This is a genomic window from Rappaport israeli, assembly GCF_001888055.1.
In the GTDB taxonomy this organism is placed as follows: domain Bacteria; phylum Pseudomonadota; class Gammaproteobacteria; order Cardiobacteriales; family Cardiobacteriaceae; genus Rappaport; species Rappaport israeli.
This window is the reverse complement of sequence record NZ_LXHZ01000026.1, coordinates 1-115,343: the sequence shown is the minus strand read 5'-3', so window position 1 is coordinate 115,343 and position 115,343 is coordinate 1. Positions and strand designations below refer to the sequence as shown.

The following is a 115,343-nucleotide window of genomic DNA, read 5'->3' as shown; positions in this document are numbered from 1 at the left end:
CTTTAAAACTCGTCGCCACAGACACCGAATCAAACACCGCATCCACCGCCACACCTGCCAAAATCTCGCGCTCTTGCAAAGGAATCCCCAACTTCTCATAGGTACGCAACAACTCAGGGTCAACCTCATCCAAACTCTTTGGCGCATCGCCTTTTGTTTTTGGCGCGGAATAATAAGAAATCGCCTGATAATCCAAAGGTGCAATCTGCAAATGCCCCCAATCAGGCTCCTCCATCTTCAGCCAACCCTCATAAGCTTTCAGGCGAAAATCCAACAACCACTGCGGTTCATTTTTAATCTTAGAAATATGACGAATCACCGACTCATCCAAACCAGGCGGCAACGTCTCCTGCTCAATTTGCGTTTCAAAGCCATATTGATATTCAGTTTGCGCAATCTCACGCAACGCCTTATTACTCTCATCACTCATTTTCATTGCTCTCATTAATGGATAAACGCACCAAAGCGCGCTGATTAATATATTGCATATCTGCTAAAGTTCTTGACTCCAAAATCGCCTGAATATCCGCATTAAGCTGTCGCCAAAACGGACTAATCTGACAATGCGCTACCAGCTCACATCTACGCGAATGCCCCAAACAATCCACCAACTCAGGCACACCCTCCATCGCCTGCACCACCGCCAACGCTGTTACCGTCTCAGGCGCTTGAATGAGCTGATAGCCGCCATACGCCCCACGCGTTGATGTTAAAATTTGGTGCTTGACCAAACGCTTTAACACCTTACCCGTCATCGGTAACGCAATGCCTGTTTGTTGGGACAGTGTTGTTGCACTCTTTGCCTGCTCAGGCGTTTCTAACAGCGCACTAAGCAACAAAAAAGCATACTCACCCTCTTTGGTTAATCGTAACATCGTGAACTTGGAAAATACTCAGATGAAATGGAACCAAAATCGTACTTTATAAACCGCTCAGTTTCAAGCGGTTTAATCCTTTTTTTAAATATTAAAGGCGCAAACGTTTAATAATACTTAACAACTGAGAGTCATTCTCATTTTCATGGTAATACACCTGCTCATAAACCATTGCCAAGCGACGCAATACCAACGCTTTTTCTGATTCAAATTCAGGAGCAATTCGACGCAAAAACACCGCCACACTTTCATTTACATTTTTTTCATAGCCTTGTTTTGCCAAACGCGCTAATAATTTTTTTAACGCCTGCTGAGCTAAAGACAATCCAGCCAAACGTCGTTTTTGCCAACTCCGCCACAAAAGCCAACCCACAAGCCCCAACACACAACCGCCAATAAATAACCCCTTTATCCAACCAAATAACGCCAACTTCTGCCACCAATCACGTTGCTTTTCATCATCTAAATCAATCACCCAGTCTTGCCAGAGAGCTTGCGAATAAGCAAAAGCATTGCGCGCCCAAGCCAGCGCCTGCAAACGCTCAGCAATACGCGAACTCAGCGCTCTTGTATCCCCACCTGCGGTAAGCGACTCAGAAGATAACCACGCCTGCTCAATTCTCGAAGGAGCTACTGCCGCGGTTGGGTCAACACGCACCCAGCCACGCTCCTCATACCAAATCTCCACCCACGCATGCGCATATTCTTGGCGCACCAGCCAATCGCCATTTAAAGGATTAAACTCCCCACCTTGATACCCCACCACCACACGGGACGGCACCCCAATACTACGTGCTGCCTGCGCTAAAGCATTGGCGTAATGCTCACAAAATCCCACACGCTCCTTAGCAAATAAAAAATTCTCCACATCCCCAGCCCCTGGCAAAGGCACAAGCGAATAATAAAAGTCCTCCTCCTGCAAATAGCGCAAAAATCCAGCAACAAACCCCTCCGTCGACCCCCCATTCTCTTCCCGTATCTGCTGAGCTAATGCGCGCGTCTTTGGAATATCGTGAGGCAATTGCAATGCCATTGCACGCTCTCTATCTGACAACCCACCCAGTGTATAATCAAGCGCTGAACGTATTTGAAAACGACGTGTTTTAGTCTGCTCAGGCAAGCGCAACTGCATCGCCCGCCCCATCTGCGCCACACGCGGACGCCCAACTGGCACATCCAGCGCCAGCAACCAATTTAAATCCTCACTCACCGCCGTCCATTCATAATCCACCATCGCCTTAGAGGCATAATTGACCTCCGCCTGCTGGTGAAAATCCCCCTGCCACTGCTTCCAATTTAATCCATCAAACAACCACAACACAGGCCCACGCCAATAAAGCTTATCGCCACTTGGCACTTGAGCATCTGCAAAGCGCACCCGAAACGCCACCTCATTAGATTGCGCCAATTGTCCAATATCGCCCATACTCATTTCTTCAGGCAAACCTGTTACCGCCGTATTATCCAAACGCGGCACAGCCCACAGTGGATCTAGGCGTGGAAAAATAAAAAACAAGCCAATGGCAAATGGCAACGCCATAACAACAACTGCGCACAAGTTTTAAGCCCCACCCCAAAAACCGCCTCTCCAAAGCGACATTCCACCAGCCACAAAGCCCATAAATTTATCGCCACAACACAAAGCACATAAACAAGCATCCCTATTGATTGCGAATACATAAATCCCGCCATCAATAAAGCCATCGCCAACAAAAACAACACCTGCACATCGCGATGATTGCGCGCCTCCAAAAATTTTGCCACCGCCATCGCCGCCAACAACATCAAAAAACCCTGCATCCACCCCTGAGTCATCCCCTGCCACACCAACCCAGCTCCAGCCAACAACACATAGCCCAACAACACCAACAAACGCCCACGCCCTGCCTTAAAGCGCAACTGCCACAACCGCAGCGCCAACACCAACAGCGCACCGCCTGTAAACCCCCATGGCAACACCCCCCACAATGGCACCATCGCCAACACCAAACCCACAGCCAACGCCCGCCAATGCGCAAAACGCAACGACTCATCCATTCCAGCTACCGCCCAACGACCCTCATTCATCCTTATTCTCCGCAAACCTTCAAGCCTCAAACAACGCCAACGCCTGCAAACACGCCTGCTGGTGTGCAACTCCAGAGCCTTGCGCAATCACCTTATTAGGCAAATAAAGCGCATACGCCAACCCCAACTCCTGCGCCTGCAACACCCAGCGCGTCAACTGCGACAACCGCCCCTCAACATCCCCTTGTATCTTGGCATAATCTAGCGTCAAACCTTCCTCCGCCTGCCCCTCAAACTGCTTTAACAACAGATCCCCTCGCCCTACCAACTTCCACGCTACCTTTGACAACGCATCGCCTGCCACATAAGCGCGCAAACCCGAAAAATCCTCCTCTCCAGCCACTGCTGCCGTCCGCACCCCTTCCCCTATTGGCGATAGACTAGGCAACGGCAACGCTCCATCAGGACGCGGATACACCAACACCCGCCCCTCAAGCCATAGCCACTGCCAACAAATAAACATTCCAAACGGCAACGTGGTTGATAAGCGCAAATCCCCCACCTCCTGCCAACCCCGCGCATGAGTGGGTTGCTCAACTACAATAGTTTGAGCATTATTTGCCAAAACCCCAGAGACCTGCTCTTGCCCCCAAATATGCGCCAAGACAAACGCGCCACGCGCACGCCCCTCCTGCTCAGACACCACCACCTCAAATCGCGCCATCTCTCCTAAAAATACCGCCTCTCCCCCACGCACTCGCACCTTCAATCCCGCCAATTGAAAAACCGTAACCCCTGCGCTTAACATCGCGACAATCGTTAGCAAAAACGTCAAAAAATAACCCAAATTAAGGCGATAATTAATCGACCATACAAACATCACCAACAACACCGCCAACAACGCCATCCCAAAACGCGTTGGCACCACAGGCATCCCTCTAGCCCTTGCCAACACCCGCTCTGCCCGTCGCCCCTCACGCACCGCCCGTTTCATCCATCGACTGTGCGCCCACGCAACAACTGCCTTAAACATCGCCTCTCCTTACACCGCCACCTTTTTCAACATCTCCTGCGCCATTGCTTGAGAATCCCCCTGCCCTCGCGCTTGCAAGCGATGCCCCGCCACCGCCACAAACACCCTTTGCACATGCTCAGGCAATACCGCCTGCGTGCCTTGTAAAAACGCCACCGCCTTAGCCGCTGACACCAACGCCAACCCCGCACGTGTAGACATCCCATGGATAAACGCCCCCGACTCACGCGAATACGCCAACAATCGCTGCACATACTGCGCCACCGCCTGCGACACATGCACCTTGGCCACCAACTTCTGCAATGCCAACACATCTTCTGACGAAAGCACCGCCTGCAAATGCGGCAACCGCACCTCACGCGGATTACCTTGCAAAATCGCCACCTCTTGCTTAGCCGACGGATAACCCAACGACAAGCGCATCATAAAGCGGTCTAACTGCGACTCAGGCAAATGAAACGTCCCCACCTGCTCCACAGGATTTTGCGTTGCGATTACAAAAAATGGACGCGGCAACTCATAGCGCATCCGCTCCACCGTCACCTGCTGCTCCTCCATCGCCTCCAAAAGCGCCGACTGACTTTTTGGCGAAGCGCGATTAATCTCATCAGCCAACAACAACTGCGTAAACACCGCCCCCTTATGAAACACCAACGTCTGATTATTGAGCGTTGAAAACCCAATCACATCAGAAGGCAACAAATCCGCCGTAAATTGCACCCGCGCAAACTCCAGCCCCACAGTCGAAGCGAACGTCTTAGCCAACGTCGTCTTCCCAGCTCCAGGCAAATCCTCCAGCAAAACATGCCCCCGCGCTAACAAACACGCCATCGTTAAAAAACCCCCTCCTCCTTATCCATCACCACCGCATTAATCTGCGCAAAAGCGCGCTTTAACCTCATGTTTAAATCCGCCATTCTCACCCTCCTAAATTATCCAATAGCGCAGGTGCATAATCGCTTGCCAACATATCCACCCCCAACGGCAAAATCCTGCGCCAGTTGCGCATCATTAACCGTCCACGTCCCTACAATCAGCCCATGCGCCTTTGCTTGTTGCACATACACCGCATCAACCACACGATAATTCACATCCACCCCAGTAAAACCCATCGCCTGCGCTTGCGCAAACATCCCCTGCGTGCGCGCCTCCTGCTCATCTAAAATCCACAACAGTTGCACCTCAGGCAAGCGCTCCCCCACCGCTTGCAACAAGCGCTCATTAAAACTCATCACCCACAAATCAATATCCGAACGCGCCTGAGCCAACACCGCAATCACCGCCTCCAGTTGCACCACCTCAGGCTTAATTTCCACCTGAATAGACTTCCCAGACGCATCGCCGCCAAAACCGCCTCAAGCGTTGGCATCCGCTCGCCAGCAAACCGCTCTGCCTTAAACGCCCCAACATCCACCGTTGCCAACTGCGCATAATCCGATTCTGCAATCACAAAATCCTTATCACCGCACCGCCCAGTCGTCTCATCATGATGCACCACCACCACCCCATCCGCGCTCACCTGCACATCACACTCCACCCCATCCACATCATGCGCCCACGCCATCCTAAACGCCGCCAACGTATTTTCAGGCGCAACCGCCGAAACCCCTCTATGCGCAATCCACTTCATCTCTTCTCCTTAGATATTTTCAAAAAAACAGCATCCACCGCCTCATCAGGCAATAATAATTCATATGCCAACACCACCACTCGCGCCTGCAAATTAACAGCCCACCCCGATAATTTCACCGCATCCTTTTCCGTAACCACAATATAGCCATCAGGGGCAAAATCCGCCACTGATTCAGGCAACATCGCATGGTCAGGCAAAAAGCGAAACGCCCCCACCGACAACCCCAACGCCTGCAAACGCGCCAAAAAACGCTCAGGACGCGCAATCGCCGTCAACGCCTGCAAACGCACCCCCATAAAATCAGCCAACGGCAAATACTCTTGCGCATTTAAAAACCGCATCCCCGCACAACGCTCCACCAACTCATACACAGGCACGCCAGCAGGCATCTTAACCCCCACCGCCCCCCACACCATGCACACAAACCCCATCGACCAAAGCCAAACGCCCCACCCCTTCACGCAACGCCCCCGCAGGCAACAAAAAACCATTCCCCACCCCCAAATCACGCGCCATCGCCACCCACTCCACATCCCGCGCCAACGCATAATGTTGCAACCCATCATCACACACCACCAACTGCACCTCTGGATAGCGCACCAACAACTCAGCCACCGCCAACGCACGACGTCGCCCCACAAACACAGGCACCCCACATCCACGCTTCATCAACAACGCCTCATCGCCAACCACCCCCACATCACTATCCAAGCGCACCTCCACCACCGCACGATTTTCCCCTCCATACCCCCCGACTGACCACCCCAACCGCCACCCCACGCACACTCAAAGCACGCACCAAAGCCATCACCAAAGGCGTTTTACCATTGCCCCCCACCGACACATTACCCACCACCATCACCAAACAAGGCGCGCGATACACCGCAAACACCCCACAAGAATACAGCCAACGCCTTAACCTCACCCCCAGCGCAAACACCCACGCCAACGGCAACAACGCATAACTCAACGCCATCCGCCGCCGCCAAAAACGCGGGATATCACTCATTCTCCATCCCTCTTATCTCGACGAAACGCCGCCTCCTCACCGCTACGCAAACGGCGGATATTATCGCGATGACGAAACACCAACATCCCCACCATCAACAAAATCATCATAGGCATCAAACGATTATCAATCATCACAAACGCCAACCAAGGCGCAACAAACGCCGCCACCAACGCCGCTAAAGACGACACCCGCGTCCATAAAAACACCCCCAACCAAACCGCCACCACCAAAAGCGCCAACAACCAATGCCAACCCAACAACACCCCAAGCGCCGTTGCCACTCCTTTTCCACCACGAAAGCCAAAAAACAGCGGAAATAAATGCCCCACAAAAGCAAACAACCCCGCCAGCAACCACACCAACGGCAACTCAGGCATCCACCAGCGCAGCACCACCACAGGCACCAACCCCTTCAACAAATCCCCCAATAACGTTAACAAAGCCGCCTTCTTGCCCCCCACCCGCATCACATTCGTTGCCCCTGGATTTCCCGAACCCTGCGTCCGTGGGTCGGGCAACCCAACGCGCGACAGACTAAATCGCCGCCGAAATCGACCCACACCCATAACCAACCACCGCCCCTAACACATAAAACAACTGTTGCATAGCTACCTCCTAATGCCATAATGCACTCTTTGTAAATAAGGAAACTCCCTCATGTCTATTGATACCGTTTTTATCTACGACCTCAAATTACAAACCCTCATTGGCGTATTGCCCTACGAACGCCTCAAAAAACAAACCCTATGGCTTGATATTGAATTAGAAAGCAACTTCAGCCAAGCCCAACAAAGCGACGACGTCCGCCACACCTTAAACTACGCTGCCATTGCAGATTTTATTATTGAATTTGCTGAACAGGCACAATATAAACTCCTCGAACGCTTCGCCCACGAACTCTGCCAAGCCTTGTTTGAATTTTGTAGCGCCAACGTTATTCATCTCACCCTACGCAAATCAGGCGCCATCGCACACACGCAAAATCTTGGCATCAAAATCACTCGCACCCGCCCCATTAGTCAACCTTCTTTTGAGCCCATGCCACCAACTGTGCACGCACAGCCGACACAGAGCGCGCCTCTTTTGCAAAACTCACAAAATACAACTGCCGACAATAAAGAATCGTAATACCATATTGATTAACCGCCACCATCTGTGGCGGCGTTAACTCAAGCACAACCCTCACCCCCATTTCTAGCAAATATTTTGCCAAATGTGGCGCATGCTCAGCATTCATATGCTCCATCATCATCGCCTCCTCCTCCAAAGTAAACGGCGAGGGCGCAAACATCTCTGAAAAATCAACCCATGCAATCCTGCCAAACCCCATAATCAAGCGACACCGCATCGGCGTAAAGCGATACAAATGAAAAAAATGCGCTAAATCATAGCGCTCAGAACGAGGAAAATGGCGAAAATATCGCGCCATAGCCTCCGAAAGCTCCGCCTCAGGCACACGTTGCGCCTCCCCCATACACGTTAACCGCCAACTGCGATTAACCGCCTCACCACGTTTTGAGGCGCGCAAAAATAACGTTACCCGCTTATCTTGCACAATATTTTTTGTATGCTCGGCAATCGTTGCCAAATAAAACAACGCCCGCCCCTGCCTATCCAAACAAAACGGCACAACAGAAACAAAAGGATATCCCGCCCACATTTCTCATCAGAAACCATCAACGTTGCAAGCTCCCCACTAAACTCCTGCAAATAAATCCTGCGCGCATCTTGTTGCGCCTGTTTTTGCGTGTAGCGCTGTTCTAATCTTTCGCTCATAATTGCTCCTTAATACCGCCCATCTTAACCCCACACATCACCGCATCATATCTATCCCTTATGCCGCGCTTTTAACACCTCCATAACCGCCTGCCAGCTTAGCTGCGCATCTTGCAACAACACCGTCAAGTGATACAACAAATCCGCCGCCTCCGCGCAAGTTTCTGCCTTATCGCCCACCGCAGCCGCCAAAGCTGTCTCCACGCCTTCCTCTCCAACCTTTTGCGCAATGCGCTTAGTGCCTTGCGCATACAAACTGGCGGTATAAGACGAGTTCGCTTCCGCCCCTTTACGAGAGGCAATCAGGCGCTCCAGCCCAGCAAAAAACACCCAATCAGGTTGCACCTCAAGCTCAGAAAAACAACTCACCGTCCCCGTATGACACGTCGGGCCCATAGGATTGGCGATAATCAACAACGCATCGCCATCACAATCCAAACTATAATCCACCACCTCAAGCACATTCCCTGATTGCTCCCCCTTCATCCACAGACGATTTTTAGAGCGCGAAAAAAACGTTACCCGCCCTGTTTGTTGTGTTGTCTTTAACGCCTGTTCATTCATATACCCTAGCATTAACACCTGCGCACTGCGCGCATCTTGCACCACCACAGGCAACAACCCCTGAATCTTCTCCCAATCTACCGCCGTAGAGATTATTTTTTGCGCCATATTAGCCCTCCTCCAACTCACGTATTGCCACACCTTCTTGTGCCAAATAATCCTTCAGCGCCTTAATCTCAATAAACTGCTTATGAAACACACTTGCCGCCAACGCACCATCCGCCCCTGTTGCAAAAGCTTGTAAAAAATGCACCATCTCTCCTGCACCGCCTGATGCAATCAACGGCACCGCACAATGCTCACGCACCAATGCCAGCTGAGTTAAATCATAGCCCTGACGCACCCCATCTTGATTCATCATATTCAACACAATCTCCCCAGCCCCACGGCATTGCACCTCCAGCACCCAATCCAACAACTGCCACTGCGTTTGCCGTGTTCGTTGCACATCGCCTGTATATTGATTCACCCAATACTGCCCCGAGCGCGCATCAAACCAACTATCAATTCCCACCACCACCGCCTGCACGCCAAAACGATTCGCCAACTGCGTAATCAATTCAGGATTAGCAAGCGCAGGCGAATTAATCGAAATCTTATCCGCACCAAAAGCAAACAACCGCTCAGCATCGGCAATAGAGGCAATCCCTCCCGCCACACAAAAAGGAACATCAATCACCTGCGCTACCTGCTCAACCCAGCGCTTATCCACCACCCGATTATCCGCCGAAGCGCTAATATCATAAAACACCAACTCATCCGCCCCAGCTTGTGCATAGCGCTGAGCAAGCGCCACAATATCCCCCACCACCTCATGATTGCGAAAGCGCACCCCTTTCACCACCTTACCCGCCTGCACATCTAGACAAGGAATGATGCGTTTTGCCAACATCTTATTGCTCCTTGTAAATCAAATTTACCCTCTAATAACGCGCGCCCTACAATAATTCCTGCCACCCCACTACCTTTTAGCGCCCAAATATCCTCAAGCCCCCCAATCCCACCAGAAGCCTGCACCGCCAATTGAGGATAGCGCGTACAAATCTTTTCATACAGCCCCACATTACTCCCACTGAGCGTGCCATCTTTGGCAATATCGGTGCACAACACATGCTTTAAACCCTCTGCCAAATATTGCTCAATCAAAGCAAATAGCGCCACCCCGCTATTGTCTTGCCAACCACTCAACGCCACAAAAGCCTCCCCCTTTGCATCAATATTGACATCCAATGCCAACACCAAGCGCTCCGCCCCATATTCCCCCAAGCCAACGTTGCACCCACTCAGGCTTTTTAACCGCCAAAGACCCAATCACCACTCGATTTGCCCCTGCCTGCAACAGCGCCTCCACCTCCGCCTGACTGCGAATTCCACCGCCTACCTGAATCGGCACATCCACCGCCTGCACAATCTGCTCAATCAACGCAATTTGACGCGCCTTAGGATTTTTTGCCCCCGTCAAATCCACCAAATGCAACTGCTTTGCCCCCCCAGCAACATAAGCAGAAAACTGCGCGATTGGGTCAAAATCATACGCCGTTGTTTTAGCGTAATCCCCTTGCCACAGACGCACCACCTGCCCATCGATTAAATCTAGCGCTGGAATAATCGGCGCCCCCTCCATCTCCTGAGTCATTTCACATTCTCCACAAAATTACGCAACAACTTAGCCCCCACCGCCCCTGATTTTTCAGGATGAAACTGCATACCATAAAAATTATCGCGCGCAATAACCGCCGAAAACGGCGCACCATAGACACAACTTGCCAAAGTATAATCCCCCACCGCCACCGCATAACTATGCACAAAATACACATACGCCCCTGATTTAATCCCCTCAAACAGCGCATGCTCACGCACTATCTCCAACTGATTCCAGCCCATATGAGGCAAAGGCAACTCATAATCAGGCAAGCGCTGCGTAGTCGCCTCAACACAGCCCAACGTCTCTACCCACTCATTTTTGACCCCCACCTCACCCGACTCATTAGAAGCACGCGTTAACAACTGCATACCCAAACAAATCCCAAGCATCGGTTGAGAAGCATTCACAATCAGCGAAATCAAATCACGCGCCTGCAAATTACGCATTGCAAAAGCCGCCGTCCCCACACCTGGCAATAACAACTTATCCGCCTCAGCAATCACCTGCTTATCAGCACTAATTACAGGCGCATAGCCCAAGCGTTGCAATGCAAATTGCACCGAAGCCAAATTCGCACACCCCGTATCAATAATGACCAATTTCATAGCCATCGCTTACAACACCCCTTTACTACTAGGCAACGCATTGTCCTCAACACGAATAGCTTGGCGCAACGTCCGCCCAAACACCTTAAACAAACTCTCAATTTGATGATGCGCATTCTCCCCTTTAACCGATAAATGCAACGTCGCCATTAACGTATAAGTCAAGGAATAGAAAAAATGCTCCGTCATTTCACAGCTAAAATCCCCCACACGGTCGCGACTAAATTTTGCCTTAAACTTCAAAAACGGACGTCCTGATAAATCCAAACAACATTTAGCTCGGCACTCATCCATCGGCAACACAAACCCAAAGCGCGCAATCCCGCGCTTATCCCCTAGCGCCTCACGCAACGCCTGCCCCAACGCCAGCGCCGTATCCTCCACACTATGATGCTCATCAATATGCAAATCCCCCTTACAGCGCACCGACAACCTAAAGCCTGCATGCGTTGCAATTTGCTCCAGCATATGGTCAAAAAACCCAATCCCCGTATCAATCTCACTCACCCCGGCCTCATCAAGCCACACCTTAACGCGGATATCAGTTTCTTTTGTTGTGCGCACCACCTCCGCTACACGTGGCTGATGCGGATTTCCCGCCACAGGTAGCGCAAGCAACTGCTCAGATAAATGCTGCCAATTTAATTGCTCAGGATGATAGCGCAACCCCTTAATGCCCAAATTCTGCGCCAACTGCAAATCCGACTCACGGTCGCCAATTACAAAACTATTCTTTAAATCAAACGCCCCACGCGCAATATAATCCTCCAACAACAACGTTTTAGGCTTACGGCACTCGCACCCTTCCTCAGGCTTATGCGGACAAATAAACACATCAGCAAACACCACCCCTTGCGAATTAAAAATCGCCATCATCTTTTCATGCGGTTTATCAAAATCCTCCTGCGGAAAAGAAGGCGTCCCCAAGCCATCTTGATTGCTAACCATCACCAAACGATAGCGCTTTTGCAACGCCAACAACGCAGGAATAACCCCCTGCTCAAATTGCAATTTCTCCAAACTATCAATTTGAAAATCAGTTTTAGGCTCATCAATCAACGTCCCATCGCGGTCAATAAATAACGTCGGCATCATACGCACTCCTTATGTAAATCTTTTTTCCAAACGTGCCAACATCGCCAGCACCGCCTCATTCTCGACCTGACTGCCCACCGTCATGCGAATACAATTGTTTAATCCAAGCGCTACATGTTGATTGCGCAAAATCGCGCCCTCCTGCCACAGCGCCTCAAAAACCAACTGACCCTCTTTACAACGAAACAACAAAAAATTCCCAGCACTATCAAATACTTCTTCTACAAAAGACAACTGCAAAAGCCCCTGTATTAACTGCTCACGCAAAGCCAAAACCTCTTGCACTCGCGCCCACATCCCCTGCACATTTTCAGCGCTAAGCGCGGTTGTAGCCATCTCTGCTACAGGTGTTGGAATGGGATACGGCGCAATCACCTTCGCCAACAGCGCAATCAACGCCGCATCCGCCAACACAAACCCACAGCGAAGTCCAGCCAGCGCAAACGCCTTAGAGAGCGTGCGAATAATCGCCAAATGCGGATAATCCGCAATTTTTTTCACCCAAGACGCCTGCGCACTAAATTCAATATACGCCTCATCGATAACCAATACACACCGACCTGCTGTTAACGCCAATAACGCCTGTAATTGCTTATCGCTTATCAGCGCCCCCGTTGGATTATTCGGATGACACACAAACACCACCTTAATTCCCGCATCCTCCTGCAAACAGCGCTCAATTTCTGCCAAATCTAAAGAAAAATCCGCACGTTGCGCCACCACAACCTGACGCACGCCCAGCGTCTGCGCACTCACCGCATACATGCCATAAGTTGGAGGACAATATAAAATCGCCTCACCAGCATAATCTGCCACCGCAGGTTCACAAAAAGCACGTATCAACAACTCAATGCCCTCATCTCCACCCCGTGTTACCAGCACATTTTCTGGCAACACCCCAGCATATTGCGCATATGCCGCCACCACCGCCTGTGGTTGTGGGCTGGGATAACGATTCATCCCTGTGGCGCAAAATCTGGAGCATGCGCTGATTCATTGGCATTTAACCAAATCGTCCCCTCCCCACCAATTTTTCTTGCTGACTGATACGGCGTCAACGCGCGCACATTTTCCCTAGCCAACGATACTATCGTTTCCGTCTTTTTCATCATAAACCGCCTAAGAACCTAATGAATCTCTCAAAGCCTCAACACGCAAACGCACCGCCTGCGCATGCGCCTGCAATTGCTCCGCCTGAGCCATCGCCATAACAGCAGGCGCTAAGGTCAAAAACCCCTGCTCCGTCAACTCCTGCACCGTCATGCGTTTAGAAAAATCCGCCAAACCCAAACTCGAATGCGTCCGCGCAAACCCATAGGTTGGCAACACATGATTTGTCCCACTGGCATAATCCCCCATACTTTCAGGCGAATAGGCGCCCAAAAATATCGACCCAGCATGCACAATCTCTGCCAGCCACTGTCTAGGGTTTTGCGTTTGAACAATCAAATGCTCAGGCGCATAACGATTACTCAAAGCAAAACATTGCGCCAAATCTTTAGTTACAATCAAACGACTATGCAACAACGCTTTTTCAGCAATCTCTTTACGCGACAAATGCGCCAACTGCGCCTTTATTGCATCCCCTACCGCTTGCGCTAAAGTCTCGCTCGGCGTCAATAATACAACCTGACTATCCGCACCATGCTCCGCTTGAGATAACAAATCACTTGCCACAAACCCCGCATCTGCTTGCTCATCTGCAATCACCAATACTTCTGAAGGTCCTGCAGGCATATCAATGGCAACCCCATCAGCAAGCACTTGTCGCTTGGCTTCGGTTACAAAAGCATTCCCTGGTCCAAAAATTTTATCTACCTTCTCAATGCTTTGTGTGCCATAGGTAGAGCGAATACCGCACCAGCGCCCCCACCGCATACACCGTCTTAACCCCGCACAACCACGCCGTATATAAAATTTCATCACTCACAGGTGCAGGCGAACATAGCACAATCTTTTGACAACCTGCAATTTTAGCGGGCAACGCCAACATCAACACCGTAGAAAACAAAGGCGCCGATCCTCCGGGAATATACAACCCCACCTTTTCAATCGCACGCGTCAACACCTGACAGCGCACCCCTTGTTGCACCTGAACATCAACTGGCGCGCTCTTTTGTGCCATATGAAAACGCTCGATATTCTCCTTTGCCGTTAAAATCGCTGCCTTCAACGCCTCAGGCACACGCGTACATGCCTGTGCTATCGCCGCCTCACTGATTTGTAGAGCATCCAGCGCGACCCCATCAAATTGCTCAGCAAATTCAAATAAAGCCGCATCTCCCTCTATGCGCACGCGCATACCAATTGACTGCACCGTCTGGGCAATTGAGGCACTAATAGCCTGCGCAGGGCGCGCTAATAATTTTTCCTGCGCCCCCTCATCTAACGCTTGCCAATGAATAATTTTCACATAACCCCCTATTAAACCAACATCTTCTCAATCGGCAACACCAAAATCGAACTCGCACCAGCCTCTTTTAGGCGCTCCATCGTCTCCCAAAATAAATTTTCCTGACTAACAACATGCATCGCCACCTTCGACGCATCATGCGCCAACGGCAAAATAGTTGGATTCTCCACCCCGGGTAACAACGCAACAATATTCTCCAACTTATCCTTAGGCGCATGCAGCATAATATATTTACTCTCGCTTGCCTGTTGAATTCCCTGAATACGTGTCAACAATTTATCTACCAACGACTGCTTAAAACTATCCAACTCGCCTGCGCGTTGAATCAAACATGCCTTTGAACGATAAATCACCTCCACCTCTTTTAATCCATTGGCCTCAAGCGTTGCCCCAGAAGAAACTAAATCACAAATAGCATTTGCAATACCCGCACTTGGCGCCACCTCCACAGAGCCTGCCAACAAACAATTTTTATAAGAAACTCCTCGACTATTCATATAGCGCTTTAATAAATTGGGGTAAGACGTTGCAATACGCGCATTTGCCAAGCACTCAACACCGGTATATTCACTCTCTTTAGCCACCGCCAGCGACAAACGACACTCCCCAAACTCCAAACCACGCAAACGCCGATAACTGGTTGGCTCATTGGCAGATAAACGGTCTAACTCCAACTCCTCCAACACATTCTCGCCCACAATTCCCAAATCCACTACCCCATCAAAAACTAAACCGGGAATATCATCATCACGCACCCTAAGCACCTCAATGGGCATATTTTTAGCATAGGCAATTAATCGCTGCTCATTCCAATAGATTTTCACCCCGCATTGCTTGAGCAACTCCTGACAATCCTGACTTAAGCGCCCCGATTTTTGAATTGCAATTTTTAATCTAGATGTCGACATATTCACCAACGCATTCTCCCAATACTAATTTGCGCAAAAGCAAAATAAACTAGCGTAAAAGCGCCCCTTGTACAAGCGCCCCAACTATAAAAGCAAATGTAAAATACATTCCCACCCGCCCAGCATGTTTAAAATATCTTTCAAAACCCACCGCATGCTTAGACAAACTCGCAAATCCACTCCCACCAGCAAACCGCATATCTTCAATCATCCAGCACAAACGCTCATGCTGATGCTCTGTGCAAACAAGACATAAAAACCAATCCTATAGACGGTAGTCATTTAGTCAAAGTGCGCTCTAGCAAAGATTTATTATAAAGCGCGCCTATTGCAATAAGCTTTTAGAGTGCAAAAACTTATAAATCTAAACGCTCAATCGTGCGCTTAGCGCGTATTAGTTTTTAAACAACATCCCCTAATCTCGCAACAAACACCATCCAAGAAATGCTGACAATTTTCACCCCCCTAACCAATCCACCAATGCCGACCGATACAAAGGCAAGTTAAACTCTGCGCCATACCCCACTTTTTTAAAATAAAGACCATGCGCTGGTGCTGTAACGCCTGCCTGTGCACGCGAACGACTGGCTAACACCTGCGCCACCCATTGCACAGGCTCACGCTCATCCCCCACCGCCAATAAAGTCCCGACAATATTACGCACCATATGATGTAAAAAAGCATTTCCGCGAATCTCAACGACTAATAAATGCGCATTCAACGCGCGCACTGTAATTGACTCTATAAAACGCCATGGCGTTATAGACTGACAATCGGCAGCACGAAAGGCACTAAAATCATGCTCTCCACATAAAACTTGCGCCGCTTCATGCATTTTTTGTGCATTCAAAGAATAGCGATGCCAATAGCGACGCTTACGCCATAAAGCGCTCGGCTGCCCACCATGGGCAATACAATAACAATATTCTCGCCATTGCGCGCTGCGTCTTGCATCAAAATTTTGTGCTACAGACTGCACCCACTGCAAGCGAATATCGGGGGGCAAATATCGATTTGTTCCCGCAAGCCAAGCGTAAGATGTGCGATTGGCATTTGTATCAAAATGAATGACCTGCTCTAACGCATGCACACCTGCATCCGTGCGCCCTGCACAAACAACCTCCACTTCATGATTGGCTACTTGCGAAAGCGCCTGCTCAACTTGCGTTTGGATAGTAGAAAGCAAAAAGGGCTGGCGCTGCCAGCCCGAATAAGCGCTGCCATCGTATTCAATACCAGCGACATATCTCATCATTAGAATAAAATTTAAAATAAAAACAAAGAAATAATCTTAACTATCCGCTTAAGATTTTGGTTTAATCTGCGCTAATAGTTCACGAGCCTGTGCTTTTTGAGCCTCATTGCCTGACTCAATAACCTCTTGCAACCAATCATATGCACGCTCACCATTTCCTGTAACAATGAACGAGCGCGCCAAATCAAGATTAATCTCCATATTTTCAGAAGACTGAACCTCATTTCCTATCGGAGCATTATTGCTACTTTCTTCAGAATCAATAAAGGCATAATCCTCTTGAGTGTCGAGCTTTAAATCATCATCTTGCATAAATTCAGAAGATGACGACAAAGCAGAAGAGTCAAAACTCGTCGTTTCATCTTCCACTTCAAAGTCAAAATCAAAGCCAATTGAATTGTCCTCAAAAGGAGAGCTCATATCGTCTGCACTAGAAGACGTTTCAAATGATAAAGCCTCATCCTCGATATTAACAGCCTCATTTCCATCAGAATGGTCAAAAATAAATTCATCGGCAAACAACGCATTTTCTTCTTTAAAAGCGCTCTCTTTTGTATCGTCGGCAAATAATTTATTTCCTTTTGCAAAAGAAGGTTCATCCATGTCAGTAGAAAAATCATCTATAAATAAATCTTCCGATTCGGCGATATCTGATTGCGCCTCTTCTGTTTGCATATCGCTCAAATCAAAATCTAGCGTTGAAAAATCATCCACTTCTTCAACCGTTTCATGCCTTTCATCAACTGTTTCACTATCTGTTGCAGCCACTGGCGTGTTTACAAACATTTCTTCTTGAAAATCATCTTGGAAAATATCTTGATCTTGCATTTGCGCGGAAATATCATCAAACTCTTCACCGTCTGGACTTTCCGTTAACTTATTGAAATTCAAAGTATTAGCAAACTGACCTTCTTCTTCCATTGTCGCCAACATTGCCTGAATCTCTTCTTCGCTCATTTCTTCTTCTGTTTGAGCTTTTTCCCCACGCAATATTTTATAAAAGCAACAAAACTAAAAGCAGTAAAAATGCCCCACCTAATGCCAACATCCATAAAGGCAAGAGAGGCTCATCCAATTCATCCAATTGTGCATTCAAAGCTTCAGTTTGCGCCGTTACATCAGGACTAACAACAGGCGCTTCTTGCTGTGCGCTCTCCTCTAATGGTGCGACAGATTCTGTATTCTCCAATGGTTGAACTGACTCTTCATTTGATTGAACTGGTTCTTCATTTGATTGAACTGGTTCTTCATTTTGAACCTCTTCAGCGGGTGTTATATCTTCTGAGAGATTGTTTTCATTTCCTAAGTCCGCATTCGCATCAGAGGGTTGCTCAAAGCTTTCAGGAGAATCTAATAGCAATGCGCCTTCTAAAATCTCATCTGCGACGCCATCTTGCTCTTCTGGCATTTCATCAGCGCCATCAACAGGAAAAACCTCTTGTTCTTCATCCACTTGATTTAATTGAGTTTGATTAGAATGCGCAATTTCTGCCGTTGCCGCCATTGTATCGGTTGCAATATCTTCTGGCATCTCATCAGCAAATAATGCATCAACATTTTCAGCAACCACTTCTACCATTTCAGCATCAGTAACTGTTGGCTCAACCTCTTGTCTTATTTTATCTATTGACTCAGCGCTTTGGTTTAATCCTTCGTTGTACGCCTCAAGATTTTCGGGTTTCTCAACAACTGATTGCTCAATGAGCTCTTTTTGCTTATTAGTGTTTTTTTTACTTTGAGATTTTGTAGTGCTATTAACAGCCTGCAAATCTGGGATAGTCAACGTATAGCCTGCCATTAAGCTATTCAAATTACGCGAAGCAAACGCTCTTCTGTTCGCTTTATAGATGGCGTTCATCATTTTATTGACTGATACACTTTCAGAAGGACGCGTTAATTTTGCAATAGAGTAGAGCGTTTCTCCTGCTTTAACAGGCCCGTAAGTACTTCCAGTATAAACACCCGCAGTGGCTTGCAGTTGCGCCTCGCCCTGTGTTTGGTTTGGTTGTGCTGTTTGATTTTTTGTGGTGTTAATGCAACAGGTTGTGCTGTTTGATTTTTTTGTGGTGTTAATGCAACAGGTTGTGCTTCAGATAAAGCAACATTACCCCAACCGCCTACATTAGCATTATCAGTAGCTGTAGTGGTGGTTACAGTGGCAGTAGGTGCTGCCTGTGTTTCATTAGGCGCAACTCCTGATATAACCGCAGGATTAGGATTTAAAAATACGGCATATTCACGGGTGATTGTCCCGCCTTCACCGTTCATGGTCAGTAAGAAATTGATAAATGGCTCACGTATTCCTGCTTTAGACTCAACATTAATAACATAACTGTTACCGCTAGGCACAAGCGTGAATTTTAATTGGTCATGCGTGGGTAATTTTTCAATGCCTCTAGCCTGATAATCTGCAATTGAGGCAAGAGAGACTGAACTTCTTTCTGCTGCACTAGCTGACAATCCATTGACTTTAATAGAAGCATCTAATGGTTGTCCAATATAAGAATTGACCTCAATAGGTCCTAAGCCAATTGCCATAGCAAGAGAAGAAAATCCAACGCCTAATGCTGTGATAATGGCATTTCTTAATTTTAAACGTGCAGGAAAGTGACGACCATTCATGATAACTCCTTGTAAAATAATACCCACACTACCTAGCGTGCAGGGGTTAATTGGTTGCGATTATAGCAGTACATGAACTATCTGCAAATAACAAAAATCATAGTGCCAACAATTGCTGTAACTGCGCGCAAACCGCTTCACCCATTTCATCGGTTGTAGCGATTTCTTGCCCTTTTTGGGCAATATCGGCAGTTCTCAATCCTTGATTAATAACCGCTTCAACTGCTTGTTCTATTTTTTCACAAAGCAGGGGTTGTTCTAAGCTATAGCGCAACATCATGCCAACAGATAAAATCATCGCTAATGGATTGGCTTTATTTTGTCCTGCAATATCTGGTGCTGAGCCATGAATGGGTTCATATAATCCCACGCCATCTTCGCGCACAGATGCTGAGGGCAACAGTCCAATAGAGCCAGTGAGCATAGAGGCTTCATCTGAAAGAATATCGCCAAATAAATTACCTGTTAATAACACATCAAAGGCTTTAGGCTGTCTAATCAACTGCATAGCGGCATTATCTACCAGCATATGTGTTAGCCTAACATCTGGATAATCCGCGCTCACCGCTTGCACAACCTCTCGCCAAAGTTGCGAACATTCCAGCACATTCATTTTATCAATCGAACACACGCTTTTATTACGCGCTCTTGCCGCTTCAAACGCCACCTTGGCAATGCGCCTAATTTCTGTCTCGCTATAGCGCATCGTGTTAAAGCCTATGCGCTCACCTTCTTGCATTTCAATGCCACGCGGTTGTCCAAAATAAATATCTCCTGTTAACTCGCGCACAATCAACAAATCCAGTCCTTCGATTAATTCCTTTTTCAAAGAAGATTGTTCAGAAAGTGCTGATATGGCTTTAACAGGGCGCAAATTCGCAAACACACCCAAATCCGCACGAATCGCCAAAAGCCCCTGCTCAGGGCGCAAATCACGTGGTAAGTTATCCCATTTTTTACCGCCCACGCATGCTAATAACACCGCATCGGCTTGCGCTACCAAGGCGCGCGTACTCTCTGGATAAGGCACACCTTCAGAATCTACCCCAGCTCCTCCAATATTGCCTTCCAGCACATTAAGCGCCAAACCGTGGGCACGCAGTAGCGCTAACACCTTTTTCGCCTGCGCCATAATTTCAGGACCAATCCCATCTCCTGCCAATAATAAAACCTGTTTCACAGTTTCTCTCCTTTAAAAAGCCATGGGAATTTTTGTGCATATACTCTCTCAAATGCTTGAATTGCCTGCTGATGCTGTAATGTTTGTCCAATGGCATCTAATCCTTCAAGCAATATTTTTTTCAGCGCCTTATCGATTAAAAACGTCCAGACCTGCTCTTTACTGTCAATCGTTTGCGCCTGCAAATCAATAGTTAACATCAAAGGCTCTTTGCTCGCGCGCGCTAATAATTCATCCACCGCTGCCACAGGTAATTGAACGGGCAACACCCCATTTTTAAAGCAATTGTTATAGAAAATATCGCCAAAAGATTTTGCAATAACAGCGCGAATACCAAAATCATCCAACGCCCATACCGCATGTTCACGCGACGAACCGCAGCCAAAATTTTCTCCTGAAATTAAAAACTTAGCTTGTTGGTAACAAGGTTGATTTAATACAAATTCCGCATTAGGCGTTTCGTCTTCTAAATAACGCCAGTCAGAAAACAAATACCGCCCCAGCCCAGATTTTGTAATCACTTTTAAATGCTGTTTAGCAATAATGGCATCGGTATCAATATGGTCGCGCGCCAATGGTGCTGCTACCCCAGATTCACGTGTGAAAACCTTCATCTACACCTCCGAAAAATGCACAAAACGTCCAGCAACTGCCGCTGCCGCCGCCATCGCAGGACTCACCAAATGCGTTCGCCCACCTTGTCCTTGTCGTCCTTCAAAATTACGATTAGAGGTCGATGCGCACCGCTTTCCTGCAGGTAAACGGTCGGCATTCATCGCCAAACACATCGAACACCCAGGCTCACGCCATTCAAATCCCGCCTCAATAAATATCTGATCTAACCCCTCTAATTCTGCCTGCTGTTTGACCAACCCAGACCCTGGTACAACCAATGCCATTTCAATGCGTTGCGCGATTTTCTTTCCTTTTAATATTGCCGCGGCAGCGCGCAAATCTTCAATCCGCGCGTTGGTACATGAACCAATAAACACAGCGTCAATTGCAATATCTCGAATCCTTTGCCCAGACGACAACCCCATATATTGCAACGCTTTTTTCACCGTTTCGCGCGCGCCTTCACGCGCATATTCTTCTAAATGCGGAATCCTGCCATCAATATTGCACACCATCTCAGGCGAAGTTCCCCAACTCACCTGAGGCAAAATTTCTTTCGCATCAATTTTAACCTCACGATCAAACACCGCTCCCTCATCACTTTTTAGCGTCTGCCAATAAGCAAGCGCTTTCTCCCACATCTCTCCTTTAGGTGCAAATTTGCGCCCCTGCACATAATCCAGCGTCTTTTTATCCACCGCAATCAAACCTGCGCGCGCCCCTGCTTCAATCGACATATTACAAACCGACATCCGCTCCTCCATCGACAACGCCTCAATTGTCGAGCCTGCAAATTCCAGCGTATAACCAATCCCACCATCAGCACCAATTTTGCCAATAATAAACAACATCACATCCTTACCGCACACCCCCTCAGCGAGCTCCCCCTCTACTGTAATACGCATCGTTTTTGTTTTATGTTGCATCAGCGTCTGTGTTGCCATCACATGCTCCACCTCAGACGTCCCAATGCCAAACGCCAGCGCCGCCAAAGCGCCATGCGTTGAAGTATGTGAATCCCCACATACAATCGTCATACCAGGAAGCGTTAACCCCTGCTCAGGGCCCACCACATGCACAATGCCCTGACGCACATCATCCATCGCAAACAACGACACCCCAAATTGCTGGCAATTTTTCTCCAGCGCTTCCACCTGAACTCTCGCCACAGGATCAACAATCCCCTTCTCACGTTCAAGCGTTGGCACATTGTGGTCAGCCACCGCCTGCATCGACGCAGCACGCCACACCTTTCGCCCGTTAGCGCGCAAACTCTCAAAAGGCTGCGGTGAAGTGACCTCATGAATAAAATGCCGATCAATATACAGCAACGACTGCCCATCAACTCCCCCACCACATGCGCATTCCAAATTTTCTCGTATAAAGTCAAGGGTCTCATACATCAATCTCCGCCGCCCACAAATCCTCCAGCCTATCTCGTCTACGAATTACGCGCGCCTGCCCATCTTCAACCAACACCTCCGCAGGGCGCAAGCGCGAATTATATTGCCCCGCCATCGCCATACCATACGCCCCCACCCCACTAAACATCAGCCTATCGCCAGCCACAACTTCCAACTTACAATCTTTTATAAATACATCCGCACTCTCACACACAGGCCCAACCACATCCACCAACGCCCCTTCCTCTTGCCGTCTAGAAAGATTTTTCACCTGCGGATAGGCCTGATACAACGCTGGACGAATATAATCATTCATCCCTGCATCCACCACCACAAAACGACGCTCACCTGCATCCTTTACCCCAAGCACCTGCGTTAACAACACCCCAGCATTTCCCACCAACGACCGCCCAGGCTGCAACTGCAACCCAAACCCAGTCCCTTGTAAACGCGCTAACAACTCAGATACCAACGCCTCCACACTTGGCACAGCCTGCCCAGTCACACAAACCCCCCAAACCGCCCCCCATATCCACATGCTCAATGGCAATACCCAGCGCCTGCAACTGCGCACACAACTCAAGCACACCATCTAACGCCTGCAAAAAAGGCTCAAGCGTCGTAATTTGCGACCCAATATGACACCCCACCCCCTTAATCTGCACAAACTCACAATCACGCGCCAACTCATACAACCCCACCACATCCTCCAACGGCACACCAAATTTATTCTCCTTCAACCCTGTTGAAATATAGGGATGCGTTTTCGCATCCACATTAGGATTAACCCTTAAAGCAATTGGCGCAACCGTCTTCATCCGCGTAGCCACCTGCATAATCTGCTGCAATTCAAACGCCGATTCCACATTAAAACACCCAATCCCCACCTCCAGCGCGCGCATAATCTCCGCCTCAGACTTCCCCACACCAGAAAAATAATCTTATCTGCGCGCCCACCGCACAGCATCACCCGCTCAATCTCCCCCACAGACACCACATCAAACCCCACCTCAAGCTCCGCCAACAAGCGCAACAAACTTAAATTAGCATTTGCCTTAACCGCATAATGCACCGACACCTCCCCTCCTTGCGCCGCTGCCCTATAGCGCGCCACCTGCGCCTTAATATAACTTGCACTATAAACATATAACGGACTCCCCCATTGTTCCACAAGCCCCTCTAGCGCCACCCCCTCCATAAAATATTGTCCCTGCTCATAATCAACCACCGCCCACACATCACAATCCACCGCCATCAATGATTCATTTAATTTATAATCACTCATCTAACCCTCCTTGAAAACCCACATCAGACCCCATCCCCAACGCCTCATCCCCCTCTAAATACAGCGCCCCCTTCTGACCACACGCCGACAAAAACAACATTAACACTAGAAAACCATACCGCATATCCGTTAATCTACCCAAAAATCATATTAAAAAAAGCGAGCCATTATGACACAGACCCTAGAACGAATCACACACCCAGCCAAAAATAGCGCCACCCACAGCATCCTCTGGCTACACGGCCTAGGCGCAGACGGACACGACTTCGCCCCCATCATTCCCCCATCTGAATTTACAGCCCCCGTACGCGCGTCCTCCTCCCCCCATGCCCCCATACGCCCCATCACCATAAACAACGGCTACCCAATGCGCGCTTGGTACGACATCACCCAACTTAACATCAACGCCAGAAGCAGCGACCCACAAAGCATCCACACAAGCCATCAACAACTCCTAAAACTCATAGAAGAAGAACAAGAAAACGGCATCCCTGCAAAAAACATCCTCCTTGCAGGATTCTCACAAGGAGGCGCCATGGCACTACACACAGGTTTACGCACCCCATGCGCTGGCATACTCGCCCTATCTTGCTACCTTCTAATGCCCGAAACCTTAACCCCCGCCACCAACCCCAACCTCCCCATCCTACAAATGCACGGCACACAAGACCCCATCGTCAGCTACAGCCTAGGACAGCAAGCGCATAACACCCTAATCCAACTCAACTACCAACCACAGTGGCAAAGCTACCCCATGGCACACGAAGTCAACAGCGAACAAATCCAAGCCATCGCGCAATGGCTCAATCAACTTGGATTTTAAACATTACAAGTAAAAACCATTGAAATTAATTTAAGTTCTCTGACTTTCACTTTATTAAATTCAGCGCTTAGCAAGTAGTTATAAAAAAGCACCTAATCCGAAGATTAAGCGCTTTGTGATTTTAGGGTGCATTAAGGGTTAGAAATAGTAGGGTTCGCCGATAAATTTAAACTGGTGCAATGTATTTCATTTAAATAAAAAAACACCGCGATGGTTGCGGTGTGTATTTTATGCGGCTGGCCCGCCCGAGAGGATTCGAACCTCTGACCTTTGCCTCCGGAGGGCAACGCTCTATCCAGCTGAGCTACGGGCGGTAAGCGCGGATTTTAGCATAACCAACTGGCAGCGTCTAAAAAATCATTTCGATTGTTCGGGCGGTTCAGAAGTAATCCGTCTAAGCACTGCTTGCACATCACAAATCCGCTTATAACAATGCCACCAAACTTCATACTCTTTCCCCATAGCCTGTAAAGGTGCAATCTCATGAAACACCACCGCCTGAAAATCTTTAGACATAAACTGGCGCACCTCTGCCGTTACTTTTTCAATTTCCTCACATAACAGTTCTGGTGGCTCAGAAGCTTCACCAGCTTGAAAACTGCGCAGGCCATCTCCTACTGATTCACACAACAACACCGCTGCCGCATATAATCGGATTGCCCTTCTATCATAATGTCTTGCCAATGACTTAACCAATGGCAAACGCAATCGACCACGAATTGACCAAGGCGTATTACGTAATGCGCTGGTAATCGTATCATCAAAAACCACCAGATGCTGATGTGCATTAACCATCACATTTGTGCCCAATCGAGCTGTGCTTGCTTGCTTTTCTATCAATCCCTGCCTGCTATGCTGAAAAGCTGTTAAAAGTCGTTCTAATAAATTATCACGCGCCTTTGTCAGCCCACTTACAGGGTCGGGCGTAAAAATTACCTGACTAAAAATAAGGGCAACGGATGCACCTACCAACACATCTAAAAAACGATTAAGCCCCGCCGTTTGAGGGCCAAAAGACAAAATCAACACCGAGGAAACCGCCGCCTGTGTTGAAACGACTGGTTTAAACCCAAACGAGGCAGCCACACTCATCGCCACAAAAGTTGCCAATGGAATAGAAACAAACAACGCCTGCTGTCCTAATAGCAAAATCATCTCACCGCAAAATACCCCAATGCCAACCCCCAATACAATCATCAAACTTTGCGAGCCATGATTAGGCACTCCAGGGGCAAGACAAGCTACCGCCGCAATCATGGCAAACAACGGCAAAGAATGCCCCAATACATAATAAGACACAGGCCATGCCACCAACCCCGCCAATGCCGATACAAATGCTGGACGCAATGCCCGCTTTAACCGCCTAGGCAAATCCTTCAGCCAATCGATAAACTTTGTATGATTTACACGCACAAACACCTCCTACAAAGCCCTAACAAAACACCCTCTTTTATCCGCCTGATTGTAAGTTAAACCCTAAAACATAGCAAAACACACAACAGACAAACCCCCCATAATTTTGCTACACTAGCGCCTTTTTAGCGAAAACAAGGACAGACCGCATGCCTGCCACAACCCGACGCATTCTTATCACCAGCGCCCTACCCTACGCCAACGGGCCCATTCACCTCGGACATCTCGTTGAGTATATCCAAACAGATATTTGGGCACGCTTTCAGCGCCTACGCGGTCATGAAACCTACTACATTTGCGCCGACGACGCACACGGCTCTCCCATCATGTTGCGCGCTGAAAAAGAAGGCATTACCCCAAAACAACTCATCGACAAAACCCAGCGCGAACATCAACACGATTTCAGCCGTTTTCTCATTGAATTTGACCACTACCACAGCACCCACAGCCCCGAAAATCAGCAACTCGTCGAACAAATCTACACCACCCTCAATCAGCAAGGTTATATTCTCAAAAAAACCATCTCCCAAGCCTACGATGCAGAAAAACAAATCTTTCTCCCTGACCGCTACGTTAAAGGAACTTGCCCCAACTGCCATACGCCTGAGCAATACGGCGATAACTGCGAAGCTTGTGGGGCAACCTATAGCCCACTGGATTTAATCAATCCTTATTCAGTCCTTTCCAATACCCCCCCCGAAGAGCGCCAATCGGAGCATTACTTTTTTGACCTTCCGCAATTTGAAAGCTTTTTAAAACAGCGTCTAGAAACCGCTGATATTCAAGAGAGCATGCGCAACAAACTTGCTGAATGGTTTAACGAAGGACTACAAGCATGGGACATCTCACGAGATGCGCCCTATTGGGGCTTTAACATCCCTGAAGAAAAGGATAAATACTTCTACGTTTGGCTAGATGCCCCCATTGGTTATATGGCAAGTTTTAAAGCGCTTTGCGCCAAAGAAAACCTCAATTTTGACGATTTTTGGCATAAAGACAGCACAACAGAACTCTATCACTTCATCGGCAAAGACATCGCCTACTTTCACACCCTCTTTTGGACAGCCATGCTCCATGCCAGCAATCACCGCCAGCCCACAGGCATCTACTGCCACGGTTTTTTAACCGTCAATGGCGAAAAAATGAGCAAATCGCGCGGTACTTTTATTAAAGTAGATACCTACTTAAAACATCTACGCCCTGAATATTTGCGCTACTACTTCGCCGCCAAACTTAGCGCCAAAGTAGAAGACCTTGACCTTAACCTCGAAGATTTTCGCCAGCGCATCAACAGCGACCTCGTTGGCAAACTGGTTAATCTTGCAAGTCGTAACGCTCCTTTTATCCATAAACATTTTGACAGCAAACTCAGCGCACAACTGCCAGATTCCCCCCTTCTTGCGCACTTACAAAGCGAAAGACAAGCCATTGCTGAACTCTATGAAAAGCGCGAATATTCCCACGCCGTTCGCAAAATCATGCAATTAACCGACCGCGCGAATGAATACATCGACCAACAAAAACCTTGGGTCAAAATCAAAAATCCCGAAGATAAAGCCAGCGTGCAAGAGATCGCCACCATCGCGCTAAATGCTTTTTATCAACTCATCATCTTATTAAAACCCATTCTTCCCCAACTTGCTCAAGATGCCGAAGCTTTTTTACAAACCCAGCCACTTCAATGGCAAGACCTAGAAAAGCCTCTCATCAACCAAACCCTTGCACCCTATCAACCGCTCATGCAACGCATTGAGCCCCAACAGATTGACTCTATCATTAAGGACAGTAAAGAAGATATGCAACAAGAAAATCAACTCAATTCAACAACTAATCAAGCCAATCAACCATCCAGCACACCGCCAATTGAAGAAAGTGCCCATATTAATATCGACGATTTTGCCAAAATTGATTTACGTTTGGCTAAAATCGTGCGCGCTGAAGCAGTCGAAGGGGCAGATAAACTCCTTTCCCTTACTCTAGATGTTGGTGAACTAGGACAACGCCATGTCTTTGCTGGCATTAAAAACCACTACCAAGCACAAGACCTTGAAGGGCAACTCGTTGCCTACATTGCCAATCTCAAACCGCGCAAAATGCGCTTTGGTCTTTCTGAAGGAATGATTTTGGCAGCAGGCGATGGGCAAACACTGCATCTGCTCAATCCCAACGGCGAACAAGCCAAAGCAGGCATGAAAATCCGCTAATTCCAGACAATAGAAAAGGAACTCATCATGACCCATCAAATTGAACTACTGCGCAAACATACCAGCTTTAAAGGACAGCAACGCTACTATCAAGACCTTGCCGAGCCACTCGATCGCCATATTGAATTGGCGATTTATCTCCCAGAAGCGACTATGGCAAATAAACATTGCTCAGTAATTTATTATCTACCTGATATCCACGCCAGCGCACATAAAACCGCTAGCCAATCTGATTATCAGCGCTACGCCAATCGCTACGATATGATTGTTGTGATTCCAGATATTTTTGGCAATTATCAAGGCGAGGTAAGCGAACGCCTTGCGCGCTATCAACAAGAGCATAACGCCATCACCACCTACATCACCGAATATCTTCCCAGCGTTATCGAACATCATTTCCGCGCCTATGAAACCAGAAGCATTATGGGTTTTGGCTTTGGCGCCACTTTAGCGCTTAATCTTGCGCTCACCTATCCTGAGCAATTTAGAAGCCTCTCTCTCTTCTCACCTTGGATAGGCTTTGGCAACACCCCGTGGTTTAACAGTCTAACCCCCACACCGCAAACCGACCTAGACCCCATCGCAAAATTCACCCCAAAAAACCAAAAAATCATCCCCACTTGGATAGATATTGGAGCAGATGATCAACTCCTTGGTAAACAAATTCACATCGAACGCCTAGAGCACGCGCTCTCCGAACTTCCCAAAGCCCATCAAACCTATTTAAATCAACGTCCTCACTACGACCACAGCTACTATTTTGTTGCCTCTCATATTCGTGAGCACTTCGTCTTTCATGCCGATAACCACGAATAACTATTCCATCACTCCCCTACAAGCGCGCCACCAAAGCGCGCTTATCCAACTGGCGCATAGTCAACAGGTTTACCCAGCCAGTGCCAACGACCATCTCACCCTAACCGCCCTTGATTTCCAAGCACAACTCATCGGCTACATTGTCTGGCAATTTGCCAGTGATGAAGCCAGCCTCCTTGGCATCGCCGTTTCTCCCAATTATCAACGCCAAGGCATTGCCCAGAATCTTTATCATCACAGCCAACCCTACCTACAAACCCACCATATCACTACCAGCTTTCTGGAAGTGCGACAAAGTAATATACCCGCCCAACAACTCTATCAAAAACTTGGCTACCAGCGCATCGCAAAACGCCATCACTACTACCCCCCAACGCCCTCAAATCAACACCGCGAAACAGCGTTTATTTACAGAAAAACCCACCGTTTATAACACGCCTACTCACTCAATAAAAAATCATGCTTAAAAAATAAAAATAAGCTATAGTTGCGCCCGCAAGTTCAAAACTTGCGACTTTTTCAATCAACAAAAGGAAAAAATAATGAAACATACTTTAAACTTAACGCTTGCCATTGCAGCAGCAATTGGACTAAGCGCTTGCGGTGGCTCAAATAATAATATGACCCACTCTAAACGCCCACAAATTCAACACCCACAAACTCAGAAACCGCAGGTGCAACAACCTTCTGCAAATACTAGCGCCACAAACTTCACTAAATACGTTACTCATGATGATGATTTCGGTTTTAATGACATCGTTGCTGTTGGCAATACTGTCATTTTACAAGGCAGAAACGACAAGCGCGCCAATGTTGATTTAAGCAGTGTACTCACAAAAAAAGGCTATCAAAAAAACAACGCAATCTATTCTAGTAAGAAAGGAAATAAAGTAGTAAAAGAAAACCATGAACTCTTTAGCTACCTCAATGATTATTCTTTCGTTACCATAGGAAAATCGCAGGTAAATAAGAACGAAGGTGGGGCATTACACAACGGCGTTCCAGTTCAACAGTTGCCTGTAACTGGTCTTGTTAATTACAAAGGCAGCTCTTTTGATGACAAAGGGCATAACGGCAACTTTGCATATACCGTTGATTTTGCTAAGAAAGCTGGCTATGGAACCGTACAAAGCCCTTCATATGGCAATTTCCTCCTAAGACCTGCTGATTTAAAAGGCAATAAATTCAGTGGCGATGCAAAAAGCTCTCAAGCTGGTTCATACGAATATAAAGCCTACCTCTATGGTAAAAATGCTGAAGAAATCGTTGGCTTTATCGAAAAGATATCACCCATGGTGATTATGATATCCCAGTCGTTGGATTTGCTGGCAAACAAGCTAGGTAATTCCAACAAAATCTTAGCGTAGTTTCATGTTTGGCAGCTTATTCTTAGCTTTGCCTACATGAAACAGATAAGCGCTAAAATACAAAAAAAGCGCCTTAATAGGCGCTTTTTTTAATCTACCAACACCAGTAATTATTTTTTATTGCTTCTTTTGCGCTCATTTTCTTTAAGCAATTTTTTGCGCAAACGAATTGATTTTGGCGTTACTTCAACCAATTCATCTTCATCAATAAATTCTAGTGCTTGCTCTAAGGTATTGCGGATTGGGGGCGATAAAATCAAGTTTTCATCGGTTCCTGCCGCGCGGATATTAGTGAGCTGTTTCGCCTTAAGCGGATTAACCACCAAATCATTATCGCGACTATGAATGCCGACAATCATGCCTTCATAAACTTCATCGCCATGCCCGATAAATAAACGTCCTCTATCTTGTAAATTAAACAAGGCATACGCCAACGCTTTCCCCTCTGCCATAGAAATCAACACCCCATTATGGCGAGTTTTCCCTAATCCTGCTTTTAGTGGCCCGTAGTGGTCAAAAACTTGGAATTTTAGACCACTGCCTGAGGTGATGGTCATAAACTCTGTTTGAAAACCAATTAATCCACGCGTTGGAATAATAAATTCTAAGCGCACGCGCCCTTTGCCATCTGGAGTCATATTGCGCAAATCGCCTTTACGTTCACCCATGCGCTCCATAACACCGCCTTGATGTTGTTCTTCAATATCTAACACCACATATTCAAATGGCTCATGCGTCTGTCCCTCTACTTCTTTAAAGATAACCTCTGGACGAGAGACGCCAAGTTCGTAGCCTTCACGGCGCATGGTTTCAATCAGTACAGCCAAATGCAATTCACCGCGTCCTGATACTTTAAATTTATCAGGGTCATCCATTTCTTCTACTCTTAGGGCAACGTTATGAATTAACTCTCTATCTAAACGCTCTTTGATTTGACGTGAGGTAACGAATTTGCCTTCACGTCCTGCAAAAGGAGAGTTATTGACTTGAAAAGTCATGCTCATAGTGGGCTCATCCACGCTTAGGTTTGGCAAGGCTTCAACTTCATTTGGGTCGCATAAAGTGTCTGAGATAAAGAGCGGGTCAATGCCTGTAAAAGAAATAATATCCCCAGCAGCTGCGCTATCAACTTCTACTTTTTCAAGCCCTAAAAATTTAAAAATCTGCAACACACGTCCATTGCGCACATTGCCTTTTGTATCGACTACTTTAACGGCGGTATTGGTGCTAATGCGTCCACGTTGAACGCGTCCAATGCCGATAACGCCCGTATAGTTTGAATAATCTAGTGAGCTGACTTGTAAACGAAATGCCCCTTCGCGGTCTACTTTAGGCGCTTCAACGTGTTGGATAATCGCCTCAAATAACGCCGTCATATCGCCTTCGCGCACCTCCATTGTATTGCCTGCATAGCCGTTTAAAGCAGAGGTATAAACAACTGGGAAATCCAATTGCTCATCAGTGCCGCCTAAGCGGTCAAATAAATCAAAAGTTTCATCTAATACCCAATCTGGACGTGCCCCTGGGCGGTCAATTTTGTTAATCACAACAATGGGGCGCAACCCTTGTTCAAATGCTTTTTGCGTTACAAACCGCGTTTGTGGCATGGGCCCGTCCATGGCATCGACTAAGAGCAACACACAATCAACCATTGACAATACGCGCTCTACCTCACCGCCAAAATCGGCGTGTCCTGGCGTGTCAACAATATTAATTTGATAATCTTTCCAACGAATGGCGGTATTTTTTGAGGTAATGGTAATCCCGCGCTCACGTTCTAAATCGCCAGAATCCATCATGCGCTCGCTTATCTCAGCGCGCTCAGTTAAGGTATCGGATTGGCGGATTAATTGGTCTACTAGGGTTGTTTTACCGTGGTCAACGTGGGCGATGATGGCGATATTGCGCAACTTACTAACGTCATTATTTTGTTCAGTCATTACTCTTTTTCCAAATGATGCGCGCCATATGGCGCTATAAAAAAGCGCCACGAAGGGCGCTACAAATTTTTAGGGGCGCGATTATAGCACTTAGCGCTTTAAAAATTAGAATTTTATCCGCCTAGGGCGTTTTTTCTGACAATAAATGCTCGTAGCGTTCATCGGTTAGAAGATGTAGAAATGCAATAAGCGCCTCGATTTTGCGCTCTGTTAAAGGCTGTGCTTTGAGTTCATTTAAATCAACGGTCTGTGCGTATTCAGGCGGTTGCCACGCTTGCCCTGTTTCTGGGTTAATTTGGCGCTCTGGATTGTTGTAGTGGTCATAGAATTCAATCACTGTGCGCAGGTCTTTAAAAACGCCGTTATGCATATAAGGCGCGGTTATCGCGACGTTGCGCAAGGTGGGATTTCTAAATTTACCTGCATAGCGTTTGTCTTTTACTTCGGGATTGTCTAATAATCCTTGATCAACATACTCTTTAGCTAAGCGGTTGTGCGCGATAAGGTTGCGATTACTAGGCACACCAATATTGCGGTATTGATGGTTGGTAAAAGTCTCTCGCGAGTCATCTTCAGGATAAAGGCTGTGGCAAGTACTGCAATTAACATTTTTTTCTGAAAAAAATAAAGAACGCCCCAAATCTTCCAATGGGGTTAATTCATATTCACCGCGCAAAAATTTATCGTATTTGCTGTCGTAACTAGAGAAAAACGCACTGCGCTCAAAAGTTGCAATGGCTTCGGTCATATTGCTATAAATCTGCTCAATATCGCTATCGCTGATTTCAAGATGGAGATTTTGTTGGTATTTAGGCGGCAACAAGGAATGATATGAGCTGTTTTCTTTGAGCCTTAGCACAATAGCGCGTTTATCTGACATGCCCATTTCAAGCGGATTAAGCGGTGGGCCTGCGGCTTGGTCGGCTAAAGTGCGCGCGCGTCCATCCCAAAATAATCCACCAACATACTCTTTTAATAAGGGGTCGTAATGAAACTCTGGAATAGCGGCGGCGTAGCTAATCGTTGGCGCATTGCGATTGCCAAAAGAATGCCCATCATCTCCAAGCGATACTTGCCCATTCGCGCTGGTCTTGCGCGTGTCTACAAATGCGCTTGCAGGGTCATGGCAACTGCTACAAGATTGTCCACGATTATTAGAAAATGTTGGATCAAAAAATAATAATTGTCCGATTTGTTCCTGAGTTAAGGGCTCAGCTTGGCTGGTCAATGACATCATGCAAAACAACCATGCAAATTTTGTTGAGAATGAAAGGGGGTTATGCATGTTTTTCTCCTTTGTTCATGCGCTTGATTTTGCGCTTAAGCTCTTTAAAGGGTTGGTAAATGAGTTTAACAACGCTGTTGTAGGATTGGCTTTGCTGGCGCCCTAGTCCAAAATTTAATGGTTTATCTATTTGGTCGCTCCTTTTTAAACTACCAAAAATTGTGTCCCAAATCGCAAGGTAGCCTCCGTAGTTGTAATGATAATGGCGGTCGCTGTGATGAATTTGATGCTGGCGGGGGAGATGAAAACGCGCTCTAAAATGTATCCGTAAGAAATAGGGATATGTGAATGGCGCAGATGGCTACCCAATACCGAAAAACCAAACAACAAGGCATTGACCCCAAAAATGGTGTATAGATTAAATCGTGCACCAAATAAAGTGAGAAATACGCCCGTTATCAAACCAACGCTTAGACTATAACGCACGCCAAAGAGAAAATTTTCCACAGGATGAACGCGGTAAAATGTTATCGGATTCAGCGCTTCAGCGCTGTGATGAACTTTGTGAAATGCCCACAGGTAGCGGTTGGTATGTAACAGGCGATGTAACCAATAACGGGTAAAGTCTCCAAATACAAACAAACTCACCGTATAAGCCAATACAATCCATTCATAACTTATCGCCCATTGTAATGGTGCAATCCATGGAGAAAGCATTTGATTAACCCATAACGCAATGACTTTTGCAGAGATGATAATAGGGGCGAGTAAGGCAACTTTAATCCACCAAGACAGCACAAAATAACAATAATCCAAACGCGCTTGCGCACTCCACCAATACTCTTTTAAGCGCTGAGCTGTAGGCAAGCTGCGATAACGATACCCCCAATACGCCAAAGCAATCAATGCACTACTAAGCAAATAGCCCCAAAATAATCGCTCTTTGGCGTTAAACAGTCCTTCCCATGGAAAGTGTTGCATGTCTCTAATCGCCGTCGGCGTCTAGAATTTTAGCAACAACATCTAAAGATTTAAGCAGATGTTTATAGTAAGCGGTTTGCAAGGCATCTAGCGCATCAAACAAAGGGCGCATTGTTTTAGGTTCAAATTGCATTTCCTTAGGCGTTTGCTGAATTTGAGTTAATGCGTTTTGTGCTTGCATAAGCGCTTGCTGGGCTTGCTCAAGCGCTTCATGAGCGCCATTTTCTCGCGCATAGGTGGCAAAATTAGGTTGAAACTCATCCCCAATCATGCGCTCATGCGTTTTCAAAATCGCCTCAATTGCTGGCAAAGAAGCACCGCTTAAATAATATTCTTGACGGCGTGGATCAGGATTGCCTTGATACTTACGCGATAATCCAGCTGCATCGCCAACGCGCCATTCTCTTGTTTTGTAAACGCTTTCAACTAAACTATTGAGAAGATAGGCGGTGGTTTTGTCATATTGTCCACCTTTGCCATTTTTTCCATGGCTGAGCGCTTTATCAGCGTTATCAACATAAGCCTGCGTGATTAATTCTAATTTGTTGCATAGATTATCGGTAATGGTTGTTAGTAACTGCTGACGGCGAGCACTGGGTTGTTCTACACCAAATAATAAATATTCCAACGCATTGATGCTTTTATAACTATTTTTGTATAGCGCTTTTTCAGGCGCTTTATCCCCTGCTAATGCGCGCTCAAGCGCTTTCTCAAGTTTTTCATTTCCACGATGAAAGACATCAATTAACTGTGGATAATCAATGGTTTCAACCGCCACACTGCCCAACATATATGTCGTTTCCACAGCTTTCCACGTTTGAACCAAATCGCTAAAACTTTGTTGCAAAGTCGCTTTATCAGGAGAGTGTTCTAAGGTGTTGGCAAACTCACTACATTGCTGAGCGCTTTTGGCGCCATTGTTAATCAATACAAAGTGATAGATAAAATCAACTGTATTATCTTGTGCTTGAGCCAACGGCGAAAAGGCGCACATTGCCAGCGTGAGTAAAGTCGGTTTTAAATAGGATAATTTCATTTATAAATGCTCCAAAAAGGTAATAATGGCTTGCCTTTGTGAGGCAGGTAAGTTTTTAAAAGCCTCTTGAGCGTTGGCTGCTTCGCCCCCATGCCAAAGAATGGCTTCTTCAAGCGTTTTCGCGCGCCCATCATGTAAAAATCGTTTTTGTGTGCGCACACGTTGGGATAATCCCCATAATGGTGTGGTGCGCCATTCTTCAGGAGAGGCTAAAAATTCTGCTCGTTTGCCTGCAAGCGCTTCTCCCATATCATGTAATAAAAAATCACTATAAGGCTCAATTGTTTGTTGCATAAGCTTATAACTTTCAATATGGCAACCGCTACAGCCTAACTGTTTAAAGAGCCTCTTTCCCTCTTGTGCCTGCGGAATCAATAGTTGTGCCTGAGGTGCTTTAAAATGGCGGATATAAGCATCGATAGCTTGTAAGCGTAAAAGCGGTAAATCCAAATCCCCCAACGCTGTCACACTTCCACGGGGAGCTTGTTGACATTCATATTGCGCATTAGTGCATAATTCTTGCGGAAAATACGGATTGGTTAACCCCATATCATGCGCTGCCGCATCCGCTGTTTGCATCAGCGTATTGGCTTGAGACGCCTTATAACCAAAGCGTCCCAATTGTATTGCCTGCGCCAGCGGTTCATACACCCAATTTGCCCGCCCACTAATCCCATCCCCATCACTATCCTCTGGGTCGGCATAGCGCAAAATCTGCTCATCCTCCAATTGAGCCACCAATCCCAACCCTACCAGTGCAGGCGCTTGACGCAATTCAGCAGTTGTATTGACATCCAGTGCACCATAATTAAGCTCAGACCATTGCAAATTAAAAGCATGCATCTCTACTTCTTGCCCATCGGAAAACTTTTCTCTTTGACGCTTTACATCAACCACCACCTGCCCCTCAGGTTTGACCTTGCCAGTGCTATAAATAGCGAGTTGACTCCCATAAATAGGGTCAGGTATTAACATCTGCTCTTGTGTGCGCTGAGCATGCACGCTTGGCTGACCAAATTTCACCACCAAAGAGGCTGGCGGTATAAATTTCTCCATCTCCACCCCAGAAAAATCAGCAGAACTATTTTCCAAATGACAACTGCTGCAGGTATGGGCATTAAACAACGGGCCCAATCCATCCCGCGCGGTGGTTGCGCTAGGCGAGGCCACCCAAGGAATTGTAAAAAAAAGACCGCCCCAAAACCACCAAATCCTGCTCATCATCTGTTTTTGCCATGAAAGGTTGATGCAAAGCGTGTTCACTGGTTGAAGGGGTAAACCACTGCTGTGAAAAAAGTTGCGGCGACATCACCAAAAGCAATGCCGCCACATAATGATTACGCATTACACGCATTTACTGATTAAACGCTGGTTTCTTCTGGGTCGGTTACATCCTCTTCTGTTAAACTCACGCCAAAGCCTTTTGCAACCAAAACCATCTTATCTGCCAACTTACGCATTTGATTTTTCATCGTGACAATATTTTGTGCGCTTTCTTGATTAGACGGATGAATTTGATAATCAAAATGCATGCTAGTAGTTGCCAATTGATTCATCTTATCAACGCGCGCATCAATATCTTTAATTAACGCTAAAACCTCAGCTTGTTCAGCATCGCTTAATACATCAAAAGGCGCAACCCCAATAGATTGACCTTCATAGCGCCCAAACAATACATTTTTAAAGCCTTCAAAGTTTGAAATAATATCGCGGTGCGTGTTATCAGAAAAACAAGAATGCTCATCCTCCTCACTTGGCGTTAACACTGCAACAGCAATGCGCTCATTTGCCAACTCTGATTTTAAAAATACCCCCATCCCTGCCAAAATCTGCTTTAACGCCTCATCTTGCGCAATATTTTTCTCAGCTTGAGCGCCCTCTAATTGTCCTAGCAACGCCGCACGATACAAACCTTCATTCCCGTTAATCGCTGATGCCCAAGCGCCATTAACTGTTGCTAAATCCTCTACCAATTTATCCACGGCAGCGCGCAAATAATCCTTACGACGACTAGCATAAGCATCCTCTGTAAAATCACTTAACGGACGTTGTCCTGCAACCATCGCCCCATGCGTGATTTTATCCTCAAGCATATTGTCATAATCTTGGTCTTGCCCCCATAACAAAAACTCAATCGCATGATAGCCCGACGCCACATTCGCCTCACCCCCATTCAAGTTCAACGCGCTAATTGTATCGGTATTAATATTATCTATATTAACCGCTGTTGGCTCATCCTCAAGCGCAGCGGGTATAAACTCCCCTTTAGAATCAATGATATTACCGCTGGTTTTATTGCCATCGGCATCAATTGTATAGTCAATCATATTTTCATCTAAAGGCCATGAATTAATGTGTGATTCTAGCGCACCATAAGCCTCTGCAACCCAGCCCTCTTCCGCATCAATTGGGCCTTCAGATAAGCGAAACACCTCAGAGCGACTATAACTATCACGCCCATCAAGCCATGCCTGTTTAGCCGCTTCAAAAGTTTGTTCCGTTGGATTGTCTACAAACTGATGAATTGCCGCTTGAATCTTTTTCGCATCTTCCAAACTATGCTGATAGCTTAATTGTGCAAGGTCGGCATAAGTTGTTAAAAAAGCTTCAGGGGAAACTTCCTTAGCACTTAATGGGTACGCCAATAAAGCAATAGCACTAGCCAACAAAGTCCGTTTAAACATATTGTCTCCAAAATTTTCAAATAAAGTGCCTACGTTATCACCAAAGCCCATTAAAGTAAATAGGAACAATTCTGATTTAGCTATAAAAACCAACTCAATAAATTTAAAATAATAAACAATCCAACACCCAATAAGCTATTCCCCTTATCCCTATCTTGTCGCCAAATAATCGCGCAAAACCTATATATTTTTTACAATTACTTTATAATGCCGCCCACAATGAATAGGCAATGGACTACAAAAAAATGTGGAAACGTCTACAAAAATGGGCACATCAATACAGTAGCCCCAAAGGCTTTGACCGCTTAGTTGGCTTTTTTCTACCATGGTTGACAGTATTAGGCTGGCTTATGCTTAGCATAGGCGTTATTTGGGGATTAGCATTTGCTCCGCTTGATTATCAAATGGGCAATAGTTTTCGCATTATCTATCTACACGTCCCCAGCGCCGCACTCTCCCTATCTATTTACGTCATGATGGCAATCGCTTCTTTTGTGTTTTTTGTTTGGCGCATTCGACTTGCTGCCTATTTTGCCCGCGCTGCCGCCAATTATGGGGCTTTACTGACCGCCTTAGCGCTTATAACAGGTGCCATTTGGGGCAAACCCACTTGGGGCACTTATTGGGCATGGGATGCGCGCTTAACCTCCGAACTCATCTTATTATTTTTATATCTAGCTTATATCTTATTACATGAAAGCCTTGAAGAGCACGACCAAGCCGACCGCCTAGCCGCCATACTGGCAATTATTGGATTAATTAACATTCCCATCATTCATTATTCAGTTGTTTGGTGGAACTCTTTGCATCAAGGCGCTACTTTATTTAAATTTGACACGCCTTCTATTACCAGCGACATGCTCTATCCGCTCCTGCTCATCCTTGGCGCTTTTTATGCTTTATTCTTCGCCCATACCCTTAAACAAATGCAAATTCTTATTCTAAAACAGCGCATCACTCGCGTTCTACAATCCTAATTTTCAAGGTATCCCTATGCAATTTGACACTTTTTAGCGATTTTTTAGCCATGGGCAAACATGGCGTTTTTGTTTGGAGCACTTACGCCATTGTGCTAATCAGCATGCTTATTTTACATATCCACACCTACCGCCAACATAAACGCCTTAGCCAACAACTTAAAACCTACAAACAACAATTCACACCGCCTTCTAGCATGAGCGACTGTTAATGCCCAATTCTTCATCCTTTAAGCATAACCTGTACAATAACGCCCTTTCATTTAAAAAAACCTTATGAAACCTGCTAAAAAAAAACGTCTTGCTTTGATTACTCTAATTTTTTCAGGCTTTAGTATCGCAGTTGGTTTACTTCTTTTTGCCATGCAACAAGACCTCAACCATTACTACTCATTAGAAAGCTATGCCAAAGCGCAAATCCCAACCGAACAAGCAGGCATTCGCGTTGGGGGAATGGTGCAAACCAACAGTCTAAAACGCCAAGACAAAACCCTTAATGTTGAATTTGCCATCACTGATTTTCAAAATCCTGCGCTCACCATTCGTTATACAGGCATTCTCCCCGACCTCTTCAGAGAAGGACAAGGCGTTATTGCAAAAGGCAAACTAAGCGCTGATGGCATCTTCTATGCTGATAGCATCCTTGCAAAACACGATGAAAACTACATGCCTCCCGAAGTTGCTGCTGATATGCAACGCTCTGGCTACAATCACCAAACCAATCGCTACAGCCCCACACAGGACAGCCAATGAACGCTGAAATCGGACACCTAGCACTCAATCTCACTGGTGGCATTGCGTTTTTACAATTCCTTCTTCCTGTGCTTACGCCCTATCCTGAAAATATCGCCCCACTAGTCAAGCGTCTAGCTCTTGCCCAAGCGCTTTTGCTCACTCTAAGCCTCTGCGCCCTAGGCTATGCTTTTTATACAACGATTTCAGCCTGCACTATGTTGCCAGTCACAGCAACAGCCTACTGCCGTGGTACTACCGACTTAGCGCCATTTGGGGCGGACATGAAGGCTCATTATTATTATGGCTTTACATCCTAAGTCTATGGAGCGCGGCGGTAAGCCTAAGAAGCCATCAACTCCCAGATGCTTTTTTGGCGCGCGTGCTTGCCATATTAGGGTATATCTCCTTTGGCTTTGTCTTATTTATCAGCCTAACTTCCAACCCATTTGCCCGCCAAATCCCCTTCCCTTTTGACGGAAAAGACCTAAACCCCCTCCTACAAGACCCTGGGCTTATTTTTCATCCCCCCATGCTCTACGCTGGATATGTTGGTTTTGCCGTTGCTTTTGCTTTTGTTGTCGCAGGATTATGGCAAGGTAGACTCGACAGCCTATGGCTAAAACGCGCTCGCCCATGGACACTGGCAGCATGGCTCACCCTCACCCTAGGCATCGCCTTAGGAAGCTACTGGGCTTATTACGAACTCGGATGGGGCGGTTGGTGGTTTTGGGACCCCGTAGAAAATGCCTCACTCATGCCATGGCTCATCGGCACAGCGCTCATCCATTCTCTAGCCGTGAGTGAAAAACGCGGATTATTTATGATATGGACGGCACTACTTGCAATCCTTGCCTTCTCTTTAAGTCTTGTGGGCACCTTCCTCGTCCGCTCAGGCGTCCTAACTTCCGTTCATGCGTTCGCCTCCGACCCCACACGCGGTATCTTCATCTTAGGACTTCTTACCGCCATTTTACTCCCTGCCCTTCTTTTGCTCATCTTACGCGCCAGTAGCCTAAGTCGCCCAAGCCCCTATGCCCTCCTATCGCGTGAAAGTGGTATTTTACTCAACAGCTGGCTCTTCTCAGGCGCTTGGCTTATCGTACTTGTGGGCACACTCTATCCGCTTATCGCAGACATCCTCTCACTGGGCAAAATTTCTGTTGGTGCGCCCTATTTTAACCGCCTTATAATTCCCCTAGCGCTCATTAGCCTTATCGCACTTGGTATTGGGCCACTCCTACAATGGCGACGCCATAAACTCACCGACCTCAAACCCAAACTCTACACCCTCTTTATCCTCACATTAACCATCAGCGTATGGTTACTAATGTTTTATGCCCCCAAACACGGCATTAATCCACAAACGCACCCACAAACAAAGGGCTATCATCTCGCTACATTAATAGCCACACTCGCCACCAGCTTTGCTTTAAGTGGCATCCTTACCGATTATCTCTTTCGCTTTAAACATCGCAGAATGCGCGCTTTAAACACACGCGCCGCGGATACAGGTATGATTATTTCACACCTAGGTTACATCCTAATGACTTATGCCATCATCGCCACAGGTTATTACAGCAACGAACAAGACCTCAGCATCCAAAGTGGTGGCAACGTTCAAATTGCCAACTACGACATTCACCTACAAGGATTTGAACAACACACAGGCGCCAACTACCAAGCCACACAAGGCAAATTCCTCATTCGAAAAACCGACGACCCCAGCTTCTTCAGCGTCTTAACACCTGCCAAACGCACCTATTTCTCCGCCACCATGCCCATGACCGAATCTGCCCGCCTCGTTACCCCCACCCACGACCTCTATCTCGCCATGGGTGAGGCACTAGATAACGACCATTGGGCAATTCGCGTACAACACAAACCATTTATTATTTGGATTTGGTTAGGCGCAGTGCTTATGGCATTAGGCGGAATGATTGCAAGCTTAGACAGACGTTATCGCAAGGACAAATCATGAACTCAACAAATCGCAAATTATTGATATTTTCTAGCTTAATCCTCCTTAGCTTCGCGCTCATTATTTTTCTTTTTGCCAAAGGACTAAACAACGACCCCAAAGAGCTCCCCTCCATCCTAACAGGCAAACCCCTGCCTAGTTTTGAACTCCCTGATATCAACCAACAAACCACCCACACCAACCAAGACCTCCCTCAAAAACCCTTTTTGCTCAACGTCTGGGGTAGCTGGTGCATTGCCTGCCATCAAGAGCACCCCTATCTCATGCAACTTGCACAACAAATTGACATCGTTGGGCTAAATTGGGCAGCAGATAATCCCAATGAAGAGCAAGAAGCGCAAGAATTTCTCCGCCAACTCGGCAATCCCTACCACCTCATCTTAAAAGACGATAACGCAAAACTTGTTACTGATTTAGGCGTCTACGGCGCGCCAGAAACCTTCCTCATCGCCCCTAATCAACAAATTCTCTTGCGTTATGCAGGCGTCCTCACCCCTGAGGTTTGGCAAACCCAGTTTCTTCCCCTACTACAAAACTAAGTTATGAAAAAAACCAGTCCCACCATTGACCTTATCCTAGAGCATCGTTCTATTCGTCGGTTTAGCGACCAATCCATCCCAACCGAAACGCTAGAGCTACTGCTGCAGTGCGCGCAAAAAAGCCCCCACCCCAAAACTCATGCAAGCCTACTCCATCATCAGCATCACAGATACTCATTTAAAACAACAACTGCGCCAAATCTCAGGACAAGCCTACGTCGAAGAAAACGCACATTTATTTGTTTTTATTGCAGATTTAAACCGCCATCACAACCTAAGCGATAGCGACTACAGCGCCACCATAGCAGACAGCGAAACCCTACTCACAGCCACCATTGACGCCACCCTAGCAGCGCAAAATCTCGTTCTAGCTGCGCAGTCTCTAGGATTAGGCAGTTGCTACATTGGCTCTTTACGCAACGACACCGCGCGCCTAATTGAACTCCTTCACCTCCCTCGCTACACCTTCCCATTATTTGGTGTCGCCCTAGGCCATCCTGCCGAAAAAGGCAGCCCCAAACCTCGACTGCCACAAGGTGAAATCCACCACCAAAACCAATATCGTAGCGACCTACAAATTCAAAACCAACATCTTGATGCCTATGACAAAACCCTAGCCACCTACTATGAAAAATGCTCTAGCAACCAGCGACAAGACAACTGGCGCAAACAAATGCACCAAAAACTCAGCGCAAAGCCACATACCGACGTTCACATCACCTTAAAAACACAAGGATTCCTAGATCAATGAACCGCCTATTTATCCTACTATTTAGCCTATTTTTTCTCCCTAGTGTCTTTAGCGCCGCACTAGATGACGCCCCCAGCTTCGCCACAGCTGAGCAGCACAACCAATACAACCATCTTATTGCCATCATCCGCTGTCCTACCTGCCAAAATCAAAACATTGCAGAATCTAACGCACCCCTTGCACGCCAACTGCGCCAAATCATCATTGAGCAAATACAAGCAGGCGAAAGCAACAACGCCATCACCACCTATCTCACAGACCGCTATGGTGATTTCATCACCTACGACCCACCCTTTAAACCCAGCACTTGGGCTTTATGGCTTAGCCCCATCATTATCATGTTCCTAGCGCTGATTTTATGGTTGAACTGGCGCAATAAAACACATCGCCAAAGCCTAAGCCCTAAAGAACGCCAACAGCTCTACACCCTCATTCAGCAATACAGCGAAAAATCATGAACCTCCTCATCAGCACTGCCCTCCTCCTCGCCCCCCTCAGTTTATGGCTTATCAGCGCTCGCCCTAAAGCCAATACCTCCACCGCGCCAGAAGAAAACCAACAAGAAATTCGCGCCCTCATTCACAGCTTTAACCAACAACGCGCCCAACTTGACCCACAACAAACCCAACGCCTTGATGAACTCGAAGCGCGCCTATATCACGAACTCCAACCCCTAATTCACCCCTAAAACCGCCCGCCCCCTCTTACGCCTTACCAAAGCGCATACCACCTTACTCATATTAATCACCCTCACACTAAGTACCGCCGCATGGTACTATCGCGGAGGCTATCTTGTTTGGCAATGGCAACAACTCGACAACCGCCTAAGCGACGCCCTTATCCGCAGTCAATACCTTGATGAACTCCCGCAAAACCTTCCACGCGAAGCACTTGCCACCTATTGCCTCGCCCTACAAAACCGCATCGACCGCCAAAATCCCAGCCAAATCGACACCCTAGCCCAATGCCTAAGCGAATATGGCAACTATCGTGGCGCGCGCGAGGCCTACCACGTTCTCTATCGCCAAAATCCCAACGATAGCGATATTGCCTTAAACTACGTACAAATGACCTTATTCAGTCAACAAGGACAACCCATAGACCCAGAAATCCTAACCCTCCTTGAGCGCCTCTACCGCCTTGATTCACAAAACCACCTCGCTGGTATTCTTCTTGCTAGCGCCTACACACAAAACAAACAAACCGAGCAAGCCCTCACGCTTTGGCAACAACTCCTAGACACCCTCCCGCAAAACCACCCACTCTACACACTCGCACAACAAACCTATCACAACCTAGCTCAATCCAGCCCTAATAATAATCCCACCTTACCCACCAACACCCCTCTCACAATCACCGTTAGCATCGACCCAGCCCTACTTAAAACCCTCACACCACAAAGCCAACTCTATGTTCTCGCCAGCCCTCTTGATAGCCGAATGCCCATCGCCGTCAAACGTCTTTCCCCCCAAGTACAACAAACCCTCACCCTAAGCGATAGCGACAGCATGCAAGGACAAAGCTTAAGCGCCCATGAACATCTCACTATCCGCGCACTCATTTCTCTAGACGGACAAGCCAACGGACAAACTACTGCAGAACAAAGCCAAACCCTCACCCTCCCCACCACCGCCCCACTGCGTTTAGAACTCAAAGCCCATGCGCCATCTTAACGCCCACAACCTCACCGCCTTACGGGCAGAAAAAATCATCTTCCGCCATCTCAATCTTGAACTCAACGCAGGCGAACTCCTTTATATTCGTGGCAATAACGGCAGCGGAAAAACCACCCTCCTACAAACACTCGCAGGACTCCTTCACCCCCAAGGTGGACACATCGACCGCCACGCCCCTCATCTTTATCTTGGACATCAGGCAGGCACCCATCCCCTTTTAAGTGTGCGCGAAAATCTGCAACTCTTCGCCAAACTCTACCACCCCAGAACCAGCAAACCACCACTTCCCCAAATTCTCGACCATGCCCTCCATCAAGTTGGGCTTCATCCCTACCAACATCAACAAACGCGCCACCTCTCAGCAGGACAAAAACGCCGTTGTCAACTTGCCCGCCTTTGGCTACCCGCCCCTAAACCAGCGCCTATTTGGCTACTTGATGAACCCTTTACCGCGCTCGACCAACCCACCATCGCCCGACTCATCCAACACTGCGAACACCACCTACACCAAGGCGGTTCAATCGCCCTCACCTCACATCAGCCTTTCACCCTCAACCACCCCATCCGATATTTGGATTTAACCCCCCATGCTTAACACCCTATTACAACGCGAACTGCTCAACACTTGGCGCAACCCCCAAGCGCTTTTACAGCCTCTTTTATTTTTTCTCCTAACCGTCTGCCTTTTTCCCATTGCCAGCGGTGTAGACAATCAAAACCTACAACACATCACCCCCCCAGCATTATGGATAGCGCTGCTCTTTGCCACCCTACTGGCCAGCGAACGCTTTTTCACCCATGATTATCATCATGCATCTTAAGCCAAGACATCTTGCATTTAAGCGATTACTGGCTAAGCCTCATTGCCAAACTGCTCGCTGCATGGTTAGGATTTATCCTCCCCTTACTCGCCTGCCTTCCCTTACTCATGATATTGCTGCACATCCCATGGTCTATTTTAGGGCTAATGATTGCGCTTCTAAGCCTTGGCAGTTTTTGCCTTTTTACTCATCGCCATGCTAGGCGCAGCGCTAACCCTTAGCCAAACGCACAACAGCTTTTTAAAATTTTTAATCGTTATGCCGTTATTTATGCCTCTTCTAATTATCGGCGTTAGCGCCACACGCGATAGCCTGCTTGGACTTCCTGTTTATGGGCATATTGCTCTTTTAGCCGCATTAACCTTATTCTCATGCATTAGCATTATCCCCTTTGCCAGCCTTGCCATTAAAGCGCAATCACTACCTTAAGCCACCACCTGCCAATGCCACTGCTCACCTGCTAAAAACGGCACTAACACCGTATCGCCAAATGGCAACGTCTCAGGCAATTGCCATACGCGCTTTTCTAACACCAACTCGCCATGGTTATACGGCAATTCATAATACTCAGCGCCAAATTTAGCAGCAAAATCATTGAGCTTATCCAATGCTTGAGCGCGCTCAAATACCTGCGCATAAAATGCCATGGTTGCATAACCCGTATAACACCCAGCACACCCACAGGCACTTTCTTTTGCTGAGCGCGCATGTGGTGCGCTATCTGTTCCTAGAAAAAAACGCCTATCCCCACTCACTGCTGCCTGCACCAATGCCAAGCGGTCTTCTTCTTTTTTTAAAATCGGCAAGCAATAAAAATGTGGCTTAATACCACCGACCAACAACTGATTGCGATTAAATAACAAATGATGCGCTGTGATTGTCGCGGCCAAATTCCGTTCTTGTGAGCGCACATATTCCACCGCATGCGCGGTTGTAATATGCTCTAACACCATTTTTAGCCTTGGAAATTTTGCTCTTAGCGGTATCAATACCTCTTCAATAAAACAACTCTCGCGCGCAAAAATATCTACCTGCGCCTCTGTAACCTCCCCATGAATGAGCAAAATTAACCCCACCTCTTGCATCACAGATAAAATCGGCTCCAGCGCTTCTAAATGCGCCACGCCTTGCGCTGAATTGGTTGTCGCACCCTTGGGATACCATTTAACCGCCAATACGCCCTGCGCTTTGGCATGCAACAGCGTCTCTGGTGAAAGCGTCTGGCTTAAATACAAACTCATCAATGGCGTAAAATCAGCCCCTTTAGGAACATGAGCTAAAATTCGCTGGCGGTATGCGCTCACCGCTTCCAAAGTATCCACCGCTGGCACCAAGTTGGGCATGACCAACGCCCGCGCACATTGACCAAGTGCATCACCTACCGTGCGCGCCAGCGCCTGCCCATCGCGCAAATGCAGATGAAAATCATCAGGTCGAGTCAGCGTTAGCATCATTATCCTTTTCTCCTTAGGTTATATCTTTTTGATTAATATGGTTTTGCTTTACAAAAATTTGCTCTTCATTTTGCTGTTTACTGGCAAATCTCAAAACCTTATAAAGTTCAATGCAAAATAGCAGCTCTATATTTTTATTCAGCAGATAGATTAAACCACCGCTCACGGCGCTGAACGCATTTAAGCGATGCATCATGTTTAACCTGAATATGCGCTAAAGTTTGCGAAGGCGCGTTTAATTCAAATTCAAACTCATGCAAAACCCCATCACGAAAAACATGCAAGCGCACCTGCGCCCCCACCGCCCCTGCTTTAAAACATCAAACAACATTACTTGGCTTGCTTTAAATCCATTGACCGCCACAATCTCATCTTCAACCGCAACCCCACTCAATGCGGCAGACGAACGAGCCTCTAACTGGCTCACCTTTAAAATAGCTCCATCTTGTCGCCAAGAAAATCCTGCATCGGATGTACTGCGTTGCTGAGAATTGCCCTCACTAAGGCTAAGATGCGGATGATGGGCTGCCATTTGTTGCAAATCTAACCCCAATTGCGTACACGCCCAATGCAAAGGTAACGCATGATGGGTATGCAATACTTGCGTTAAAAATTTCTGAAAATCATCAATACTTTCTTCAGGTAACCACTCAATTACCCGCCTACGGAAAGACGCTTCATCCAAACCAATCCCATCTTCTACAAATTGTTGCCACAAAATCAACATAATATCGGCAAGACTTAATTTATCATGACTATGCGTGCGCAGAAAAATATCCAAACAAAATGCCATCAACGCCCCATGGACATAATAATTCGTCGAACTATTAACCGCATCTTCGCCCCCGTTATAAAGCTTCGTCCAAGCCTCATAACTTGATAGCGCCAATGTCTGTTGCAAACGCCCCCGCCGTTGCCAATAGGCGCTAATATCTTTTTCTAAAAGTTGCAAATATGTTTGCATGCTAATCACCCCACTTTGCAACAACAGCCAATTATCAAAAAAGGCGGTAAACCCTTCAAAGAGCCACAACATCTCTGTAGGCTGTTCTTGCGAGAGCACATAAGGCTGATAATCGATTGGGATTAAATCTTTCACGTTCCACGTATGAAAATATTCATGCGAAAACAGCCCTAACAACTGCACATAATCTCGTGTCTGCGGTGTATTGAGCGCGGGCAGAGTGCGCCTTGGCGCCATTAAAAGGGTTGAGCTACGATGCTCCAGCCCACCATAATCATTTTCAGTTAAATGCAATAAAAAACGATACCCCCCCACAGCCTTAGGCATAGCTCCCTCAAACATCGCCACCGCCTGCGCGCACACTTTGCGCACATCCTCAGTTAAGCGAGCCACATCAAAAGGTTGTGCCTGTCCACTCATTACAATTTCATGCTCAATGCCTGCGACATCAAAACGACGCACCAAAAAATGCTCCGCCAATATAAAGGGCGTATCAATTAAATGATGATAATCATCAAATAAATAAGGACCATTTTTTGCACCACCACCTGCGCCCCACTAACCTCCCAATGTTGATGCTTTTGTTGTAAATTAAATTCTAAAATATGAACTCTCTGAATCTCTTGCTCAATATAAAGACAAGCACAGCAAGGATTAAAAATTCCACGTTCGTGGTCAAGATAACATCCGCGCACCGATTTATCCCGCGCATAAACCTCATAAGTTAGCTCATAGTCTTGGGTTTTTGCTGGCAAATGCACCTGCCAGCGCGATAAATTAAGCATCGATAACGCAAAAGAATTTCCATCCACACTATAAAGCGATAACTTACTAATATGTTTAGAAAAATCCCTACGAGTATAACTCCCTGGTATCCAAGTAGGAATGGCAAATACCAACTTCCCTCCACTGTAACGAAAACGCATAGTAACGAAATAACGATGCCCACCTTGCATCGGTTCAACAATATAAGTAATAGGAGATTGCGTCATACATTATCCTTTTAATGGCGCTAAATAAATTCAATTAAAATAGCAAGATTATGCTAATTTATCCGCATATTTTATAGAACCTTTACGCTTTTCTCTACTTGTAAAAATTTTTTTCATCCCCATAAACAGCGCCTAAACATAAAACCATATCAACCCATATCTAAGCGCCTAACCCAAAAGGATTAGCCATGAAAGTCTTGCCCGTTAGCCCCATACAACCAGCCCCTCTCACCACAGATAATCATCCAGATGAACCCTCTTTGTATGAAATCCTCATGCTCAATGATGATTTTACGACCATGGATTTTGTCATTGATGTGCTCATCCGTTTTTTCATAAAAGCAATCAAGACGCGCACCGCCTAATGTTAGAAATTCATGAAAAAGGCAGCGCTATTTGTGCCATTTGCCCACGAGAAATTGCCGAAACTCGTGTAGCGCAAGTGATAAAGCATGCTCGCGCGAATGATTTTCCACTCATGTGCGTATTGCGTTTGCACTAGGTATCGATAGAATTAGGCATTAAATTAGGAGAAAACTATGTTATCCACCGCTTTAGAGCAAGCCATTGACCGCGCCATGCGTAACGCCCAAAGTGCCCGTCATGAGTTTTTAATGCTTGAGCATTTATTACTCTCTTTATTAGATGAACCCAGCGTTAGCGATGCCATCCTCGCTTTAGGGGGCGACTTGATGATTTTGCAAGAAAACCTCAACCGCTATCTTGATGAGCATTCTCCTAAGTTTGATAAAGAAGACAACGAACGCAGCACTCAACCTACCGTCGCGTTCCAGCGTATGATTCAGCGCGCGGTTTTGCATGTGCGCAACTCAGGAAAAACAGAGGTTACTTGTCTAACCGCTTTGGTTGCCATTTTAACTGAACGGGATTCATACGCCTCATTTTTTCTGAAAAAACAGGGCATTGAAAGATTAGAACTCACTTCTTATATCTCACATGGAAAAACCAGCGAACACAGCGCCACAAGCGAAGAAACCTCAGAAGATAGCGCAGAAAATAGCGAAAAATCCAAACCAGCGCCTAAATCTGCCATAAAAGAATTTACCGTTAATCTCAACGAGAAAGCACGCGATGGACAAATTGACCCTGTTATTGGGCGTGAAAAAGAAATTGAGCGTGCCATGCAAACCCTCTGCCGTCGGCGCAAAAACAATCCATTATTAGTCGGCGAGGCAGGCGTAGGCAAAACAGCGATTGCAGAAGGACTCGCCAAAGCGATTGTTGAAGGCGAAGTTCCAGAGATTTTAGCTAATGCAAAAATCTTTAGCTTAGACATTGGTAGCCTGCTAGCAGGCACTAAATACCGTGGTGATTTTGAAAACCGCTTAAAAAGCTTTATTAAAAGAACTCAAAAAAAGTTAACAATGCCATTTTATTTATTGATGAAATTCATACAATTATCGGCGCAGGCGCAACTACAGGAAGCACTATGGACGCCTCTAATCTCATCAAACCCGCGCTTTCAAGCGGTGAATTAAGATGCATTGGCGCAACAACGGATAATGAATATCGACAAATTTTTGAAAAAGACCATGCGCTTAGCCGTCGTTTTCAAAAAATTGATATTCTCGAACCCAGCATTGAAGACAGCATTGCCATTTTACAAGGACTGAAAACTCGCTATGAGCAGTTCCACAACACAACCTATCTAGATGAATCCATTAGCGCTGCGGTAAATTTATCTAATCGCTATATCAATGACCGACGCTACCTGATAAAGCCATTGATTTAATGGATGAGGCAGGCGCGCGTCTAAATTTCCTACCAAAAAATAAGCAACAAAACGTCATCGATGCTTTGATGATTGAGCAGTTAGTGGCGCGCGTGGCACGTATTCCAGAAAAAAGCGTCTCGCTAGATGATAAAAATCTACTCAAAACACTAGAACGCGATTTGCAAACCGTCGTATTTGGGCAAGATGAAGCCATTGCAACGCTAAGTTCTGCCATAAAATTAGCGCGCGCTGGATTGCGTGATAATCGAAAACCTATCGGCTCATTTTTATTTACAGGACCAACTGGTGTAGGCAAAACCGAAGTATGTCGCCAATTAGCGCACGTTTTAGGAATTGAATTATTGCGCTTTGATATGTCTGAATATATGGAAGCTCATAGCGTTTCCAGATTAATTGGCGCACCTCCAGGTTACGTTGGCTTTGAACAAACAGGCTTATTAAGCGAAAAAATCCTCAAATACCCACACGCCGTATTGCTTTTAGATGAAATCGAAAAAGCTCATCCAGATATTATGAACGTTCTTCTACAAGTAATGGACAACGGAAAACTCACTGATGCCAACGGGCGCGAAATTAACTGTCGCAACCTTATCATCGTGCTCACCAGTAATATTGGCGCTTTTGAAATGGATAAAAACCGTATCGGTTTTGCTAAAGCTCACAGCAAAGATGCTGCCAAAATGCAATCCGATAACGCCATTAAGCGCTATTTTACGCCAGAGTTTCGTAACCGCTTAGATGCCATTATCGCCTTCTCGCCATTAGATGAGCGCACCATTGCCCATGTAGTGGATAAATTTATCATTGAATTGGAGCAACAATTAGAAGATAAAAACGTTACCATCAGCCTAAGCCCACAAGCCAGAACATGGCTTAGCGACAATGGTTATGACCCCAAAATGGGTGCACGTCCCATGGCAAGGCTCATTCAACAACACATCAAACAACCTCTTGCCGAGCAATTGCTCTTTGGCGCTTTGGCAGACAAGGGTGGGCATGTACTCATTGAGGTTAAAGATGATAAATTGGTTTTAACCTATCAAACTCAAGACACCCCGCAAAACAACCTACTGCCGACTAATGATTAATAGCTCAAGAAAAAACGCAACCTTCAGACAAAAAAGCCTCTTTAACATTGCAAATCAGTTTGAAAGTTAATCGTTTTTAGGATAAGTCAAATGCAACCTATCAAAAGCCGTGAACACATTTCACGGCTTTTTTATACCTAAGCTGGCTCAATAAAATACATGGTTTCATTACGCGTTAATTGCACCAACGCCGTTATAATCACCAAAATCCCGCGCAATTTATCGCCTCTTTTTATGGCAATGAAGCGCGGGAAATTGGCGGGGCTTTTATAAGTCATCGGGACAGCTGGCGAGGTGTCTTTGGCGCACAGCAAACAGCGATTGCAGAAGATTATTTAAAAGAACAAGCCCATAAACAAAATTCCGCACCGTCTGCTAATATTCCTTTCCCTAATATGCCCTAATAAAAAGGCAACCGCATAGGTTGCCTTATCTATCTATTAGCACTACAGCACAATGGCGCTAATAGGCGCTAATCTTCTTGAGACGATAATTTTTGCAACAATGCATTCTCTTCCTGTAGCAATGCACCGCTTTTAGCATAAATCCCTAATTTTTCGCGCGAATCAATAATATCTAAATTGCGCATTGTGAGCTGACCAATACGGTCTGTCGGCGTAAACGCGCCTTGAACTTTTTCCATGCTCAAGCGCTCGGCTGATAAGTCAAATTAGGGGATTGTGTATTTAAAATGCTGTAATCATTCCCACGGCGCAATTCTAATACAACCTCACCAGTAATTGCTTTAGCCACCCAACGTTGCGAACTTTCACGCAACATTAACGCCTGAGAATCAAACCAGCGTCCTTGATAAAGGAGCCTTCCTAAGCGCAAACCATTGATGCGATATTGTTCAATCGTATCCTCATTATGAATGCCTGTAACCAAGCGGTCATAGGCGATATACAATAATGCCATGCCAGGAGCTTCATAAATTCCGCGTGATTTGGCTTCAATAATCCGATTTTCAATTTGGTCGCTCATGCCTAAACCATGTCGCCCAGCAATTTCATTGGCCTTTTCCATCAGCTTAACCAAGCTAGCAAACGATTCACCATTAATCGCCGTTGGCACTCCTTCTTCAAAACGCACGCGCACTTCTTCTTTATCAATTTTTACCGACTCATCCCAGTAGCGCACCCCCATAATTGGATGAACAATTTTGTGTGAGGTTTCTAAATATTCCAAATGTTTGGCTTCGTGTGTCGCCCCTAGCATATTTGAATCGGTTGAGTAGGCTTTTTCACTTGACATTTTATAATCAAAACCATTGGCAATTAAAAATGCGCTCATCTCCTCACGTCCGCCCAGCTCATCAATAAACGCCTCATCTAACCAAGGTTTATAAATGCGCAATTTAGGATTAGTGAGCAAACCATAGCGATAAAAGCGTTCAATATCATTGCCTTTGTAAGTACTGCCATCGCCCCAAATATTCACACCATCTTCTTGCATCGCTGCAACCAACATTGTGCCAGTAACCGCGCGCCCCAACGGTGTCGTATTAAAATATGCCACACCACCTGTACTAACATGAAATGCCGCACACTGAATCGCGGCAATCCCTTCATTTACCAGCTGAGCCCGACAATCGATTAAACGCGCCAAAGTCGCGCCATACTCATGCGCTTTTTTAGGGATAGCGTTGTAATCTTCCTCATCAGGCTGTCCAAGATTAGCCGTATAAGCATAGGGCAATGCACCTTTTTGCTTCATCCATAACAGCGCCGCTGATGTATCCAAGCCGCCAGAAAAAGCAATCCCCACTTTTTCTCCTTTGGGTAAACGTTTGCAAAATAGTTGCATTTGCTTTTGACATGTGCCCTCCAAAAAATTATTTGCGCTCTTTGCGCCAAAATAACTGGTGATAATATTGATACGTCTTGCGATAAATAAACAAGAGTAAAAAGGTTAGACTTTGCATCAATACAATGCAAGCACTAATTGAAGCATTGGCATGAAAGCTTAGCAAAATGCCTATAATTGTCGCCGTTACAGACGAAACAACCGCCACTAACAATAAATAATCAAACTGCCGACACACCAACTGCGCCCCCACCCCTGGAGCAATTAGCATTGAAATAACCAATACCGCCCCCACCGCCTGCAAAGCAACAATCGCGGTAAAAGCCAGCAATATCAACAACAACCCATGCAATCCTCTAACAGACAATCCCGCCACCTTCGCATGCGTTGCATCAAAAACCACCAGCATCAAATCTCTACGCTTCACCATCAACACCACGCTCACCACACAAGCTAAACCATAGACTTGGTAGCGCTGTAAAGCCTCTATTCCCAGCAAATTACCAAATAAAATATGCATCAAATGTTGCTCGCTTTCTATTTTGGTATACAGCAACACCCCAAGTGCGAACATTGAAGAAAATACAATTCCCAGCACGGTATCAGATTTTAGTGGAGTACTTTTTTCCAACCATCTGGTTGTAAACACACATAAAATTCCTGCAAAAAATGCCCCTACAATCAACGGCAATTGAAAATATGACGCAAACACCACTCCTGGTAAAAACGCATGAGAGACCGCATCGCTCATCAGCGCCCAACCTTTTAATACCATAAAACAAGACAATAACGCACAAGTGATGGCTACAACGATACCAACCCACAAAGCCTGCTGCATAAACCCATATTGAAAAGGCGCAATAAAAAAATCATACAATGCTAGTTTCATAACAACCGCTTAGCCAAAGTTGCTTTACGCATCCGCACCAGCAAACCTTTTTCTGGTGCAAATACAAACGCCAACATAAACACCAGCGCCTGCAGTAATACAATGACCGTCCCCGTTACCGCATCCATAAAATAGCTCAGATAAACGCCTAATACGCTACTGAATAATCCAATACTCAAAGCAATAAAAAGCACCACACCAAAGCGTTTTGCCAACAAAAAAGCCGTCGCCCCTGGTGTAATTAAAAGCGCTACAACCAAAATTGCGCCAACCACCTGCAAAGCCGCTACCACCGCCGCGCTCACCAACATAAAAAATAACACCTGCAACCATCTAACCGACACACCACTTGCAACCGCTTGTATTTGGTCAAAAAACAGCAACATTAAATCTCGCCATTTAAAGATAATCACCAGCAACGCCAACAGCAAAATCCCCAACATCTGCTGAAAATCGCGCTCAGCAATCGCTAAAATATTGCCATAAATAACCGCTTGCAAACTAATAGAAGTTGGAAAGAGCGAAATTATTAACAAACCCAACGCAAAAAAAGACGTAAAAACCAATCCAATAATCGCATCTTGGCGCAAAAAACAAAGTTGGCGCAATAAAAGTATCGCCATAGTCGCCAAAATCCCTGTAATAAACGCCCCGACAGCATAAGGCCAACCTAAAATATAAGCCACTGCAACGCCAGGGACGACCGAATGTGACAACGCATCGCCAATTAAAGACCACCCTTTTAACATTAAAAAAACCGACAACAGCGCACAAACACTGCCCACAAAAGCCGCCACCACCAGCGCTTTTATCATGTAGTCGTATAAAAAAGGTTCAACAAGTAGCGCCATCATCTGCAATCACAATCTTTGTGCGAACAATACAAACTGGATAAGCGCCCTTCACGACAAAACACCACTGGATGTTCATCATCCGTTATAATCGTGAGCAAATCATCTGGTGCTTGTTTATTAACCACACTAAAATTCTTCAATAATCCACCAAAAGTTTTTTCTAAATTCTCACGCGTATAAACTGCCTGCGTCGCGCCACTTGCAATCACAGTCCGATTAAGCAACACCACCTGATTACAATATTGCGCAATTGCGCCTAAATTATGTGAAGAAACCAACATTAAATAACCCTCAGCGCGCAAAGAAACCAGCAAATCCATCACCGCCTGCTCTGTTTTAATATCCACGCCTGTAAAGGTTCATCCAATAAAATCACTCGACTTTCTTGCGCTAGCGCACGTGCTAAAAACACGCGTTTTTTTTGCCCACCAGAAAGCTCCCCAATCTGCCGATTAGCCAGCGCTGCAATTCCCAATCGTTGCATCGCCGCCCAGACTTTTTCCTCATCACTTGCCCGAGGACGGCGCATAAAATTCATATACCCATAGCGCCCAAGCATCACCACATCTTTGACTAAAATAGGGAAATGCCAATCAATTTGCTCTGTTTGCGGTACATAGGCAATCGCATTTTGCTTTAATGCCGAAGCAACCTTCAGCCCATTAATCCGCACTTCTCCTGACTGAGGCTTTACTATCCCCATGATGGCATTAAATAAAGTAGATTTTCCACTGCCGTTTGCGCCCACCAACGCGCACGTCATACCCGCCTCAAGCGCAAACGACACCTCATAAATCGCCTGATGCCCATTGGGATAAGTAACTCCCACATCCGACACCGTCAGGGAAATCATCTATTGAGCATCCTTAAAGGCTTGCAAAATTGTTTGCGTTGTAACATTAAGCAAATCTAAATAGGTTGGCACAGGGCCATCTGCTTGTGATAAAGAATCCACATACAACACCCCACCATAATGCGCCCCTGTCTCTTTTGCTACCTGTTTAGCAGGCTTATCAGAAACCGTACTCTCACTAAACACCACACCGATATTATTCGTGCGCATCAAATCAATGAGCGCCTTAACTTGCTGTGGCGTGCCTTGTTGTTCGGCATTAATTGGCCACAAATACGCCTCTTTAAAGCCCATATCACGCGCTAAGTAGCTAAAGGCTCCTTCACTTGTAACCAACCAACGCTTTTCTTCGGGAATATCAGATAAAGCTTGAACAATTTTCTCTTGCATAGACGCTAATTTTTCTTTATACGCCTGAGCATTTTGGCGATAAATTTCACTATGCTCTTTATCATGAGCAACCAACGCATCACGGATATTATCGACATAAATCAAAGCATTATTAACCGACATCCACGCATGAGGATTGGGCTTGCCATCATACTCCCCACCATAAATAGAAATAGGCTCAATCCCCTTTGTTACAACTGCAACAGGAACCTCTTTCACATTAGCAAAAAACTTTTCAAACCAACGCTCTAAGTTCAAACCATTCCACAATACCAAATCTGCATCTTGCGCTTTTACCAAATCTTTAGGCGTTGGTTCATAATCATGAATTTCTGCCCCTGGTTTAGTAATTGAAACCACCTCCGCTGCCTCACCAGCAACATTTTGTGCAATATCTGCAATGACAGTAAACGTTGTAACAACTTTAAATTTATCCGCCGCCCAAGTTTGTTGCATTGACCATACACAACCCAACGCTAATACCGCACTTTGTAACCATATTTTTTTCATTTTTACTCCAAATGTATAACTTTAAAGGAACGAAGATTATAAATAAAAATAATTACCATTTAAGTTAAGATAATGTTAGCCGCAACCAACACTCACACCATGATATTATTTATATCGTTAATCGCATGGATAGCGTTAGCCGCAGCAAACACTCACGCCTTAAAATGGAATATCTTCATCATCAAACCCATCACTATCAGGGCCAGAAATAAAATGATTTTGTGGTTGTATCGGTGCAGGGTTATTTTGTCTTTGAGAGCTGCTAGATGTAGGGGCGTTTGGAGCATAATCAGACGGCGCGTAGTCTTGTTGAGGCGCCCTAGCAGAGGGATTTGAACTTTTTCGATTATTGCCCCCATAGTTAGATTCTTGCGAAAAATCACTCGAGCCGCCACTGCGTGAATCGAGCATTTGAATTTGGTCAGCAATAATTTCTGTCGTGTACTGGTCAACGCCCTCTTTATTTTGCCATTTGCGTGTTTGCAAACGCCCTTCTACATAAATTTTTGAGCCTTTTTTACAATATTGACCAATAATCTCGCCTAAACGACGAAAGGCCACAATGCGATGCCACTCTGTTTTTTCACGTTTTTCGCCAGTATGTTTATCATTCCACGTTTCTGAGGTAGCGACACTAATGTTAACAACTGCTTCCCCATTAGGCATATAACGCATATCAGGGTCAGCACCTAAATTGCCCACAATAATCACTTTATTAACACCTGCCATAAACTCTCCTCATTTAAAATCAATAACCAAATTAATGCACGCTAAGTGCATGTTTGCGCCCAATTGCTAGCAATATAAATCCAGCAATTGAAGCTAATAATAATAAAATCATAAATAGATTTTGCGTATTTTGCAGATGCGCCCAGAGCCAACCGCCTAATACCCCACCTGCAAAGCTGCCAAAAAACTGCGATGTAGAATAAATGCCCATTGCCTTGCCACGTGCCTGTGGGTCAGCAACATTTGCCACCCAATGCGGCAAACCCGTTTCAAGACGATAAAAAGCAATAAAAAAATAAACTAATCGCGATAAACACGCCCCAAAAAGATGATAATAATGACATTGCCCCTAGCCCTAATGCTAAGAGCATAAAACTCATGCCAAAATTAAGCGGATGGGGGATTGCCTTATAGCGCATCAAAGCTAATGCCAATAAATTCGCGGGCAAATAAATCCACCATTGAGCACTTTTATCCACCAAAAACGCCTGCAATAAAATAGGTAAAACCACAAAACTGGCGGTAAATAACGCATGCGTCATAAAAATTGCCCCACTCGCCTGCCAAAGCGCAATCTTGTCATACTGCCCCATTGAAGGTTCTGTTGGTAAAGGTGTTGCGGTTCTTGGCAAGAACAAGCTGGCGATAAATGCTGAAGCCGCCATTAACGCAATCATAAAAAACAACTCACGCACACCAAAGACCTGCGCTAGGATAGGCCCTAAAATAAGAGACAAAACAAACGATAAACCAATACTTCCTCCAATAATCGCCATCACCTTTCCCCGCTTATTTTCAGGGGTAATATCAGTGGTGTAAGCCAGCGTAACTGAAGAAATGGCGCCCATTCCCTGAATTGCACGACCTATAATCATCATTGCGATTGAATCTGCCATTGCTGCAATCAAACTTCCCACCACAAACAAAATCAGACCGCCTGCAATAACAATTTTGCGCTCCACATAATCAGAAAGCAGTCCAAAAGGGATTTGCAACAGCCCTTGAGTTAGTCCATAGATTCCCAAAGCCAAACCAACCATTTTAGGTGTCGCACCCTCTAACTGGTTGGCATATAAACTAAAAATTGGAAACACCATAAACATGCCGAGCATACGAGAGACATAAATGCTCGTTAAAATGCCAACTCCTTTACGCCAATTTATCGTCATAACTGCCTCAGCTAACCACCGTCAGCCATTGATGCACATCTTCGCTTCTGCCATATTGAATATCGGTTATTAATTGCCGTAGCGCCAGCGCTTGCTGTTGCGATTGAACCGCTATCTCTTTACCATCAATAATAAAACTGCTTACAGGTGAGATAACCGCCGCCGTACCCGTAAGCACCGCCTCAGCGCCTTGTGCAATTAAAGAGCTTAACTCCGATACACTTACCGCGCGCTCCTCCACAGAAAATCCCCGCGCCTTTGCCGCCACTAACACACTGTTGCGCGTAACCCCATGCAAAAATTCATCACTTAACTCAGGGGTAATAATGCGCTTATCATGGATAATCATAAAATTACTCGCGCCTGTTTCTTGAATATTGCCATTAGGGCAAAACAGCACTTGTTGCGCATTATGCTCTTGTTTTGCTTTTAAAATCCAATGTAATGCCGAAGCATAATTTCCACCACTTTTAATGCGACCCATATGCGGTGCACACCGTGCATTTTGCGTTTCAATCAACACGCGCATCTGCGCTCCTTGAGTGAAATAATCCCCCACAGGAGAAGCTAACACATATAAATAGGCGCTTTCAGAAGGCGTAGCTGCTTTACCAATAACAGGGTCTGTGCCAATTAATGTTGGACGCAAATACAACGACCCTGGAAACTCAGGAATTTCCTCTGCCGAACGACGCACCACCTCCACAATTATCTCTTTTAACAATGCCTCTTCAGGAACAGGCATATACAATAATTGCGCACTCTTTCTAAGGCGTGCTATATGCTGTTCAAGGCGAAAAATCACTACTTTACCATCTTCATGGTAAAACGCCTTCATCCCCTCAAAACAAGTACTTCCATAATGCAAAGCATGCGCACCAGGATGTAGAGTTAGCGTATTACTCGCCTGCCATTTAACATTGCCCCAACTCTGGTTCTCATACGCTACAAGCGGCATTTCATGATAAAACTTACTGCCAAAAACACTCGGAATCTCTCTTGCCATGGTGCGCTCCTTAATTAATAAAATAATCTGTCATTACAACAAACATTGCCCCATTTGACAACGACTCCAAAAGCTTGCGCTTATAAGTTCAATCATCCAATGGTCATTTACACCCATATTTTTTTATAACAACGCCTCCGCTCGGTCGGTTTTTTCCCAGCCAAATTCTGCAAGTTCGCGCCCAAAATGTCCGTAGGCAGCAGTTTTTTGATAAATAGGGCGCTTTAAATCCAACATTTGAATAATGCCATAGGGCGTTAAATCAAAATTAGCACGCACACGCTTACCAATCTCCTCATCAGCAATTTTGCCCGTCCCAAAAGTATTAATCCAAATTGAAGTTGTTCAGCCACCCCGATAGCATAAGAAATTTGCACCTCACAGCGCTCTGCCAAACCTGCCGCAACAATATTTTTGCCACATAACGCGCACCATAAGCCGCGCTACGGTCAACCTTTGAAGGATCTTTCCCTGAAAAAGCCCCCCCACCATGATGCGCTGCGCCACCATAAGTATCGACAATAATTTTGCGCCCTGTCAGCCCGCAATCTCCAACAGGCCCGCCAATAATAAATTGCCCTGTTGGATTAATATGATAAGTCGTATCTTTTTTCAGCCATTCTTTTGGCAACACCTGCTCAATAATGAGCTCACGCACAGCCTCTTGCAAATCCTTTTGCTTAATTTCAGGGTCATGTTGTGTAGATAGCACCACCGCATCAATTCCTGTAATAACTCCATTTTCATAGCGCACCGTAATCTGACTTTTTGCATCAGGACGCAACCAAGGCAACACTTTTTCTTTACGAAGTTGCGCCTGTCTTTCTACCAAGCGATGCGCATACATAATAGGCGCAGGCATTAATACGTCCGTCTCACGGCAGGCATAGCCAAACATCAATCCTTGATCTCCTGCACCCTGCGCCTTTTCTTCTTCGCGGTCAACACCTTGTGCAATATCTACAGACTGCTTACCAATAGCATTAATTACCGCACAAGTTTGACCATCAAACCCCATCTGAGAGCTCGTATAGCCAATCTCCTGAATGGTTTTACGCACCAAATCTTCTAAATCAACCCATGCCGACGTGCTCACCTCGCCTGCAATCACCACCATACCCGTTTTAATCAACGTCTCACACGCCACACGTGCTTTTTTATCCTGCGCTAAAATCGCATCTAACACCGCATCAGAAATTTGGTCAGCAATTTTATCAGGATGCCCTTCAGAGACCGATTCAGATGTAAATAAATAACTTGTCATCACTTAACTCCTAAAATTATCAAAAAATCTAATTCTCGGTAAAGGCAAGACAAACACAAACGCAACACTTTATAACAGCATGTGCAAAAGCATTTTGAGAATTGAATAAGTTAGTTTTCATAGAAAACCCTCCACCCTAAACATTAAAACCGCAGAATAACCTCATAGGGTAAAAGGTTGGTGCGCTTTACCAGAATTATTTATAGCGTGCTGGAAGTTGCTAGATTGCATTGCGCAACCTATATTAAACCCACGACGCGCGGCATTCTATAGCACTGCTCGCATTACCACAAGAGCAGCGGCAAAAATAATAATCATTCGCCATGAAAAAGTACTATACTAACTGAAGTTTTTTGTTGCTTATATTTAAGGAGGAAACATGCAAACCGCAACCCAAACCCCAGAACAAATCAAAGCAGTCAATTGGAAGGTTGTGATATGGACGACTTTAATAGGTGGTTTTATTAGCTCACTAGTCAAATGGGGCTCTGAAATTAACATGCCACCACGCCCTAAAGGCGAAATCTCTCCCTTAGGAGCGCATATTGATGCTTGGCTCGGTCCTTTTGGTTTTACTCAACACTCTCTAGATTATTTTTACCAAGGCATTAGCGTATTAGGAGCAGTAACGCTATATCACTGGCTCTCTAGCTTCGCCTGCGCCTTGTTATACGCTTGGATTGCCGTCTATTGGAATAAAATCCGACTATGGTATGGCGTATTCTTTGGTTTACTCGTTACCATAGCCACCCATGGATTTATCATTCCATTACTCGGCTTTCGCAATCCAAGCTATGCAGACGGACAAGTTGGTTGGTTATGGAACTTAAACGGCTATGAATTATGGAGCGAGATTTTTGGTCATATTTACTGGGGCGTATCCATTGAAATTTGTATGATTGCCGTGCTTGCACACTTTGGCAAACCCATCTATGGCGCTTGGTCACACGCACCAACTCGCGCTGTTTATCGCAACCAATAATCCTTTATCCATATTTAAAATCCACCTCGCGTGGGTTTTATTTTAAAAAAAATCATCGTCTAAAAATTTTTTCGTTATACTTAGTCGCTGATACCACTGGGGTGCTAGCAAATGCTGGCTGAGATTAGACCCTTAAACCTGATGTAGATAATCCTACCGGAGGAAACATGAACTACAAAAACACTTTTGCAACACTTGCTCTTGCTATTAGCGCCATTACCAGCGCACAGGCACAAACCCCCTTAAACGTGCTCACCTATGGCTCTTTTAATTCAGATTGGGGCCCTGCTCCCAAACTCACCGAACTGTTTGAAAAACAATGCGATTGCACCCTAAACTGGCTCAGTGCTGAAGACAGTGTCATGATGCTACGCCGCTTACAACTTGAAGGTAAAGCCCTTGAAGCGGATGTAATCGTTGGACTAGATAATCAAAGCATTAGCGATACCCTCAATACAGGACTAATCCAAACACTCCAACACCCTGTCGAAACCGTCTTTGGCAGCAGCACCCAAGCCGTCCCTTTTGATTTTGGTTATCTCGCCTTTATCAAACGTAAAAACAACAATCTACCTGAGTTTGACAGTCTTGATGCATTAGCCAAAGCAGATAACAGCCTAACCATCGCCATTGAAGACCCACGCACCAGTAGCGTTGGTTCAACCATGCTCGCATGGGTTGGCACACAAACCGAACATCCAAAAACCTTTTGGCAAAACATCCAGCCCAAACTCACCGCCATTACTACTGGCTGGTCAGAAGCTTACAGCCTCTTTACTAACGGCGACGTTGACCTCGTGCTCTCCTATACCACCTCACCTATCTACCATCAACTGGCTAATGAACATAACGACTACGAAGCCATTCTCTTTAATCACCCCCATTACGAACAAATTGAATACGCCGTAGCGCTTGCACATAGCCCACAAAGCAAATTAAGCGAAGACTTCCTGCATTTCCTACTCACTCCAGAAGCGCAAAAAACCATTGCCCTAAGCAATATCATGTACCCATCCACTAAAGAAAACGTTGATTTACCAGAAGCCTTTACCAATGCCAAACGTCCGCAAGGTGTCAATCTCCCACCAGAAGAAGTCGCCAAACAAATGCCCGTTTGGCTTGAAACATGGAAAAGCGCTCTCCTTACACCCTAATTCCAACCAGCGGTATGGCATCCTTGCCATACCGCCCTATTAGTAGCCATAGTTTATGCTTATTTTTGCACACAGCGTGCGCGCGCTCATCATCGCCTTACTCGCGCTCACTCTTTATAGCGTTTGGCAATACACACCAAGCAATCAAAACCTCCAGCAAATTCTTACCGACCCATGGATTCAACACATTACATTATTTAGCTTAAAACAAAGCCTACAATCAACTCTTCTCAGTCTAATATTTGCCCTCCCCCTTCTTTGGAGCGCCCACCGTGGCAAATTGCAAATCCTGCGTCATCTCCTTCCAATTACCAGCATTATCCCCACACTGATTTTCATTCTCTCTCTTTTACAACTCACCCAACTGCTCAATCACCATCTGCATACCCAGTGGAACCTTATCGGCTACCACGGCATCCTCATTGCCCACACCGCACTCAACGCCCCCCTTATTGCTCTTCTCACACTACCCGCGCTCGATGCACTGCCCAAACACTACCATCATCAGCGCCAAATCCTCCGCTTAAGCCCCTCTAAGTGGTATTACTACATCGTCCTGCCCCTTATCCGACCTGCCCTTGTTCACGCTCTAAGTCTTGTTTTTCTATTGTGCTTTACCAGCTTCACTGTCCTTCTTCTACTAGGAGGCAACCCCCGTAACGCCAATCTCGAACTCGCCATTTATCAAGCCATCAAATACGAATTCAACCTCCCCCAAGCCGCCCAACTTGCCAGCCTACAAACCCTATTGCTACTTTTTTTCCTCGCCCTACTTCCCAGCCGCTCAATCACCCAACCTCACGCCACCCCCACACAACCCAAACACAACCGCCTCGCTAATCTACTGGAGCCTCTTTTTATCCTCCTATTTTGCCTACCGCTTGCCATACTTTTATACAACACCTTCCAACACTTCAACCCTCACCCCCCAAACTCCTTTGGCAAGCGCTAGGTAACAGCCTACTTCTTTGCGCCCTCATCACAACCCTCGCCATCACCCTACACATCCTACTTGCCAAAACCGCCACTCTAACGCCCGCCAGCATTCGCCTTACACATCACCTCATTCATGCCATCTATTTAACCCCCGTCCTAATTCTTTGCCTTGGGCTTTATCTGCTCCTGCGCCCACAAATTAATGCCTTTCATCACCCTATCGCACTAAACATCCTCCTACTCACCCTCCTTATTCAACCCTATCTTTATAAATTCGCCTACCCAAGCTGGCAACAACATCACATCCGCAGCCACCGCCTCGCACGTACCCTCCACCTCACCCCCTTACAACAACTTTTTAAAATAGACCTTCCAGCACTAGCCCCACTTCTTGGCAAAGCCAGCGGATTTGCCGCCATCATCGTTTTAGGTGATGTTGCCGTTATTAGTTTTTTTGGCAGCCACAACTTTCAAACTCTAGCCTCCTATCTCATAGCTGAACTTGGACACTACCGCCAAAATCAAGCATGGCAAACCACAGGCCTCCTCCTTATCACAGGACTTGTACTTTTTCTCCTTCCTCAACAACTTGCCCGCCTCTATCAAAAACACAGCAGCCAATAATCATGACCACCCTTACTCTAGAAAACCTCCATTATCAACGTGCCAATTTTAGCCTAAGCGCTCACCTAACCCTCAGCGCCGAACAACGCTACCTTCTTCATGCCCCCAGTGGCAGTGGCAAAAGCACCTTTCTAGACCTCCTCGCTGGCTTTCTCACCCCCCAGCAAGGACAGCTCTACCTCAACCAAACTCCAATCACCCATCAAAGCGTCGAACAACGCCCCATCAGCTACCTCTTTCAACACCACAACCTCTTTGAACACCTCAGCGCACGGAAAAACCTCCAACTTGCCCACCCCAACCTTAGCACCGAACAACTCCACCAAGCACTTGAACAGGTCGACCTCCCCACCAGCTACCTCAAAAAATACCCCAATGAACTCTCAGGAGGCGAACAACAACGCCTAGCCCTAGCGCGCACCCTACTCCTCAACCGCCCCATTATTCTCCTTGACGAACCCTATGCCGCCCTTGACCTCACCACCCGCCTACGCATCATAGACCTCACCACCTACCTACAACGCCAGCACCAATGGCTTTTAATCGCCGTCTCCCACGACCGCCACGACATCGAACGCCTTGACGCCCAACCCCTAACCATCGACAATCACCACATCATAACCACCACTTAACGCCCCATGATAGGAACAGACCTCATCGACAAACGTCGCATCGCCCAAGCTTATCAACGCCACGGACACCGCCTCACAGAAAAAATTCTCCACCCAAGCGAACTCACCCAATTTAACTCACAACAAAACCCCATACGCTACCTCAGCATGCGCTGGGCAGCCAAAGAAGCCTTTGCCAAAGCACTGGGCACAGGATTACGCGCCCCCGTCCTCATGTCCAACATCTGCATCACCCATAACGCACAAGGTGCCCCCAGCTTCACCTACACCGACGCCATTGCCGACCTCATCGCCCAGCGTGGCTACCAAACCCTACACCTTAGCCTAAGCGATGAAACACATTACGCCCTCGCCTTTGTCGTTGCCCAAATTACCCAGCCCCACTATTGAAACCCGCCCCTGCCTCACGTATCCTAACTCATTTGTAACATCCCCTTAAGGAGCCCCCATGACCACCCCTTTTGACCAACTCATCGACCGACGCAATATTGGCTCAACCAAATGGCATCATAACGACGACACCCTCCCCATGTGGATAGCCGATATGGACTTTAAAGTTGCCGACCCCATCGCAGAAGCACTCATTCACACCATTCAAACCAACGTCCTAGGCTACACAGAACCCACCCCCCCTCTTTATCAAGCCATCATCGATTGGCATCACATCCGCTACCACCACCAACTCAGCGCACAAAACATCCTCTTTGCCTCCAGCGTTGTTGCCAGCCTTGCCACCATGATTAACCTCTTTAGCCAACAAGGCGACGCCATCTTAATCAACGACCCCGTCTATCCCGCTTTTATTGATAAAATCAAACGCAACCACCGCACACTCATCACCTCCCCTTTAAAAATCGACCCACAAAATCGCTTTCGTTTTGACTACAACGATATGGAGGAAAAAATCCGCCAACACAACGTCAAACTCTTCATCCTCTGCAACCCCCACAACCCAGGCGGACGCGTATGGGATAAAGAAGAACTCCAACAAATTCTTGCACTTTGCAAACGCCACAACGTCTTTCTTGTGAGTGACGAAATCCATCAAGACCTCGCTCTTTTTGGACACCGCACCACCTCCATTTTAAGCCTAGAAGAAGCGCACGATTACAGCCACCGCCTCGTCTGCCTAACCGCTATTAGCAAAACCTTCAACACCGCAGGACTCAAAGGCTCACTTATTTTCACAAAAGACCCAACCCTTAAAGAAACAATTGCCCAATATCAAATCCAACACGGCGAAAACGAAATCAACCTCCTTGCACTACAAGCCATACAAGCTGCCTATCAACATGGCAACGACTGGTTGCAAGCTGTCGTCTCCTATATTGAAAACAACGTCAATACCGCCATTGATTTTCTCCAAACCCATTGCCCCAAACTTACCCTCATGCGCCCAGAAGCCTCCTATCTCATCTGGATTAATTGCGCTGGCTATTGCCAAGACAATCAAGAACTTAAACAAAAACTACTCAACGCCAAAGTAGAACTTAATTCAGGTATCACCTACGGCAAACAAGGACATCTGCAAATGCGCTTAAACGTCGCCTGCCCAAAAGCCATACTCCAACAAGGATTGGAACGCATCTGCCAAGCACTTTCTGATTAAAAAAAGCAAATAAAAACAATAGTATAATAAAAATATTATGCGTAAAATGCACAATAAAAGCCCCATCCAAGGTGCTCAATTCATTTAAATAAATCAAATACCATAAATTGCTTTCTACTCTTGCAAATAGGCGCTACCTAATCCGTAGTGCCTTAAATTGTGACTAAACGCTATTGACATTCACAAATATTGCTTGCAGAATGCCACCAATGCGCTGATTTGTTCCCAGATTGCAGGCGCATACTGAAGAAATAATGCTAAAAGGGAAACATTCTATCAATCAATCATTTTTCTTCAGGGCATTTTTATTTAAAGCAGAGGAAATATGATTAGATTAAATCACTTAAATAAAATATATACGCATCGTGGCAAAACCATTCCAGCCTTAGAAGATGTTTCTCTACATGTTCCTAAAGGGCAAATTTATGGCGTTGTTGGACAAAGTGGCGCTGGCAAAAGCACGCTGATTCGTTGTGTTAATTTGCTAGAGCGTCCAACCAGTGGGCAGGTTATTGTCGATAATCAAGACCTAACCAAACTTTCTGCCAACCAACTCAATAAAGCGCGCCACAATATCGGCATGATATTTCAGCACTTTAATTTATTATCTAGTCGCAACGTCTTTGATAATATCGCCTTACCGCTTGAATTAATTGGCTTATCCCGCAAAAAAATTGAAGAAAAAGTCCTGCCTTTGCTAGAGCTTACAGGATTAAGCGATAAACGCCATCATTACCCCTCACAACTTTCAGGTGGACAAAAACAGCGTGTTGCCATTGCCCGCGCGCTCGCCAGCGAACCCAAAGTCCTGCTTTCTGATGAAGCCACTTCAGCGCTAGACCCCCACACCACCGATGCCATTTTAGAACTGCTAAATGATATCAATCAAAAACTTGGGTTAACTATTTTGATGATTACTCATGAAATGGAAGTTGTGAAAAAAATCTGCCATTCCGTTGCATTGATTGAAGGGGGAAAATTAGTTGAACACAATCAAATTGAAAACTTCTTTTCTAATCCACAATCGCCTTTAGGCAAGCGCTTTATCGCGCAAATTCATAAATTTGACTTACCCGCGCATATCCAACAACAACTCTCAGCGCAGGGAAATCATCCAGTCATTAAACTGACTTTTGACGGTGAGCATGTAGGTTTACCTATTCTTTCCTCACTTACAGAAAAATTTGGCATCCACATCAACATCATGCAAGCCAAAATCGAACATATCCGCACCATTAATATGGGATTGCTTATTGCAGAACTAATCGGCAGCCCCAATCAAACTCAACAAGCCCTTGCGCATTTGCAAGCCTTACCAATTACTACGGAGATTCTTGGTTATGTCCAGTCAAATCATTGAGCTATTTATTAAAGCCACTTGGGAAACGCTCTACATGAGCCTAGGCAGTGCCGCTTTAGGCGCATTATTTGGCATTCCGCTAGGTGTTATCCTCTACATAACGCGCCCAGGACGTTTTTTAAGCCATGCGCCAACCTATTATATTTTGGGCACAGTCGTTAATATTACCCGTTCTATACCCTTCATCATATTAATTTTATACATTATTCCCTTCACAAAATTAATTGTAGGAACTTTTTTGGGCAACACCGCCGCTATTGTCCCTTTAACCGTTGCCGCTATTCCTTTCATTGCACGCTTAGCTGAAAATGTCTTAAATGAAGTTCCGCTTGGACTGATTGAAGCGGCGCAATCTATGGGCGCTACCCCTATGCAAATCGTGCGCAAAGTTTTATTACCTGAAGCCACTCCAGGCATCATTAATGCCATCACCATCGCCATTATTGGACTTATTGGCTATTCAGCAATGGCAGGTGCTGTAGGGGCAGGTGGTTTAGGTAAAGTCGCTATTTCATATGGTTATCAACGTTATAACTATGAAATCATGAATTACACCCTTGTGATTTTAATCATAATGGTGCAATTGGTGCAGTCACTTGGCGATTGGTTTGCCAAAAAATCCAATCACCGTGATTAATTTTAACCTTACAGGAGAAAATCAATGAACAGTTTAAAAAGCTTAAGTCTAGCTATTTTAACCGCCATCACATTTAACGCTCATGCCGAAACCTTGCGCGTAGGCAGTATGAGCGGTCAAGAAGCGGAGATTGTGTATGCAGCAAAAGAAGTCGCTAAAAAGAAATTTGACCTTGATGTTGAAGTGATTGAGTTTGACGACTACGTTACGCCCAATGTCGCTCTTGCTGATGGCGATATCGATGCTAACGCTTTTCAACATCAACCTTATTTGGATGCAATGAACCGCGACCGTGGATTTGATATTGTCGCTGTGGGCAATACCTTTGTCTATCCAATCGGCGCTTATAGCAACAAAATCAAAAGCCTAGATGAACTCAGCGAAGGCATGACCATTGCCTTACCAAATGACCCTTCAAATAGCGGTCGCAGTTATTTGTTATTACACAAATTAGGCATCATCACTTTAAAAGACCCTAACAGCTTAGAATCTTCTTCTTTAGACGTTAAAGATAATCCTAAAAAACTCAAATTCCAAGAAGTTGATGCCGCACAATTACCCCGCGTATTAGATGAGGTAGACGTAGCTTTATTAACTCTAATTATGCGGTTAATGCAGGCTTAGTCCCAACTAAAGATGCCATTGCTAGAGAAGACTCAGATTCTCCATATATGAACATCATCGCCGTACGCAGTGCAGATAAAGATAAAGAATCTGTCAAGCAATTTGTTGAAGCTTATCATTCTGATGAAGTAGAGCAAGCGGCAGAAAAAGTGTTTAAAGGCGCAGCCGTCAAAGGTTGGTAAGCGTTTAAACGCCAATCCTTAAGCTGGGTATTTTACCCAGCTCTTTTTATCAATCTTTTATCTCTTTTTTATGCTCAAAAAATATCTCGCTTATAGCAAAAGTTTTTTAATCAGCGCGATAATCTTTTTTATCTTCTACACGCTTATTGGCTGGTGGCGCGCACCAACATTCACCCCAGAAAGTCAGCAACATTTTATAAACCTTGCAGGCGAATCCATCGACCTTGCGCAATTAAGTAGTGAGCAACCTGTTTTACTTTATTTTTGGGGCAGTTGGTGTCCTGTATGTCGGCACAGTTCACCAGCGGTTAACGCGCTATCACAAGAACAACATTATCCCGTTCTCACCATTGCTGTTGCTTCAGGCGATGATGCCACCCTGATGGAATATCTCCAGCAAGAACAGTTAACTTTTTCCACCATTAACGACAATAACAGCGCCATATTTCGTAGCTGGCGCACCATTGTTACCCCCTCTTATGCTATTTTCAAACAAGGCAAAGTGCGCCAAAGCTTCAGTGGTTTACAACCCAAATGGTTGCTTAAACTCAGACTATGGCTGGTTGATCTCTTTGTTTAAGAGCAACAATCGCCCACAAAAGCGCAAACCTCGTTATAATGTCGCGCTTTTTGCAACCTCAAAAGGACAGCTATGCGCCCCAGTAATCGCCAAACCAATCAAATGCGCCCCATCAGCATTGAATGCAACGTCAATCCCTATGCCGAAGGCTCAGCTCTTATCAAACTTGGCAACACCCACGTTCTTTGTACCGCAAGCGTAGAAGAGCGCCTACCACCATTTTTGCGCGGAAAAAATCAAGGCTGGGTAACCGCTGAATATGCCATGCTTCCCCGCGCCACGCATGAGCGCAGCACTCGTGAAGCTAGCCGTGGTAAACAAACAGGACGCACAATCGAAATCCAACGCCTAATTGGGCGTAGCTTACGTGCCGCCATTGACCTCAAAGCATTAGGCGAACGCGCCATCACCATTGATTGCGACGTTCTACAAGCCGACGGAGGAACGCGCACAGCTGCCATCAATGGTGGATTTGTTGCCCTTGCACAAGCCATTCGTCATCTCATACAAAATGGCAAACTTACCACCAACCCTCTCACTACTCAAGTCGCCGCCATTTCTGTAGGGATTTATCAAAATACCCCTATTCTTGATTTAGACTACAGCGAAGACAGTAGCGCCGAAACGGATATGAACATCATCATGAACGACCAACAGCACCTTATCGAAATTCAAGGCACAGCCGAAGGACAAGCTTTTAGCCGCCTACAGATGAATCAAATGATTGACCTAGGCGAAAGTGGCATAGCTCAAATTCTAACCGTACAAAAACAAGCCCTTGGACTGCTATAAATCCCATGCAAGAGATAATCCTCGCCAGTAATAACCGCAAAAAAATTGTCGAACTTCATCAAATTCTAGCGCCGTTACAGTTAAACCTCCTCCCCCAAGCCCAGTTTTTTGCGCAAGAAGCCGATGAGAGCGCTACCACCTTCATTGAAAACGCCCTCATCAAAGCGCGCCATGCAAGCAAACTCAGCACTCTGCCAGCCATTGCCGATGATTCAGGGCTTGTTGTCCCTGCATTAAATGGCGCTCCAGGTATTTATTCAGCGCGTTATGCTGGTGAACATGGCAACGACCAAGCCAATAACGCTAAGCTCCTCCACGCTATGGCAGAGCAAACCGACCGCCGAGCTTATTTTGTCTGTGTAATTGTGTACTTACGCCACCCTCAAGACCCCTTACCGCTTATTGCTCAAGGCATTTGGCACGGTAGTATTGCCCATCAACCTCAAGGTGAAAATGGCTTTGGTTACGACCCAATTTTTTGGCTAGACAGCCACCAACAAACCGCTGCTCAACTAGCAGACAATGAGAAAAACCACCTAAGCCACCGCGCGCAAGCACTTGCTAGCCTACAACAGCAACTCCAAACCTTCACTAGCGCAAAGATTTAAAAAACGCATTGATAGAACTGATAAAATAACCCGTCCAACCAAACCAAAGGTGAATTATGAAAAAAATGATTCTTTCAGATATCGAAAATATCGTTGGCGAAGATTATATCATCACCGACCCCAGCAAAATGGCGAAATACTGTAAAGGCTTTCGCTTTGGTATTGGGAAAGCCATCGCCGTTGCACGTCCCAAAACACTTGTTGAAATGTGGAAGGTTGTGCAAGCTTGTGTTAAGCATGACATTATCCTTATTCCTCAAGCCTCCAATACAGGATTAACTGGTGGCTCTACTCCTTTTGGGGATTACGACCGCGATGTTGTTGTCCTCTCCACCATGCGCATTAAAGGCATTCAACTCATTAACGACGCCCAACAAGCCATCGCCCTACCAGGCTCAACCTTATTTGAGCTAGAAGACTTACTCGAACCCCATCACCGCGAACCGCATTCAGTGATTGGTTCTTCTTGCATTGGCGCTTCTATTGTTGGGGGCATTTGCAACAACTCAGGCGGTGCACTAATTCAGCGCGGTCCTGCGTATACTGAAATGGCAGCCTTTGCGCGTCTGGCTGAAAATGGCGAATTGCAATTTCACAACAACCTCGGCATTGATTTAGGCAACGACCCTGAAACTATTCTTAGTCGCCTTGAAAAAAAAGACTACCGCCAAGAAGATATCCAAAATCCACAAAAACTTGCCTCCGACCATCAATATGGTGACCGCGTGCGCGATGTTGATGCCGACACACCCGCTCGTTTTAATAACGACGGACGACGTCTCTACGATGCCTCAGGTTCAGCGGGTCGCCTCATTGTGTTTGCTGTCCGTGTTGACACCTTCGCCAAACCTAAAAGAGAACAAGTGTTCTATATTGGCACCAACCACACCAAAAATCTTAGCGATATTCGTCGCCATATTCTCAGCAAATTTGACCAACTCCCCGTCTCTGGTGAATATATACACCGCGACTATTTCAATATTAGCGAACGCTATGGGCGCGATACTGTGCTTGTTATTTCAAAATTTGGTTCAAAATACATTCCCAAATTTTTTGCATTAAAAAATACTGTTGACCGCCTGACGAAGAAACTTAAATTTTTCCCTAAATACTTCTCTGACCGCGCCGTGCAATTTCTCACAGACCTATTGCCCTCACATCTGCCTAAAATCATGCGCGATTATCGCGACCAATACGAACACCATCTCATCTTAAAAATGTCTGATGATGGCATTGAAAAAGCAAAAGAATTTTTAGATGAATACTTTGCAAACCATGAAGGCAGCTATCATCTTTGTAACGAGCATGAAAGCGAACTCGCCATATTGCATCGCTTTGCTGCTGCAGGTGCTGCCAAACGCTATCACATTATGCGCCATAAAGAAGTCGGCGCAATATTAGCGCTGGATATCGCCCTAAGACGCAATGAAGATGAATGGCTTGAAACGCTGCCAGAAGATATCAACGCACAAATTGAAGACAAACTTTATTGCGGACATTTTTTCTGCCACGTTATGCACCAAGATTACATTCTAAAAAAAGGAGTGGATGCTGAAGCGCTTAAAAAACGCCTTCTACAATTTTTTGACCAACGTGGCGCAGAGTATCCTGCCGAACACAATGTTGGACATTTATATTACGCTAAAGATGCGCTCAAGAAATTCTACCGCCAAAATGACCCAACCAATTCTTTTAATCCAGGCATTGGCAAAACCAGCAAATGTAAACATTGGGCGGATGAGCGCAACGTTTAATAATCAAAATAAAAGCGCAAAAAAATGCTGGCCAAACAAGTGCCAGCATTTTTTATCTGCACACAATAAAAAATAGCGCTTTACTCAAAAATGCAAAACGCTAGGGAATAATAAAACTCACAAGGTCGCGACAATCTTCTCACTTAATTCTTTTAAACTTTGCTGATATGTTCGAACGATTTCCTGTCCATCCATCTGAGTTAATGAATAATTTTTTCTAAATTCATGTTGCTGTGGTTTGGTTTGTCCCGCAGTAAATACTTGCCAACTTACCAACACATCAAAACGTAACACTTCTTTATCAGCAATCATCTCAATAATTTGCAAATCCACTATTTTATCAGGACGCACATCTGCCCCTAATGGATAACTATTCACCCCCGTTTGCGACAATAAATTAGCGATATTTTGTTGTAATACCCGCTTCATATTATCTTCCAAATCCTGCGCCCACAGCTCATTTTTATCTGCGATAACACTTTGTCCCTGCGCTCTATAGACTATTTTCTGCTCTCGTAAATAATCTGGTAAACGCAATTGGCGCAACGCAATCATCTGCTGGTTAAACGCTTGCGCATTATTAGAGGGCGATAAAAACTGCGCTGGCGCAATCATGTAGCGATTTTTCACCTCTGAAGCACAGCCTAACAATAACACTAACCCCATCGCCAAGGATAAACGAGTTATTTTATTGTGTATCTGCATTACTCACCTCCAAAAATAAGCGCATTGGGTTTTTCATTAATAATTTTTGTTGTTTGATTAACTGATTTTGCTGTTTGTTGTAATTCCTGCAAAGTCTGCTGAATATTGTAATAAAGCGTTGATTCAGGGCTCAAACCATACAAAGTATGCTCTAATTGTTTTGTTAGCTCATTAATTTGCGCATTTAAATCCCCCACCGCATTTGAAGAAGTATCACTAAAATTCTTAATCGAAGATAAAGTATCATTAAGTTTTTTAATACTTTTTTGCAACGATACGCCCAAATTCTGTAGTTCTGGTTTTTCAATAATTCGCTTCAGCGCATCAATAGAATCAGAAGCAGAACCCGCCGCGTCAACCGCTTTATTAAAAAACTGCTTAATTGGCAATTTTTTTATGGTATTAACAATATTGGCAACATCATCTGTAATCTTAGATAATCCCGTATTTTTAGTGGGCAACACTTGATAACTACTATAAGGGTCTTTAGTAAATTTTCCCTGATTATCATAGAATTTTAGCGTAATCATTTTCTGACCTGTCAAATAATTAGCCGTTTCTAATGAGGCATGCAAACCATGTTGCACCATTTCCATAATCAGCTGTTTAGGATTATTAGCTTGACTATTAAATACTTCTATCAAACTAGGTTCAATTTCAATCAAAATCGGTACAACTGTCTTATTAAGTTGCGCATCATAAAGCAGACGCACATCAACAACTTGCCCAACATCCATGCCATTTAATACTACCTTACTACCATTTTTTAGCCCACGTGGACTATCATCAAAATAAACCACATAGTATTCACGTGCAAAAGAGCTTGGCAACTGGCTATCTTGTTGTGATTTATACAAAGTAAACACTGTATTATCATCAACTTTACGCGCGGAGGTAAGCAAAGTAGTCGGAGTGGTAAAACTAATCCCACCTAAAAAAAGCGTTTCTGCAGATTCAAGCGATAAATCAATCCCATTCGTATTGGCTTGAAATGAAAAACCACCAATATTATAAAAACGTGTATTACTTGTTACCAGCTGATCATAAGGCGCACGCACAAATACCAACAAACCTAAATAATTGAAGTTTTCATCAAATTTTATTTGTTCAACTTGCCCAACTTTTATACCACGATAATAAAGCGGTGTGCCTACATTAATGCCAGTCGCATCATTAGTAACCAATTGAATGCGCAACCCAGGCTCAGAAGGTGTTGTCAGTGGGATATCCTCCAAACCAATGAAATCAGTTTCTTTTTGAGGCTTGTTCCCTGGCTCAATAGCAATATAACTTCCTGAAATTATCGTATTTAATCCAGTAATACCGCTGGCAGAAATTTGTGGCTTTACCACCCAAAATTGCGTATCTGTTTTTAGTAATGGCACAGCAGTTTTAAGCATCTTAGCTTTTACAACAACATGCATTAAATCATCAGAAAGCTCTACATCGCTCACTGTTCCTACATCTAAATCTTTATAACGCAATTTAGTAGAACCTGCTTTTATTCCCTCAGCCGATTTAAAAACTATGCTAATTTCAGGACCTGCCGATGATAAACGCGCATAAGCCAGCCACAAACCAACCCCCAATGCTAAAATGGGAACTAGCCATAGCCATCCAGAATTATTTTTATTTTTAATATTAGGTTGTTGCATCTTTCTCTCTGTAGTTATCCCAAAGGATACGAATATCAAAAGCCTCTGTAGCAATCATAGAAAACACCACAACCCCTGCAAAAGCAAAAATTCCTGCCCCAGGTGAAATAATAGCTAATTTTCCATGCACCAAAGCCCCCAGAAGCGCCACCACGAATACATCAATCATTGACCAACGCCCAATTAAATGCACAAACCGATATAATTTTGTTTGCAATACAGGTGGGCACTTAGGTTTTTGATGTGTCAGTAAAAAAACCAATATACACACTTTGATAAAAGGTGTGAATATGCTGGCAATAAATATAATTAACGCCACACCATACGAACCATGATGCCAGAGCAAAATAATATTACTCATAATTGTATCGCCCGTTGGTGCTTGCCCTAGATAACTGGTGTAGGTAATGGGTAATAAATTTGCGGGGAAAAATAAAATAATCGAGGTGAGTAAATAAGCCCAAGTACGTTGATTACTCTCACGTTTACGAGAAGATAAATGCCCATTGCAATGCTGGCATCGCTTTGCTTCTATAGGCGCAAGCACGCCACATTGCAAACAATGCACCAACTGACTAGATTTTGCAGTTATGCGCTTCTCTGTCTTATTTGCGCTCATAAGCTTTAAACATCGCATCATCTAAATGAAAATAATGATTTGCAAAAAAATTGCATACCATTAACAAGCAGAATGCCCAAAACGCTGCCTCAAATTCAATGTCTGCTAAAGTAAGAATTTTGACCATTGTCACCACCACACCCGCCAAATAAACATCTAACATATTCCAAGGGGCTAAATGTTCCATCCAGTGTAAAAATCTACGCGTAAGTTGTGTGGAAAAATCAAAATAAAAACTAATTCCCACCCAGACCATTGCCAGCAAATACCAAAGAGGCATTACAATAATAAGCAATAACACTAAAAACCCTAAAATTGTCAAATCATTTTCAAACAATGATTTTATGCTGGAAAATACTGTGATTGTACTTTCCTCACCTTTGAGATTAATAGTGATAAATGCAAAAGTATTAGAAATAACAAATAAGATTAAAGCAGTGAGCGCAAAAATAAACGAGCGAACAAAATCAGCTTTACCATTATCAATCACCGCATGGCAATCATGGCAAACTAAAATCTCATTTGAGCCCAATACGACATTATCGTAAAGCGCATCACAATAAGGGCAAGCGATATAAGATTTCTTATTCATCAAATGATAGGCCACACGGCTTTACACAATAAAAGATAGCACTCAAGAAGAGTGCTATCACAGACATAAGTAACAGTAAAAAATTTTACTCTCTAAAAGCCAAAATCAAATGAAGTAGGCTAGTAAAAATGTTAAAGATAGAAATAAACAAATCTAAAGTTGCAGTGATATAGTTGCCCTCAACACCATGAATAATATTGCTGGTGTGATAAAGCACATACCCTGAAAAGATAATCAAAGATGCCCCTGATACTACCAAGCTTAACGCTGTCATATTGAAAAATATCGCGCCTACGCCTGCAAGCAAAGCAATCACAATACCGACAAATAAGAAACCACCTAAAAAGGTAAAATTAGTTCCTGTCGCTAACACATAAGCCGAAAGCGCAAAGAAAATAATGCCTGTGCCAATCAAGGCTTTTACTACTACATAGCCTAAGTTGGCTGCAACTAAAGTACCAACCATATTTGCGACAACAAAGCCCAAAAAGCCAGTTAATGCAAACAACAATACAATCCCTAGACCATTATTTTTATTCTTTTCAATGCCATAAGAAAGCCCCATCAATGCCACAATAGACATAAACCAAGGGATATTACCAACATTGAGCTTCATGCCGATATAAGCACACAAGGCACTAAAAAACACGTTAGCTGATAATAAAATATAGGTTTGACGCAAAACCTTATTGCGTGCAATCACGCTTTGCTGAGAAAGAACATCAATTGTCCGTTGTTGATTCACTTCTATGCTCCTTTTGATAAGTTAAAACTCTCAAGATTGTAGGGGGTAAAACCCTTCAAGTAAAGCACATTATGCGCAAATTTGTATAAAATATGGTTACTTTTTATAGGTATAGCGCGCCTAGGTAAAAAACTTCATATTAAACAAACCGAGATAAAACTTTGCAGGAATTGCATTTAGGCTCAAGGTTTATTTTTTAAAAAAATGTTATATAATCAAGAGACTGTTTCACAATATTTATTATAGTTTGCATTTTGCGATAGATGCTGTCGCTTAGCGGTAGGTTGTTTTATCGTATTTAAAATAATTAAGGATTGATTGATATGTCATTATATGAACGCATTAAGCAAAAAACAACGTTCCATCCCTCTGTTTTTATTCCAAGTTTTGTTTTTATCGCCATAATTGCCCTACTGGGAATTTATGCTAATGATTGGATGGCTGGGTCGTTGCAAGTCGCTAAAAATGCTGCCTTTCAATATTTTAGCTGGTTTTATCTACTTTCAGTGAGTGGATTTGTTATTTTCCTAACGATATTAGCCTTTACTCGTCTAGGGGATATTCGCTTAGGTGCGGATAATGAAGAACCAGAATTTCCATTTCTATCATGGATTTCTATGTTGTTTGCTGCTGGTATGGGCATTGGTTTAATGTATTTTGGTACTGCTGAACCCCTTATGCATGCTGCCAGTCCAATTACTGATGGCAATACTGAACAAAATGCCATGTTATATACCTTTTTACACTGGGGTTTTCATCCTTGGGCACTCTATGGAACGATTGCCTTAGCATTGGCATACTTTAGTTTTCGCTATCGCCTGCCTTTATCTTTACGTTCGACATTTTATCCTATTTTAAAAGATAAAATTAATGGGCCTTTTGGAAACTTTATTGATGCAGTTGCCTTAATTGCTACTGTTTTTGGCATTATCACCACGCTAGGATTTGGCGCTGCTCAATTAAATGCTGGCCTACAGTCAGTGGGATGGGTTTCTGAAGTTGGATTTTCTCAACAAGTCCTTATTATTGTTGTAGTCATGGCAATCGCTGTTATTTCAGCGATTTCTGGAGTTGGTAAAGGTGTGCGCATTTTAAGTGAGATTAATTTAAGTTTATCAGTTTTACTGATGTTATTTGTACTATTTACGGGTTCTACCGTTTATCTTTTATCAGCTTATTCTGATAATTTAGGCAACTATATAAGTAATGTCTTTAAACTTGGTTTTAAAACCTTCACCTACGATTCTGAGCATTTAGATTGGTTTTCTGGCTGGACAGTTTTTTACTGGGCATGGTGGTTTTCATGGTCGCCTTTTGTAGGGTTATTTATCGCTAAAATTTCGCGTGGTAGAACTGTGCGTGAATTTGTCATTGGTGTATTGATTGTTCCAACATTATTAATTACCTTTTGGTTTACTATTTTTGGTAATAGTGCTTTTGAAGTTGATAAGCTGGCTAATGGCGCACTCACAGCACTTACAGGCTCACCTGAGCATCTACTCTTTGAGTTCTTAGCACACTTCCCTCTTTCTTCTTTAACAGGGTTGGTAGCGATGCTAATTTTGGCGCTGTTTTTCATTACTTCTGCAGATTCAGGGATTTTTGTTTTAAACAGCATCGCCTCAAACGGTATTTCAGATAATATTCCTCGTTGGCAAAATATTTTATGGGCAGTGATTATTACCATAGTTGCCATTGCATTGCTCTATACTGACGGACTAGATGCTATTCAAGCGATGACCTTAGTAGCAGCTTTGCCATTTGCCTTCTTAATGGTGATTATGTGTTATAGCTTGCTTAAAAGCCTAAGTGTAGATAGCAAGTATTTTAATAAATCCCTTAATGAAGCAACTGTTTTTTGGAATGGCAATAATTGGCAAACAAATTTAGCTAAGATTTTATCGCAAACCCAAAAGCAAGATATGCATGAGTTTTTTGAAAAAACAGCACGCCCTGCCTTCAATATGCTTAAAACAGAATTGGTTGAAAAACATGGCTTGACTGTAAGCATTAATGAAACCACAGACCCCACGCAAAGCATTGAATTAGTAATAGAAAAAGGTTTATTGCGCAACTTTATTTATGGCATTGCTGTGCAAACGAGAGAATCCTCTAAGGCGGTATTAGATGAAACACATATCCCAACAGCACGCCACCAGACTATTTATGAACCCATTACATATTTTGGTGATGGTCGTTTAGGTTACGATGTGAAATATATGGGGCGTGACCAATTAATCGCTGATGTTTTAAAACAGTATCAGCGCTATTTAATCTTACTCAATACCGATGAGCACGATTTAATTACACAAGCACCGATTACTCATCATGGTCCATCGGCTTAAATCATCGCTTTTAACCCCTTTTTGGGGATTAAAAGTAAGCATCGATACATAAAAGTATTCAATGCTAAAATAACCGCCCTTTATTTACTATGGAGAAATTATTAATGGCTGAAAAAATTCACTGGCAAAAACAAATCCCACCACAGGCATTAGAAGCATTAAATCAAGAAGGAGGTGTAATCGTTAGTCCAACAAAGGTTGGTTATATTATTATCACCACTGACTATAAAGGCTTGGAGCGCAAATTTGATGCCAAAGAGCGCAAACGTAATAAACCAGGTGTCGTCCTTTGTGGCAGCATGGCTCAACTGCGCGCCTTAGCGCAATTAAATCCAGAAATTGAAGCGCTTTATCAAAAACATTGGGATGAAGACATCTTATTAGGTTGTATTTTGCCATGGAAAGAAGAAGCCAAAGCCAATCTTGCCAATGATGGACGCAAAGAACTTATGATGGACAAAAGAGAAACCAGCTGTTTTGTTATCCGTTTTGGCACCCCAGGAGAGCAGATTGCCAAACATTTTTGGGAGCAAGAAGGCAAAATGATTTTTGCTAGCTCTGCAAACCCTTCAGGTCAAGGTAATCGTGGGATGGTTGAAGGTATTGGCGAACGTATTGCATCTAGCGTAGATTTGATTATTGAAGCGGATGATTATGTCGCCTCTATCCAGCCTGATAAAACTCTTGAGACGCGCTATGAGCAAGGCGTTATGGTTTCCATGGTCGATGAGAATGGTCAACTTATCCCAGAACAACAAGGTCAACGTTCTATTTCTCCTGCGCCAGTATTAATCCGCAAAGGGCTGGATGTAGATAAAATCATGATGCATTTAAGCGATATTTTTCCCAGCTGGGACTATCGCCACGGCGAATATTATTAATTTCATTCTAAATAAAACAAAAGCCAGATTTTACTCTGGCTTTTTTTATATTTTCAACCGCCTAAAAATTCTATCGCTTTACCTAGGTTATGGAATTTCTAGGATTGTTATAACTTAAGAAGATTGTTTCTCAATCGGCTTGGCATTTGCAATGATTGATTTATATTCTCCATAACCCTCAGCTTCTAGCTTATCTAGTGGAATAAAACGCAAACTTGCGCCATTAATGCAGTAACGCAATCCACCTGCTTCTTTAGGTCCATCTGTAAATACATGCCCTAGGTGAGAATCCGCTACGCGACTACGCACCTCTGTGCGACGCATATTAAAAGAGCGATCTTCATGCTCAACAATCACATCACCATCAATAGGCTTAGTAAAGCTCGGCCAACCGCATCCAGATTGGTATTTATCTGCTGAACTGAATAAAGGTTCACCACTGACTATATCCACATAAAGCCCTGGCGCAAATAAATGGTCGTATTCATGGCTAAATGCGCGCTCTGTTCCTGCTTTTTGTGTAACGTTATACTGCATCGCGCTTAATTGCTTTTTAACAGTTTCTGCATCAGGCTTTTGATATTTGCTAGCATCCACTTTTACAGACATATTTTGACCTTTTTCAGACACATTGGTTTCTGTGCTACTCATTTTCTCTCCATTTGTTTTGTGCGCTAACGGTTTATCGGCCAAACTTATATCAATATGACAATAACCATTTGGATTCTTAGTTAAATAATCTTGGTGATAGTCTTCTGCCATAAAAAATTGTTGCAAAGGCTCATTTTCTACCACGATAGGTTTTTTAAACTTCTTCTGCTCTTGCGCTAATGCTTCGCTAATAATGCTCTTCTCACTCGGGTCTGTATAGTACACCCCAGTGCGGTATTGCGTACCGCGGTCATTGCCTTGTTTATTTAAACTAGTTGGGTCAATTACACGCAAATAGTAAGCCAAAATATCGCTTAAAGAGAGACGCTCAGCATCATAGGTTACTTTAACTGTCTCAGCATGCCCTGTATTGCGCTTAACCACATCTTGATAAGTGGGATTTTCAGTATTGCCATTAGCATAACCTGATACCGCATCAACCACGCCATCAATGCGTTCAAAATAAGCTTCCAATCCCCAAAAACAGCCTCCTGCAAGATAAATTTCTTTAGTATTCATAGGTTTTGCTCCGTCTTTATTTTGTTTATAAAAAGTTTGTTTAGCGCTTAATTTAGCATCAGGTTTTGCAATGAGCTCTAATAACTGCGCCTTATGCAAATCGCCACGCATAACTCTTTGCACCTTACCACTGCTATCTAATAATGCCCAGCTTGGATAGACATTCAAGCCTAAAGATTGAGCTATTTCACCCCCCCTATCTTTTAACACAGGCAAATCAGGATAATCCAATCCCTCATACCATAATTGCAAATCAGGCTCACTCATCTCAGCAAAATAATCTGGTGAAACCACGCTCACAAAGTTAACCCCTGCAAAATCAGGGTCTCTACGCCATTGATTTGCTTCTTCTAGACCAGCCAAACATAGCGGACACCAGCTTGCCCAAAACTTCACCAGCGTTGGTTTTGGCGCTAAAAAATCCTTACCGGCTTGTCCATTTGTTGCAGGCAATGTTTTTAATGATTCCAGTATTGCCTTTTCACCATCGGGCAATACTGAGTTAGTTTCTGCCACACCAGCAGTGAGCTTAAATAGCCCAATAGCTAAAATGCCTACCGTTAAAAATCTAATGACGCGATTCATCTATATTTATCCCTATGTGAAGTTATTGTGTAATGTAACTAGAAAACATTGCTTCCTTGCCAATCATCTGCTCTAGTGTTTTAAAAGCTTGCGCATCTATTTGATAAACACCAGGTAATTGCAGCATTCCCGCAACATTTTCTGCAGCCAACTCTACGCGAATTGACATTGGAATTCCCTGACTATTCTTTAATTGCGCTAAAAACTCTCCAATTTGTATCGTCTTTTCTGTGGGTTTATTGATTAAAGAAATCTGCAAAGCCTTCAACAATTGGAATTGCGCCCGCTCGATTGGCATAATTTCCTGTGCAATAAGCTGCCACTGCTCACGATAAAACGCATATTCTACTTTTGCACGAATAACCAAAATTGCATCCGCTTGTAAGTAAGCATCCGCCTGTTGTACCAAATCCCCAAATACACTGCACTCACAACGCCCAGACAAATCATCTAAGGTTAAAAACGCCATCCAATGCCCTTTTTTAGACTTCATCTTGCGCACATCTAACACCAACCCACCAACCCACACCTCATATCCCGCCCCTTTTTTTAAGCGGTTTTTCCTGTTGCTCTAGTTCATCATTTAATTCGGCGATTGTTTTAGGGCACATCTGCAGTAAAAGCTGACGCATAGGCTTAATTGGATGGTCGCTTAAAAACAAACCCAACGTTTTCTTTTCATACTCCAGCTGTATTCTCTTATCCCATTGATTAGAGTCATCAAGTTTTAACAATTTACGTTCTATAGAAGGCACATTGCCAAATAATGCAAACATATCATGCTGTTGGGTTTGCTCATCTTTATGAATCTGCTCAGATAACTGCAACATCTCAGGAAGTGCTGTAAAAATCGCGCCACGATTGATTGTCAAAGCATCAAAAGCGCCCGCATAAATAAGCGTTTCAAGCGTTTTACGATTTAGTTTCTTCAAATTCAATCGCTGACAAACCCCTTCTAGTGAATCAAATGCGCCGCCTGCCTCTCGCTCAGCCACAATGGCATTAATCGCATTCTCCCCCACCCCCTTTATAGCACCCAAACCATAAACAATTGCTCCTGCCTCATTCACAGTAAAAGCATAGTGCGATTGATTAATACTAGGAGGCAACACCTCAATCCCCATTTTCTGACATTCATCAATAAAGCGAACGATTTTATCTGTATGGTCCATTTCAGAAGTTAGCACCGCCGCTAGAAACTCCGCTGGATAGTGCGTTTTTAACCACGCGGTTTGATACGATAACAACGCATAAGCTGCTGAATGTGATTTATTAAAACCATACTCAGCAAATTTTGCCATCAAATCAAAAATCTCTGCCGCCAACTGCGCTTTCACCCCCTGCGCTACCGCCTTAGAGGTGAAAATCTCTCGTTGCATTGCCATCTCTTCTGCTTTTTTCTTACCCATCGCGCGGCGCAAAATATCTGCTTCTCCCAGACTATATTTTGCCAACACCTGAGCCACCTGCATCACCTGCTCCTGATAAACCATAACCCCATAAGTCGTATTTAAAATGGGCTCTAAATCAGGATGCGGATAAATCACCTCTGCCAAACCATGCTTACGCCGAATAAAATCATCCACCATTCCCGATTGCAACGGACCAGGACGAAATAGCGCCACCAGCGCCACGATCTCCTCAAAATTATCAGGCTTTATTCTTAAAATCAGCTCCTTCATCCCACGGGACTCCAGCTGGAAAACCCCCGTTGTTTGTCCAGATTTCAGCAAATCATAAGTTGCCTTATCCTCTAACGACACCCGCGTTAAATCCAAATCCCCTAATCCTTCCCGACGCCGACGCTTATTCACATGCGCCAACGCCCAATCAATTACCGTCAACGTCCGCAGCCCTAAAAAGTCGAATTTAACCAACCCCACCGCTTCAATATCATCTTTATCAAACTGCGAACTCACCCCTGCGCCAGCATGCTCAGCATACAATGCAGAAAAATCAGATAATTTAGTAGGCGCAATCACCACCCCCCTGCATGCTTACCCACATTTCGCGCCAACCCCTCTAGGCGCAAACACGTCTCCAACAACTGTTTCGCCTCTTCATTATTATCGTATTGCTCGATTAACTCCTCAGACACCATCTCTGGCTTACTTTGCGACCTCTCACTTTTCCCCAAAGCATCCAACAGCTTAATTTTCAAAACATTTGGCACCATCTTGGACAACCTATCCACCACAGGATAAGGCATTCCCATCACCCGCCCCACATCGCGAATAACCGCCTTTGCCGCCATCGTGCCAAATGTTGCGATTTGCGACACCTTCTCACTACCGTATTTATCCGCAACATATTCAATCACCCTATCGCGCTTTTCCATACAAAAATCAATATCAAAATCAGGCATTGACACACGATCAGGATTTAAAAACCGCTCAAACAGCAAATCATAGGCAAGCGGGTCAAGGTCAGTAATCTCCAACGCATAGGCCACCAACGACCCCGCGCCCGACCCCCGTCCAGGCCCAACAGCAATTTCATTGTGTTTTGCCCAACGAATAAAATCCGCCACAATCAAAAAATAGCCTGCAAAACCCATTTGATTAATCACCGCCAATTCTTGCTGCAACCGCGCGCGATATTCAGGCGCTTTCTCTTGATAACGCGCCTGCTCATCAAATAACTGCGTCAAGCGCCGTTCAAGCCCCTGTTCTGCCATATCCACCAAAAACTGTTCAATGGATTGACCCTCAGGCACTGGAAAATCAGGCAAATAATTTTCACCCAACGCCAACACCGTATTACAACGCTTAGCCACCACCTCACTATTTTGCAAAAGCATTGGCGCATCTGAAAAAAGGGCATTCATCTTATCCCTAGATTGCAAACAATGATTTTGCGTAAACGGTCGCGGACGCCGTGGGTCAATCAACTGATAGCCCCCACTAATACAAATCCTCGCCTCATGCACCTCAAAATCACCCGCACGATTGCCAAAACACGCCAAATTAGTCGCCACAGACACCACATCACACTGCTCCTCAAACGCCTGACACGCCTCAATATACTGCGCCTCCCCTTCCACGCCATGCCTTGCAATTTGCAAATAATAGCGATTGCCAAAGACCGCTTGCCAATGGCGTATCCGCTCAAGCGCCTCCTGCCTACGATTTTGCAACACCAATTGCGCCACATCACCCTGCATCCCCCCCGACAACGCAATCAACCCCTCACACTGCCTAGAGGTTAAGCGCTTCCAATCCACCGCCACCGCCTGCGCATCTTGGTCATATTGATACGCCGCGCTCACCAATTCACACAAATGCACAAATCCCGCATGATGTTGCGCCAACAGCACCAATTGCGCCAACGCCCCCTCTTCATCGCGCACCGTCAAATCACAGCCCAAAATCGGTTTAATCCCAGCGGCACGTGCCGCTTTATAAAACTTCATCGCCCCATAGACATTATTGCGGTCAGTCAAAGCCACCGAATGCGCACCCTGTTGCTTTGCATGTGCCACAATCTCACCCACACGCAAAATACTATCGGTTAGCGAAAACTCACTATGAATATGCAAATCAACATAAGGCAAAACAACATCAGCCATTCTTTTTATCCTCAAAAACCAAGCCAGAAAGCAACGCCCGCACAGGACGATAACTCAAGCGATACAAACCATGCACCCCAAAACGCGCCAACGCCTGCACATGCAAAGCGCTTGGATAACCCTTATGGCGCGCATAACCATATTGCGGCCAACAGGCATCCAGCGCCACCATCTGCGCATCGCGCACCACCTTCGCCACAATCGACGCCGCCGCAATAGAGGCCTCTAAACCATCGCCCCCAACAATCGCCTCACACACCATCGGCACATCAGGTACAAACCGCCCATCAACCAGCACCTTATCTGGCAGACATCGCAAACCCAACACCGCACGACGCATCGCCAGCAAACTCGCATGATGAATATTCAAACGGTCAATCTCTAAAGCCCCTACCTGCGCCCAACAAACCGCAGACGCCTGAGCCATAATCCCCTCAAATAAGCGCTCACGCTGCCTTGCCGTCAAACGCTTACTATCAGTTAACTTTGGCAAATCATAGCGCTTTGGCAACACCACCGCCGCTGCCACCACATTACCCACCAACGCCCCACGCCCTGCCTCATCCACCCCCGCAACAATCACCGCACCACCTTTTGCGCATAAGCAGTCAACACCGCCTGCGCCGCACAATCAGCCACATTAAGCGGCAATGCCTGTGCAATGCGCGCAAACCCCTCACGTTGCGCCTGTTGCAAAGCCCCATCTGACCATAGCGCATAAAGAGCCGCTGAAATCTTATCCGCCGTCGCATTTTCTTGAATATATTCAGGCACCAAATCACGATGGTCTAATAAATTAGGCAAAGCAAAGCGGTCAATTTTTAGCAATCGACGCGCAATAGCCGCCGTTAACGCCTGCACCTTATACGCCACCACCATCGGCGTTTGCAAAAGCGCCGCCTCCAGCGTAATCGTGCCACTAGAAACCAACGCCAGCGAACACTGTGCAAGCAGCTGCGCGCTAGGCGCCAGCGACAACTGCACCTGCGACACCCCAGATGCCTGCACACATTGCGCCACCAAATCATACAAATGCGCCTCACTCACCGACACCACCGCCTTCACCTGTGGCAAACGCTCCTGCAACTGCGCAAAAGCTTGTAAATAAACTGGCAATAACCGCGCAATCTCAGCACGCCTAGAGCCTGCAAAAATCCCCAAAGTATGCCCATCTCCACCCGTATTTTTCACACTATTAGCCAACTTATCGCGTAACGAATGCCCCACTGCCACCGCCTGCACCCCATGCTGGGCATAAATTGCCGTCTCAAAAGCAAAGAGACACAACATTAAATCTACCGCCCCCTTAATCTTCTCAATGCGCTTTTCCTTCCACGCCCACAACGACGGACTCACATAATGCACACAAAACGCCCCACGCGCGCGCAAAAAACGCGCCATCGGCAAATTAAAATCAGGCGCATCAATGCCAATAAAAATATCTGGCGGATTCTCCTGCCAATATTTTCGCGCCACCTGACGCACACGCCATAAATCAGGCAAATGCGCCACCACCTCCACCAACCCCATCACAGACAAGCGCTCCATCGCCACCAACGAGTGCAACCCCTGCTCCTGCATCGCTTGCCCACCAATCCCACTAAAAGACACCGACGGATAACGCTTTTTTAAAGCCTGCATCAACGCACCACCCAATACATCGCCTGAGCGCTCCCCTGCCAACAGCGCCACATGCAATTGCTTAACCATTAACGCATCAAACCCCGTTTACCCATATTCTCCACAAACGCCAAAATATCCTTCACCGCGGGCGAACCAGACGCCAAGTCTTGCAAGCGCGCCTTAGCCTCACTAAGCAATAAATTCTCATAATACAAATACTTATAAGCCAACTTAATCGCCTCAACCTCCGCTTTAGCAAAGCCATGACGACGCAACCCCTCCTTATTCAACCCACTTATCTTAGCTGGCATCCCTGCTACCATCGCAAATGGTGGCACCTCCTGCTTCACCCCACTAGAAAAACCACAAATTGCATACGCACCAATGCGCACAAATTGATACACCAATGCAAATCCACCCAACGTTACATAATCCCCTACCTGCACATGCCCCGCTAATGAGGCATTATTTGCAAACACCGTATGATTACCCACCACACAATCATGCGCTAAATGCACATAAGCCATAATCCAATTATCCGAACCAATAACCGTTGCGCCTTTATCCTGCACCGTTCCCCGATTAAACGTACAGCCCTCACGAATCACATTGCGATCGCCAATAATCAAACGCGTCGCCTCGCCCTTATATTTTTTATCTTGAGGCATTGCCCCTAGCGAAGAAAATTGAAAAATATGATTGTCTCTACCAATTTGAGTTGGACCCTCAATCACCACATGCGGCGCAATAATCGTCCCATCCCCAATAGAGACATTCGCACCAATCACACTATACGCACCAATAGACACATTAAGCCCAATCTCCGCACTTGCATCGATTATCGCTGTTTTATGAATCATTCAGCACTACCCTTACCCGCAGTGGTACACATAATTTGAGCATCACACACCACCTTATCATTAACCGTCGCCTTCGCCTCAAAAGACCAAATCCCACGACGCGCACGCACCACCCTCACCTCTAAAATCAACTGATCACCAGGAACAACAGTTGCACGAAATCGCGCCTTATCAATGCCAACAAAAAATAAATGCCATCTTTTTCAGGTTCATCAGGCAAACCCAATTCCTTTTTAACCGACTTCACCCCCAAAATCCCAGCCGCCTGAGCCATTGCCTCAATCACCAACACCCCAGGCATGACAGGTTTTGTAGGAAAATGCCCCTGAAAAAAAGGTTCATTAATCGATACATTCTTAACTGCACGAATAAACTCGCCCGCCTGCACCTCAAGCACCTTATCAAGCAACAAAAAAGGATAGCGATGCGGCAAATACGCCTGAATGGCCTCAATATCCATGATAGTAGACATAAAAACTCCTTAAAATAAATAATTAGCCTAATTTTTTTTATCCAAACGACGCGTATTCGCCACTAAACGATTCCATTCTCGATTGGGCATCGCTGGAAATGCCGAAGAATAAACGCCTGCCTGCGTAATTGACTTAGACACCGAAGAATGTCCAGTAATTTGCACCTTATCCGCAATTTGAATATGCCCGTTTAACACACTCGCCCCACCAATCAAACAATAGCGCCCAATTTTAGTTGAACCCGCAATTACACAACATCCTGCAATAATCGTATGCGCCCAATTGTCACGTTATGCGCCACCTGAATCTGATTATCCAGCTTCACCCCATCACCAATTACCGTATCCCCCACCGCACCACAATCAATCGTTGTATTTGCCCCCACCTCAACCTCATCACCAATTATCACACGCCCTACCTGCGCGATTGGCAACCAGCGCCCCTCTTCAAAAGAAAAACCAAACCCACGCGAACCAATCACCGCCCCTGCATCAATATAAGCATTACACCCAATCACAGAACGCGCCAAAATCTTCGCACCACTAACAATCACCGAATGCGCACCAATAGAGACCTCCTCACCAATCACCACCCCCGCCCCAATTTGGCAATGCGCGCCAATTACAGCACCAGCGCCAATAATGGCTCCTGCACCAATCCCAACCCCTTCTCCCAAAACTGCCGAAGAATCCACCACAGCACTCACAGCAACACCTGATAAGCGATTATCAGGCGCAAACAACGCAACCACCTGCCGCCATGCACGCTTTACATCTGCCACTTGCAACTGCACACCATCAAACGACGCCACAGGCTCTGCCACAATCAAAGCCGATAAGCGCGTAGAAGGTAAAAACTTACCATAACGACCATCTGCCAAAAATCCAATTTGCCCAGATTGACCCGCCTCCAACGTCCCCACCCCTGTAATGGATGCTTCTACCGTACCTTGCAACGTCGCTTGAATCCTATGCGCTAATTCTTTAACCGTATAACTCGCCATTGTTTCACCCTAAAGCAATCGCAAACGCTCAATAACCGCCGAGGTCAAATCCGCCTCCTCGCTCACATAAATCACGCCCGTATCATTTAAAATAATGTCAAAATCAAGCGCTTTTGCCAGCGCAACAATCTCATCAACCACAATCCGTTGCAATTTCGCCAACTCCTCATTGCGACGCACACTATAGGCATCACGATACGCCGCATCTTCACGCAACCACTCACGTCGTTTAGCAATGACCTGCTTTTCAAAATCCGAATACGCCTCACCACGCTCAAGAGTTGCCAATTCTCGCTCCATCTGAGCCACCTCCTCTTGTTTAGCGGTCAAAGCCTTTTGCTGCGCGGAAAATTCCGCTTCCAATAAACTACTGACCGCATTAAGTTGTGGAATAGAAGTCATAATGCGACGAAAATTAATAAAGCCAATCCGCAAAGACTGCGCATTGGCTTGTAAAATTGCCTGCTTATTTGATAACTCAGCCTCATCTAATACTACATCTTCATCAGGATTAACTCCAAGAGCCTGATGAGTATTGGGGTTTTTGCTAAGGATTACCGAATTTGGCGCATCAATATTAGATAAATTCTCTTGAACCGATTGCGCCTTGATACCACATGCCCAAAAAAACAACCCTAACCAAATAGTTAAAACCCGCATGGCTAGAAACCAGCGCCCACCGTAAACTGGAATTTCTCCTCAACATCACCCTCTTTTTTATTTAAAGGGAACGCATAACTTAAATTAAGCGGACCAATCGGTGAAATCCACTGCAAAAACAATCCTGAAGAATAACGAAACTCCCCAGCATCAAATGCGCTCGCCGACTGATATACATTTCCAAAATCAATAAACGTCCCTAAGTGCAAATTGCTATTTCTCGTACCCAATGACCAAGGCAATGCCAATTCAGCTCCCCCAATCACTCTAAAATCCCCACCTTGACTATCCCCATTTTGATATTTAGGCCTAACGAACCAAACTTATATCCTCGCACCGTGCTAATGCCACCAGCATAATAATGGCGATAAAATGGCAACGACTCTGTTTTGCCGTACCCCCCCCCATAACTAATATCCCCACGAAGGCTTAAAATAAGCGATTCATCACTATTTGAAAAATACGTCCGATTCCGATAGCCCGTTTTGTAATAAGTATCAGAGCTTGAAGGAATCGTTAACTCACCATAAACCTTATTTAAACTACCCTTAGTAGGCAAAAAAGCACTGTTTAAAGTATCTTTCGCCCAAGAAAGCGTTAACACTCCCTCGTGATAAGTATCTCCATTTTTATCTACAGATTGCTGAATTTCCTTAGCAACATCGTGACCTGTTTTTATCTTTAATCCACGATACCCCCCGCCAAAATATACCTTCTGATATTCAGACAAAGGATAACCAAAATCAACTGTCGCCAGATAATTATCTGTCGCCCAATCTGAAAGTTCGTGACTATCATAAGTTAGCTGATTATATTCAAACTGATAATCAGCACTCACACCATTTGCCGTAAAATATGGGTCGGTTAAATTAACCCCATAGCTCAATGCATTTTGACTTTTGGCAAATTTAAGCGACAAACGATTCCCCGTGCCAAAAAAGTTATTATCCGCATATTCAGCATTAAATAACGCGCCACTAGTCTCACCATAGCCAATGCCTGCTTGAATATAACTGGTACGCCGTTCTTTAATATTGTATTCAATATCAATTTTATCTGGCTCACCTTCCACTACACTAAACCGCTGCTCTAAAGATTCAATCTGAGGCAGACGACGCAAACGCTCCTCAGAGCGCGCTAAATCTGAACTAGAGAACAAACTAGATTCCATTTGTCGCATCTCGCGCCGCAATACTGAATCATAGGTTTTATCATTGCCTGTAAAATTAATATAACGCACAAATACGCGCTCACCAGGTTCAATCACAAAATCAAAATCCACTACACCTGTTAACGCGTTTTCTTTTGGAATAACCTTAACTTCTGCCTGAGCATAACCCTCATCTGCCAAACGAACCTCAATTGCTTCTATGGATTGAGCCACCTTATCTCGGCTATAGATTTCACCAGAATTAAACTCAATTAAAGACGCCAACTCCTCTTCAGAAAGAATTAAATTTCCACTAAAACGATACTCCCCAATTGTATAGGCGTGCCCCTCATCGATATTAACTACTAAATACACCCATTGACGGTCAGGCGATACATTAACTTGTGTAGAAAGTACTTTAAAATTTAAAAAACCACGATTGGTATAAAAAGATTCTAATCGCTCAATATCAGCAGCTAATTTATCAGGATTATATTGATCAGATTTAGTGAGAATGGAATTCCACCGACTCGTTGTCGTATCAAATTGCTTTCTTAACGTCTCATCACTGTAAATCTTATTGCCAACAAAACTCACTTCTTTAATACGCGCTGAACGACCTTCGGAAATATCAATATCTATTGCTACTCGCCCTCTTGGCAAAGAGCGAATTTTAGGCGTAATTTGCACTGCATATTTACTACGCGCTTGGTATTGTTGCGCTAAAGCCTCAATCGCCACTTGAAAATTGGTTGGATTATACGTTTGACCTTGCACAACCCTTAAATCATCTAGCGCTTTTTTAATCTCATTGGTATTAATTTCTTTATTACCAGAAATATTTACTTCAGAAATAACTGGATACTCTTGCACAATTAAAACCAAAACATTGCCATCACGTGCCACTTGAATATCAGAAAATAAATTAGTCTTTGCTAAATCATCAATTATCTGTGCACTATCTGCAACGTCAAACTGTTCACCAGGAATAATTGGCAAATATCCAAATACCGTTCCCGCAGAAATACGTTGCAAACCTTCAATACGAACATCCTGCACCACAAACGATTCTGCCCAAGCAATATTCGCCAAACTTAATCCCACCACATAAGACAAAGCCTGTTTTCTAAACAAATGACTCATAGTTTTTCCAAAATTAAACAAAAGATAATTCAGTCTGCCATAAAACATTTACACAACAGACAGCAACATATTTCTAATATTTTAAAAAGAATGCAAACACGCAAAATAAGTATTTAAAATATCACTCCTTAGCGGACAATTTTTTAAATGCGATGGCTTTGATTGTTTTGTCGGTTTACTTTCTTGTTTTCCTTCAACTTTTTCCTTAATTTTTTTAGGGCCTTTCTTTAATATTTTCTGGCAGTTCAAAATTAAAGCCTTGTCCATTTTCACGCGCAACCAATGCAGCAACTGCCTCCATTGCAACAGATACTTGACAAGATTCTCCCTTAAAACGCCCAGAGAAAAACACATAATCATTCTCAATCAAGCAATCTGGTGCAGCCGATGGGGATATATTCAAAACCAAAAATTCATCTTGCAGAAAATCCTCAGATAAACCACCAACCCACCCAACATTCGGGCACGCTACAATTAGATGTGGCGTCCAACCATTATCGACCACCCATTGGTAGGCGGCGCGCAACATATAAGGTTTTTTATCGATAATTGCACTTTTTTGCATGATTCATCCTATGACTGATGCGCTATTTTCTGCTCATACTTAGAAAGCGCTCGTTTAAAATAATCTTGGGCAAAATGAAACTTCATATAATTTTGCACACCTTGAGCCGAATTAGGTAATTCAATTCCTAAATAGGACAGTCGCCACAATATTGGCAATACACAGCAATCTAGCAACGATAACTCATTACCAATCAAATACTGTTTGTTTTTAAAAAGAGGTGCCATATAAAGTACAGCTTCTCGCAGAGCTTTAACTGTAGATTTCTTTTTTGCAGGCGTCAAGCGCGCATGTTCTAATTGGTTAGCAAGCTCATACCAATGTTGCTCGATTTCATAGCAAAATAAACGAATCCTCGCTCGCAAATTTGCCTCAATTGGCATCAAAGCTGGATGAGGGAAACGCTCATCTAAATATTCTGCAATAACTCTTTCATCAAACAATACCAAATCACGGTCAATCAACGTTGGTAAACGCCCTGTAGGATTAATTTCTAGCAAATCCTCTGGAATATTATCGGCATCAATTTCAATATGCTCAATTTCTAAATCTTTTGCATATGCGACCAAACGAATCCGCAAACTTGCTGCATGTTTAGGCTACCAAATAGCGCCAATCCACCTCGTTTTTGATTTATTAAGCTCATAATATTTCAATATTTTTAATGTATATCACGCCAAAATTCACGCTTCAGGAAGTAAAATAATACTGTCAGTAAAGCCAAGAACAATAATACCCAAGGTCCCATAGCTAATCGTTGTAATGCTGAAGGGTCAGAAACATAAACTAAAAAATTAGTTAAATCTGAGGCTACACGCTGATAACCTAAATCATTTAACGTTCCCTCAGTTAGTTTTTCAAAGCCAACAATTTTAGTGTTTGTTTCACACTCACCAGTACTATTACAATGCTCATGCTCTTCTATTACTGGCTTTTGCAAACCCTGAAGTTGCCATAATGGGTTAGGCATACTTGCGCCAGGAAAAACAGTATTATTAAAACCCAGCGGGCGACTATCGTCTACATAAAATCCTTGTAGATAGTTGTAGATATAATCCCCGCCTTTCGCTCTTGCAGTTACAGATAAATCTGGTGGCGCACTACCAAACCATTTAGTCCCATCTGCCACACTCAAACTATTGTGCATGCGTTCGACTTCTTTTGCGCCAGTAAAAATCAAATTTTCACTTCCAATTTCAGGGTCAATTCCTAAATCTTTAAAAGTCCGGTTATAGCGTTGCAACTCTAATGAATGACAGCCTGCGCAGTAATTCATGAACAATTTTGCTCCGCGTTGCAAGCTTGGTTGATCAGTAATTTCTACCTCAAAATGATAATTAGGGAATATATCTCCTGATGAGGCAGCCATTACACTGCCCATTGTAAACGCACTGCCTAATATAAGAATTATTTTATGAATCATTTGCTTACCCTCGTTGGCACAGGTTTTGTTTTATCTAATTTGCTATAAATCGGCATTAGCAGAAAAAAGGCAAAGTAGACTGCAGTCATAATTTGCGCCCACATAGTCAAAGTATCTGTAGGGGGTTTAGTACCTAATACCATCAAAACTAAGAAAGCAATAGTAAACAATGCCAAAGCCAACTTAAAAATCCATCCTTTGTAGCGGATTGATTTTACTGGTGAGCGGTCTAGCCATGGCAAGATAAAAATCATCGCCACTGCACCAAACATAGCCAAAACACCCCATAACTTAGCAGGCACACCAAACCAATCCCAAGTCATTGCCCGTAAAATAGAATAAAAGGTCCCAAAATACCAAACTGGAGCAATATGTTCAGGTGTAACTTGTTGGTTAGCAGGCTCAAAGTTTGCCAGCTCCAAGAAATAACCTTTAAGCTCTGGGAAAAAGAAAATCACTCCTGCAAAGATAAATAGAAACACTCCAACCCCTACCATATCTTTAACAGTATAGTAAGGATGAAATGGAATTCCATCTAGAGGAACACCACGCTCATCTTTGTATTTCTTGATTTCAATACCATCTGGATTATTTGAACCTACCTCATGCAAAGCAATGATGTGTGCTGCCACCAACATAACCAGCACCAACGGAATTAAAATAACATGCATAGAGAAAAATCGATTCAAAGTCGCATCAGAAATATAAAAATCACCTTGAATAAAGGTAACCAACGGGTCACCAATAATTGGGAACGCACTAAAAAGAGAAATAATTACATTAGCACCCCAATAAGAAGTCTGCCCCCATGGTAGTAAGTAGCCCATAAAGCTTCTGCCATTAAACATAAAAAGATTAAAGCGCCAAATAGCCATACCAACTCGCGCGGTTTACGATATGACCCATACAGCAACCCTCTAAACATATGCAGATAAACCACAATAAAAAAGAAAGATGCACCAGTTGAATGCATATAACGGAGCAACCAGCCTAGGCTTACATCACGCATAATATAGCCTTCAACACTGGTAAAGGCTTCTAATGCGCTAGGCTTGTAGAACATAGCCAACCATATGCCTGTAATAATTTGGTTAATTAATACCAACAGTGCTAATGAACCAAAGTAATACCAAAAATTGAAATTTTTCGGAGCGTAGTAACGCGCCAAATGGTCATTCCACAACACAGTCAAAGGGAAGCGATCATCTATCCAACCAAGTATTCCCGTTGTTTTATATGGATTAGACATTATTTTCTCCCTCCATTTCACCCACAACCACGATGTTATCCGATTCAAAACGATAAGGGGGCACGGTCAGATTTGTTGGCGCTGGCACACCCTTGTAAACTCTACCTGCATAATCAAATTTTGAGCCATGGCAAGGGCAAAAGAATCCGCCCAACCATGCACTATCTCCACGTTCCTCCCGCCCTTGAATTTGCGACTGTAATTTAGGGGCACAGCCAAGATGCGTACATACCCCTAACATTACCATTACATTATCACGTTGTGCTCGGGTAATATCACTAGCAAATTCTGGTTGGATAGATTCCTTAGAGTGAGGGTCGCGCAACTGGTCGTTTAGCTGCTCAAGTGTGGCTACCATTTCATCAGTTCGACGCAAGATATAGACCACTTTTCCGCGCCACAATGCCGTTTGTAGGGCACCGTCTTCTAACTTAGAAATATCCACTTTAATAGGCGCTCCTATTGCCTTTGCGCGCTCACTAGGCAACCAACTTTTTAAGAAAGGCACAGCAACAAAGCCTGCCCCAACAGCTGATGCGCCCACTGAAGCAGCAACTAATAATTTCCGCCTTCCTGTATTATGATTTAAATGAGCCGGCTGGAATGCCGGTTTTAATGTTGTGTCATTGCTCATGATTATAGTTCTCCGCCTATCGATAGCCGATGCTCACGGCGTTATTGCCAGTTATTTATTATAAACAAAAGATTAATTATCTCAACATTATGGTAATAACTATTTGATTAATCTTGCATTTAAAAAGGATTTTTGTCATCAAAGAATTTCACCTGCAAATGATATTGTTCGCTAAACCACTGTCCTAATCTCTGTACCCCTGCTCGCTCACTAGCATGATGTCCGCAAGCAATAAAATGGCAACCCAGTTCTTGCGCCTCATGATAAGTCCGTTCGGCATACTCACCTGTTAGATAAACTTGAGCACCTTCATTATGCGCTTGAGTTAGAAAATCTTGTGCAGCACCGGTACACCATGCTAAACGCTCAATATTCTGTGTTGCTTTTGCAATTACTACTTGCGCTTGTCGATTCATTGCCTTTTCGATTTTTCCCACAATCAAATCAAGTGATTGACTGGCAATTTGCGCATGCCAAATTAACGGCTCTTTTTGCGACTGCCAATAAGAAATAGGAGAAAAAATCTCTGCAAATAAGCGATTATTCCCAAGCTCTGGATGCTGATCTAATGGCAGATGGTAGGCATAAAGATTAATTCCATGTGTTAGTAAAGTTTGTAGGCGCTGCTTTTTTATACCCACTATGGCTTCATCTTCACCGCGCCAAAAGTATCCATGATGCACCAACAATGCATCAGCTTTATAATCAACTGCCGCTTCAATTGCAGCTTGTGAGGCAGTAACTGCTGTTAAAATACGGGTAATTTCAGAACGTCCTTCAACTTGCAAGCCGTTTATAGTGTAATCCTTAAAGCGTTTAATCTGTAGAAAATCTCCTAATATCTCAGATAATTGCTTATTGTTTATATGCTTAGTCATTTTAATTAAGATATCTCTTGTAGACGCTCAATTTGTGCACCCAATGCTTTAAGCTTAACTTCCATCGCGTCATAACCACGATCTAAATGGTAGATTCGATCAATAATCGACTCACCTTCTGCGGCTAATGCAGCAATGACCAATCCTGCGGAAGCGCGCAAATCTGTTGCCATAACTCGTGCGCCGCTTAGTTTGGACACACCACGAATAGTAGCAATTTGCCCATCTACGGAAATATCCGCTCCCATACGCGCCAATTCAGGCACATGCATAAAACGATTTTCAAAAATGGTTTCTACAATCGTCGCACTACCTTGGGCTAGCGTATTAAATGCCATAAATTGTGCTTGCATATCGGTTGGAAATGCTGGAAAAGGCGCGGTTCGTACACTGATTGCTTGCAAAGGCTTATGACGCGCATCCAGATAGATGAAATTTTCACCTCGCTTAATGGCGCATCCTGCGCGCTCTAATTTTTCTAATACTACCTCAAGCAAATCGCTTCGCGTATTACGCACCGTTATTTCACCGCGCGTTGCGGCGGCGGCTAGTAAATGTGTTCCTGTTTCAATTCGATCTGGCAGTACAGAATATTCCCCACCATGCAAAGAGGGTACCCCTTCAATGGTTAAGGTGGAAGTGTCAATGCCTGAAATTTTTGCACCCATTTGATTAAGCATATGCGCCAAGTCGCTTACTTCAGGCTCGCGTGCAGCATTATCTAATATTGTTGTTCCTTCAGCTAAGACCGCAGCCATCATTAAATTTTCTGTTCCTGTAACCGTAACAGTATCCATTACGATATGCGCGCCTTTTAACTTGCTTGCTTTTGCTTCAATGTAGCCTTCTACAATAGCAATATCTGCGCCCATTGCTTTTAACCCTTTAATATGCTGGTCTACAGGTCTAGCGCCAATGGCACATCCACCTGGTAAAGAGACCTTTGCATAACCAAAGCGCGCCAATAAAGGCCCTAACACCAACACGCTTGCACGCATTGTTTTCACCAAATCATATGGCGCAACAGGATTGGTGATTGTTTTAGCATTCACGCATACTTGATTTTCATCGCTAAATTCAGCACGCGCGCCCATTTCATTAAGCACCTGCAAAAAAGTATGCACATCGCGCAATCGCGCCACATTGTATAAACAAGTATCTCCTTCAATTAGTAGCGTTGCTGCCAGCATTGGCAATACTGCATTCTTTGCCCCACTAATCGCCACTTCCCCGCTTAATGCCTGTCCACCAATGATTTTTAACTGCTGCATAATCATTACTCCCGCACTAATGTTTTAAGCGCTAAAGCATGTACCTCATCACTTGCAATGACATCACTTAACGCATTCATCACCATACGATGTTGTTCAAGCCGTGATTTACCAGCAAATTCTGCTGAAATCACCGTTGCACTATAATGTATGCCATCAGCACTTTCTAACGTAACCTCAGCATCGGTTATTGCATTTTTTATTTTATTTTCAATTAATTGAGCTTGCATATTATTTAATCATTTCTTCATTATAAAGTTCATAAAGGGCGAGCAAATCAATAAGATTTTGCGGTAGCGCCTGCCATATTAAGGCCACACCCGCCGCATCTGCCATTGTTCGCAACCAAACCAAAACCGCCACTCCAGCACTGTCAACTTTAACCAACTCACTGGCATCAACCACACAATTTTTTGCTGGAAAATCTATTGTTTCTAGCATCACATTTTCAAGCGTGGCGCTAGTTAACTTACTAGATAACCGCAATGTTTTCTCTTGCCATTGCCCTATAACATCCATTGGCATTATTGTGCTTGACCTTTCATCTGCCCAATTTTATTAATCAAGGCATCTAGACCAATATCATCAATTTCCGTATCAAAGCTATTTCGATAACTGGTTAGAATCGACACCCCTTCAAAATTCACATCATAAATTTTCCATTGTCCATTGTCATAATGCGCACTGAAAGTGATATTTACTTTCTTGCCACGATTATCGACTACCTGTGTGCGAATATTACTCCGTTGATATTCATCAACTGAAGGCGTACCCAACACTGCAACCGACGCACCTGTATAATTTGTCCAACTACGTGAGTACACGCGCACCAACAAATCTGTAAAAGCGCTTACAAAAGCCTCACGCTGAGCAGATGTTGCTTGTTGCCAATGGCGACCCAAAACAATACGCGACATCAACTCTACATCCAAATAAGGCAACACTTCATGGTTAACCAAAGTTGCGAACTCATCAGGATTTTGTCGATATTGCTCTGCATCGGTTGCAAGTTTTGCCAAAATAATTTGCGATTGATGCTCAACCATAGCTTTAGCATCTTCACCCGTAGGGGCAGCCAAAACAAATGGAGAAACCAAACACATCGCTATTGATAGCCATAATTTTTTCATCTCTTCTCCTTAATACATAAATTCACTAAGCATTATCTTTCATCGACATTTGCGAAATAAACTGTTGAATTAATTTCTCCAGCACAAACGATGAACCTGTATATTGAATTGTATCTCCTTCTTTTAGATACACCACATCTCCCCACCTACCAAACCAATATATTTTCCCCAAGCAAACCGGCGGTGAGAATATCAGCACTCGTATCCACAGGCAAGGCATCATAACGATTGCTAATTTCCAACACTACCTTTGCCTGAAAGCGTTCCTGATTGAGCTCAATAGATTTTACGCGCCCTACTTGCACACCCGCCATCGTTACTGACGCCTGCTTACTTAATCCACTAACATCATTAAAATACGCCACCAACTCATAGCTTTTACCTGTTTTAAAACCACTCATATTGCTGGCCTGAAAACCTAAAAAAACCAACGCCATTAACGCAGCCAACACAAACAACCCCACCAAGACATTCACCCAACGCTCAACCATTTTTAACCTCCAAACATCATCGCCGTCAAAATAAAATCCAGCCCCAATACCGCCAAAGAAGCCAGCACCACTGTTTTGGTTGTTGCATTACTCATCCCACGTGCAGTTGGCGTGCAATTAAATCCCTGATAAACCGCTATCGCCGCGACCACCCAACCAAATGCTATTGATTTAACCAGCATTCCTTGGAAAATATCCCCATAAAAATCCACACCTTGTTGCATTTGACTCCAAAATACCCCTGCATCTACCCCTAAATGCAACACCCCCACCACATACGCCCCCACAATGGCCACCGCCACAAATAGCACCACCAATAAAGGCAATGCCAACATCGCCCCCCAAAACCGCGGTAACCCCACTTGCACCATTGGGTCAATAGCCATCATCTCCATAGCAGACAGTTGCTCTGTAGTTTTCATCAACCCAATTTCAGCGGTAATAGACGAGCCTGCCCGCCCAGCAAAGAGCAACGCACTCACCACAGACCCTAATTCGCGCATTAAGGATAACGCCACCATAATTCCTAGAGACTGTTCCGCTCCAAAGCGCACTAACGTTGTAAAGCCCTGAAACGCCAACACCATGCCTACAAAAAACCCCGCCACCAAAATAATTGGCAACGACAACACCCCCGCCTGATACATCGCCCGCACCCACAGCGCAGGTTTAGCTAATAGCGCTGAACTGCGCAACAAAATTCCCAAAGCAAAGCGCACAAATGCGCCCAAACCTTCCAGCACCACTAATGCCTGTTCCCCCAAGCGCGCCACCTTATTCATCACACCCCTCCAGCCTGAGATTTAAGTGCCTGCAAATACTCTGGCGCAGGGTAATGAAACGCCACAGGCCCATCAACCTCTGCATACATAAACTGTTGCACAAACGCCTCTTCACTTTCATAAAGCGCCTTAGGCGCACCATCTGCCATTACCCGCCCATTTGCCAATAAAATCACACGGTCAGCAATCTTACTGACCTCCAAAATATCATGCGACACCACCAAACTCGTCATCCCCAAATGGTCATTTAAATTGCGAATAAGCAACGCCAGCACCCCTAAAGAAATTGGGTCTTGCCCTGTAAAAGGTTCATCATAAATCATTAATTCAGGGTCGCGCACAATCGCTCTTGCCAGCGCCACCCGTCGCGCCATTCCACCTGATAACTCACTAGGCATCAATTGTTTTGCACCACGAAGCCCCACCACATTTAATTTCATCTCCACCAATAACTCAATCAACTGCGCATCTAACTGCGTTTTCTCACGCAACGCAAACCCCACATTATCCCCCACACTCATATCACTAAACAGTGCCCCACTTTGAAACAACATACTCATTCTTTGGCGCAACTGCATCAACGCTTTAGACGATAATTCCGCTAAATCCTCGCCCAAGACCACAACCCGACCTTCCTGTGGTTTGAGCTGTCCTGTAATTAATTTCATCAGCGTTGTTTTACCTGTTCCACTTGGTCCCATAAACGCCACTACCTCGCCTGCAAATAACTGCAACGACAGATTCTCCACAATGGTGCGCGTTCCTCGTCGAAACGTTACATTTTCAAGCGCCACCACCACCTTTTTATTAGCAACATGATTTGACTGCTCCATTACCGATTTCCCCTTACAGCCAAAGACAAAATACAATCCCATTGCGCCTTTGTAACAGGCATGACGGACAAACGATTGCCCTTTTGTACTAGCGCCATCTCAGACAACGCCTCATGCTCTTTAAGCGCTTCCAAGGTAATCATCTGCGCAAACTTCTCTTTAAAACGCACCTCAACCAAATCCCAGCGAGGATTATCAACTGTTGACCTCGCATCAAAATAATCACTTTGCCCATCAAACTGCGTAGGGTCAGGATAAGCCGCCTTAGCCACTTCAGCCAACCCCACAATTCCTGGCGGACGCACATTAGAATGATAAAAAAACACCCCATCCCCAACCGCCATCTCACGCATAAAATTACGTGCTTGATAGTTGCGCACACCGTCCCATGGCTCTACCTTACGCGCTGCCAAATCATCAATTGAAAACGTCTCAGGCTCAGATTTCATCAACCAATACTTCATCTCTTCCCCTTTATTTCTAATTATTTTTCAAACTCATATAAGAAATCTACCGCATTTTCATTTTGCTTTGCCGTCGCCTCCACGCTCAAGCGCTTATTAAATTGATAACGCGCCACAAACTCTGTAACCGCGGTAAAGAAATTACTGCGCATGCCCACATATAAATCCTCGCCTAAATACTTACCCGCTTTAAGCCCCGTTACGCCTAAATCAAACACATCCAACCCCGTCTGCTCTGCCAAGTTTGAGGGAAAAATCTGCCCCAAGGACAAGCTCGCCGCCGTTTGCAACAACGCCTCACTATCCATTGCCCCATCAGGCGCGCGTCCAAACAACAAATAAGACAAAATGGCCGAATCTGGCATAGATGGGTCAGCAATTAACGACAAACTCAAGTTCTCTACCGTTCCATTAATTTGTGCCCCCACATTCACCTTATCCACCTCACGCGTTGCCAACACATCAACAGCTGGATTAGCAATATTATTGCCAGTGAATGTAATTTTTCCGCGTTTAATATCCAACTCCTGCCCATAAAGCTCATAAACCCCGCTTGCAACCTCAATGACCCCACGCCCAATGACAGGCTGACTAGGCAATACCATCACCTTCAATCCACCAATTAAGCGCAATTTCACCTCAGAGGCTTGGAAAAATACCTTATCTCCTAAACGAATATCCACCCGCACCTCAAGAGGACTATTTTCTTTCAAAGCAGGCGCTTGTCGGTCTTTGGGATGATCCTCTAAACCTACAATCACCACATCCTCAGAAATTGCCACCCCCCCTGAACGGCTTGGAATGCTCACATTTGCCTCATCAACAACCACCTCACCGCTCACTTTTACCCCACTATCAGGGTCAACAGCCACCGTAATATTAGGCGAAACCACTGCGCGAATCTCTTCAGAATTAGCCGCCAACATTCGCGCACCTTGCAAATGCAAATCCAAAGCCAATGGAGATAAAGCCAATTGTCCATTAGCTTGCAAATCACCTTCAGGAGTTCCAAGCTTACCGTCAATATCAATGCGCCCCGTCTCCAGCGCACGCAATCGCAACACAATATCTTGCAAATCCGTTGCATACTCAGGAATCTTCACCGACCCCTGACTAAACACAATCTCCCCGCTTACTTCAGGATTTGGCAACGCTCCTGCAAAACGCAACTCTCCAACTATTTTGCCCCCCAGCTCACTCACCTTGGGCACAAAATGTTCAAAATGAGAAATATCTGGCACATTCACCGCCAACCGACCCTTCACAACAGGATTAGACCAATTTGACACCGCCATTTGTGCGCGGATAGAACCTGCATGCACAAAATCAATCGCCGCATTTACCTGTGCCTGACGCTGCGTAAAATGAGCATTAACCGCTCCCTCACGCAACATCAACCTAACAGGCGCGACATCTTCTGGTTGAAAATAAAGCGCCCCCTTAGTGAATTCCAACGCCGCCTGCCCACTCAATACCCCATTTTGCGCCATAGACACCTCACCGCTGCCCATTAGCGCTGGTTCAATACGCATATTATCAGGGATAAAAGGCGCGAAACTACGCGCATCTAAGCGCTCAATGCGATAAGCCAACCGCGTCCGCTCCGCTTTTTCAATATCGACACACAAATTAGAATGAGCATCCGCCAAACATAGATTATCCGCCTTAATTTTTTGAGGCGAAAGTACCAAATTCATTGGCGAAGTTAACCGCCAATCCATCTCATATCCTTGAATCTCTAACGCATTAATGCGCCCAGCCCAACTATCTATCGCCTGAAAGCCTCCATTAGCAGCCAGCAACACATCCACCTCACCCCCAGTTGTCTTGAGTGAAAGCGTATGTTTATCAAATGTTCCCTGAGTAGAAAGCGCCACCTGCTCCCAACGGCTATCCCCTACTTGTACGCCAGAAAGCACCACCTTATTCTCAAATGGTTGTCCAGAGCGCATTGCTGAGTTGAGCGATACTTTTGCCGAAGCAACGACAATATTTTGATAGCGAATATGATTACCCGCCAACGTTACCGCCACATTAGGCGATTGAGCCGTCCCTGTTATGCGTCCCTGACCACTGACGCGCCCTCCAAGCTCAGGATAAAACGAACTTAAATTCTCCCCCTGCAAATCAAAAGACACATCCAGCGCCTTAGGATTTAAATCCCCTTTCAAATCAATATGATTCTCCCCAACCGCAACATTCATTCCCTCAATCGCCAACTGCCCATCTTGCATCTTCACCTCCGCCTGCCCAGAAAGTGGCATGCCTTGCCACTGCCCAGAAAGCTCAGTCAACTGCGTTTGCATATTCACCTGATTATTTGCAAGTGAGCCCTGAGAACGCACTTTTGCTGACACAACCCCATCCACCTGCTGTACATAATCCCCCACATCCACCTGATTTACCTGCGCCTCAATATCCCACGCCACCTCAGGCGTTAGCGCCACATTTCCCTGCGCATGGATACTGCCCCCCAGCGTATTAAGAGACAAATCAATTGCCTGAATTTTATCGCGTTGCACCTTAGCTGTTAGCGCCACCTCGCCTTCAGGGATATTACTGCCCGCCACATCCGCATCCAGCGCCACATCCAACCCTTCATTTAGCCGACCATTAACGCGCAGTTGACCCTTGTTAGAGCGAAACGCCATCGCCTTATTGTCAGCCTCCGCTGTTGTCTGTTGATAAGCTAAATCCTGCCAATGCAAATCTGCTGCCACCGCTGGATTATTTAACGTTCCCTCCAGTTTAACCGCACCTTTAATCGCACCCTGCGCCTCAGGCAACAATCGCCCCAAATGCCCAGCATCTACCTGCAACGCCAAATCCAACGCTTGATCTACCACCTTCCCATTTGCTTGCACCACATTCCCCGCCAGCGTAAGCGCAAACTCATCTACCAATATCTCGCCATTGTCATAACGCACTTGCCCCTGACCCTGCACAGGCTCTCCTTGCCACTGCCCCTCAAGGCGCTCAATATCCAAATACGCCTCGAGTCTATCGCCAACCTGCGCCCCTTGTGTTGTAATCAACGCATCAATCTCGCCAGTCACATCCTCGTAATAACGTTGCGCCACCACATCTTCAACCGCCAAAGCCCCACGCCACGCCAAACGCGCTCCATAATCCACCTCGCCCCGTAAAGCGCACCTCCCCCCCCAGCACCTTTGCCGTCAAATCAATCTCCCGAACCGCTTGGGAGGACGCTTTGACCACCGCATGAGCAGATAGCGCTATTGGGGGAAAATGCTCTCCTATTGCCTGCGTTTGCAACTCAACCGCCAAATCATCCAACCCACCTTCAAGCGTTATCTGCCCCTGCGCGCTTTGATATTGTCCTTGATAATCCAACGCTTGCCACTGTCCAATCAATGCCAATTGTTGCGCTTTTGCGTCAATATCCCCACTTAGAGTCATCTGTGCATCCAACATCCCCTTCGCATCAATCACAAGTTCAGGGGATAACAAGGATTGTTGCAAAGAAAACACCACCTCTTGCGAGATATCTTCGGGCATTTGCACCAGCGCCTCTCCCTGCACATCCAGCGGATACGCCCCAGCCGTTCTCACCTTACCCGCCAACTGTGCTTTGAGATTCATAGAAGAGCGCAACTGCGTTAATGCCGCTTGCGCCTCAAGCGTTAATTGTTGATTTGCAAAATGCGCCTCAAGCGTCGCCTTATCAAGATAAATCAATGCCTCATCATCTTGCCAAATGCGCACATTTGCCAATGAGACCTCCTCAATATCTACCTTAACGGGCAAATCAATTTGCGCTAAGCCATCAAAACCAATCTGCGCATCAGACTGCTTTTGTTGCCCTGAAAGCTTAATTTCTGCGCCATCAAGCTTTAAAGAATCTAACCGCACCCGCTTATACCAAAGCGCCTTAGGCGAAACTTGCAGTTGCAAATCCTCAATATAAACCGCCAAATCCTCACCCGTTAAACGCAAGTCTTTCCAATGTTGTTTTGTAAATAAATGCCCTTGCAATGCGCCATATTCCAAAGAATACGGCGTGAAAGTTGAAACCAACTTAGGCAACTGACGAAATCCGCTTTGCGTGCCTAATAAATACCACGCCAATCCAAGCACTGCCACAAACAACAGCAAGATAGCTAACAACAATCTCGCCAGAACCTTCATTGATTTTTCAACCATGTTATAAATCCAACTCCGCACCAATATTAATATGCACACGATAATTATCGCCATAAGGCTTATTAAAGCCATGCGCCAAATTTGCCTTAATTGGACCTACAGGAGAACGCCAATGCACCCCAACCCCTGCACCATAAACAGGCTTAAATTTATCTACAAACGCATCTCCAGCATCAATAAACACCGTACCCGCCCAATCAGGTTTGAAATAATATTCATATTGCGCGCCTGCTGTGGCTAAAAAACGCCCACCCAAATTCGCCCCATTTTCATCACGTGAACCAATCACATTGTAGGCATAACCACGAATACTACGGTCGCCACCAGCAAAATAACGCAACGATGCTGGCAGACGATGAAAATCTGTTGTCCACGTTGCGCCTAAGCCAGCACGCAATGAAACCCGATGCTTATCAGCAAAACTTTGAATAAAACGCGCATCCATATTTGTTTGCGCAAACGATACATCACTCAAAACCGCACGACTTCCCCCTAATACTTGTGCGCGCATCTGATAACCTGACTGAGGATTTAATCGGTTATCTGTCGAGGTATAAACCCATGCCGCCTGAGGATAAAGCAACACCACCTCATCCCCATCCACCCCAATTCTAAAATTTTCATACAACGCATTTAACCCATAGCGGTGCTCAAGATTCCCTAAACGGAAATTATATCCCCCCTCCATATAAGCTTTTTTCTGATCAAATTTATCGTAATTAAACGCCCCCCCAAAGCGGAAATAATAATAATCCGTCGTTGGATTTTGCGCTGGAATGCGATAAACATTATCCCAATTCCCTTCTTTTTGTGAACCATACAAACGGCTACTAAAAGAATGTCCACGGCGATTAATATAGCGATAATCAAAATCCACCTTACCGCGCACCCCTATATCCGTTGAATATCCCACACCAAAAGCATAACGACGGGGTTTATTCATCGTCAACTGCGCCTGAATATCCACCGCCTCCGCGGATTTATCAATCTCATTACCCACAAACGTCTGTTTAAAATACCCACTACCTTGCAAATCCTGCTGCAACTTACTAACTTGAGCAGCATGATAATAATCTCCTTGCTCAAAGGGTATAAAACGTTGCAATAGTGATTCATTAAGTGGCACATCATCAAAATTTACCGCGCGAAATTTAAAACGATTGCCACTGTCATAATGCAACTTCACCTCTGCCTCATGACGACTAGGGTCAACATAGACCACATTTTGCGTAAACTGCCCAGAAAAATAACCTCTCTTAGTGCCTAGTGCGATAAATTCCCGCTTATATTGTTCATAAGACTGATGATTTAGCGCCTGCCCTACCTGCATAGGCACCGCATTTAATAGCGCATTATATTCCTCATCTTGTTGCGCCTGTCCTGTCAAGCGCACATCCACCTCACTCAACCGCGTTAACTCATTAAGTGCCACCGTATAACGCACCACCAACGCTGCACTCCCCTCATCTTCTTCAACCCATTCCAAACGATGCCCCACCTGCACATTGTAATACCCAAAGGGTTGCTGTGATTTAGCAATCTCTTCCTCACCCTTGCCAATCAAATAGCGAATATAATCTGGCTGCTCAATAACCGCACCCACCACATTATTCAAGGTTAAAAACACCAACGCATTATCTAATTGCTCGCCCTCATCAATCCCCTCAATCACCACCTCTTGCAACAACTTCCCATCTATCGCCACCACCTCATCTTCAGATACAAGCGCCTGCTGATTTTCAACCTCTGGTTTTAACTCTCTTGACTCCCCCACAAATTGAAATAAACCCTGTGCTTGAGCATATGCACAAGGCACCAACCCAACTATTAACAACATCTGTTTCATATCCATTCTACTCTCCTAATCTTAGTTGTTGTTTACGCAAGCCTAAAACCCATAACGCCATAAAATACACCATCACCCCAATGGCAATCGTCAACAGTAAATGTCCAATTCGCCACCACATACTCGCCTGCACCCACATCACCACCTCCCCCTGCACATACCAAAGAACCCATGCCATCACCCCATTTGCCACGATTACCTGCCCAACAAACCACAACGATCCCAACTTAAAACGCACACCATCAGCTTGTAAACACCCCCACAAAATCGCCACATTGACCACAGATGCCAATGTACTCGCCAACGCCAAACCCACATGCGCAAAATACCGCCCCAACACAATCGCCGCCGCCATATTCACCGCCATCGCCACCAATCCAGCTTTTACAGGAGTTTTTGTATCCTGACGCGCATAAAACGCAGGCGCAAGAATCTTAACCAACGTCAAAAACAACACCCCAATACCGTACGCACGCAAACTCAACATCGACATCTGCAAATCAACCTCATCAAACCGCCCGCCTAAAAATAACGTCGCCAACACCGACGGCGCCAAAACCACCAACCCAGTTGCCGCCGCACTACCCAACAACATCGCCCAGCGCAACGCCCAATCCAAAGTCAACACAAATCTTGCAAAATCCTGCGAAGCCTTCAAAGCACTCAAACGCGGTAAAATCACCGTCCCCAACGCCACCCCAATTAACGCCACAGGCAACTCCACCAAACGATCAGAATAGTACAACCATGAAATACTCCCCGTTACAAACATCGACGCCAAAAACGTATTCATCAATACCGTTAATTGCCCAACAGACGACCCAAACAACGTCGGCACCATCAACCGCAACATCCGCCGAACCCCTGCATGATGCCCCCACCTCGGGCGCACCAACAACCCCAAGCGCCATAAAAATGGCAACTGAATAGCCAACTGCAACACCCCCCCAAGTAACACCGCCCAAGCCAACTCAATCCCATACATCCCCACAGGCGGCACCCCCACAGAACGCCGCCAAAGAGCCGCACCAATCAACGTTACATTCAAAATAACTGGCGTAATCGCTGGCAAAGCAAACTGCCCATGTGCATTTAACACACCGCCTGCAAGCGCGGTCAACGAAATAAACAAAATATAGGCAAACATAATGCGCAACATCTGCTCTGCCAACAAAAACTGCTCTGGATTATCCACCAAACCAAACGCCACCCCCTGCAAAATCACCGCCGACCCCAAAACCCCAAGCACGGTCACCCCAACCAACAACGTCAATAGCGTTCCAATAGTATGCGCAAGCAAATCCCGCAACTGCTCAGGTTGTTGCGTCTTAGTTGACGAAAACACTGGCACAAACGCATTAGCAAAACCACCCTCAGCAAAAAAACGACGCAACGTATTAGGAATACGCAACGCCGCAAAAAAAGCATCCGTTACCACCACATCAAAATAACGCGCCAACAACGTATCGCGCACCAACCCCAATACTCGAGAAACCATCGTCATCGCTGAAAACACCACCGACGAACGCAACAAAGACTTAACCATAAACCCTGCTTATACTATTTAATCCAGCGCAAACGCTGAGCCACAGCCAACATCGCATCCGCGCGATTCATACTATAAAAATGTAGCCCTGCCACCTCTTCCTCAATCAACCGCTCACACATTTTTGCCACCACATCAGCCCCAAAATCAAACAAAGCCCCCAAATCGTCCTGCAAAGCCTGCAAACGCAAACGAATCCAGCGCGGAATCTCCGCCCCGCACCCATCAGAAAACTTAGCCAACTGTCGATAATTAGTAATCGGCATAATTCCCGCTACAATTGGAATATCCACCCCAAGACGCACCACCTCATCACGAAAACGCAAATACGCATCCACATTATAAAAATACTGCGTTATTGCCTCATTCGCGCCTGCATCTACCTTCTCTTTAAAATAACGCAAATCCAGCTCGGGCGTTTTAGAGCGCGGATGCACCTCAGGATAAGCCGCCACCAAAATCTTTGCTTCCTCCCCCCACATTAGGCGAATATAACGCACCAGCTCCCTAGCATTTTGCAACTCACCCGCCTGATACATCCCAGCAGGTAAATCACCACGCAACGCCATAATCTGCCTAATTCCTAAGGCATAATAACGCGACAATAATGCATCAATCTCAGATTTTTAGAGGCAACACAAGTTAAATGAGGCATCACAGGGCGCTCATTTTCTGCCAAAATCTCCGCCACCAACTCATAAGTCCGTTCTTTCGCACTCCCACCTGCACCATAAGTTACTGAAAAATAGTCATAATCCAAAACCCTTAGCGCCTGCCGAATCTTCAATAACCTCTCTCCCCCTCAGGTGTCCTTGCTGGGAAAAATTCACAACTCAATGGCACAGAGCGCCCACCAATATCTGAGACCACAGAACAGCCCATAACATCATTCACAGCACCAACCGCTTCAATACGCCTCAATGCCACATCCATTTAACATTTATTTCTTAAAGCTTTCAGACTCAATAAACAAAATCAAATTCTCACGAATAATATAAGACTGATTGTTTACATCTTTAAAATGATAATACCCATCCTCAGAGACCTGTGGCTCATTTTTGGCGTATAAACTCTCCCCACTCATCATTTTTACCTCATACAAACGCTGCTCCTTATTCACTGCACAACCAAACAATGCACCGCTAACACAGCCCATTAGAAATAATTTTTTAGTCATAGAAAATCTCAGATGAACATTAGAGCGCGAAAGTATACATTTTATGGCCTTATTTTAGAATAAAAATCTATATTCAATAATATAGATTGCACCCCCTTTCATTTCAGTTTTAGAACAACGGCTTTGCACATACCGCACCCCAGCTAAATAATTTCTAGCCATATAGAAGGACAAAGAAAAATTTCACCAAAAGACGCTCACCCTATGATTAATTGGGTCATAGATAGACAAGGGTCAATCTCGTATAATGTAGTATACGCTGATAGACGTACGCAGGCTATTTTCCAGCAAAATGAGTATTTATTAAATGAAATCATGGAAGGTATAAAATGAGCATTGGCTATGTATTGCATGACCTCAGCATGTTTAGCCCACCAGCGCAAATCAAGGCGTTACTGGATGAATTGCGCGCAAAAGAGTCTGAAGCTTATGCCGATGATATTGCTTTTCTTGAAGAGGACTTAGCTTTTGCCAAAAAACTAGAAGAGCACGACAAGAATACCAATGAGTAAAAATTAGCAGAGCCTGAAGGCGTTGAGAGAATCAAATGACTTTATACTATCAAATCACCACTCCTAGACCAACTCTCTTAAAATTAGAGAACAACCAAGAGATGTTTGTTTGGCAAAACCGACAATGGGAAGCTTCTTTTTTTGGTGGGAAATGTTACAAACCTCTAGCTTCTCAGACTATAAAGAGATTAGCAAACAAGAAGCTATAGAAATACAACAAAATCATTTTGAATATGCCTAAGCCTCACAAAATAACAGTGCCGCACCATCTAACGCCATTTCATCATCCTGATGATATTTAAGCTCTAATTGATGAATTGCGAGCAGAGGACCCCGTCGGCTTCGCTGGAGATATTGCTTTTCTTGAGGAAAGTTAACTTTTTGCAAAAACACTGGAAGAATAAGAGATTTGAATATGAAAAATGATTCACATCAAGCTTACTATAATTCTTAGTAACTTACTAATAAAGTGGCAAACTGCCATTCACTCATTCTAAATATATTGAAATAACAAAATGAAAATAGCCTATTATTTATACAATATCGATGCTTTTAATACTGCTAAAGAAATAGAATCTCTTTTAAATGAAATGCGCTCCGAAAAGTTTCCTGCATCCTCATTGTTTAAATAAATAAGTAAACTTGAAGAGCAATTGGGGTTATCAAAAAACTCCATAACACAAAAACTTTATAAAAGAAGTAAGCGAGCGCCAAATATAATTTAGCTCTCAAAACTAATTAAAAAATACAGCCTAGAAAAATCTAAGCCTAAATTTGTCATTCTGAATATCAAAATATCTTCCCATTTATTGTAAGCAAGATAATAAGCCTGTATTAGGAATATTTTATTTTATTGTGGAAAAAATAAACAGCAGGCGAGTCACTAGAAAGCATGAGGACTCTCACGCGCAATTCAACCTACGAGGCAGACAAGATTAGCAAACGTGACCATTTTGTTGATGGGTATATTGGCAAAATGTATGGTATTGAAGCTAACTCCCCAGCTAAGTGAGCTATCTGTTATAGCAACACAAGCGTTAATTGGAAGCGATAGTAACTCCTAAAAAATATTTGGTAAAAACAAAGAAATAATATATTTAGCGCTAAATCCTTTAGAAAATTCAATCCATCAAGAAAAGCAAGTACCCCACCTGCATAACCGCGACCGCCATGTAGGGTTTGGCTGGTTAAGCCTAGAAGACAACAAACTCATCGTCCACAGCGACATGCTAGACCACCCACCCAAGACATCATTCAAGTGTCGGATGACGGGCTGGAATGGCAACTCAGCGTCTACATAGAAAGTGGTAGCGTTACCGAGCAACAACAAGCCACGGTGATTAATGAACGCACACTAGAGGGCGCGTCTGTCAAACACTTTGAAAACGCCGTTATCCGCGAAATATCCTTCACCCCCACTGGCACTGACACCAGAGCCGTTATTTTATTCCCTAACCTAAAGAAGCCTCCCATGGAAAAGCTAACCCAACAACTCACAGAAAAAGAACAATGCATAGCCGAGCTAGAAGCCCAGATTACCCAAAAGCACGAACTATCCAGAAAACAAGAAATGACATTATGCAACACTTTGACTTTAACGAAACTTTAAAAGCCATCCAAGCAGGTAAACCCATCACAGGCAGTGATGGGGTCCTAGCCCCGCTTATTAAACAACTTACTGAAGCAGCTTTATCAGCTGAAATAGAAAGTTATCTTGGGCAGAATCTCAATAGTAATAACCCGCCGTAACGGTTACAGTAAAAAGACGGTCAAATCGGCACTTGGCAGCTTCGAACTTGAAACTCCGGAGCGATTCTTGTGTTTAGGCTTGATTCTCGTAAGCCCAAGCACGAAGATTTAGTCTTAGTCAAAGTTATCGTTAAGGACAAGGAATATCTGATGTTTCGGCAGTTTTTAGATAATGCAGGGCAAGAATACTTTTCAGCATTCAACCCCGCCTTTGAAAAGATTATGAATTTTGATGATTATGAAGTTATAGGATACTTTTCTTATCAGATCATAAGATAAATTTCATTCTGCATTAGAAATACACATAGGATTCTCTCTTTCTCTGATAATCTCGTTGATCATTTTAACCGCCTTATTTCCATTTTTTATGGAGGTGAGATTTATTTTTTTATCTTTGAATTTATGATCTATTTCTATGTTATAAGAACCTGTTGCCCAAGCAATAAATCCAACTCTATATAAAGCTTTTCCAACCTCATGCTATGAAAAACCATAAGCACCTTTAGTCCAAGGCAAATAACCGCTATAAACGTAGACACCGTCATCATCTATAATTAATTTGAAGGTTTTTATAGATAGTAATGCATTCAAACTAAATAGAAAAAATATTGCAAAAATAATATTTGAAATTACCGAAGTGTCTGGGCTCATTACATTATCAAACACGAGAAAAAACAAGCTGACAATAAAAATAAATCCAGAAAATAAACATGAGGTTTTTGCTTTATAAAATTCGTGTCTCATTAAAAATATTCCTTGTAA

General features: G+C 44.9%; 112 protein-coding genes, 1 tRNA gene and 22 pseudogenes (1 of these 135 running past the window's edge). 43 read left to right on the top strand and 92 right to left on the bottom strand.

What is annotated here, in order from left to right:
• The 12 genes and pseudogenes from sufB to plsY all read right to left on the bottom strand — a co-directional run.
• Positions 1 to 430, bottom strand: a pseudogene (gene sufB / locus A5N84_RS13545) (Fe-S cluster assembly protein SufB); it reaches 1,019 nt to the left of the window's first position.
• Complete coding sequence (locus A5N84_RS08185; protein WP_072281977.1) at positions 423 to 875, bottom strand: SUF system Fe-S cluster assembly regulator; 453 nt, start codon at positions 873 to 875, stop codon at positions 423 to 425. Before A5N84_RS08185 ends, sufB begins: the two are co-directional and overlap by 8 nt.
• A 91-nt stretch (positions 876 to 966) precedes the next feature.
• Positions 967 to 1,908 (bottom strand): transglutaminase-like domain-containing protein, encoded by a 942-nt coding sequence (locus A5N84_RS13540; protein WP_233120068.1) that lies wholly within the window; start codon positions 1,906 to 1,908, stop codon positions 967 to 969.
• Positions 1,909 to 2,001: 93 nt separating this feature from the next.
• Positions 2,002 to 2,852 (bottom strand): annotated as a pseudogene (locus tag A5N84_RS13535) (DUF3488 domain-containing protein); the annotation flags it as partial.
• A gap of 109 nt (positions 2,853 to 2,961) precedes the next feature.
• On the bottom strand, positions 2,962 to 3,915 hold the full coding sequence (locus tag A5N84_RS08170) for a DUF58 domain-containing protein (RefSeq protein WP_072281974.1): 954 nt from the start codon (positions 3,913 to 3,915) through the stop codon (positions 2,962 to 2,964).
• Between the two features lie 9 nt (positions 3,916 to 3,924).
• Positions 3,925 to 4,746, bottom strand: a complete 822-nt coding sequence (locus A5N84_RS08165; RefSeq protein ID WP_233120050.1) for an AAA family ATPase — start codon at positions 4,744 to 4,746, stop codon at positions 3,925 to 3,927.
• A 101-nt stretch (positions 4,747 to 4,847) separates the two neighbouring features.
• Entirely contained in the window at positions 4,848 to 5,231 is a 384-nt protein-coding gene (locus A5N84_RS12910; protein WP_158008687.1) for a glycerophosphodiester phosphodiesterase, read from the bottom strand.
• Positions 5,192 to 5,545: a glycerophosphodiester phosphodiesterase gene (locus A5N84_RS12905; protein ID WP_072281972.1), complete on the bottom strand. Its 354-nt coding sequence runs from the start codon at positions 5,543 to 5,545 to the stop codon at positions 5,192 to 5,194. Before A5N84_RS12905 ends, A5N84_RS12910 begins: the two co-directional genes overlap by 40 nt.
• Positions 5,542 to 6,009 carry a tetraacyldisaccharide 4'-kinase gene (locus A5N84_RS10060; RefSeq protein ID WP_158008686.1) on the bottom strand — a complete coding sequence of 156 codons (468 nt, stop codon included), beginning with the start codon at positions 6,007 to 6,009 and terminating at the stop codon, positions 5,542 to 5,544. The genes A5N84_RS12905 and A5N84_RS10060 overlap by 4 nt, the downstream gene beginning before the upstream one ends.
• Positions 5,939 to 6,316, bottom strand: coding sequence for a tetraacyldisaccharide 4'-kinase (locus tag A5N84_RS08145; protein ID WP_158008685.1), 378 nt, complete (start codon positions 6,314 to 6,316; stop codon positions 5,939 to 5,941). The genes A5N84_RS10060 and A5N84_RS08145 overlap by 71 nt, the downstream gene beginning before the upstream one ends.
• Entirely contained in the window at positions 6,252 to 6,557 is a 306-nt protein-coding gene (locus A5N84_RS08140) for a tetraacyldisaccharide 4'-kinase (protein ID WP_072281969.1), read from the bottom strand. The genes A5N84_RS08145 and A5N84_RS08140 overlap by 65 nt, the downstream gene beginning before the upstream one ends.
• Positions 6,554 to 7,126 carry a glycerol-3-phosphate 1-O-acyltransferase PlsY gene (gene plsY / locus A5N84_RS08135; RefSeq protein ID WP_233120049.1) on the bottom strand — a complete coding sequence of 191 codons (573 nt, stop codon included), beginning with the start codon at positions 7,124 to 7,126 and terminating at the stop codon, positions 6,554 to 6,556. The genes A5N84_RS08140 and plsY overlap by 4 nt, the downstream gene beginning before the upstream one ends.
• Positions 7,127 to 7,217: 91 nt before the next feature.
• Between plsY and A5N84_RS08130 the strand changes: the two genes are divergently transcribed.
• Positions 7,218 to 7,688 (top strand): dihydroneopterin aldolase, encoded by a 471-nt coding sequence (locus tag A5N84_RS08130; RefSeq protein ID WP_072281968.1) that lies wholly within the window; start codon positions 7,218 to 7,220, stop codon positions 7,686 to 7,688.
• Here A5N84_RS08130 and A5N84_RS08125 read toward each other — a convergent pair.
• The 20 genes and pseudogenes from A5N84_RS08125 to lptM form a co-directional block, all read right to left on the bottom strand.
• Positions 7,576 to 8,220, bottom strand: coding sequence for a HugZ family pyridoxamine 5'-phosphate oxidase (locus tag A5N84_RS08125; RefSeq protein WP_072281967.1), 645 nt, complete (start codon positions 8,218 to 8,220; stop codon positions 7,576 to 7,578). The two genes, A5N84_RS08130 and A5N84_RS08125, sit on opposite strands and share 113 nt — an antisense overlap.
• Before the next feature lie 167 nt (positions 8,221 to 8,387).
• Positions 8,388 to 9,008, bottom strand: coding sequence for a bifunctional phosphoribosyl-AMP cyclohydrolase/phosphoribosyl-ATP diphosphatase HisIE (gene hisIE, locus A5N84_RS08120; protein ID WP_072281966.1), 621 nt, complete (start codon positions 9,006 to 9,008; stop codon positions 8,388 to 8,390).
• 1 nt (position 9,009) lies between these two features.
• A complete protein-coding gene (gene hisF / locus A5N84_RS08115) occupies positions 9,010 to 9,792 on the bottom strand; it encodes an imidazole glycerol phosphate synthase subunit HisF (protein WP_072281965.1) in 783 nt (260 codons plus the stop codon).
• Positions 9,762 to 10,524: pseudogene (gene hisA / locus A5N84_RS13530) on the bottom strand (1-(5-phosphoribosyl)-5-[(5-phosphoribosylamino)methylideneamino]imidazole-4-carboxamide isomerase). Before hisA ends, hisF begins: the two are co-directional and overlap by 31 nt.
• 8 nt (positions 10,525 to 10,532) lie before the next feature.
• Positions 10,533 to 11,156 (bottom strand): imidazole glycerol phosphate synthase subunit HisH, encoded by a 624-nt coding sequence (hisH, locus tag A5N84_RS08105; RefSeq protein WP_408633849.1) that lies wholly within the window; start codon positions 11,154 to 11,156, stop codon positions 10,533 to 10,535.
• Between the two features lie 3 nt (positions 11,157 to 11,159).
• Positions 11,160 to 12,245, bottom strand: coding sequence for a bifunctional histidinol-phosphatase/imidazoleglycerol-phosphate dehydratase HisB (gene hisB, locus A5N84_RS08100; RefSeq protein WP_072281963.1), 1,086 nt, complete (start codon positions 12,243 to 12,245; stop codon positions 11,160 to 11,162).
• Between the two features lie 9 nt (positions 12,246 to 12,254).
• Positions 12,255 to 13,354: pseudogene (gene hisC / locus A5N84_RS08095) on the bottom strand (histidinol-phosphate transaminase).
• A gap of 10 nt (positions 13,355 to 13,364) precedes the next feature.
• A pseudogene (gene hisD, locus A5N84_RS13525) lies at positions 13,365 to 14,658 on the bottom strand (histidinol dehydrogenase).
• Positions 14,659 to 14,669: 11 nt separating this feature from the next.
• On the bottom strand, positions 14,670 to 15,566 hold the full coding sequence (hisG, locus tag A5N84_RS08085) for an ATP phosphoribosyltransferase (protein ID WP_072281962.1): 897 nt from the start codon (positions 15,564 to 15,566) through the stop codon (positions 14,670 to 14,672).
• A 49-nt stretch (positions 15,567 to 15,615) separates the two neighbouring features.
• On the bottom strand, positions 15,616 to 15,777 hold the full coding sequence (locus A5N84_RS10320) for a hypothetical protein (RefSeq protein WP_158008684.1): 162 nt from the start codon (positions 15,775 to 15,777) through the stop codon (positions 15,616 to 15,618).
• Positions 15,778 to 16,023: 246 nt separating this feature from the next.
• Positions 16,024 to 16,818 carry a tRNA pseudouridine(38-40) synthase TruA gene (gene truA / locus A5N84_RS08080; RefSeq protein ID WP_072282014.1) on the bottom strand — a complete coding sequence of 265 codons (795 nt, stop codon included), beginning with the start codon at positions 16,816 to 16,818 and terminating at the stop codon, positions 16,024 to 16,026.
• Positions 16,819 to 16,869: 51 nt separating this feature from the next.
• Positions 16,870 to 17,778 (bottom strand): FimV/HubP family polar landmark protein, encoded by a 909-nt coding sequence (locus tag A5N84_RS08075; RefSeq protein WP_072281961.1) that lies wholly within the window; start codon positions 17,776 to 17,778, stop codon positions 16,870 to 16,872.
• 37 nt (positions 17,779 to 17,815) lie between these two features.
• Positions 17,816 to 18,682: a LysM peptidoglycan-binding domain-containing protein gene (locus A5N84_RS08070; RefSeq protein WP_072281960.1), complete on the bottom strand. Its 867-nt coding sequence runs from the start codon at positions 18,680 to 18,682 to the stop codon at positions 17,816 to 17,818.
• Positions 18,683 to 18,714: 32 nt separating this feature from the next.
• Positions 18,715 to 19,443, bottom strand: a complete 729-nt coding sequence (locus A5N84_RS12100) for a type IV pilus assembly protein FimV (RefSeq protein WP_072281959.1) — start codon at positions 19,441 to 19,443, stop codon at positions 18,715 to 18,717.
• Between the two features lie 97 nt (positions 19,444 to 19,540).
• A complete protein-coding gene (gene leuB, locus A5N84_RS08060; protein ID WP_072281958.1) occupies positions 19,541 to 20,623 on the bottom strand; it encodes a 3-isopropylmalate dehydrogenase in 1,083 nt (360 codons plus the stop codon).
• Entirely contained in the window at positions 20,620 to 21,237 is a 618-nt protein-coding gene (leuD, locus tag A5N84_RS08055) for a 3-isopropylmalate dehydratase small subunit (protein ID WP_072281957.1), read from the bottom strand. Before leuD ends, leuB begins: the two co-directional genes overlap by 4 nt.
• Positions 21,238 to 22,637, bottom strand: a pseudogene (gene leuC, locus A5N84_RS08050) (3-isopropylmalate dehydratase large subunit). It lies immediately after the preceding gene.
• Positions 22,634 to 23,146 (bottom strand): diaminopimelate decarboxylase family protein, encoded by a 513-nt coding sequence (locus tag A5N84_RS10950; RefSeq protein ID WP_198923882.1) that lies wholly within the window; start codon positions 23,144 to 23,146, stop codon positions 22,634 to 22,636. Before A5N84_RS10950 ends, leuC begins: the two are co-directional and overlap by 4 nt.
• Positions 23,103 to 23,839 (bottom strand): annotated as a pseudogene (locus A5N84_RS12095) (diaminopimelate decarboxylase family protein). Before A5N84_RS12095 ends, A5N84_RS10950 begins: the two are co-directional and overlap by 44 nt.
• Positions 23,840 to 23,918: 79 nt before the next feature.
• The gene (gene lptM, locus A5N84_RS10055; protein ID WP_143324892.1) at positions 23,919 to 24,050 is read right to left on the bottom strand and encodes an LPS translocon maturation chaperone LptM; all 132 of its coding nucleotides are present in this window, start codon (positions 24,048 to 24,050) and stop codon (positions 23,919 to 23,921) included.
• Positions 24,051 to 24,095: 45 nt separating this feature from the next.
• Between lptM and A5N84_RS08035 the strand changes: the two genes are divergently transcribed.
• The gene (locus tag A5N84_RS08035; protein WP_072281956.1) at positions 24,096 to 24,749 is read left to right on the top strand and encodes an alpha/beta hydrolase; all 654 of its coding nucleotides are present in this window, start codon (positions 24,096 to 24,098) and stop codon (positions 24,747 to 24,749) included.
• 237 nt (positions 24,750 to 24,986) lie between these two features.
• Here the strand turns inward: A5N84_RS08035 and A5N84_RS08030 are convergent.
• Together A5N84_RS08030 and A5N84_RS08025 are read right to left on the bottom strand one after the other, a co-directional pair.
• A tRNA-Arg gene (locus A5N84_RS08030) sits at positions 24,987 to 25,063 on the bottom strand.
• Between the two features lie 43 nt (positions 25,064 to 25,106).
• Positions 25,107 to 26,162, bottom strand: coding sequence for an FUSC family protein (locus tag A5N84_RS08025; RefSeq protein WP_072281955.1), 1,056 nt, complete (start codon positions 26,160 to 26,162; stop codon positions 25,107 to 25,109).
• A gap of 149 nt (positions 26,163 to 26,311) precedes the next feature.
• On the opposite strand from A5N84_RS08025, the gene metG reads away from it, so the two are divergent.
• The 4 genes from metG (at position 26,312) to A5N84_RS08005 (ending at position 30,549) form a co-directional block, all read left to right on the top strand.
• Positions 26,312 to 28,366: a methionine--tRNA ligase gene (metG, locus tag A5N84_RS08020; protein ID WP_072281954.1), complete on the top strand. Its 2,055-nt coding sequence runs from the start codon at positions 26,312 to 26,314 to the stop codon at positions 28,364 to 28,366.
• Between the two features lie 27 nt (positions 28,367 to 28,393).
• The gene (locus tag A5N84_RS08015) at positions 28,394 to 29,182 is read left to right on the top strand and encodes an alpha/beta hydrolase (protein WP_072281953.1); all 789 of its coding nucleotides are present in this window, start codon (positions 28,394 to 28,396) and stop codon (positions 29,180 to 29,182) included.
• Positions 29,163 to 29,615 (top strand): ribosomal protein S18-alanine N-acetyltransferase, encoded by a 453-nt coding sequence (gene rimI, locus A5N84_RS08010; protein WP_072281952.1) that lies wholly within the window; start codon positions 29,163 to 29,165, stop codon positions 29,613 to 29,615. The genes A5N84_RS08015 and rimI overlap by 20 nt, the downstream gene beginning before the upstream one ends.
• 109 nt (positions 29,616 to 29,724) lie before the next feature.
• The gene (locus A5N84_RS08005; protein ID WP_072281951.1) at positions 29,725 to 30,549 is read left to right on the top strand and encodes a factor H binding protein domain-containing protein; all 825 of its coding nucleotides are present in this window, start codon (positions 29,725 to 29,727) and stop codon (positions 30,547 to 30,549) included.
• Positions 30,550 to 30,659: 110 nt separating this feature from the next.
• Here the strand turns inward: A5N84_RS08005 and typA are convergent, their stop codons facing one another.
• The 7 genes from typA to A5N84_RS07975 all read right to left on the bottom strand — a co-directional run bounded on the left by typA (position 30,660) and on the right by A5N84_RS07975 (position 38,415).
• Complete coding sequence (gene typA, locus A5N84_RS08000) at positions 30,660 to 32,489, bottom strand: translational GTPase TypA (protein WP_072281950.1); 1,830 nt, start codon at positions 32,487 to 32,489, stop codon at positions 30,660 to 30,662.
• A gap of 121 nt (positions 32,490 to 32,610) precedes the next feature.
• Positions 32,611 to 33,774 carry a cytochrome-c peroxidase gene (locus A5N84_RS07995; RefSeq protein ID WP_198923879.1) on the bottom strand — a complete coding sequence of 388 codons (1,164 nt, stop codon included), beginning with the start codon at positions 33,772 to 33,774 and terminating at the stop codon, positions 32,611 to 32,613.
• Positions 33,775 to 33,918: 144 nt separating this feature from the next.
• Complete coding sequence (locus tag A5N84_RS07990) at positions 33,919 to 34,695, bottom strand: sterol desaturase family protein (protein ID WP_198923878.1); 777 nt, start codon at positions 34,693 to 34,695, stop codon at positions 33,919 to 33,921.
• Positions 34,696 to 34,699: 4 nt separating this feature from the next.
• Positions 34,700 to 35,731, bottom strand: a complete 1,032-nt coding sequence (locus tag A5N84_RS07985) for a hypothetical protein (protein WP_072281949.1) — start codon at positions 35,729 to 35,731, stop codon at positions 34,700 to 34,702.
• Positions 35,732 to 36,952 carry a di-heme oxidoredictase family protein gene (locus A5N84_RS07980; protein ID WP_233120066.1) on the bottom strand — a complete coding sequence of 407 codons (1,221 nt, stop codon included), beginning with the start codon at positions 36,950 to 36,952 and terminating at the stop codon, positions 35,732 to 35,734.
• Positions 36,888 to 37,076 (bottom strand): hypothetical protein, encoded by a 189-nt coding sequence (locus tag A5N84_RS10935; RefSeq protein WP_198923891.1) that lies wholly within the window; start codon positions 37,074 to 37,076, stop codon positions 36,888 to 36,890. The genes A5N84_RS07980 and A5N84_RS10935 overlap by 65 nt, the downstream gene beginning before the upstream one ends.
• A gap of 16 nt (positions 37,077 to 37,092) precedes the next feature.
• Entirely contained in the window at positions 37,093 to 38,415 is a 1,323-nt protein-coding gene (locus tag A5N84_RS07975) for an imelysin family protein (RefSeq protein ID WP_072282012.1), read from the bottom strand.
• A 230-nt stretch (positions 38,416 to 38,645) separates the two neighbouring features.
• Between A5N84_RS07975 and ccmC the strand changes: the two genes are divergently transcribed.
• The 14 genes and pseudogenes from ccmC (at position 38,646) to A5N84_RS07915 (ending at position 46,321) form a co-directional block, all read left to right on the top strand.
• Positions 38,646 to 39,392 (top strand): heme ABC transporter permease CcmC, encoded by a 747-nt coding sequence (gene ccmC / locus A5N84_RS07970; RefSeq protein ID WP_198923877.1) that lies wholly within the window; start codon positions 38,646 to 38,648, stop codon positions 39,390 to 39,392.
• 50 nt (positions 39,393 to 39,442) lie between these two features.
• A pseudogene (ccmD, locus tag A5N84_RS13520) lies at positions 39,443 to 39,505 on the top strand (heme exporter protein CcmD); the annotation flags it as partial.
• 163 nt (positions 39,506 to 39,668) lie between these two features.
• Positions 39,669 to 40,145 (top strand): cytochrome c maturation protein CcmE, encoded by a 477-nt coding sequence (gene ccmE / locus A5N84_RS07960; RefSeq protein ID WP_072281946.1) that lies wholly within the window; start codon positions 39,669 to 39,671, stop codon positions 40,143 to 40,145.
• A complete protein-coding gene (locus tag A5N84_RS12090; RefSeq protein ID WP_233120046.1) occupies positions 40,142 to 40,444 on the top strand; it encodes a hypothetical protein in 303 nt (100 codons plus the stop codon). The genes ccmE and A5N84_RS12090 overlap by 4 nt, the downstream gene beginning before the upstream one ends.
• Positions 40,336 to 42,105: a heme lyase CcmF/NrfE family subunit gene (locus A5N84_RS07955; RefSeq protein WP_332882166.1), complete on the top strand. Its 1,770-nt coding sequence runs from the start codon at positions 40,336 to 40,338 to the stop codon at positions 42,103 to 42,105. The genes A5N84_RS12090 and A5N84_RS07955 overlap by 109 nt, the downstream gene beginning before the upstream one ends.
• A complete protein-coding gene (locus tag A5N84_RS07950) occupies positions 42,102 to 42,644 on the top strand; it encodes a DsbE family thiol:disulfide interchange protein (protein WP_072281945.1) in 543 nt (180 codons plus the stop codon). The genes A5N84_RS07955 and A5N84_RS07950 overlap by 4 nt, the downstream gene beginning before the upstream one ends.
• Positions 42,645 to 42,647: 3 nt before the next feature.
• Positions 42,648 to 42,764 (top strand): annotated as a pseudogene (locus A5N84_RS13515) (oxygen-insensitive NADPH nitroreductase); the annotation flags it as partial.
• A gap of 19 nt (positions 42,765 to 42,783) precedes the next feature.
• The gene (locus A5N84_RS07945) at positions 42,784 to 43,395 is read left to right on the top strand and encodes a nitroreductase family protein (protein ID WP_078055668.1); all 612 of its coding nucleotides are present in this window, start codon (positions 42,784 to 42,786) and stop codon (positions 43,393 to 43,395) included.
• On the top strand, positions 43,392 to 43,853 hold the full coding sequence (locus tag A5N84_RS07940; RefSeq protein ID WP_072281944.1) for a cytochrome c-type biogenesis protein: 462 nt from the start codon (positions 43,392 to 43,394) through the stop codon (positions 43,851 to 43,853). Before A5N84_RS07945 ends, A5N84_RS07940 begins: the two co-directional genes overlap by 4 nt.
• On the top strand, positions 43,850 to 44,083 hold the full coding sequence (locus A5N84_RS07935; protein WP_072281943.1) for a hypothetical protein: 234 nt from the start codon (positions 43,850 to 43,852) through the stop codon (positions 44,081 to 44,083). Before A5N84_RS07940 ends, A5N84_RS07935 begins: the two co-directional genes overlap by 4 nt.
• A 49-nt stretch (positions 44,084 to 44,132) precedes the next feature.
• On the top strand, positions 44,133 to 45,068 hold the full coding sequence (locus A5N84_RS13660; protein ID WP_456300052.1) for a tetratricopeptide repeat protein: 936 nt from the start codon (positions 44,133 to 44,135) through the stop codon (positions 45,066 to 45,068).
• Positions 45,055 to 45,666, top strand: coding sequence for a heme ABC exporter ATP-binding protein CcmA (gene ccmA, locus A5N84_RS07925; protein ID WP_072281941.1), 612 nt, complete (start codon positions 45,055 to 45,057; stop codon positions 45,664 to 45,666). Before A5N84_RS13660 ends, ccmA begins: the two co-directional genes overlap by 14 nt.
• Positions 45,659 to 45,892 carry a heme exporter protein CcmB gene (locus A5N84_RS07920; protein WP_072281940.1) on the top strand — a complete coding sequence of 78 codons (234 nt, stop codon included), beginning with the start codon at positions 45,659 to 45,661 and terminating at the stop codon, positions 45,890 to 45,892. The genes ccmA and A5N84_RS07920 overlap by 8 nt, the downstream gene beginning before the upstream one ends.
• Positions 45,893 to 46,057: 165 nt before the next feature.
• Positions 46,058 to 46,321 (top strand): heme exporter protein CcmB, encoded by a 264-nt coding sequence (locus A5N84_RS07915; RefSeq protein WP_072281939.1) that lies wholly within the window; start codon positions 46,058 to 46,060, stop codon positions 46,319 to 46,321.
• Here the strand turns inward: A5N84_RS07915 and pyrC are convergent.
• Genes pyrC through A5N84_RS07895 form a run of 4 tightly spaced genes read right to left on the bottom strand, consistent with a single transcriptional unit; the run spans position 46,318 to position 49,302 of the window.
• Complete coding sequence (gene pyrC / locus A5N84_RS07910) at positions 46,318 to 47,346, bottom strand: dihydroorotase (protein WP_072281938.1); 1,029 nt, start codon at positions 47,344 to 47,346, stop codon at positions 46,318 to 46,320. The genes A5N84_RS07915 and pyrC overlap by 4 nt on opposite strands.
• A gap of 13 nt (positions 47,347 to 47,359) precedes the next feature.
• A complete protein-coding gene (locus A5N84_RS07905) occupies positions 47,360 to 47,542 on the bottom strand; it encodes a hypothetical protein (protein WP_072281937.1) in 183 nt (60 codons plus the stop codon).
• Positions 47,543 to 47,581: 39 nt separating this feature from the next.
• Entirely contained in the window at positions 47,582 to 48,772 is a 1,191-nt protein-coding gene (locus A5N84_RS07900) for a M61 family metallopeptidase (RefSeq protein WP_233120064.1), read from the bottom strand.
• A gap of 35 nt (positions 48,773 to 48,807) precedes the next feature.
• Entirely contained in the window at positions 48,808 to 49,302 is a 495-nt protein-coding gene (locus tag A5N84_RS07895) for a M61 family metallopeptidase (RefSeq protein ID WP_072281935.1), read from the bottom strand.
• A 188-nt stretch (positions 49,303 to 49,490) separates the two neighbouring features.
• On the opposite strand from A5N84_RS07895, the pseudogene A5N84_RS13510 reads away from it, so the two are divergent.
• The 3 genes and pseudogenes from A5N84_RS13510 to A5N84_RS10315 all read left to right on the top strand — a co-directional run bounded on the left by A5N84_RS13510 (position 49,491) and on the right by A5N84_RS10315 (position 52,550).
• Positions 49,491 to 49,804, top strand: a pseudogene (locus tag A5N84_RS13510) (ATP-dependent Clp protease adaptor ClpS).
• 37 nt (positions 49,805 to 49,841) lie between these two features.
• Positions 49,842 to 52,146, top strand: a pseudogene (gene clpA / locus A5N84_RS13505) (ATP-dependent Clp protease ATP-binding subunit ClpA).
• A 179-nt stretch (positions 52,147 to 52,325) separates the two neighbouring features.
• Complete coding sequence (locus A5N84_RS10315; RefSeq protein WP_072281934.1) at positions 52,326 to 52,550, top strand: transferrin-binding protein-like solute binding protein; 225 nt, start codon at positions 52,326 to 52,328, stop codon at positions 52,548 to 52,550.
• Between the two features lie 68 nt (positions 52,551 to 52,618).
• Here A5N84_RS10315 and argG read toward each other — a convergent pair.
• The 10 genes and pseudogenes from argG to metK form a co-directional block, all read right to left on the bottom strand.
• A pseudogene (gene argG, locus A5N84_RS07875) lies at positions 52,619 to 53,952 on the bottom strand (argininosuccinate synthase).
• Between the two features lie 28 nt (positions 53,953 to 53,980).
• Positions 53,981 to 54,841 (bottom strand): metal ABC transporter permease, encoded by an 861-nt coding sequence (locus A5N84_RS07870; protein ID WP_072281933.1) that lies wholly within the window; start codon positions 54,839 to 54,841, stop codon positions 53,981 to 53,983.
• Positions 54,838 to 55,695 (bottom strand): metal ABC transporter permease, encoded by an 858-nt coding sequence (locus A5N84_RS07865; RefSeq protein ID WP_072281932.1) that lies wholly within the window; start codon positions 55,693 to 55,695, stop codon positions 54,838 to 54,840. The genes A5N84_RS07870 and A5N84_RS07865 overlap by 4 nt, the downstream gene beginning before the upstream one ends.
• A pseudogene (locus A5N84_RS13500) lies at positions 55,692 to 56,548 on the bottom strand (metal ABC transporter ATP-binding protein). The gene A5N84_RS07865 and the pseudogene A5N84_RS13500 overlap by 4 nt, the downstream one beginning before the upstream one ends.
• Complete coding sequence (locus tag A5N84_RS07855) at positions 56,549 to 57,448, bottom strand: metal ABC transporter substrate-binding protein (protein WP_072281931.1); 900 nt, start codon at positions 57,446 to 57,448, stop codon at positions 56,549 to 56,551.
• Between the two features lie 159 nt (positions 57,449 to 57,607).
• A complete protein-coding gene (gene ssb, locus A5N84_RS07850; protein ID WP_072281930.1) occupies positions 57,608 to 58,177 on the bottom strand; it encodes a single-stranded DNA-binding protein in 570 nt (189 codons plus the stop codon).
• A 31-nt stretch (positions 58,178 to 58,208) separates the two neighbouring features.
• On the bottom strand, positions 58,209 to 58,427 hold the full coding sequence (locus A5N84_RS12065; protein WP_233120043.1) for a hypothetical protein: 219 nt from the start codon (positions 58,425 to 58,427) through the stop codon (positions 58,209 to 58,211).
• Positions 58,428 to 58,446: 19 nt separating this feature from the next.
• Complete coding sequence (locus tag A5N84_RS07845) at positions 58,447 to 59,346, bottom strand: MFS transporter (RefSeq protein WP_233120042.1); 900 nt, start codon at positions 59,344 to 59,346, stop codon at positions 58,447 to 58,449.
• 7 nt (positions 59,347 to 59,353) lie between these two features.
• Complete coding sequence (ilvE, locus tag A5N84_RS07840) at positions 59,354 to 60,352, bottom strand: branched-chain-amino-acid transaminase (protein ID WP_072281929.1); 999 nt, start codon at positions 60,350 to 60,352, stop codon at positions 59,354 to 59,356.
• A 123-nt stretch (positions 60,353 to 60,475) separates the two neighbouring features.
• Positions 60,476 to 61,616, bottom strand: a pseudogene (gene metK, locus A5N84_RS07835) (methionine adenosyltransferase).
• Between the two features lie 379 nt (positions 61,617 to 61,995).
• On the opposite strand from metK, the gene A5N84_RS07830 reads away from it, so the two are divergent.
• From A5N84_RS07830 to dld, 14 genes and pseudogenes are all read left to right on the top strand, one after another.
• Positions 61,996 to 62,598 (top strand): DUF1440 domain-containing protein, encoded by a 603-nt coding sequence (locus A5N84_RS07830; RefSeq protein ID WP_072281928.1) that lies wholly within the window; start codon positions 61,996 to 61,998, stop codon positions 62,596 to 62,598.
• A gap of 167 nt (positions 62,599 to 62,765) precedes the next feature.
• Positions 62,766 to 63,752 carry a thiamine ABC transporter substrate-binding protein gene (locus A5N84_RS07825; RefSeq protein WP_158008683.1) on the top strand — a complete coding sequence of 329 codons (987 nt, stop codon included), beginning with the start codon at positions 62,766 to 62,768 and terminating at the stop codon, positions 63,750 to 63,752.
• A 55-nt stretch (positions 63,753 to 63,807) separates the two neighbouring features.
• Positions 63,808 to 64,704 carry an ABC transporter permease subunit gene (locus A5N84_RS07820; RefSeq protein ID WP_072281927.1) on the top strand — a complete coding sequence of 299 codons (897 nt, stop codon included), beginning with the start codon at positions 63,808 to 63,810 and terminating at the stop codon, positions 64,702 to 64,704.
• On the top strand, positions 64,623 to 65,312 hold the full coding sequence (locus A5N84_RS10045; protein ID WP_072281926.1) for an ABC transporter permease subunit: 690 nt from the start codon (positions 64,623 to 64,625) through the stop codon (positions 65,310 to 65,312). Before A5N84_RS07820 ends, A5N84_RS10045 begins: the two co-directional genes overlap by 82 nt.
• A 2-nt stretch (positions 65,313 to 65,314) precedes the next feature.
• Positions 65,315 to 65,944, top strand: coding sequence for an ATP-binding cassette domain-containing protein (locus tag A5N84_RS07810; protein WP_072281925.1), 630 nt, complete (start codon positions 65,315 to 65,317; stop codon positions 65,942 to 65,944).
• 6 nt (positions 65,945 to 65,950) lie between these two features.
• The gene (acpS, locus tag A5N84_RS07805; protein WP_072281924.1) at positions 65,951 to 66,334 is read left to right on the top strand and encodes a holo-ACP synthase; all 384 of its coding nucleotides are present in this window, start codon (positions 65,951 to 65,953) and stop codon (positions 66,332 to 66,334) included.
• Positions 66,335 to 66,392: 58 nt separating this feature from the next.
• The gene (locus A5N84_RS07800; RefSeq protein WP_072281923.1) at positions 66,393 to 67,553 is read left to right on the top strand and encodes a MalY/PatB family protein; all 1,161 of its coding nucleotides are present in this window, start codon (positions 66,393 to 66,395) and stop codon (positions 67,551 to 67,553) included.
• A gap of 325 nt (positions 67,554 to 67,878) precedes the next feature.
• On the top strand, positions 67,879 to 68,913 hold the full coding sequence (locus tag A5N84_RS07795) for a methionine ABC transporter ATP-binding protein (protein ID WP_072281922.1): 1,035 nt from the start codon (positions 67,879 to 67,881) through the stop codon (positions 68,911 to 68,913).
• Positions 68,894 to 69,550 (top strand): methionine ABC transporter permease, encoded by a 657-nt coding sequence (locus A5N84_RS07790; protein WP_072281921.1) that lies wholly within the window; start codon positions 68,894 to 68,896, stop codon positions 69,548 to 69,550. The genes A5N84_RS07795 and A5N84_RS07790 overlap by 20 nt, the downstream gene beginning before the upstream one ends.
• A 24-nt stretch (positions 69,551 to 69,574) precedes the next feature.
• Positions 69,575 to 70,356: pseudogene (locus tag A5N84_RS07785) on the top strand (MetQ/NlpA family ABC transporter substrate-binding protein).
• 70 nt (positions 70,357 to 70,426) lie between these two features.
• Complete coding sequence (locus A5N84_RS07780; protein ID WP_072281920.1) at positions 70,427 to 70,936, top strand: redoxin family protein; 510 nt, start codon at positions 70,427 to 70,429, stop codon at positions 70,934 to 70,936.
• 72 nt (positions 70,937 to 71,008) lie between these two features.
• Complete coding sequence (rph, locus tag A5N84_RS07775) at positions 71,009 to 71,728, top strand: ribonuclease PH (protein WP_072281919.1); 720 nt, start codon at positions 71,009 to 71,011, stop codon at positions 71,726 to 71,728.
• 5 nt (positions 71,729 to 71,733) lie between these two features.
• Complete coding sequence (rdgB, locus tag A5N84_RS07770) at positions 71,734 to 72,336, top strand: RdgB/HAM1 family non-canonical purine NTP pyrophosphatase (protein WP_072281918.1); 603 nt, start codon at positions 71,734 to 71,736, stop codon at positions 72,334 to 72,336.
• 56 nt (positions 72,337 to 72,392) lie between these two features.
• Positions 72,393 to 74,090, top strand: a complete 1,698-nt coding sequence (gene dld / locus A5N84_RS07765; RefSeq protein ID WP_072281917.1) for a D-lactate dehydrogenase — start codon at positions 72,393 to 72,395, stop codon at positions 74,088 to 74,090.
• A 117-nt stretch (positions 74,091 to 74,207) separates the two neighbouring features.
• Here the strand turns inward: dld and A5N84_RS07760 are convergent, their stop codons facing one another.
• From A5N84_RS07760 to A5N84_RS07740, 5 genes are all read right to left on the bottom strand, one after another.
• Positions 74,208 to 74,795, bottom strand: coding sequence for a PqiC family protein (locus tag A5N84_RS07760; RefSeq protein WP_072281916.1), 588 nt, complete (start codon positions 74,793 to 74,795; stop codon positions 74,208 to 74,210).
• The gene (locus A5N84_RS07755) at positions 74,795 to 76,450 is read right to left on the bottom strand and encodes a PqiB family protein (RefSeq protein ID WP_072281915.1); all 1,656 of its coding nucleotides are present in this window, start codon (positions 76,448 to 76,450) and stop codon (positions 74,795 to 74,797) included. Before A5N84_RS07755 ends, A5N84_RS07760 begins: the two co-directional genes overlap by 1 nt.
• Complete coding sequence (locus A5N84_RS07750; RefSeq protein WP_072281914.1) at positions 76,437 to 77,069, bottom strand: paraquat-inducible protein A; 633 nt, start codon at positions 77,067 to 77,069, stop codon at positions 76,437 to 76,439. Before A5N84_RS07750 ends, A5N84_RS07755 begins: the two co-directional genes overlap by 14 nt.
• Positions 77,056 to 77,559 carry a paraquat-inducible protein A gene (locus A5N84_RS07745; RefSeq protein ID WP_233120040.1) on the bottom strand — a complete coding sequence of 168 codons (504 nt, stop codon included), beginning with the start codon at positions 77,557 to 77,559 and terminating at the stop codon, positions 77,056 to 77,058. The genes A5N84_RS07750 and A5N84_RS07745 overlap by 14 nt, the downstream gene beginning before the upstream one ends.
• Before the next feature lie 187 nt (positions 77,560 to 77,746).
• The gene (locus A5N84_RS07740) at positions 77,747 to 78,364 is read right to left on the bottom strand and encodes a Bax inhibitor-1 family protein (RefSeq protein WP_233120039.1); all 618 of its coding nucleotides are present in this window, start codon (positions 78,362 to 78,364) and stop codon (positions 77,747 to 77,749) included.
• Between the two features lie 365 nt (positions 78,365 to 78,729).
• Between A5N84_RS07740 and A5N84_RS07735 the strand changes: the two genes are divergently transcribed.
• Positions 78,730 to 80,751 carry a BCCT family transporter gene (locus A5N84_RS07735; RefSeq protein ID WP_072281911.1) on the top strand — a complete coding sequence of 674 codons (2,022 nt, stop codon included), beginning with the start codon at positions 78,730 to 78,732 and terminating at the stop codon, positions 80,749 to 80,751.
• A gap of 104 nt (positions 80,752 to 80,855) precedes the next feature.
• On the top strand, positions 80,856 to 81,632 hold the full coding sequence (locus A5N84_RS07730; RefSeq protein WP_072281910.1) for an L-threonylcarbamoyladenylate synthase: 777 nt from the start codon (positions 80,856 to 80,858) through the stop codon (positions 81,630 to 81,632).
• Positions 81,633 to 81,746: 114 nt separating this feature from the next.
• On the opposite strand, the gene msrAB is transcribed toward A5N84_RS07730, so the two are convergent.
• The 31 genes and pseudogenes from msrAB to A5N84_RS07585 all read right to left on the bottom strand — a co-directional run bounded on the left by msrAB (position 81,747) and on the right by A5N84_RS07585 (position 112,320).
• Complete coding sequence (gene msrAB / locus A5N84_RS07725; RefSeq protein ID WP_072281909.1) at positions 81,747 to 83,387, bottom strand: bifunctional peptide-methionine (S)-S-oxide reductase MsrA/peptide-methionine (R)-S-oxide reductase MsrB; 1,641 nt, start codon at positions 83,385 to 83,387, stop codon at positions 81,747 to 81,749.
• Between the two features lie 22 nt (positions 83,388 to 83,409).
• Positions 83,410 to 83,916, bottom strand: coding sequence for an OB-fold nucleic acid binding domain-containing protein (locus A5N84_RS09670; protein WP_078055665.1), 507 nt, complete (start codon positions 83,914 to 83,916; stop codon positions 83,410 to 83,412).
• A 1-nt stretch (position 83,917) separates the two neighbouring features.
• Positions 83,918 to 86,955 (bottom strand): annotated as a pseudogene (dnaE, locus tag A5N84_RS12055) (DNA polymerase III subunit alpha).
• The gene (locus A5N84_RS07715) at positions 86,948 to 87,538 is read right to left on the bottom strand and encodes a ribonuclease HII (protein WP_072281908.1); all 591 of its coding nucleotides are present in this window, start codon (positions 87,536 to 87,538) and stop codon (positions 86,948 to 86,950) included. Before A5N84_RS07715 ends, dnaE begins: the two are co-directional and overlap by 8 nt.
• Complete coding sequence (gene lpxB, locus A5N84_RS07710) at positions 87,535 to 88,665, bottom strand: lipid-A-disaccharide synthase (RefSeq protein ID WP_072281907.1); 1,131 nt, start codon at positions 88,663 to 88,665, stop codon at positions 87,535 to 87,537. The genes A5N84_RS07715 and lpxB overlap by 4 nt, the downstream gene beginning before the upstream one ends.
• Positions 88,665 to 89,438 carry an acyl-ACP--UDP-N-acetylglucosamine O-acyltransferase gene (gene lpxA / locus A5N84_RS07705; protein WP_072281906.1) on the bottom strand — a complete coding sequence of 258 codons (774 nt, stop codon included), beginning with the start codon at positions 89,436 to 89,438 and terminating at the stop codon, positions 88,665 to 88,667. The genes lpxB and lpxA overlap by 1 nt, the downstream gene beginning before the upstream one ends.
• Positions 89,435 to 89,910, bottom strand: a pseudogene (gene fabZ, locus A5N84_RS07700) (3-hydroxyacyl-ACP dehydratase FabZ). The gene lpxA and the pseudogene fabZ overlap by 4 nt, the downstream one beginning before the upstream one ends.
• A gap of 27 nt (positions 89,911 to 89,937) precedes the next feature.
• A complete protein-coding gene (locus tag A5N84_RS09655; protein ID WP_078055662.1) occupies positions 89,938 to 90,126 on the bottom strand; it encodes a hypothetical protein in 189 nt (62 codons plus the stop codon).
• Positions 90,127 to 90,158: 32 nt separating this feature from the next.
• Positions 90,159 to 90,914 carry a UDP-3-O-(3-hydroxymyristoyl)glucosamine N-acyltransferase gene (locus A5N84_RS07695; RefSeq protein ID WP_078055661.1) on the bottom strand — a complete coding sequence of 252 codons (756 nt, stop codon included), beginning with the start codon at positions 90,912 to 90,914 and terminating at the stop codon, positions 90,159 to 90,161.
• 9 nt (positions 90,915 to 90,923) lie between these two features.
• Complete coding sequence (locus tag A5N84_RS07690) at positions 90,924 to 91,574, bottom strand: OmpH family outer membrane protein (protein ID WP_072281905.1); 651 nt, start codon at positions 91,572 to 91,574, stop codon at positions 90,924 to 90,926.
• Positions 91,575 to 91,576: 2 nt separating this feature from the next.
• A pseudogene (gene bamA, locus A5N84_RS07685) lies at positions 91,577 to 93,867 on the bottom strand (outer membrane protein assembly factor BamA).
• Positions 93,868 to 94,081: 214 nt separating this feature from the next.
• Positions 94,082 to 94,432, bottom strand: coding sequence for a stringent starvation protein B (locus tag A5N84_RS07680; protein ID WP_072281904.1), 351 nt, complete (start codon positions 94,430 to 94,432; stop codon positions 94,082 to 94,084).
• Between the two features lie 8 nt (positions 94,433 to 94,440).
• The gene (locus A5N84_RS07675; RefSeq protein ID WP_072281903.1) at positions 94,441 to 95,013 is read right to left on the bottom strand and encodes a glutathione S-transferase N-terminal domain-containing protein; all 573 of its coding nucleotides are present in this window, start codon (positions 95,011 to 95,013) and stop codon (positions 94,441 to 94,443) included.
• An 80-nt stretch (positions 95,014 to 95,093) separates the two neighbouring features.
• Positions 95,094 to 95,855, bottom strand: coding sequence for a cytochrome c1 (locus A5N84_RS07670; RefSeq protein WP_072281902.1), 762 nt, complete (start codon positions 95,853 to 95,855; stop codon positions 95,094 to 95,096).
• A pseudogene (locus A5N84_RS13095) lies at positions 95,852 to 97,104 on the bottom strand (cytochrome b). Before A5N84_RS13095 ends, A5N84_RS07670 begins: the two are co-directional and overlap by 4 nt.
• A complete protein-coding gene (gene petA, locus A5N84_RS07660) occupies positions 97,097 to 97,738 on the bottom strand; it encodes a ubiquinol-cytochrome c reductase iron-sulfur subunit (RefSeq protein WP_072281901.1) in 642 nt (213 codons plus the stop codon). The pseudogene A5N84_RS13095 and the gene petA overlap by 8 nt, the downstream one beginning before the upstream one ends.
• 119 nt (positions 97,739 to 97,857) lie before the next feature.
• Entirely contained in the window at positions 97,858 to 98,616 is a 759-nt protein-coding gene (locus A5N84_RS07655) for a Nif3-like dinuclear metal center hexameric protein (protein ID WP_078055660.1), read from the bottom strand.
• A 5-nt stretch (positions 98,617 to 98,621) separates the two neighbouring features.
• Entirely contained in the window at positions 98,622 to 99,887 is a 1,266-nt protein-coding gene (murA, locus tag A5N84_RS07650) for a UDP-N-acetylglucosamine 1-carboxyvinyltransferase (protein WP_072282008.1), read from the bottom strand.
• 5 nt (positions 99,888 to 99,892) lie between these two features.
• Complete coding sequence (locus tag A5N84_RS07645) at positions 99,893 to 100,117, bottom strand: BolA/IbaG family iron-sulfur metabolism protein (RefSeq protein WP_072281900.1); 225 nt, start codon at positions 100,115 to 100,117, stop codon at positions 99,893 to 99,895.
• 1 nt (position 100,118) lies between these two features.
• A complete protein-coding gene (locus tag A5N84_RS07640) occupies positions 100,119 to 100,412 on the bottom strand; it encodes an STAS domain-containing protein (RefSeq protein WP_072281899.1) in 294 nt (97 codons plus the stop codon).
• Positions 100,412 to 101,017, bottom strand: coding sequence for an MlaC/ttg2D family ABC transporter substrate-binding protein (locus A5N84_RS07635; protein WP_072281898.1), 606 nt, complete (start codon positions 101,015 to 101,017; stop codon positions 100,412 to 100,414). Before A5N84_RS07635 ends, A5N84_RS07640 begins: the two co-directional genes overlap by 1 nt.
• 146 nt (positions 101,018 to 101,163) lie before the next feature.
• Positions 101,164 to 101,508: an MlaD family protein gene (locus A5N84_RS07630; protein WP_233120038.1), complete on the bottom strand. Its 345-nt coding sequence runs from the start codon at positions 101,506 to 101,508 to the stop codon at positions 101,164 to 101,166.
• 2 nt (positions 101,509 to 101,510) lie between these two features.
• Positions 101,511 to 102,290, bottom strand: a complete 780-nt coding sequence (mlaE, locus tag A5N84_RS07625; RefSeq protein WP_072281897.1) for a lipid asymmetry maintenance ABC transporter permease subunit MlaE — start codon at positions 102,288 to 102,290, stop codon at positions 101,511 to 101,513.
• Entirely contained in the window at positions 102,290 to 103,123 is an 834-nt protein-coding gene (locus tag A5N84_RS07620) for an ABC transporter ATP-binding protein (RefSeq protein ID WP_072281896.1), read from the bottom strand. Before A5N84_RS07620 ends, mlaE begins: the two co-directional genes overlap by 1 nt.
• Complete coding sequence (locus A5N84_RS07615) at positions 103,123 to 103,587, bottom strand: EVE domain-containing protein (RefSeq protein ID WP_072281895.1); 465 nt, start codon at positions 103,585 to 103,587, stop codon at positions 103,123 to 103,125. Before A5N84_RS07615 ends, A5N84_RS07620 begins: the two co-directional genes overlap by 1 nt.
• A 20-nt stretch (positions 103,588 to 103,607) precedes the next feature.
• Positions 103,608 to 106,721, bottom strand: coding sequence for a translocation/assembly module TamB domain-containing protein (locus tag A5N84_RS07610; protein WP_143324887.1), 3,114 nt, complete (start codon positions 106,719 to 106,721; stop codon positions 103,608 to 103,610).
• Positions 106,675 to 107,736, bottom strand: a complete 1,062-nt coding sequence (locus A5N84_RS07605) for an AsmA family protein (RefSeq protein WP_158008681.1) — start codon at positions 107,734 to 107,736, stop codon at positions 106,675 to 106,677. The genes A5N84_RS07610 and A5N84_RS07605 overlap by 47 nt, the downstream gene beginning before the upstream one ends.
• A gap of 16 nt (positions 107,737 to 107,752) precedes the next feature.
• Positions 107,753 to 109,603, bottom strand: a complete 1,851-nt coding sequence (locus tag A5N84_RS07600; protein ID WP_143324885.1) for an autotransporter assembly complex protein TamA — start codon at positions 109,601 to 109,603, stop codon at positions 107,753 to 107,755.
• A gap of 1 nt (position 109,604) precedes the next feature.
• Positions 109,605 to 111,143: a murein biosynthesis integral membrane protein MurJ gene (murJ, locus tag A5N84_RS07595; RefSeq protein WP_072281892.1), complete on the bottom strand. Its 1,539-nt coding sequence runs from the start codon at positions 111,141 to 111,143 to the stop codon at positions 109,605 to 109,607.
• A 14-nt stretch (positions 111,144 to 111,157) separates the two neighbouring features.
• A pseudogene (gene metF, locus A5N84_RS07590) lies at positions 111,158 to 112,025 on the bottom strand (methylenetetrahydrofolate reductase [NAD(P)H]).
• A 58-nt stretch (positions 112,026 to 112,083) separates the two neighbouring features.
• A complete protein-coding gene (locus A5N84_RS07585) occupies positions 112,084 to 112,320 on the bottom strand; it encodes a hypothetical protein (RefSeq protein ID WP_072281891.1) in 237 nt (78 codons plus the stop codon).
• A 329-nt stretch (positions 112,321 to 112,649) separates the two neighbouring features.
• Between A5N84_RS07585 and A5N84_RS07580 the strand changes: the two genes are divergently transcribed.
• From A5N84_RS07580 to A5N84_RS10040, 4 genes and pseudogenes are all read left to right on the top strand, one after another.
• The gene (locus A5N84_RS07580) at positions 112,650 to 112,832 is read left to right on the top strand and encodes a hypothetical protein (protein ID WP_072281890.1); all 183 of its coding nucleotides are present in this window, start codon (positions 112,650 to 112,652) and stop codon (positions 112,830 to 112,832) included.
• 109 nt (positions 112,833 to 112,941) lie between these two features.
• Positions 112,942 to 113,073 (top strand): hypothetical protein, encoded by a 132-nt coding sequence (locus A5N84_RS12890; RefSeq protein ID WP_269844328.1) that lies wholly within the window; start codon positions 112,942 to 112,944, stop codon positions 113,071 to 113,073.
• 1,017 nt (positions 113,074 to 114,090) lie between these two features.
• Complete coding sequence (locus A5N84_RS09650) at positions 114,091 to 114,441, top strand: hypothetical protein (protein WP_078055659.1); 351 nt, start codon at positions 114,091 to 114,093, stop codon at positions 114,439 to 114,441.
• Positions 114,408 to 114,639: pseudogene (locus tag A5N84_RS10040) on the top strand (transposase); the annotation flags it as partial. The gene A5N84_RS09650 and the pseudogene A5N84_RS10040, both read left to right, overlap by 34 nt.
• A 422-nt stretch (positions 114,640 to 115,061) precedes the next feature.
• On the opposite strand, the pseudogene A5N84_RS12035 reads toward A5N84_RS10040, so the two are convergent.
• Positions 115,062 to 115,343 (bottom strand): annotated as a pseudogene (locus A5N84_RS12035) (hypothetical protein); the annotation flags it as partial.

Bases quoted from the DNA above. Each gene is read 5' to 3' on its own strand.
- A5N84_RS08185 (WP_072281977.1), bottom strand. From the start codon at position 875: ATGTTACGATTAACCAAAGAGGGTGAGTATGCTTTTTTGTTGCTTAGT.
- A5N84_RS13540 (WP_233120068.1), bottom strand. From the start codon at position 1,908: ATGGCATTGCAATTGCCTCACGATATTCCAAAGACGCGCGCATTAGCT.
- A5N84_RS08170 (WP_072281974.1), bottom strand. From the start codon at position 3,915: ATGTTTAAGGCAGTTGTTGCGTGGGCGCACAGTCGATGGATGAAACGG.
- A5N84_RS08165 (WP_233120050.1), bottom strand. From the start codon at position 4,746: ATGGCGTGTTTGTTAGCGCGGGGGCATGTTTTGCTGGAGGATTTGCCT.
- A5N84_RS12905 (WP_072281972.1), bottom strand. From the start codon at position 5,545: ATGAAGTGGATTGCGCATAGAGGGGTTTCGGCGGTTGCGCCTGAAAAT.
- A5N84_RS08140 (WP_072281969.1), bottom strand. From the start codon at position 6,557: ATGAGTGATATCCCGCGTTTTTGGCGGCGGCGGATGGCGTTGAGTTAT.
- plsY (WP_233120049.1), bottom strand. From the start codon at position 7,126: ATGGGTGTGGGTCGATTTCGGCGGCGATTTAGTCTGTCGCGCGTTGGG.
- A5N84_RS08130 (WP_072281968.1), top strand. From the start codon at position 7,218: ATGTCTATTGATACCGTTTTTATCTACGACCTCAAATTACAAACCCTC.
- A5N84_RS08125 (WP_072281967.1), bottom strand. From the start codon at position 8,220: ATGTGGGCGGGATATCCTTTTGTTTCTGTTGTGCCGTTTTGTTTGGAT.
- hisIE (WP_072281966.1), bottom strand. From the start codon at position 9,008: ATGGCGCAAAAAATAATCTCTACGGCGGTAGATTGGGAGAAGATTCAG.
- hisF (WP_072281965.1), bottom strand. From the start codon at position 9,792: ATGTTGGCAAAACGCATCATTCCTTGTCTAGATGTGCAGGCGGGTAAG.
- hisH (WP_408633849.1), bottom strand. From the start codon at position 11,156: ATGGCTATGAAATTGGTCATTATTGATACGGGGTGTGCGAATTTGGCT.
- hisB (WP_072281963.1), bottom strand. From the start codon at position 12,245: ATGATGCCGACGTTATTTATTGACCGCGATGGGACGTTGATTGATGAG.
- hisG (WP_072281962.1), bottom strand. From the start codon at position 15,566: ATGTCGACATCTAGATTAAAAATTGCAATTCAAAAATCGGGGCGCTTA.
- A5N84_RS10320 (WP_158008684.1), bottom strand. From the start codon at position 15,777: ATGATTGAAGATATGCGGTTTGCTGGTGGGAGTGGATTTGCGAGTTTG.
- truA (WP_072282014.1), bottom strand. From the start codon at position 16,818: ATGAGATATGTCGCTGGTATTGAATACGATGGCAGCGCTTATTCGGGC.
- A5N84_RS08075 (WP_072281961.1), bottom strand. From the start codon at position 17,778: ATGAGCGAAGAAGAGATTCAGGCAATGTTGGCGACAATGGAAGAAGAA.
- A5N84_RS08070 (WP_072281960.1), bottom strand. From the start codon at position 18,682: ATGATGAACGCCATCTATAAAGCGAACAGAAGAGCGTTTGCTTCGCGT.
- A5N84_RS12100 (WP_072281959.1), bottom strand. From the start codon at position 19,443: ATGAATGGTCGTCACTTTCCTGCACGTTTAAAATTAAGAAATGCCATT.
- leuD (WP_072281957.1), bottom strand. From the start codon at position 21,237: ATGAAGGTTTTCACACGTGAATCTGGGGTAGCAGCACCATTGGCGCGC.
- lptM (WP_143324892.1), bottom strand. From the start codon at position 24,050: ATGCGGTATGGTTTTCTAGTGTTAATGTTGTTTTTGTCGGCGTGTGGT.
- A5N84_RS08035 (WP_072281956.1), top strand. From the start codon at position 24,096: ATGACACAGACCCTAGAACGAATCACACACCCAGCCAAAAATAGCGCC.
- metG (WP_072281954.1), top strand. From the start codon at position 26,312: ATGCCTGCCACAACCCGACGCATTCTTATCACCAGCGCCCTACCCTAC.
- A5N84_RS08015 (WP_072281953.1), top strand. From the start codon at position 28,394: ATGACCCATCAAATTGAACTACTGCGCAAACATACCAGCTTTAAAGGA.
- rimI (WP_072281952.1), top strand. From the start codon at position 29,163: ATGCCGATAACCACGAATAACTATTCCATCACTCCCCTACAAGCGCGC.
- A5N84_RS08005 (WP_072281951.1), top strand. From the start codon at position 29,725: ATGAAACATACTTTAAACTTAACGCTTGCCATTGCAGCAGCAATTGGA.
- typA (WP_072281950.1), bottom strand. From the start codon at position 32,489: ATGACTGAACAAAATAATGACGTTAGTAAGTTGCGCAATATCGCCATC.
- A5N84_RS07995 (WP_198923879.1), bottom strand. From the start codon at position 33,774: ATGCATAACCCCCTTTCATTCTCAACAAAATTTGCATGGTTGTTTTGC.
- A5N84_RS07990 (WP_198923878.1), bottom strand. From the start codon at position 34,695: ATGCAACACTTTCCATGGGAAGGACTGTTTAACGCCAAAGAGCGATTA.
- A5N84_RS07985 (WP_072281949.1), bottom strand. From the start codon at position 35,731: ATGAAATTATCCTATTTAAAACCGACTTTACTCACGCTGGCAATGTGC.
- A5N84_RS07980 (WP_233120066.1), bottom strand. From the start codon at position 36,952: ATGAGCAGGATTTGGTGGTTTTGGGGCGGTCTTTTTTTTACAATTCCT.
- A5N84_RS10935 (WP_198923891.1), bottom strand. From the start codon at position 37,076: ATGCGTAATCATTATGTGGCGGCATTGCTTTTGGTGATGTCGCCGCAA.
- A5N84_RS07975 (WP_072282012.1), bottom strand. From the start codon at position 38,415: ATGTTTAAACGGACTTTGTTGGCTAGTGCTATTGCTTTATTGGCGTAC.
- ccmC (WP_198923877.1), top strand. From the start codon at position 38,646: ATGGACTACAAAAAAATGTGGAAACGTCTACAAAAATGGGCACATCAA.
- ccmE (WP_072281946.1), top strand. From the start codon at position 39,669: ATGAAACCTGCTAAAAAAAAACGTCTTGCTTTGATTACTCTAATTTTT.
- A5N84_RS12090 (WP_233120046.1), top strand. From the start codon at position 40,142: ATGAACGCTGAAATCGGACACCTAGCACTCAATCTCACTGGTGGCATT.
- A5N84_RS07950 (WP_072281945.1), top strand. From the start codon at position 42,102: ATGAACTCAACAAATCGCAAATTATTGATATTTTCTAGCTTAATCCTC.
- A5N84_RS07945 (WP_078055668.1), top strand. From the start codon at position 42,784: ATGCAAGCCTACTCCATCATCAGCATCACAGATACTCATTTAAAACAA.
- A5N84_RS07940 (WP_072281944.1), top strand. From the start codon at position 43,392: ATGAACCGCCTATTTATCCTACTATTTAGCCTATTTTTTCTCCCTAGT.
- A5N84_RS07935 (WP_072281943.1), top strand. From the start codon at position 43,850: ATGAACCTCCTCATCAGCACTGCCCTCCTCCTCGCCCCCCTCAGTTTA.
- ccmA (WP_072281941.1), top strand. From the start codon at position 45,055: ATGCGCCATCTTAACGCCCACAACCTCACCGCCTTACGGGCAGAAAAA.
- A5N84_RS07920 (WP_072281940.1), top strand. From the start codon at position 45,659: ATGCTTAACACCCTATTACAACGCGAACTGCTCAACACTTGGCGCAAC.
- pyrC (WP_072281938.1), bottom strand. From the start codon at position 47,346: ATGATGCTAACGCTGACTCGACCTGATGATTTTCATCTGCATTTGCGC.
- A5N84_RS07905 (WP_072281937.1), bottom strand. From the start codon at position 47,542: ATGATGCATCGCTTAAATGCGTTCAGCGCCGTGAGCGGTGGTTTAATC.
- A5N84_RS07895 (WP_072281935.1), bottom strand. From the start codon at position 49,302: ATGACGCAATCTCCTATTACTTATATTGTTGAACCGATGCAAGGTGGG.
- A5N84_RS07870 (WP_072281933.1), bottom strand. From the start codon at position 54,841: ATGAAACTAGCATTGTATGATTTTTTTATTGCGCCTTTTCAATATGGG.
- A5N84_RS07865 (WP_072281932.1), bottom strand. From the start codon at position 55,695: ATGATGGCGCTACTTGTTGAACCTTTTTTATACGACTACATGATAAAA.
- A5N84_RS07855 (WP_072281931.1), bottom strand. From the start codon at position 57,448: ATGAAAAAAATATGGTTACAAAGTGCGGTATTAGCGTTGGGTTGTGTA.
- ssb (WP_072281930.1), bottom strand. From the start codon at position 58,177: ATGGCAGGTGTTAATAAAGTGATTATTGTGGGCAATTTAGGTGCTGAC.
- A5N84_RS07845 (WP_233120042.1), bottom strand. From the start codon at position 59,346: ATGACGATAAATTGGCGTAAAGGAGTTGGCATTTTAACGAGCATTTAT.
- ilvE (WP_072281929.1), bottom strand. From the start codon at position 60,352: ATGGCAAGAGAGATTCCGAGTGTTTTTGGCAGTAAGTTTTATCATGAA.
- A5N84_RS07830 (WP_072281928.1), top strand. From the start codon at position 61,996: ATGCAAACCGCAACCCAAACCCCAGAACAAATCAAAGCAGTCAATTGG.
- A5N84_RS07825 (WP_158008683.1), top strand. From the start codon at position 62,766: ATGAACTACAAAAACACTTTTGCAACACTTGCTCTTGCTATTAGCGCC.
- A5N84_RS07820 (WP_072281927.1), top strand. From the start codon at position 63,808: ATGCTTATTTTTGCACACAGCGTGCGCGCGCTCATCATCGCCTTACTC.
- A5N84_RS07810 (WP_072281925.1), top strand. From the start codon at position 65,315: ATGACCACCCTTACTCTAGAAAACCTCCATTATCAACGTGCCAATTTT.
- acpS (WP_072281924.1), top strand. From the start codon at position 65,951: ATGATAGGAACAGACCTCATCGACAAACGTCGCATCGCCCAAGCTTAT.
- A5N84_RS07800 (WP_072281923.1), top strand. From the start codon at position 66,393: ATGACCACCCCTTTTGACCAACTCATCGACCGACGCAATATTGGCTCA.
- A5N84_RS07795 (WP_072281922.1), top strand. From the start codon at position 67,879: ATGATTAGATTAAATCACTTAAATAAAATATATACGCATCGTGGCAAA.
- A5N84_RS07790 (WP_072281921.1), top strand. From the start codon at position 68,894: ATGTCCAGTCAAATCATTGAGCTATTTATTAAAGCCACTTGGGAAACG.
- A5N84_RS07780 (WP_072281920.1), top strand. From the start codon at position 70,427: ATGCTCAAAAAATATCTCGCTTATAGCAAAAGTTTTTTAATCAGCGCG.
- rph (WP_072281919.1), top strand. From the start codon at position 71,009: ATGCGCCCCAGTAATCGCCAAACCAATCAAATGCGCCCCATCAGCATT.
- rdgB (WP_072281918.1), top strand. From the start codon at position 71,734: ATGCAAGAGATAATCCTCGCCAGTAATAACCGCAAAAAAATTGTCGAA.
- dld (WP_072281917.1), top strand. From the start codon at position 72,393: ATGAAAAAAATGATTCTTTCAGATATCGAAAATATCGTTGGCGAAGAT.
- A5N84_RS07760 (WP_072281916.1), bottom strand. From the start codon at position 74,795: ATGCAGATACACAATAAAATAACTCGTTTATCCTTGGCGATGGGGTTA.
- A5N84_RS07755 (WP_072281915.1), bottom strand. From the start codon at position 76,450: ATGCAACAACCTAATATTAAAAATAAAAATAATTCTGGATGGCTATGG.
- A5N84_RS07750 (WP_072281914.1), bottom strand. From the start codon at position 77,069: ATGAGCGCAAATAAGACAGAGAAGCGCATAACTGCAAAATCTAGTCAG.
- A5N84_RS07735 (WP_072281911.1), top strand. From the start codon at position 78,730: ATGTCATTATATGAACGCATTAAGCAAAAAACAACGTTCCATCCCTCT.
- A5N84_RS07730 (WP_072281910.1), top strand. From the start codon at position 80,856: ATGGCTGAAAAAATTCACTGGCAAAAACAAATCCCACCACAGGCATTA.
- msrAB (WP_072281909.1), bottom strand. From the start codon at position 83,387: ATGAATCGCGTCATTAGATTTTTAACGGTAGGCATTTTAGCTATTGGG.
- lpxB (WP_072281907.1), bottom strand. From the start codon at position 88,665: ATGGTTAAGCAATTGCATGTGGCGCTGTTGGCAGGGGAGCGCTCAGGC.
- lpxA (WP_072281906.1), bottom strand. From the start codon at position 89,438: ATGATTCATAAAACAGCGATAATCGATGCAAGTGCGGAGATTGGGCTT.
- A5N84_RS07695 (WP_078055661.1), bottom strand. From the start codon at position 90,914: ATGGCGAGTTATACGGTTAAAGAATTAGCGCATAGGATTCAAGCGACG.
- A5N84_RS07690 (WP_072281905.1), bottom strand. From the start codon at position 91,574: ATGCGGGTTTTAACTATTTGGTTAGGGTTGTTTTTTTGGGCATGTGGT.
- A5N84_RS07680 (WP_072281904.1), bottom strand. From the start codon at position 94,432: ATGCAAAAAAGTGCAATTATCGATAAAAAACCTTATATGTTGCGCGCC.
- A5N84_RS07670 (WP_072281902.1), bottom strand. From the start codon at position 95,855: ATGATTCATAAAATAATTCTTATATTAGGCAGTGCGTTTACAATGGGC.
- petA (WP_072281901.1), bottom strand. From the start codon at position 97,738: ATGAGCAATGACACAACATTAAAACCGGCATTCCAGCCGGCTCATTTA.
- A5N84_RS07655 (WP_078055660.1), bottom strand. From the start codon at position 98,616: ATGACTAAGCATATAAACAATAAGCAATTATCTGAGATATTAGGAGAT.
- murA (WP_072282008.1), bottom strand. From the start codon at position 99,887: ATGCAGCAGTTAAAAATCATTGGTGGACAGGCATTAAGCGGGGAAGTG.
- A5N84_RS07645 (WP_072281900.1), bottom strand. From the start codon at position 100,117: ATGCAAGCTCAATTAATTGAAAATAAAATAAAAAATGCAATAACCGAT.
- A5N84_RS07640 (WP_072281899.1), bottom strand. From the start codon at position 100,412: ATGCCAATGGATGTTATAGGGCAATGGCAAGAGAAAACATTGCGGTTA.
- A5N84_RS07635 (WP_072281898.1), bottom strand. From the start codon at position 101,017: ATGAAAAAATTATGGCTATCAATAGCGATGTGTTTGGTTTCTCCATTT.
- A5N84_RS07630 (WP_233120038.1), bottom strand. From the start codon at position 101,508: ATGGTTGAGCGTTGGGTGAATGTCTTGGTGGGGTTGTTTGTGTTGGCT.
- mlaE (WP_072281897.1), bottom strand. From the start codon at position 102,290: ATGAATAAGGTGGCGCGCTTGGGGGAACAGGCATTAGTGGTGCTGGAA.
- A5N84_RS07620 (WP_072281896.1), bottom strand. From the start codon at position 103,123: ATGGAGCAGTCAAATCATGTTGCTAATAAAAAGGTGGTGGTGGCGCTT.
- A5N84_RS07615 (WP_072281895.1), bottom strand. From the start codon at position 103,587: ATGAAGTATTGGTTGATGAAATCTGAGCCTGAGACGTTTTCAATTGAT.
- A5N84_RS07605 (WP_158008681.1), bottom strand. From the start codon at position 107,736: ATGAAGGTTCTGGCGAGATTGTTGTTAGCTATCTTGCTGTTGTTTGTG.
- A5N84_RS07600 (WP_143324885.1), bottom strand. From the start codon at position 109,603: ATGGATATGAAACAGATGTTGTTAATAGTTGGGTTGGTGCCTTGTGCA.
- murJ (WP_072281892.1), bottom strand. From the start codon at position 111,143: ATGGTTAAGTCTTTGTTGCGTTCGTCGGTGGTGTTTTCAGCGATGACG.
- A5N84_RS07585 (WP_072281891.1), bottom strand. From the start codon at position 112,320: ATGACTAAAAAATTATTTCTAATGGGCTGTGTTAGCGGTGCATTGTTT.
- A5N84_RS07580 (WP_072281890.1), top strand. From the start codon at position 112,650: ATGAGCATTGGCTATGTATTGCATGACCTCAGCATGTTTAGCCCACCA.